Genomic DNA, 115,343 nt, shown 5'->3' on the forward strand with positions numbered 1-115,343 from the left:
CGTTGTTCGTCACCGTCGACACCCTGTTCGTGGCGCACGAGGATGCCTCGTTCGCCGGTGTCTGGCTGTTCTTCCTGGCCGCGCCCACCGTGTTCGTCTTCTTCGTGGGCACATCCCTGGCCGGCGCGGAGACGGGCGGCCCCGCCTGGTTCGTCTACCTCGGCCTGATCGTGTCGGTGCTCGTGCAGGCGTGTGCGCTGGGCTGGTTCTCGCGGCTGCTGCGCGGCGTCGGCCACGGTCGCTCCACCCGCCCTCAGGGCGCTTGACGCACCGGGCGGAATCCCGTCCGCGCAGATCCCTCCCGGGGGACACGAACGTCCCTCAGGCGGAGGGCCGTTCACTCGCCGCGGCCGCCCGGACCACGGCAACGAACGCCCGGAGACAGGTCGGTCCGGTGCCGGCGGCCGGGACTTGTGCGCCCTCGGCGTACGGCCCCGGTGACGCCGCCGCGTAGCGAGCACCCGGCGCCTCGATCACGAACCGGGCGGGCCCGGGTGGGCTCCGCCCGGATCAGGACACGGTACGGCCTCAGCGGTCCAGAGCCGACATGGCCCGCTGCGCCAGCGGATGCGTCCGGACGAGTTCGGCCAGCGACGTGGTTCCCCGGGTGATCCCGGCGAACGCCTTCCAGGCGGGGCGGAATCCGGTCAGCACCGCGTGCAGCATTCCGGGGCGCCGCTCGAAGAGCTTGAGCATGCGGCGGCCGACGCCCATCTCGACGCCCAGCCCCGCCTTGATCGCGAAGGCGTAGTTGAGCGCCTGGCGCCGGGCGTCGACGGCATCGTGCGCTTCCGCGATCCGTACCGCCCACTCCCCCGCGAGCCGGCCGGACCGCAGGGCGAAGGAGATGCCTTCCCTGGTCCACGGCTCCAGGAGCCCCGCCGCGTCACCGCAGACGACCACCCGGCCGCGGGAGAGCGGCGAGTCCTCGCTACGGCACCGTGTCAGATGTCCGGAGGAGATGGTCGGTTCGAATCCGGCGAGGCCCAGCCGGCCGATGAAGTCCTCCAGATAGCGCTTGGTACCCGCGCCGTCGCCGCGCGCCGCGATCACTCCGACGGTCAGCGTGTCCCCCTTGGGAAAGACCCAGCCGTAACTCCCCGGAATCGGCCCCCAGTCGATCAGCACCCGTCCCGCCCAGTCCTCGGCGACCGTGGCGGGGACCGGGATCTCGGCCTCGAGGCCGAGGTCCACCTGGTCGAGCTTCACCCCGACATGGGCTCCTATGCGGCCGGCGCTGCCGTCCGCGCCGACGACCGCCCGGGCGAGGACCGTCTCACCGCCGGCCAGCACCACGGCTACCGTGCGCCGGTCCGGGACCGCGGGACCGTGCTGCTCCACCCGCGTCACCGACACACCGGTGCGCAGTTCGGCACCCGCCTTCTGCGCCTCCTCGACCAGTCCCGCATCGAACTCCGGCCGGTTGATCAGCCCGAAGAGCATGCGCTTGGACCTGCGGGTACGGGACAGCTTCCCGTTCAGCGAGAACGTCACCGCGTGGATCCGGTCCTTCAGGGGGAGTTCGAACCCCGGGGGCAGCGAGTCCCGGGAGAATCCGATGATCCCGCCGCCGCACGTCTTGTACCGCGGCAGTTCCGCCTTCTCCAGCAGCAGCACCCGACGGCCTGCGACAGCTGCCGCGTACGCCGCGGAAGCTCCGGCCGGGCCCGCGCCGACCACGACGACGTCCCACACCGACGACTCCTGCGGTACCGACGACGTCTCTTCCGCCTCACGTCCGGCGTCTGCGTTCTCGCTGCTCACGATGTGCTTCTGCTCCCGATCCCGACCAGTGGCCCCAACTGCTCACGGCATCCTACGGCGCGCGGCGGCCCGGCCTCGCTGTGGGAGGATCAGCCATGATTTCGTCGTACATGCGACGCCGCCACCCCGGCGTCGCCCCGGACGCGCACACGGCGCGCCGCGGACCCGACGTCGCACCCACGAGGAGCGTGCCCATGACCGCCCGTCCGATCACCGAGACCGTCGCCTCGCTGATGCCCCGCGCGAAGACGGAACTGGCCGAGCTGGTGGCCTTCCGGTCGGTGGCGGACCCCGCGCAGTTCCCGAAGAGCGAGTGCGACGCGGCAGCCGACTGGGTCGCCGACGCGCTGCGCGCCGAGGACTTCCAGGACGTCGCCCTGCTCGACACCCCCGACGGCACCCGGTCCGTGTACGGCCGGCTGCCCGGCCCGGCAGGCGCGCCGACCGTCCTGCTGTACGCGCACTACGACGTGCAGCCGCCGCTGGACGAGTCGGCCTGGGCCTCCCCGCCCTTCGAGCTGACCGAGCGCGACGGCCGCTGGTTCGGCCGGGGGGCCGCCGACTGCAAGGGCGGCTTCCTCATGCACCTGCTCGCGCTGCGCGCCCTCAAGGCGAACGGCGGCGTCCCCGTCACCGTCAAGGTGATCGCGGAGGGTTCCGAGGAGCAGGGGACGGGTGGTCTCGAACAGTACGCGCAGGCGCACCCGGAGCTGCTCGCCGCCGACACCGTCGTCATCGGCGACACCGGCAACTTCCGGGTCGGCCTGCCCACCGTCACGTCCACGCTGCGGGGCATGACCATGCTGCGCGTACGGCTGGAAACCCTCGAAGGCAACCTGCACTCCGGGCAGTTCGGCGGAGCCGCCCCGGACGCGCTGGCCGCGATGATCCAGCTGCTGTCGACGCTGCGCTCCGCGGACGGTACGACGACGGTCGACGGGCTGGCCTCGGACGCGGTGTGGGACGGACTGCAGTACCCGGAGGGCGAGTTCCGCCAGGATGCCAAGGTGCTGGAGGGGGTGGAGCTGATCGGCACGGGTACGGTCGCGGACCGTATCTGGGCACGCCCCGCGGTGACCGTCATCGGCATCGACTGCCCGCCGGTGATCGGCGCCACACCGTCGCTGCAGGCGAGCGCCCAGGCGCAGGTGAGCCTGCGGGTGCCGCCGGGTCAGGACGCGGGCGAGGCGACCGACCTGCTGATCGCCCACCTCGAGTCGCACGTCCCGTGGGGTGCCCGGATCTCGGTGGAACGGGTCGGTCATGGGCAGCCGTTCCGCGCCGACACCGGAAGCCCCGCGTACACGGCGATGGCGGACGCCATGCGGGTCGCCTACCCGGGTGAGGAGATGCAGGTCTCCGGCATGGGCGGCTCGATCCCGCTGTGCAACACCCTCGCGGAGCTCTACCCCGAGGCGGAGATCCTCCTGATAGGGCTGAGCGAGCCGGAGGCGCAGATCCACGCGGTGAACGAGAGCGTGTCGCCCCAGGAGCTGGAGCGGCTGTCGGTCGCGGAGGCGCTGTTCCTGCGCAACTACGCGGAGTCCAGGACGGCTTGAGGACGGCGGGCGGGACCGGCACCGCCCACCCCCGCACGCACCACGGCGACGCCGCCCGGGGCCTTGCACTCCGGGCGGCGTCGGGCCGGTCCCGCCGTGAAGGCGTGACCTGACGGCGCGGGCGTTCCCTCGGACACGACCTGACAGGCGGGCACGGCCCCGGAGCCGTCACACGTTGACCGGAACCTGCCATCGCCGACCGGGTCACGGCCGGTATGTGCCATCCTCCGCATCATTGACCGGAACCTGCCACCTCTGGCGCGTCATGGCCGGAAGTCACCCCCGGTGGGCTGACCGCCCACCGGTACCCCCGCTTCCAGGTTCAGCACGACGGACCGCTCCCGGGCCCGCAGGGCCCAGCGCAGCCGTTCGTAGCGGGTGGGCGGCAGCAGGGACGCCGCCTCCTCCTCGGTGACGAACCGCCAGCCGCGCAGTTCCTCGCCGGGCAGCAGCAGCCGGGAGGCGTCCTCACCGCGCAGCAGCCCGCCGTCGAACAGGAAGCGCAGCCCTCCGTATCCGGGCGGTTTCGGGGCCTCCCAGTCGACCACCAGGAGCTCCGGCGCCGTTCCGAGGTGGAGGCCGAGTTCCTCGGCGACCTCTCTCGTCCCGGCCCGGGCCGGCGCCTCCCCGGACTCCACCACCCCGCCGGGGAACTCCCAGCCGGGCTTGTAGGTCGGGTCGACGAGCAGGACGCGGTCCCGTTCGTCGAAGAGCAGAACCCCGGAGGCGACGGTCTCCCCGCGCGGTTCCGGCGTCTGGACTATTCCGCAGTCCTTGGCCACCCCCGTGCGCAGCGCCTCTGCGATGCGTTCGGCCGTCGCACGCGGGGTGAGCGTGCCGGTGTCTATCAGGTGGGCGTCCTGGGTGATCCAGTCGAGCGCCGCCCGGTAGTGCCGGAGGTGCTCGTACGCCCCCTGCCGTGCGCGCCCGTCCTGCTCCGGATCGTCCGCGAACTCCGCACGGCCGGCCATCCGTCTTCGCAGGATCGTTTCGTCAGGCGCAAGGAGCACATGTCGCACCGGAATGCGCCGGGAGGCGAGCCCTCCGAAGATCTCGTCGCGATGCTCCTGCCGCAGGAGCGTCATGGGCACCACGAGAACCCCGGGCAGCTCGGCGAGCAGGGCGGCGGCCGTGTCCACCACCAGACGCCGCCAGATCGGGAGGTCCTGGAGGTCGGCCACCTCGGCGAGCTTCTTCTGCGGCAGCAGGTGGCGCAGTCCCCGTCCGATCAGTTCGGGGTCGTAGAAGGTGCTGTTCGGGATCAGATCGATCAGTTCGTTCGCGGCGCTGGTCTTTCCCGCGCCGGACGCACCGTTGATCCAGACGATCACGGGTCCCCCTCTTCCGTAGCCCCCTGTGGCTTGCCCGCAACACCCCTCTGCGGAAACCCCACCGGGGCGATGCCCTTGTGCGCCCGGACGCCCCGACGCCCGCCGGGGGCGTGCGACGGCACGGGACCGGAGGGCCGTCCGGACGCGACGGGTGCCCGCCGTGGAGCCGTCCGGACGGACAGCCGGGCGCGGGTGGGAGGACGGCACGGGATGGTGCGCGGTGCTCCGGTGACTACCTCGGCAGGACGTCGGCCGGACCCGGCGTGACGCCGGTGAACGGGCGTGACGCCCATGCGACCCGGCCCCCGGCCCGCACTACTGCGCGACCACGGGCCGCACGGCGCCGACGGCCCCCGGGGGGACCGCCGCAGCGGCGGCCGCCGCTCCCACCAGCCCCGCGTCGGTCCCCATGACCGCGGGGGTCACCGTGAGGCCCCGGACGAAGGAGAGCGTGGCGTAGTCACGCAGGGACCGCCGCAGCGGCGCGAACAGCACGTCCGCCGCCCCGGCCACTCCCCCGCCGATCACCGCGATGTCGATCTCGACCAGGGTGGCGGTGGCGGCGATACCGGCCGCGAGCGCCCGGGCGGCCCGTTCGTACGAGGCGAGGGCGACCGGGTCCCCGGCCCGGGCGGCGGCAGCCACGGCCGCTGCCGTGGCATCGCCGTCCCGGCCGGGGAGCCAGCCGTTCTCCAGCGCCCGCCGGGCGATGTTCGGGCCGCTGGCGAGACGTTCGACGCAGCCGCGGGCGCCGCACGGGCAGAGGTCACCGTCCAGGTCGACGCTGATGTGGCCGATGTGCCCGGCGTTGCCGGTGGGGCCCGGGTGGAGCTTGCCGCCGAGGACGAGTCCGCCGCCGACGCCCGTGGAGACCACCATGCACAGCGCGTTGTCGTATCCGCGGGCGGCACCCAGCCAGTGCTCGGCAGCCGCCACCGCGACCCCGTCGCCGACCAGGACGACGGGCAGCCCGCCGATCGTCCTGCCGACCCTCTCCACGAGCGGGAAGTCCCGCCAGCCCGGAACGTTCACCGGGCTGACCGTGCCCGCCGACGCGTCCACCGGCCCGGCGCTGCCGATGCCGCACCGGCCCGCCCGGTGCCACAGCGGGGACGCCATGAGCTCGGCCAGGACCTCGTTCACCGCCCCCATCACCGCCTCCGCGTCCTCGCGGGCCGGCGTCGGCCGCCGCGCCCGTACGAGAAGCGCTCCGTCGCCGTCCACCAGCGCGCCGGCGATCTTGGTGCCGCCGATGTCGAGCGCGGCGACGAGGTCGGTATGCATCGGTGTCGTCTCTCCGGAGGGTGATGGCGCCGGACCTGCGGCTTCCGTCAATGGGTCTGCTCAGTCTCCTCGGATATGACAACGTTGTCCAGGGCCTATGCTCGAGGCCTCGGCCCCCGGCCCCCCGCAGGCCCACCGAAACCGCCCGCATCCGACGACAGGACAGCGCACCGTGGCCATGACCGCCCGCCATTCCGAGTCCCGCTACGGCAACAGGCCGACCATGAAGGATGTGGCGGCCCGTGCCGGAGTCGGCCTCAAGACGGTCTCCCGGGTGGTGAACGGCGAACCCGGGGTCACCCCCGACACCGAACGCCGCGTCCAGGAGGCGATCGAGGCCCTCGGCTTCCGGCGCAACGACAGCGCCCGCGTGCTGCGCAAGGGCCGCACCTCGTCGATCGGTCTCGTGCTGGAGGATCTCGCGGACCCCTTCTACGGGCCGCTGAGCCGGGCCGTGGAGGAGGTGGCCCGGGCCCACGGAGCCCTGCTGATCAACGGGTCCAGCGCGGAGGACCCGGAGCGCGAGCAGGAACTCGTACTGGCGCTCTGCGCCCGCCGCGTGGACGGTCTCATCGTGATCCCGGCGGGCGACGACCACCGCTATCTGGAGCCGGAGATAAAGGCGGGCATCGCCACGGTGTTCGTCGACCGTCCGGCCGGCCGGGTCGACGCCGACATGGTGCTCTCGGACAGTTTCGGCGGCGCGCGCGAGGGCGTGGCCCACCTGGTGGCCCATGGTCACCGCAGGATCGGCTTCATCGGTGACCAGCCGCGCATCCACACGGCCAAGGAGCGGCTGCGCGGCTACCACACGGCGATGACCGACGCCGGCATCACGGTCGAGGACTCCTGGGTCTCCCTCGGCTCCACCGACCCCGCGCGGGTCAGGGCGGCCGCGGAGACCATGCTGCGGGGCCCTGAGCCGGTCACCGCGCTCTTCGCCGGCAACAACCGTGTGACCGTCACCGTCGTACGCGTCCTCGCCGAGTGCGACCGCAGGATCGCCCTGGTGGGCTTCGACGACATCGAACTGGCCGACCTGCTCGGCATCACGGTGATCTCGCAGGACGCCGCGGCGGTCGGCCGCACAGCGGCGGAGCACCTCTTCCGTCGTCTGGACGGGGCCGACCACGCCCCGGCGAGGGTGGAGCTTGCGACCCGGCTCGTCCCCCGGGGGTCGGGGGAGCTTCCGCCGGCCGCCTGAGGCCCTGAGCACGGGTCCGGAAGGCCCCGGCACCGCCCGGTGGCCTACGGGGCCGTCACCGTCAGTCCGCCCCGGCGGGGCGACGCGAAGGCGTCCAGGTCCGCACGGGTCAGGCCGGTCAGCTCCGCGACCTCGGCGGTGTCCAGGGCGCCGCAGTCGATACCGCGCAGCAGGTAGCCGCTCAGCGCCTTGGCGGTGGCGGGCTCGTCCATCACGTCACCGCCGGCCTTGGCGACGTAGGCCGCGAGACGGGACGCGGCCGCAGTCATGCCCTCGCGGTAGAAGGTGTAGACGGCGGCGTAACGGGTGGGCAGGTGGCCGGGGTGCATGTCCCAGCCCTGGTAGTAGGCGCGCGCCAGGGCGCGGCGGGTGAGCCCGTAGTGCAGGCGCCAGGCGTCGTGGACCTGCTCGGCGGGGCCGACGGGCAGCACGTTGGTGGAGCCGTCGCAGACGCGCACCCCGGTGCCCGCCGCGGCGACCTGCATGACCGCCTTGGCGTGGTCGGCCGCGGGGTGGTCGCTCGCCTGGTAGGCGGGGCTGACGCCGACACAGGCGCTGTAGTCGAAGGTGCCGTAGTGCAGGCCGGTGGCGCGGCCCCCGGCGGCGTCGATCATGCGGGCGACGGCCGCGGTGCCGTCGGCGGCGAGGATGGACTGGCTCGTCTCGATCTGGATCTCGAACCCGAGCCGCCCGGTCCGCAGGCCGTGGGTCTCCTCGAATGCCTCGAGCAGCCGGACGAAGGCGGCGACCTGTTCCGGGTACGTCACCTTGGGCAGCGTCAGTACGAGCCCGTCGGGGAGGCCGCCGGCCCGCACGAGGCCGGTGAGGAAGACGTCCGTGGTGCGGATCCCGCGGTCACGGACGGGGGCTTCCATGCACTTCGTCCGGATGCCCGTGTACGGTGCGGCGGTCCCGTCGGCGTACGCGTCGGCGACGAGCCGGGCCGCCCGGGCGGCGGCCTCGTCCTCCTCGGCGTCCGGCCGGGGCCCGTAGCCGTCCTCGAAGTCGATGCGCAGGTCTTCCACGGGCTCGCGCTCCAGCTTGGCGCGTACGCGGTCGTGGACGGGTTCCGCGAGCTCCTGGGGGATGCCGAGGATCCGGGCGAGCGCGGCGGCATCCGGGGCGTGCTCGTCGAGGGCCTCCAGCGCGCGGTCGCCCCAGGAGCGGACGGTGGTGGCGGAGAAGGCGTCGGCGGGGACGTAGACGGTGTGGACGGGCTGGCGGGTGCCGGGGTCGCCCGGGTAGCGGCGGGCGAGTTCGGCGTCAACCGCCCGGAGGGAGGCGCTGATCCGCTCACCGACCGCCCCGGCGAGGCTCGTCGCCACCTTCTCCTGCTGCCCCATGACCGCACCCTCCAGACTCAATACTTCCGCTTGCCGGAATTCGTCATCCGCATAGTGAAGTTATAAGTCCTCGGCTCCCGCGTCAACGGCAACCGGGAACGGCCCGGGGCCGCGCGGTGCGAACACCACACGGCCCCGGGCCGCCGTACCGGTACAGCCCCCGCGGGATCAGCCCTTGCGGGCCTTGATCTCGTCGGTCAGCTGCGGGACGACCTGGAACAGGTCGCCGACGACGCCGTAGTCGACGAGGTCGAAGATGGGCGCCTCGGCGTCCTTGTTGATCGCGACGATCGTCTTGGAGGTCTGCATGCCGGCCCGGTGCTGGATCGCGCCGGAGATGCCGGAGGCGATGTACAGCTGCGGCGAGACCGACTTACCGGTCTGGCCGACCTGGTTGGTGTGCGGGTACCAGCCGGCGTCGACCGCGGCACGGGACGCGCCGACGGCCGCGCCCAGGGAGTCCGCCAGCGCCTCGATGATCGCGAAGTTCTCCGCGCCGTTGACGCCACGGCCGCCGGAGACGACGATCGCGGCCTCGGTCAGCTCCGGACGGCCGGTCGACTCGCGCGGCGTGCGGGAGAGGACCTTCGTACCGGTGGCGTGCTCGGAGAACGAGACCGTGAGGGCCTCCACGGCGCCCGCGGCCGGGGCGGCCTCCACGGCGGCCGAGTTCGGCTTGACCGTGATGACCGGCGTGCCCTTGGAGACACGGGACTTGGTCGTGTAGGAGGCGGCGAACGCGGACTGCGTCGCGACCGGGCCCTCGGCGCCGGCCTCCAGGTCCACGGCGTCGGTGATGATGCCGGAGCCGATGCGCAGCGCGAGGCGGGCGGCGATCTCCTTGGCCTCGGCGGAGGAGGGCAGCAGCACCGCGGCGGGCGACACGGCGTCGTAGGCGGCCTGGAGCGCGTCCACCTTCGGTACGACGAGGTAGTCGGCGAACTCCGGGGCGTCGGCGGTGAGGACCTTGACCGCGCCGTGCTCGGCGAGCGCGGCGGCGGTGTCGCCGGCCCCGTTGCCGAGGGCGACGGCGACGGGCTCGCCGATACGGCGGGCGAGCGTCAGCAGCTCCAGGGTGGGCTTGCGGACGGCACCGTCCACGTGGTCGACATAGACGAGTACTTCAGCCATGGGACTTCAATCTCCTGCGTGCGAGGGAGTGCGGGGCGGCGGTGGAACGGGCGGGACTCAGATGAACTTCTGGCCCGCAAGGAACTCGGCCAGCTGCTTGCCGCCCTCGCCCTCGTCCTTGACGATCGTGCCCGCCGTGCGGGCCGGGCGCTCGGCCGCGGAGTCGACAGCGGTCCACGAGCCGCCGAGACCGACCTCGTCCGCCTCGATCTCGAGGTCCTCGAGGTCCAGCGACTCGACCGGCTTCTTCTTGGCCGCCATGATGCCCTTGAAGGACGGGTAGCGGGCCTCGCCCGACTGGTCGGTCACGGAGACCACGGCCGGGAGGGAGGCCTCGAGCTGCTCGCTCGCGGCGTCGCCGTCACGGCGGCCCTTGACCGTGCCGTCCTGGACGGCGACCTCGGACAGGAGCGTGACCTGCGGGACGCCGAGGCGCTCCGCGAGCAGCGCCGGAAGGACACCCATGGTGCCGTCCGTCGACGCCATACCGCAGATGACCAGGTCGTAACCGGTCTTCTCGACGGCCTTGGCCAGCACCAGGGAGGTGCCGATGACGTCGGTGCCGTGCAGGTCGTCGTCCTCGACGTGGACGGCCTTGTCGGCGCCCATCGACAGCGCCTTGCGCAGGGCGTCCTTGGCGTCCTCCGGACCCACCGTCAGCACGGTGATCTCCGCGTCGTCCGCCTCGTCGGCGATCTGCAGCGCCTGCTCGACCGCGTACTCGTCGAGCTCCGACAGCAGACCGTCGACGTCGTCGCGGTCCAGCGTCAGGTCATCGGCGAAGTGCCGGTCGCCGGTGGCGTCGGGTACGTACTTCACACAGACAACGATCCTCAAGCTCACGCCGGCTCTCCTACTGCATCGTCATTTCTGGGCTGCCTTGTTGCACGCAGCATAGGCGCCTTGTGGGGCGGCTTCCGGTCGGGTCGACCGGGGCTCCGCAGCAAATATTACTCGCCAGTACACCCAGAGCGTTCCCCGTGAGCAAGCGCTTGGAACTGTGACCTTGCCAACGCGGACCGCCCCCGCGCCACCTGCGTGCCGTCAGTCTCGCAGAGCGGTGAAACGGCCCTGGTGGTAGACCAGCGGCCGACCGCCGCCCGACGGGTCCCCGTGCACCACCTCGGCGATCACGATGCGGTGGTCCCCGGCGGGCACACGGGCCACCACCCGGCAGACCAGCCACGCCACCACGCCACCGAGCAGCGGCACCCCCTCGGGCCCGCGGCGCCAGTCGGTGGACGGCCCGAAGCGGTCGGCGCCGCTGCGCGCGAAGGTGGCGGCGAGCTCCGGCTGGTCCTCCCCGAGCAGGTGTACGCCGATGTGCCCGGCCTCCGCCAGGACGGGCCAGCTGGAGGAGGAGGTGCCCACGCCGAAGGAGACGAGGGGCGGCTCGGCGGCGACGGAGGTGAGGGAGGTCGCCGTGAAACCGACCGGGCGCTCCCCAGCCGCGGTGATGACCGCGACCCCGGCGGCGTGCTGCCGGAAGACGGAGCGCAGGAGCTCGGGCGAGGCCGTTCGAGGGGAGTCGAGGTCGGGCGAGGCCGTCATCGGCGGGTCCTTCGGGGAGGGGGCGTGCGTGGCCGTGGGGTCGTCAGGCACCCGGACAGCGCGCACGGGCCGGGCGCAGGGGATCCCCGTGCACCCGGCCGAAGAGAAGCAGTTCAGGCGGCATAGCGTCAGACTGACGATGAGTGGTGTGTGCAGTCAAGTGCGGTCGGTCATGTGGGAGATGTGTCACGGCCTCTCATATCGCCTCCCCCAGCGCCGCGACGACATCGGCGGTACGAGGCTGACCGGCGGCCCGCCGCACGACACGGCCGGCCGCGTCGAGGACGAGGACGGTGGGCGTCCTGCTGATACGGAGGCTGCGGACCAGGGCGAGGTGCGCCTCGGCGTCGATCTCGATGTGGGCGACGCCGTCGACCATCGCGGCCACCTCCGTCAGGACGCGCCGGGTGGCGCCGCAGGGCCTGCAGAAGGCGCTCGAGAACTGCACGAGAGTGGCCCGCTCGCCCAGCGGTGCCCCGAGTTGCACGGCGTCCAGGGTGCCGCCGATCGTACGCCCGTCCATACCCGTCTCCTCCTCAGAGCTCTCCGCAGAGGGTCAGCACCGGGCCTCCGCGTTACATTCCCGGAGGTTTCACGTGACGAGAATCTCTCGCTCCGGGGCCTTCGGGGCTGGCCACGGCGTCGCACATGGGGCACGATCGCCCCAATGCCGAAAACCTACGGCTGCGTAACTTCCGCCGGGAGAACCCTCCCCAGGCATTGAAGAAGGGTCTTCATCCAGATGGCAGAACTCGTCTATCGGCCGGTCATCGGCGCCGCTCGCACGCTGTTCAAGGCGCTCGACCTGAAGATCGACACACAGGGTTCGGAGCACATCCCGAAGACCGGTGGTGCGGTACTGGTCAGCAACCACATCAGCTATCTGGACTTCATCTTCACCGGGCTCGGCGCGCTGCCGCAGAAGCGGCTCGTCCGCTTCATGGCCAAGGAGTCGGTCTTCCGGCACAAGATCTCCGGTCCGCTGATGCGCGGCATGAAGCACATTCCCGTCGACCGCGACCAGGGCGAGGACGCCTACGCGCACGCCCTCGCCTCGCTGCGCGCCGGGGAGATCGTCGGGGTCTTCCCCGAGGCGACCATCTCCCAGTCGTTCACCCTGAAGAGCTTCAAGTCGGGGGCCGCCCGGCTGGCGCAGGAGGCCGGCGTCCCGCTGATCCCGATGGCGCTGTGGGGCACCCAGCGTCTGTGGACCAAGGGACGGCCGCGCAACTTCCGGCGCAGCCACACACCGATCACCATCCGGGTCGGCGAACCCCTGGAGGCACCCGCCGACCAGTACGCCGGCGCCATCACCCGCCGGCTGCGCGAGCGGGTGCAGGAACTGCTCGAGGCGGCCCAGCGCGCCTACCCGGTACGCCCGAAGGACGCGAGCGACACCTGGTGGGTACCGGCGCACCTCGGTGGTACGGCTCCGACGCCCGCCGAGGCCCGCGAGCGCGGCTGACCGGCGTGCGGGGCCGTGGCGGACACACCACGGCCCCGCACGGGGCACAGCACGGCGAAGCGGCCGGCCGGACGAACCGGTCGGCCGCTGCCTCGTACGGGTACGGGACGGCCCCGTCAGCGGGCCATCTCCTCCTTGAGCGCCAGGACGAAGGCGTCGACGTCTTCCTCCCGTGTGTCGTAGGCGCACATCCAGCGGACGTCACCGGCCTTCTCGTCCCAGAAGTAGAACCGGAAGCGCTTCTGCAGCCGCTCGGTCACCTCGTGCGGGAGCCGGGCGAAGACCGCGTTGGCCTGGACGGGGTGCAGGATCTCCACGCCGTCCACGGCGCGCACCCCCTCGGCGAGCCGCTGTGCCATGGCGTTGGCGTGCCGGGCGTTGCGCAGCCAGAGGTCGCGCGCGAGGAGCGCCTCGAGCTGGACGGAGACGAAACGCATCTTCGAGGCCAGCTGCATCGACATCTTGCGCAGGTGCTTCATCGCCCGGACGGCCTCCGGCCGCAGGACCACGACGGCCTCGCCGAACAGCGCGCCGTTCTTCGTACCGCCGAAGCTGAGCACGTCCACGCCGACCGTGTTGGTGAACGTGCGCATCGGCACGTCCAGCGACGCGGCCGCGTTGGCTATCCGGGCACCGTCCAGGTGCACCTTCATGCCCCGTTCGTGGGCGTGGTCGCAGATCGCCCGGATCTCGTCGGGGGTGTAGACGGTGCCGAGCTCGGTGTTCTGCGTCACGGACACGACCTGCGGCATCGCCCGGTGCTCGTCGTCCCAGCCGTACGCCTGGCGGTCGATGAGTTCCGGCGTCAGCTTGCCGTCGGGGGTCGGCACGGTGAGCAGCTTCAGCCCGCCCATCCGCTCCGGGGCGCCGCCCTCGTCCACGTTGATGTGGGCGGACTCCGCGCAGATCACCGCCCCCCAGCGGTCGGTGAGCGCCTGGAGGGCGAGGACGTTGGCTCCCGTGCCGTTGAAGACCGGGAACGCCTCCGCGGTGGGGCCGAAGTGGCTGTGCATGACCCGCTGGAGGTGTCCTGTGTAGTCGTCCTCGCCGTAGGCGACCTGGTGGCCGCCGTTGGCGAGGGCGAGGGCCGCGAGGATCTCCGGATGCGCGCCCGCGTAGTTGTCGCTGGCGAACCCGCGTACCTGCGGATCGTGGTGCCGTCGCGCGTCGGTCCTCAGGGTTGCGGGGTCAGCCACAGGCGCTTTCCGTTCACTTCTCCGGCGGGCTTGTCCCAGACGCCGGCGATGGCCTCGGCCAGCTCCTCGACGTCGGTGAAACCCGCGAACTTCGCATGCGGGCGCTCGGCGCGCATCGCGTCGTGCACCAGTGCCTTGACCACCAGGATCGCAGCAGCCGCCGCGGGGCCGTCGTCGCCCCCCGCCTTGCGGAAGGCGTCACTCAGGGCGAGGGTCCACGCCTCCGCGGCTGCCTTGGACGCCGCGTAGGCCGCGTTGCCCGCGGTGGGGTTGCTCGCCCCGGCGGCGCTGATGAGCACGTACCTGCCACGGTCGCTGCGCTGGAGCGGCTCCTGGAAGGCGAGGGTGGTGGACTGGACGGTCCGGATCAGCAGCTTCTCCAGGAAGTCCCAGTCGGCGAGACTGGTCTCCGCGAAGCCCGCGCTGCCGCGCCAGCCGCCGACGAGGTGCACCAGGCCGTCGATCCGGCCGAACTCCTTCTCGGTCCGGACGGCCCATTCCCGGGCGGCGCCCGGATCGAGCAGGTCCACGGTGTCACCGGTGACGGTCGCTCCGCCGTGGGCGTACCGCGCGGCGTCCACCGCCTCGGCGAGCCGTTCGGGGTTGGCGTCGGAGGCGACCACGGTCGCCCCCGCCTCGGCCAGCCGCAGGAGGGTGGCCCGGCCCGCCGGCCCGGCCGCTCCGGCCACCGCGATCACCGCACCCTCGAGCCCGCCGTCCCTGTCGCCCATGCTTGTCGCGTTCATGGCCACCGCCTCCTCAGAACCTGCGTTCACGCGGCTGCCCGCCCTGCGTCCGACGCGGTGATGCCCTTGGTGGAGGCGATCACGTGCTTCAGTTTCTTGGCGAGCGCCTCATAGAACATGCTCAGGGGAAACTCGTCGGGAAGCACGTCGTCGACGAGCCTGCGCGGCGGCTGTGTCACGTCCAGGGCGTCGGGCCCCTTGGCCCAGCGCGATCCCGGGTGCGGGGAGAGGTAGGTCGCGACCAGGTCGTACGCGGCGAACCAGTGCACCAGCTTGGGGCGGTCGATGCCGTCGCGGTAGAGCTTCTCGATCTCGCCGCAGAGCTGGTTGGTGACCTGGGGGGCGCGGGCCCAGTCGATCTTCAGCGTGTTGTCGGTCCAGCGCACGACGTCGTGCTTGTGGAGGTAGGCGAAGAGGAGCTGGCCGCCGAGACCGTCGTAGTTGCGTACGCGCTCGCCGGTGACGGGGAAGCGGAACATCCGGTCGAACAGCACCGCGAACTGCACGTCACGGCCCTGGCCGAACCCGTCGGCCTCCAGCTTCACGGCCTCCTTGAAGGCGGTGAGGTCGCAGCGCAGTTCTTCGAGGCCGTACATCCAGAACGGCTGGCGCTGCTTGATCATGAAGGGGTCGAACGGCAGGTCACCGTGGCTGTGGGTGCGGTCGTGGACCATGTCCCAGAGGACGAAGGCCTGCTCGCAGCGCTTCTGGTCGCCGATCATCTCGCGAATGTCGTCCGGCAGTTCGAGGCCCAGGAGGTCGACGGCGGCCTCGGTCACCCGGCGGAATCGGGCGGCCTCGCGGTCGCAGAAGATGCCGCCCCAGCTGAAGCGCTCCGGTGCCTCGCGCACGGCGATGGTCTCGGGGAAGAGGACGGCCGAGTTGGTGTCGTAGCCCGAGGTGAAGTCCTCGAAGGTGATGCCGCAGAAGAGCGGGTTGTCGTAGCGCGTGGCCTCGAGGTCCGCGAGCCACTCGGGCCACACCATCCGCAGCACGACGGCTTCGAGGTTGCGGTCGGGGTTGCCGTTCTGCGTGTACATCGCGAACACGACCAGGTGCTGGAGGCCGTCGGCGCGGTTCCTGGCCGGCTGGAAGGCGAGCAGCGAGTCGAGGAAGTCGGGGACGCCGAAGCCGTCCGCGGCCCAGCGGCCGAGGTCGCCGACGAGCGCGCGGTGGTAGTCGGCGTCGTGCGGCAGCAGCGGGGAGAGCTCCTCGATCGCTCCGGTCACGCGGGCCAGGGTCGCCGCAGCCGTGTCCCGGGACGGCGCGCCGTCGGCCGAGAAGTCGATGGAGCCGTCGTTCGACTGCCAGGGACGCAACTCTTCCACGGCACTCTTGAGCACGGACCAGGCCGGGTGCTCGACGACCCGCTGGGCAGCAGCTATCGCGCCGGATACTGGAGCTTGCTCAAGAATTTCCGTCATAACACTTCCTTCACGGGAGAACCTCGCGTCAAGCCAGCCTATCCACGGCTCATCTCCTCGGACAAGTGGAGGGCTGGAAAATATCCTGCCACTCCTCTTTGTCACCGCTATTTTTCCTGCCACACATGAGATGGACAACTTCTTCCGCCGGTGGCGAGGGACGACGGGCGCCCCGACCCCCGGAACTGGTTCCCTGGAGGCAGCAGCAGCGGACGAAGCACGGACGACCGACGGAAGCAGGAGTGCCTTGACTTTTCTCACCATCGGCCATCGGGGCCTGATGGGCGTCGCGCCGGAGAACACACTGCGCTCGTTCAGGTGCGCGGAGCAGGCGGGCATGGACGCCGTCGAGCTGGATCTGCACCTGAGCAAGGACAGCGCGCTCATCGTCATGCACGACGCCGACGTGGACCGCACGACGGACGGCACGGGACCGATCGCCGACAAGACCCTGGACGAGCTGCGCCGGCTCGACGCGGGCGAGGGCGAGCGGGTCCCCGTCTTCGAGGAGGTGCTGGACGCGATCGGCTCGCCCCTGCAGGCCGAGATCAAGGACGTGGCGGCGGCCCGCGCACTGGCCGAGGTGATGCAGCGGCGGAAGCTGGCCGGCCGGGTCGAGGTGTCCTCGTTCCACGACGAGGCGGTGGCCGAGATCGCGCAGCTGGTCCCGGGGGTGCGGACGGTCCTCATCGCCGGCCGCTGGGGCGGCGACGTGGTGGACCGGGCGGCGGCGGTGGGCGCGGCGACACTCGCCCTGAACATCCGGCGCCTGACGGCTGAGGTCGTCGAGGAGGCGCACGCGCGGGGTCTGGAGGTGATCGGCTGGGTGGTGAACACGGTGGACCAGCTGAGGCTGGCGAGGGCGCTCGGCCTGGACGGCGCGACGACGGACCACCCGGAGATCCGCCGCGCCGGTGGTCTCACCGTCTGACGGCGGCTACAGCTCCTTGACCAGCAGCTCGAGGGCGAGGCCCTCGCGCCGGGGGATGCCGAAGCGCTCGTCGTCGTACGGGAAGGGGGTCAGCTCTCCCGTACGGCGGTAGCCCCGGCGCTCGTACCAGGCGATCAGTTCCTCGCGGACGGTGATCACCGTCATGTGCATCTCGCGCACGCCCCAGCTCGCGCGGGCGGCGCGCTCCGCCTCGGCGATGATCACCTTGCCGAGGCCGGCGCCCTGCAGTTCCGGCTTGACGGCGAACATGCCGAAGTAGGCGGCCGTGCCGCGGTGCTCGAGCTGGCAGCAGGCCACCGGCTCCCCGTCCAGCTCGGCGAGGAGCATCCGCCCGGCCGGGGCCTCGACCACCTCGCGCACCCCCTGCGCGTCGGTGCGCTGCCCGTCGAGGATGTCCGCCTCCGTGGTCCAGCCGGCGCGGCTGGCATCCCCCCGGTAGGCGGATTCGACGAGCCGTACCAGGACCGGTATGTCGTCCTCGGTCGCGTCACGGAAGGTCGGCTGTGACTGGGCAGGGGCCTGTGCGGTGTCCATGGTGGCGTTCTCCGGTCGTGTGCTGCCGACGGTGCCGTCCGAGCCTAACGGCCCGGCCTGCGGGGAGCGGCCCGGCCGCGACCGCCCCCGCAGGCCGGGTCACGCTCCCCCAGTAACCCAATGCGCCCCGGTAGGACGGTTCCCGGCGGGGCATCGATGGGGCGACAACCGCGTCATTCGCTCCAGGGGGTGCACCGTGCACGGACCGGCGCTGTCCGGCGGGCTGCTGATGGTGTTGTGCGGGATCACGGGCACGTACTGCCTGCTGCGGACCCGCAGCGGCACGAAGGGGGAGAGCAGGACGGCGCGCGCCGAGGCGCTGATGGGGTTCGGGATGGCCCTGATGGCGGTGCCGGCGGCGCTGCTCACCCTCCCGGACCGGACCTGGGCGGTGTACGCGGTGGTGTTCGGCGTCGCGGCCCTGCGCGCGCTCGTGGCCGCCCGGCACGATGCCCACCACCTGCACCACCTGGTGGGGTCGCTGGCCATGGTCTACATGGCCCTCGCGATGGCCCCCGGGGCGGCCGGGGGCGGCCACCTCGCGCACGGCGGCACGGGCCCCTCCGGGGCCGCGGGAGGCGTGCCCCTGCTGACGGGCGCCCTGCTGGCCTACTACGCGCTCTACGTACTGGGCTCCGCGGGCCGGCTGATACCGGCGGCCCCCACGGCGAGCGCCCCCGGGGTCCCGGGCGGAGCCGGGGCGGTCGGCTTCGCCCGGGGCGCGCGGCCCGAGTTCACCTCGGCGTGCAGACTGACGATGGGCATCGCCATGTTCGCCATGCTGCTCACACTGTGAGACGACGGCCCCGGCAAACCGTGTCGTACGTCACTTGCCACGCGAGGCCGTACCCCTGGGTGCCGCATCGCTCATAGGCTGACACCCATGTGGGTCTCCTGCACGCTGCTGTTGCTCGGTGCACTGGCTGCCGTCGTCGCCCCGGGCCTGATGGCGCGGGCCCGGTGGCCCGAGCGCGAGCCCGTGGTGGCCCTGTGGGTCTGGCAGTGCGTCGTGGCCGGGGTCCTGCTGTCGTTCGGGCTCGCGATGACGTTCAGCGCGGCAGCCGCCTGGCAGGCGGTCCGCGGGCACGTGTTCGCGCCCGCCCCGCACGCCGTGGTCGAGGCCTACGCGCTCGGCGCGTACGGCCCCTGGTCGGCGGTCATCGCGGTCCTGCTGGCACTCGGCGGGCTGTGGACCGCCGCGATGCTCGTACGGGAGGTCCACCGGGCCCGGCTGCGCCGCAGGCGACGCCGCACGGAACTCCTGGTGCGTTCCCCGCTGCTGCCCGGTGAGGAACCGGGGGGCCGCCGTCTCGTGGTGCTGGAGGGGCAGCGCCCGGATGCCTGGTGGCTGCCCGGTACGGCCCCCCGGCTGGTCATCACCACCGCCGCTCTCGGGCGGCTGAAGGGCCGTCAGCTCGATGCGGTGCTCGCGCACGAGCAGGGCCACGCGCAGGCCCGCCACGACTGGCTCCTGCACTGCTCGGCCGCGCTCGCGACCGGCTTCCCGCAGATCCCGGTGTTCGCCGCGTTCCGCGACGAGATGCACCGCCTCGTCGAACTGGCCGCGGACGACGTGGCGTCACGGCGCTTCGGCCGGCTCACGACCGCGCTCGCCCTGGTCGGACTCAACGAGGACCGGGGGGTGTTCGGCCCCTGTCCGCCGCCGGACGCGCAGGTACCGCTCCGGGTGAACCGGCTGCTCGCCCCGGTGGAGCGGCTCACCGCGGGACGCCGGCTGCGGCTGACGGCCGCTGCCGCGCTCGTGCCGGTCGTGCCGCTCCTGGTGGCGGTCGTGCCGGGACTCCGCGCCCTCGGATAGCCGGATCCGGGGGGCGTCCGCGAGGATCGCTCCCATGCACTCCCCTCCACTCTCCCCCCCACGCGCCTCGCACCGCCCTTCGCTCCTGCTGGGCGCGGGCGTCGTCTGCGCCCTTCTCTCCGCCGCGCTGACCGCTCTGGTCGTGGTGCGATGGCCACCGCTGATGTCCCTGGACGGCACAGTGGCAAGGACGCTGCACCGCAGCGCCGTGACCCAGCCGGGGCTGGTCCACCTCAACCGGGTCCTCACGGACTGGGTGTGGGATCCGTGGACGATGCGCGCCCTGACCGCCGTGGTGGTGATCGCCCTGTGGTGGCGCGGGGCGCGTCCGCTCGCCGTAGGGGTGGCGGCGACCAGTGTGCTCGCGACGGTCCTGCAGCAGGCGCTGAAGTCCGCGGTGGGACGGGAGCGTCCGCGGTGGCCGGATCCGGTGGACTCGGCGCACTACGCCGCCTTCCCGTCGGGCCACGCCATGACGGCGATCGTGACCTGCGGGCTGCTGCTGTGGCTGCTGCGCCTGTACGGCGTCTCGCCGCTGCTGTGGCGGACGGCGGTCGTCGTGGCCGCCGTCTCCGTCCTGGGTGTGGCCTTCACCCGTCTCTACCTGGGGGTGCACTGGCTGTCGGACGTCGTGGGCGGGCTGCTGCTGGGCGGGGCCGTGACGGCCCTCTGGGCTGCCGCGTACGGAGCGCGCCGGACGGCCGGTGGCGAAGATGGCGAGGAGGACGGCGTTGTGGAGCCCCCCGCCCGGCGGCGATGATCGGTCCATGCAGATCAAGGGCGTGCTTTTCGATTTCTCCGGGACTCTCTTCCGCATCGAGGACGCCGGTTCCTGGCTCCGCGCGGTACTCGACGCGCGCGGCACGGCGATGGAGGAGCAGGACCTCGAACGGTACGCGCGGCGCCTGACGGCCGCCGGGGCACTGCCCGGCGGCCCGCCCCCGCGGCGGATCCCCCCGCATCTCGCCGCTCTGTACGCCTCGCGTGACCGCAGCGCCCCGCTGCACCGGGAGGCGTACACGGCCCTCGCCCGCCAGGCCGACCTGCCGGACGAGGACCTCTACGGCGCGCTGTACGAGCGCCACATGAGCCCGGAGGCCTGGCAGCCGTACCCCGACGCCGCAGAAGTGCTGCGGGACCTGCGGCGCGACGGGACCCCGGTCGGCGTGGTGAGCAACATCGGCTGGGACCTGCGGCCCGTGTTCCGGGCGCACGGGCTGGACGAGCTGGTGGACGCGTACGTCCTCTCCTTCGAGCACGGCGTCCAGAAGCCGGATCCCCTGCTCTTCCGGACGGCGTGCGCGCTGCTGGGACGTGATCCGGCGGACGTGGTCATGGTCGGCGACGACCGGCGTGCGGACGGCGGGGCGGCGGCACTGGGCTGTGACGTGCGCTTCGTGGACCACCTGCCCGTGGCGCAACGCCCGGAAGGGCTCCGGGCCCTCGGACTGGTGTGACGCGCAGGACACCCACCGGCCGTGCGGCGACCCGCACCCGCACCCGCCGTGAAGGATTCCGGGAGACGGTGTGAGGGATATCCCTGCGCCGAGGTGGGTGAAGGGGCGGACCTGGGCCCTAACCTGGGATACATGTCCCCGTATCCGAACACGTCCGTCTCCGTGCGTCCTGTCTCCGTGGTCAACGAGGAGATCCGCGCCCTGTGGCAGCGCTCGGGCGGACTGCTGTCCCCGGACGAGGAGAAGGAGTACCAGCGCCTGCTGGCGGAGTGGGCGGCCGCGGCGGGTACGAGCGTGCGGCCGGCCGTCTGACCTCCCGGCGTTCCGCCGAGCCGGAGCGATGATCCCCGGGGCAGGGGCGGGCGCCCCCGCGCTGATTCCGGCGATCCCCCGCGTCGCCGGAACCAGAGCTACAGCATGTCCCCGCGGGGGTCGTCGGTCAATGAATTAACGGCTCCGCCCGCCGCGACCGGCAGCGGCGGGGACGCGGCCCGCCGGACGGAGACCGTCCGGCGGGCCGCCCGCTTTCTCTCCGGGTGGGTGGTGCGGGCGGGTCAGCGGTCGAAGTAGTCCGGCTGCGTCTGGACGTTGAGTTCCGGAAGCCGCACCTTCGCGGCCGGGTCCGTCCGCCGGTCGTCGAGCTTCAGGACGTCGAAGCCCTTGGCGATGTCGTTGGAGTAGATGTAGCCGTTGTAGTAGTACGCCGACCAGGGGCCGGCCGTGGTGACCGCGTCCGTCGAGACCGGACCGCGCTCGAAGTACGCGATCTCCTTCGGCGCCGAGGAGTTGGTGAAGTCCCACACCGAGACCCCGCCCTGGTACCAGGCCTGGACCATCAGGTCCTTGCCCTTGACCGGGATGATCGACCCGTTGTGCGCGACACAGACCTCGGTGTCGGCCTGCGGGCGGTCGATCTTGAAGTAGCTGCGGAAGACCAGCTTGCGGTGGTCGCCCCGGCCGGTGATGTCGTAGATGCCGTCGGCCCCGCGGTGGGGACCGATCTCGTCGTTGCAGGTGGCCGCGCCGCCGCCGCCGAGCTCATCGGTGAAGACGACCTTGTCGGCCTTCTGGTTGAAGGTCGCGGAGTGCCAGAAGGCGAAGTTCACGTTGTCCTGCACCCGGTCGATGATCTTCGGGTTCTCCGGGTCCTCGATGGAGAACAGCAGACCGTCGCCCATGCACGCACCGGCCGCCAGGTTCTTCGACGGCAGCACGGTGATGTCGTGGCACCCGGTGGTCCTGGAGACGCCGGGGTTGGTCGGCGCGCCCGGGTTGCCGCCGTCCGGGAAGAGCACCGGGAAGTTCACGATCCGGGCCTTCTCGGGCGCGCTGCGCGGCACCTTGATGACGGAGATCCCGTCGTGCGGGGGCTGGCAGTCGGGGAACGCCTCGTTGGGCGAGTACGAGGAGACGTACACGTACACGTTCTTGCGCTCGGGGACGATCGTGTGGGTGTGCGACCCGCACGCGGTCTCGACGGCGGCGACGTACTTCGGGTTGCGCTTGTCGCTGATGTCGAAGACCTTCATGCCCTCCCAGGAGGACTTCTCCGTGGCGGGCTGTGTCGTGCTCGCACACGAGTTGTCGCTGCGCGAGGAGTCGGTCGACAGGAAGAGCAGGTTCCCGGAGACCGAGATGTCGTTCTGCGATCCGGGGCAGAGGACCTGAGCGACCGTCCTCGGGCTCCGGGGGTCGCTGATGTCGAAGATGCGGAAGCCGTCGTAGTTCCCGGCGTAGGCGTACTTCCCCTGGAAGGCGAGGTCCGTGTTCAGCCCCCGCAGCGCGTCCTTGGGGACGTTGGCGAGGTGCTCGATGTTGTCGCTGTGGACGATCTCGTCCACGCCGGGTATCTCGCCGCTCTCGATGGCGGCTCGGGCCTCGGCCTGCTGGCTCACGGAGACACCGCCGCGCGTGGTGGCGGTGTCTCCGGGGTCGGGTGTCGCGGCCGCGGGGCCGGCCGTCAGCAGAGTGGCGATGAGCCCGGCCGCGGCTGCCGCCACACCCAGACGTCTGCGCCGCACGCTGGTGGTGTGCAACGAGGTCACTGCGTCCTCCCTTGTCTCCGTCCGTAGGCGGACGGTTCCTGGACTCCGGCAGTATCGTCCCTCTCATGTACACACCAACAGAGTGCAACAGAGACGTAATGAAAGTTTTTGATCAACGGCCAGCGGAAGGTGTTAGGACGGTTCCCGACACACCCATGTGGCACTGGAGGTCGCCGTGTTGATGCCCCGTCGGACCACGCGCGTGCGCGCAACCTCTCTGGCGACGGTGCTCGTCGCCGCCGTACTGGCCGTGGGCGCCTGCGACGACGGCGGCTCCGGGGACGGGGCGAAGGCCGGGCCTGACAAGGAGCTCACGGTGGTGGCCCCCGGGAAGCCCGGCGAGCCGGCCAGGACACTGACGGCCGAGGACGCGGCGAAGGCCGCGGGGGACGACACCCCCAACTCCGCCGATTTCCGGTACGCCCGGATGATGATCGCGCATCACGAGCAGGCACTCGTGCTCACCTCCCTCGTCCCCGGCCGGGCGGCCTCGCCTTCCGTCGAACGGCTCGCGGAGCGCATCTCGGGGGGCCAGAAGCCGGAGATAGGCGCTATGGAGGGGTGGCTGAAGAACAACGGCGGCGAGGGCCGTGCGGAGACCCACGACCACTCCACGATGCCGGGCATGGCGACCGAGGCCCAGCTGGACCGTTTGCGTGCGGCGCGGGGCAAGGCGTTCGACCAGCTGTTCCTGGAGCTGATGATCACCCACCACCAGGGGGCGGTCACCATGGCGGCCGAGGCACTCGCGGACGGCAACAACGTCCTGGTCGAGGAGATGGCCAACGACGTGATGGCCCAGCAGACGGTGGAGATCGACCGGATGCGGGGACTGATGTCCTGACGGCGCCCCCGGCCCCGTTCCGCCGGAACCTGGGGCGAGAACCGGCCGTGAAGGAGCGGGAGCGTTCCAGGCGCGGTTTCCCGCCCACGGGCGGGGCCTGACGCCGAAGCCGTGCCGCTGACCGGTCGCCAGGGCGTGTTCCGGAAGGAGCGTCGTCCGGCCGGAGGGCAGGCCGGGCGGCCCCGGTGCGGGCGATCGCCGGGCGGAGCGCCGCCCCGGTGGACCAGCGGCCGGGACGACCCCGGCGACGCGGCGAGGGCCGCGGCCGTCGTCCCGCGGCCGCGGGACTGATCTCAGCCCTGGAGGCCGGCCGTCTCGGGGGCGTCTGTCCGCGCGTCCGCCGCCAGACGCTTCGCCTGCAGGTCGGCCGCCCCGAGGACACTGTCCAGGAGGCCGGGGAAGAGGGTGTCGAGGTCGTCCGTGCGCAGTCCGCTCAGCTTCGCCGTGCCGCGGTAGAACTGCTGGATGACACCGCTCTCGCGCAGCACCCGGAAGTGGTGCGTGCTGGTGGACTTGGACACCGGGAGGTCGAAGCGGGAGCAGGCCAGCTCGTCGGCGTCGTGGGCGAGCTGGCGCACGATGCGCAGCCGTATCGGGTCGGAGAGCGCGTGCAGTACACCTTCGACGCGGATCTCCTCGCGCGAGGGATGGGCGAGCGCACGGCCGGCGTTCGACGTCACAGTGGCTCCAGTTCGTCCAGGTAGACCCATTGTACGAGAGCTGTCGTAATTCTACTGCCGGGTGGCCACGACGAGGCGGGCGCGGGGGCTGCCGTCGGGTGTGCGGCCCAGCTCCTCCAGCGGGAGCAGCCGTACCGAGAATCCGGTCCGTTCGAGATCGCCCGTCACCTCGGTGAGCGGGAACGTGCGGTAGTACATGACGAACCGGGGGCTCCACAGCGCGTTGCGCACCCGCATGGCCGCGTCGAAGCCGAGCAGCGACCAGTAGGCCCGCGAGCCCACCTGGGGCGGCGCGCCGACCGGGAAGGCGAACGTGCCGCCCGGCCGCAGCGACGCACGCACCTGGGCGAAGAGGCCGGGACGCTGCTGCGGCAGGAAGTGCCCGAACGCCCCGAAGCTCAGGGCGAGGTCGAAGACGGGGGCGAAGGGCAGCGCCCGCGCGTCGGCCCGCACCCAATCGACGGCGGGTCCCCCGGCGTCCCCGGTACGCGCCGACCGTGCCACGGCGAGCATGCCCGCACTGAAGTCGACACCGGTGACACGCTCCCGGCACAGGCCGCGCAGGACCCCCACCCCCGCTCCGGTGCCGCAGCAGACGTCCAGGCCGCGGTCGAACGGCCCGAGCGGGCGCACCGCCCGGGCGACCGCTTCGAGCACCCTGTCGGGGGTCCGGTAGGGCGACCGGTCGAACTTCGGGGCGAGCAGGTCGTACCCGCGCATCGTCGAGGAGAGCGCCTGTACGGCCAGTTCGCGGAAGGTGGGGCCCTGTGGAGTGGACATCGGGCCCCAGGGTACCGGCCGGCCCTCCGTCAGACGGCGTAGCCGTACTGTTCGGGAGCCCGCACGTCACCTCCGAGCGCACGCGCCGCACTGCGGGCGAAGTACGGGTCGCGCAGCAGTTCCCTGCCGAGCAGCACGGCGTCCGCGCTGCCGTCGGCGAGGATCTTCTCGGCCTGGACGGGGTCGGTGATGAGCCCGACCGCGGCCACCGGGAGGCCGGTCTCCGCGCGCACCCGGGCGGCGAACGGCACCTGGTAGCCCGGCTCCACGGGGATCCGCGCCTTGGGGGCGAGTCCTCCGGTCGAGACGTCCAGCAGGTCGACGCCGTGGGCGCGCAGTTCACGTGCGAGGCGGACCGTGTCGTCGGCGGTCCATCCCTCACGCTCGTCGTCCGCGTTCTCGGTCAGCCAGTCAGTGGCGGAGACGCGGAAGAACAGCGGCAGCTCCTCGGGCCACACGGCCCGTACGGCGTCCACGACCTCCAGGGCGAAGCGGATCCGGTTCTCGAAGGAGCCGCCGTAGGCGTCCGTGCGGTGGTTGCTGTGCGGGGAGAGGAACTGGCCGATGAGATAGCCGTGGGCGCCGTGGATCTCCGCGACCTGGAAACCGGCCGCGAGTGCGCGGCGGGCGGCGTCGGCGAAGTGGCCGACGATCTCCTGGATGCCCTCCACGGTCAGCTCGGCGGGGACGGGGTGGCCCTCGTCGTACGGGAGGGGGCTCGGGGCGACCGGCTGCCAGCCCTCGCCTCCCTGGGCCCCGGCAGGGAGGGGGCCTCCGCCGCGCCAGGGGCGGTCGGTCGAGGCCTTGCGGCCGGCGTGCGCGAGCTGGATGCCGGGGACGGTGCCCTGCCGGGTGAGGAAGTTGGTGACACGGCGGAAGGCGTCCCTCTGCCGGTCGTTCCAGATCCCCAGGTCGGCAGGGCTGATCCTGCCCTCGGGGCTCACCGCGGTCGCCTCCACGAGGACGAGGCCGGTTCCGCCCGCCGCGCGGGCTGCGTAGTGCGTGAAGTGCCAGTCGTTGGGCACGCCGGCCTCCGGCCCGGACGTCTCCGCGCTGTACTGGCACATGGGCGCCATCCAGATGCGGTTGGGCACGGACAGCGAGCGCAGGGCGTAGGGGTCGAAAAGTGAACTCACGGGGGTCTCCGCTTCCTCGGGGCGCGACGGCGGGCAGGGTGGGTCGTCCGGAACACGCCGGACCACCGCTTCGTACGAGATTCATCGTACTACGAGAATCACCGTACTACGGCGGTCCTCGAATTACGAAGCCTCTCGTACGAACCCGACGCGGCGGGCCGCCCCGGCTCAGCCGCCCCCGGGGCGCCCCCGCCGGCGCAGGCTGATCCCCGCGTCCCCCGCGTACAGCTGACTCCAGCTGCGCCCGCCGCCGGAGCTCCAGGTCACCTGGACGTTCTCCCCGTCCGTCCGGACGGCCTCCACCGTCATGAAGCGGTCCGCGTCCCGCACGTCACCGGGCTCCAGATCGCGCGCCTGGACCGTGACGGGCTCCGCCGTGCCGGCGCTCTCCGCCTCGGCGGCCGCCCGGAGAAGCGCGGCGGCGAGTTCTCTGGCCGCGGCCGGGGAGCAGGACCAGGCGGCACGGACCGACGGGCCCTCGACCAGGATGCCGACCCCGGGCGCCCCCTCCGCCGGGGCGGGGACCACCTCCAGCGTCCCGCCACTCCCCTCGGTGTCCTGGAACCCGATACCCATCCCGCGCCTCCTCGTACTGCCGTCCCGCTCCGGCTCGGCCGAGCCGGAGGCCTTCCGGCGGGCCCAGAGGGCTGGGCTTGAGGCCGCCGGGGTCCACCACGGGGTGCTGCGACACCACCATGGGGTCGGCCCTCCGGAATTCCAGCACATGCGCCCCCGGGGCGGCCGACGCGCTGCACGTGACGGGCCGGTTCGGGTTGCGGGGACGCGTCCGGGGAGTCCATCGGTACGGAGAAGGGCGACGCGCCCGGCCTTCGAAAGTTTCGACCCCCTCCCCGCATTCCCGCCGTTACGCGGACCCCTCCGCCTCGGCGGGTACCGGCTCCACGGAAGTCGTGCAGACCATCTGGCGCCGGTGGTCCACCGCGCGCTCCGGCCCGACCAGCCGCAGCCGCACCGTGTGCCGGACGTCCGCGGGGTCGCTGGAGGACGCGAAGCGTAGTTCCAGCTCACCCGGTTCGACGATCCGGTGTCCGCCGGCCCCGGTGAACGACACCAGGTCGGCGTGGAAGCGGAAGCGCACCCGGCGGGCCTCCCCTGCCGCGAGCGGCACGCGTGCGTAGCCGATGAGCCGGGATTCCGGGCGCGTGGTCTGGGCGACGGGGTCGTGGACGTAGAGCTGGACCACCTCGGCCCCGTCCCGGTCACCGGTGTTGCGGACCGTCAGGTCCAGGTCCGTGGCGCCGTCCGTGGGCAGCTCCGTGGGCACCTCGGGGCCGGGCTCCCAGGTGAAGGAGGTGTACGAGAGCCCGTGACCGAAGGGGTAGAGCGGCGTGGGGTCGAGGTTGCTGACCCCGTTGGCCAGGCCCAGCGGGGGCTGCAGGTAGGTCCACGGCTGCCCGCCGGGACCGTCGGGGACGCCGATCGGCAGCCGCCCCGAGGGATTGACCCGCCCCGAGAGGACCCCCGCCAGAGCGGAGCCGCCTTCCTCCCCCGGGAAGAAGGCCTGCACGCAGCCGGCCAGCCGGTCCGCCCGGCCGCCGAGTGCGTACGTACGTCCCGTCAGCAGGACCAGGACGACGGGGGTGCCCGTCGCGAGCAGCGCGTCGAGGAGCCCGGCCTGGTGACCGGGGAGTGCCAGGTCCGCCGCGTCGCAGCCCTCGCCGGAGGTGCCGCGGCCGAACAGCCCGGCCCGGTCGCCGAGTACGGCGACACAGACGTCGGCTCCGGCCGCGAGCGCCGCGGCGCCCTCGATCCCGGAGGCGTCCGGACCGTCCACGTCGCAGCCCTGCGCGTAGTCGATGCCGGCGCCCGGGAACTCCTCGCGGAGCGCCTCCAGCAGGGTCGGCACGGCGATGCCCATCGGGGATCCGGGGTGCTGGACACCGACGTGGCTCGGGAAGGAGTAGCAGCCGAGCATCGCCAGCGGGTCGTCGGCGCGCGGTCCGACGACCGCGATCCGGCCGGTGCCCCTCAGCGGCAGGGCCCCCTCGGGGTTGGCCAGCAGGACGCAGGACCGCTCGGCGAGCAGGCGGGCCAGAGCACGGTTCCGCGGCGGGTCGAGGTCCACCGTTCCGCGCGCGTCCTCCGGTTCCCGGCCCTCCAGGACGGCCGGACGGACGGTGAGGTCCGGGTCGAGCAGGCCGAGTTCGCACTTCTGGAGCAGGACGCGGTACAGGGCGCGGTCCACCAGTTCCTCGGGGACGGCTCCGTCGCGTACGGCGGCGACCAACGCGTCACCGTAGCTGCGCACGGTGGGCAGTTCCACGTCGACACCGGCCGTGAGGGCCAGCCGGGCCGCGTCCGGACGGTCGGACGCGATCCTGTGCAGGGTCTCCAGGAAGCCGATACCGAAGTAGTCGGCGACCACCGTTCCGGTGAATCCCCAGGTGTCCCTGAGGAGTCCGGTGAGCAGAGCCGGGTCGGCGGCCACCGGGACCCCGTCGATCTCGGCGTACGAGTGCATCACCGACCGGGCGCCGCCCTCGCGGATCGCCATCTCGAACGGCGGCAGGATCACGTCGGCCATCTCCCGGCCGCCGGCCCTGACCGGGGCGAGGTTGCGCGCGCCGGCCGAGGCGGAGTACCCGGCGAAGTGCTTGAGCGTGGCGACGATTCCGGAGGACTCCAGGCCCCGGACGTACGCCGTGGCGATGGTCGCGACCAGGTAGGGGTCCTCGCCGATGGTCTCCTCCACGCGACCCCAGCGCAGGTCCCGTACGACGTCCAGGACGGGGGCGAGCCCCTGGTGGACGCCGACCGACCGCATGTCCTCGCCGATCCGCCCCGCCATCTCGGCGACCAGCTCCGGGTCCCAGGCCGCGCCCCAGGCCAGCGGGACGGGGTAGGCGGTGGCCCCCCAGGCGGTGAACCCGGCCAGGCACTCCTCGTGGGCGACCGCCGGGATGCCGAACCGCCCCGCCGCGACGATCCTGGCCTGGGCCCTGGCCAGCGCGACGGCGCCGACCCCCGGGTCCACCGGGGCGGTGCCGAACGGCCGGGTGAGCTGACCGAGCCCGCGGGTGCTGAGCTCCTCGAAGTCGACCGGGTCGACCATGTCGTTCTGGTGCGGTGCGACTCCGTCGCCGTCGGCGTCGGCGCCCACCCAGATGCCGTACAGCTGGGCGGCCTTCTCCTCGAGGGTCATCCGGGCGGCCAGGTCGGCCACGCGTGCCTCGGGGCTGAGCGAAGGGTCGCGCCACGGACCGTCGACGGCGGGTACCGGTCCGGCTTCACGGGCGTGCGGGGCAGGGGGGATTGCCATGGCGGCAGGGGTTCCTCTCATGAGTGCGGTGGTCCGGGGCGGCAGGGGTCTCCTATTTGCCGCCCACCCCCATCAGTCCGTCGACGAGCGCCCGCCGGGCCACGAGGTACACGGCGAAGATGGGTACGACGGAGAGGACGATCGCCGCGAGGACCGCGGGGATGTTCACTCCGAACTGGGTCATGAAGGTGAACAGCCCCAGTGTCAGGACGCGGTTCTCCTCCGACTGCGTGAGGATCAGGGGGAACAGGAAGCCGTTCCAGGCCTGAAGGGCGGAGAAGATCGCCACGGTGCTGATGCCGCCCTTGGAGAGCGGGACGGCCAGCTGCCAGAGCATCCGCAGGGGCGAGGCGCCGTCCAGCGCCATCGCCTCGTACATCTCCTCGGAGACGTCGCGCATCGTGCCGCTGAGCACCAGGACGGCGACGGGCATCGCGAAGGCGGCGGTGGGCAGGATGATCGCCCACAGGCTGTCGTAGAGACCCATCTTGCCGATGAGCAGGTACAGGGGAACGATCACCGCCTGCGCCGGGATCGCGACACCGAGCAGGAAGGTCCGGAAGGCGAGCGAGGAGAGCCGGCTGCGGGTGCGCACGGCCACGTAGGCCACCGGGACGGAGAGGACGAGGACGAGGACGACCGTGGCCACCGCGACGACCGCGGTGTTGCCGAGCAGCGAGAGGAAGCCGCTGTCCAGCACGGTGGTGTAGTTGTCGAGCGTCGGGTCCGTCGGGAATGCCAGCGGATCGCCGTTCAGCGCCTCGTCCTGGTGCATGAGGGACGAGGAGAGCAGCGTGTAGAGCGGTACGAGGACGATGACGAGCCAGATCAGCGAGCCGATACCGGCCACCGGGTTGCCCGTTCCGCGCCGGGGGCGGGGCACGCTCCTCATACGCCGCGGGACGGACGAGGTGCGCTGCGGTGCGGCGGGTCGGGTGTCGATGGACATGCCGTCACATACCTTCCCGGGTGGACCGCATGGAACCGAAGCCGCTGAAGCGGACCAGCAGCAGCGACAGACCGGTGGCCACGACGACGAGGGCCGTGGCGATGGCCGCCGCGTAGCCGAGGTCGTAGGTCTGGAAGCCGGTCCGGTACATCAGGTAGGGCAGAATCGTGGTGTCCGTGCCGGGACCGCCCTTGGTCATGATGAGCACGGTGTCGAAGTAGGTCAGCGATCCGACGATCATCAGGACCGACGAGGTCGTCATGGTGTGGCGGAGCTGCGGCAGTGTGATGTGGAAGAACTGCCGGATCATGCCCGCGCCGTCGATGGACGCCGCCTGGTAGAGGACTTCGGGGATCTGCCGGGCGCCGCCCTGGTAGATCAGCGTGTGGAAGGGCATGAACTGCCAGCCGCCCACGAACGCCACGACGAGCAGCGCCCCGGTGGACGAGCCCATGACGTTCGGGTCGACGCCGATCCAGGGCCCGATCTCCTTGACGACACCGAAGTTGGGGTCCAGCAGGGCGTGGAAGAGCACGGCGATCGCGGTGGTGGACAGCAGCAGCGGGATGAAGAAGACCGCCGACAGCACGGCCCGGCTGCGCTGACGGCCCGCCGCCCAGACGCCCAGCAGGAGGGCGACCGGGGTCTGGAAGGCCCAGCTGATGGTCGTGAGCAGGAGGGTCAGCCAGGCGGCCTGGCCGAATTCGGAGTCCTTGAACAGCCGGGTCCAGTTGTCGAGACCCGTCAGGGCCGGGGAGTCGAGCCCGTCCCACGTGGTGAAGGAGAGGTAGACGGCGATCGCCAGGGGGACGATCGCGAAGAGGGCGAAGAACAGGATGCCGGGCACGGCCCAGCCGACCGGGGGGCGGCCGACGCTGCCGACGGCCGCCTTCCTGTCTCCGCCGCGCTCGGCATGCGGAGTGTGGACTGACATCGCTACTTGGCGGCCTTCATCGCTTCGACGAACTGCTCGGGCGTGCTCTTGCCCGCGAACAGCTTGCTGATCTCGGTGAGCAGGGGGGTGGCGTACCGGGACTCCAGCGCCTGGTCCCACGAGAGGGTGAAGCTCGGGGCCTTCTGCACCATCTCGTACTGGTCGTTCGCGAACGCGGGGTTGGGTGAGGTGCTCAGCATCGAGGCGGCGTCGGAGGTGGTGGGGATGTCACCGTTGTCGACGAGCGCCTTGGAGTAGCTCTCGGAGGCCATCGTCCTCAGGAACGCGAGGGCGGCGTCCTTGTGCTTGGTGCGGGCGTTGACGGACCAGTAGTTGGTGGGGTTGCCCACCACGTTCGCCGGGTCGCCGACGCCTCCGGCCACGGTCGGGAAGGCGGTCCATCCGAGGTCCTTCGCGGCGAACTCGGGTGCCTTGCCCAGCTGGGTGGAGTACTCCCACGAGCCCATGAGGTGCATCGCGGCCTTGCCCTTGTTCAGCAGGGTCGGGGCTCCGCCGTTGCCGTAGTCGACCGAGTTGAAGTTCTTGCCGAAGGCGCCGTCGTCGATCAGCTGCTCGACCGTCCGGGCCGTCTTGAGCACCGCGGGGTCGCCCCAGCCGTCGGTGTCACCGTTCTGGATCCTCCGGAAGACCTCGGGCCCGCCGATGCGGTCCAGCAGGTACTCCATCCACATCAGCTCGGGCCACTTGTCGGAGCCACCGAGGGCGAAGGGGGTGATGCCCGCGTTCTTGAAGGTGGTGATGGCCTTCTGCAGGTCCTCCCAGGTCTTGGGCGGCTCGATCTTGTGCTCGGTGAAGAGGGCCTTGTTGTAGAAGAGCATCACGGGCTGCATGCCGCGCATCGGCACCCCGTAGATCTTTCCGTCGAGGCCGCCCGCGGTCATGACCGACGGCAGGAAGCCGTCCTTGAGGGCCGGGTCCTCGTTGACCGTCGAGGTCAGGTCCAGGAGGTCGTCGGAGTCGACGTACGGCTTGATCGAGCCGCCGCCCCAGTTGAAGAAGATGTCCGGGGCGCCGGGGGATCCCATGGCGCTGCGCAGCTTGTTCACGTAGTCGGTGCCGGGGACCGACACCAGCTTCACCTTGACGTCGGACGTCTTGTTGAACGTGTCCACCGCCGCCTGCTGCACCTTGACCGCGTCGTCGCCGTAGACGTAAGCGGTGAGGGTGCCGTCGCCCGACCCGCCGGCTCCGGAGCCGCAGCCCGCCAGGATCCCGGCCAGGGCCAGCGCGGCACCCGCCGCGGCCCATCTCGTCGTACGTGTGCCCTGACTGAAAATACCCGACCGCATGACCGCACCTCAATCGAATGTTTCGGCGTGCCTTTCGAATGTTGCCGGAACCGTACGGTCGTGTTTCGGGACCGTCAAGAGGGCGGGAGCAAGGATTTACGATCCTGCGCACGCGCCTGTGCGAGGCGCCGGGAGGCTACGATTCATGCATGAGCCCCGCAAAGGTCCAGCCCCAACCGGAGAAGGTGTCCGTCGGCGAGACGTCGGAGAGCACCGCCACGCTGGCAGAGATCGCCCGAGCGGCCGGAGTTTCGGCTCCGACAGTTTCGAAAGTGCTGAACGGGCGTGCCGACGTCGCCCCGGGCACGCGCTCGAAGGTGGAGGAGCTGCTGCTGCTGCACGGCTACCGCCGCAGGCGCGGTGCCTCCCAGCAGTCCCAGCTGATCGACCTGGTCTTCCACGAGCTGGACAGCGCCTGGGCGATGGAGGTCGTCCGGGGTGTCGAGAACGTCGCCCGGGAGGAGGGGCTCAGCCTGGTGCTCTCGGAGAGCGCCGGCCGGCTCACCCCGGGGCAGACGTGGGTGGACGGCGTCCTGGCGCGCCGCCCCGCCGGGGTCATCCTGGTGCTGTCGGACCTCGACGCGGGTCAGCGCGCCCAGTTGAACAGCCGTTCCATCCCGTTCGTCGTGGTCGATCCGGCCGGTGACCCGGGCGACGACATCCCGTCGGTCGGAGCGGCCAACTGGCAGGGCGGCCTGGCCGCCACCCGCCACCTGACGGGTCTGGGCCACCGGCGGATCGGCATCATCGGCGGACCGGCGCGGATGATGTGCAGCCGCGCACGCCTCGACGGTTACCGCGCCGCCCTGGAGACCTCGGGCCTGCCGATGGACGCCGATCTCGTCCGGGAGGGCGAGTTCAACCACGAGGACGGTTACACGGCGGCCCTGGAGCTGCTGCACCTGCCGCAACCGCCCACCGCGATCTTCGCAGGCAACGACCTCCAGGCGCTGGGCGTGTACGAGGCGGCGCGCGAACTGGGGCTGCGGATCCCGGAGGACCTCAGCGTCGTCGGGTTCGACGACCTGCCGCTGACCCGCTGGATCGGCCCGCCGCTCACGACGGTGCGGCAGCCGCTCATCGAGATGGCGGAGACGGCCGCACGCCTGGTCCTCGACCTCGGCAGAGGGCGACAGCCCGCGACGACCCGGGTCGACCTGGCGACGAGCCTGGTGGTCCGCAGCAGCACGGCACCGCCGGCGCGCTGAACTCCGCGCGGTCCGGCAGGTGCGGGGCCGGCGGTCGCCGGCACCCGGTGGGGCGCTCGCACCCTCCGCGCGGGCGCGGGTTCCGACGACGCGCCGGTGGGGGCAAGGGCGGGAGGGTCCGGCAACGGTGCCCCACCGGCTCCGGCGAGACGCTCCGCGTGGGTGCACGCATGCTGACGACACGCCCGTGGGGGCGGAAGCGCTGACGCCTGACCGGGTGTTCGGCGGCCCGGGGGCCCGTGGCCCGCCACGACCGGACACCCGGCCGGCGGGCAGAGGGGCGGCTCGTCGGCCGGGGCCTGGTGTCCGGCGGCCGGCCGCCGGAGCGGTGTCCCCTGCCGTCCCGCAGGGCGCGGAACCGCCGGGCGTTCACCGCCGGCGAGCCATGACCTCTGCCTCCGCCCCCGTGACCTGGACGGATGCCGGAACTGCGGGCCCTTGTCAGTGGTCGGGTGCAGACTGACCCGTGTCCGGCACAACGGCGTTTCGGGAGGCTCTGTCATGACCGACGTACTGCTCACCGTAGGCACCCGCAAGGGGCTCTTCATCGGCCGTAGACGCGGCGGCACATGGGAGTTCGGTGAGCCGCAGTTCAACGCGCAGGCGATCTACTCGATCGCGATCGACACCCGCGGACCGTCGCCCCGGTTGCTGGCCGGTGGCGACAGCGCGCACTGGGGTCCGTCGGTGTTCCACTCCGACGACCTGGGCGCGACCTGGGTCGAACCCGAGCGACCGGCCGTGAAATTCCCGCAGTTCACCGGGACCTCCCTGGAGCGGGTCTGGCAGCTGCAGCCCGCCGGACCCGAAGCACCGGGTGTCGTGTACGCGGGCACCGAACCCGCCGCGCTCTTCCGCTCGGAGGACGGCGGTGAGTCCTTCGAGCTGGTCCGGTCGCTGTGGGAGCACCCGACGAGGTCCCGGTGGGTGCCCGGCGGGGGCGGTGAGGGCCTGCACACCATTCTGACCGACCCACGGGACGCGGGGGCGGTGACGGTCGCGGTCTCCACGGCGGGTGTGTTCCGTACCGAGGACGGCGGCGAGCGGTGGACACCCGCCAACAAGGGGGTGTCGGCGGTGTTCCTGCCCGACCCGGACCCCGAGTTCGGCCAGTGCGTGCACAAGGTGACCCGGGACGCCGTCGATCCCGACCGGCTCTATCTGCAGAACCACTGGGGCGTCTTCCGCAGCGACGATTCCGGGGACAGCTGGACCGGCATCGGCGCGGGCCTGCCCTCGGACTTCGGCTTCGCGGCCGCGGCCCACCCGCACCGCGCGGACACGTTCTACGTCTTCCCGATCAACGCAGACACGGACAGGGTCCCCGCCGGCCGCCGCTGCCGGATCTTCCGCACCCAGGACGCCGGAGAGACCTGGGAACCGCTCACGCGCGGCCTCCCGGACGGCGACCACTACGGCACGGTGCTGCGGGACGCGCTGTGCACGGACGACGCCGACCCGGCCGGCGTCTACTTCGGCAATCGCAACGGCGAGGTGTACGCGAGCGCCGACGACGGCGACACCTGGCAGCAGCTCGCCTCGCATCTGCCCGATGTCCTGTGCGTGCGGGCGGTGGTACTCCGCTGACCGGCAGGTGACCGGTGTGGTCGTCACACCGGTGGAGCACCAGTAGAGTGCGCCCCGTGGCAGCACGACCGTTGAAAGAAATCGTCGAGCCGGGGTGGGCGCAAGCCCTGGAGCCCGTGGCCGAACGCATCGCCGGCATGGGCGACTTCCTGCGCACGGAGATCGCCGCGGGGCGCACCTACCTGCCCTCGGGGCCGAACGTCCTCCGGGCGTTCCAGCAGCCGTTCGAGGAGGTGCGCGTCCTGATCGTCGGGCAGGATCCCTACCCGACTCCGGGGCACGCGATCGGCCTGAGCTTCGCGGTGGCACCCGAGGTCCGCCCGCTGCCGGGAAGCCTGGAGAACATCTTCCGGGAGCTCCAGGCGGATCTGGGAGTCCCCCGGCCCTCCAACGGCGATCTGACGCCCTGGACGCGCCAGGGGGTGCTCCTGCTCAACAGGGCCCTGACCACGGCGCCCAGGCGACCGGCGGCGCACCGGGGCAAGGGCTGGGAGGAGGTCACCGAGCAGGCCATCAAGGCGCTGGTCGCCCGCGGTACTCCGCTGGTGTCGATCCTGTGGGGGCGCGACGCCCGCAATCTGCGCCCGCTCCTCGGCGACTACCCGGCGATCGAGTCCTCGCACCCCTCACCCATGTCCGCGGACCGCGGCTTCTTCGGATCGCGGCCGTTCAGCCGGACCAACGAACTGCTGGAACGCCAGGGGGCGCAGCCGGTCGACTGGCAGCTGCCGTGACCCCGGCGGGTCCGTTCGTCCTCGGGGTCGACTCGGGCGGATCCGGACTGCGGGTGGCACTCGGCAGGGTGGAGACCGGGTGTCCGGTCTCCACCGCCGACTGTGCCGAACCGGTGCGTACGGGACCGGGCGGCATCGACGCGGGCCATCTGCTGGACCAGCTCCTGCCCGTCGCCCGGGAACTGAGGGACCGGGCCGGCCCGGGTGCGACGGTCGTCGCCGCCGCGGTGGGGGCCGCCGGGATGGCGACGCTCGGCGATGAGCTGCGCGCGCGGCTGCCCGGCGCGCTCGCCGACGCCCTGGGAGTACGGCAGGTGGCGCTGGCGGCCGACGCGGTGACGGCGTACGCGGGGGCGCTGGGGCAGCGGCCCGGGGCGATCGTCGCGGCCGGTACCGGCATGATCGCGCTCGGCACGGACCTCAGCACCTGGCGCAGGGCCGACGGCTGGGGTCATCTCCTGGGTGACAGCGGGGGCGGCGCCTGGATCGGCCGCGCCGGGCTGGAGGCGGCGATGCGCGCCCACGACGGCCGGAGCGGCGGTTCCCCGGCGTTGCTGTCCCGTCTCGAGGCGCTGTTCGGGGCCGCGCCGGGTCTCCCCGGCCTGCTCTATCCGCGGCCGGACCGGCCCGCGCTGCTCGCCTCCTTCGCTCCCGAGGTCGCGGCGTGCGCCGATCGCGACGCCGTGGCCGCCGGAATCCTCCGGGAGGCCGCCGCGCATATCGCCGAAGCGGCCGCGGCGGCGTGCCCCCGAGCCGGGTACCCGAGAACCCCCGGCAGCGAGGCGTACGAAGTCGCTCTGACCGGCGGGCTGTTCCGGATGGGAGAGCCGCTCCTGGGGCCGGTGCGCCAGGAGTTGGCGCGACAGGTTCCGCAGGCACGGGTGGTGCCCGCGGCGGGCGATCCGCTGCACGGCTCCCTGGAGATCGCCCGGGCGCTCGCCGGCTCGGCGCTGCGGCTGCCGGCCCATCCGACCCTGCTCTGCGTACCCGGAGTAGCATAGGCGTCCCGATCGGCGATGCGTCCGGACAGAGCAGGGCAGTTCCCCGGTATGCCACCCAACAGGCATAAACGGACAGATGACGCCTGACTGCCCCCTCCCCGAACCGGGCTGCGGGCAAAGCCAGTAGCATGCGACGCCATGAGCACCCCCACTGGGCCCGCTTCCGGCCTGCCTGTACGAATGCCGCGACCTCGCCAGTCCGGACGGCACCGCCGCCCGGAGCCCGTGGTCGCACCCGAGGGCGCCGCCGCGCTCGTCCTCGCCGTTCCCGGTACCCCCTCCTCGGCCACGCGCGGCCTCGCCGAGGAAGTCATCAGCATCGCCCGCTCCGAGCTGCCCGGCCTGAATGCCCGCATCGGCTTCCTCGACGGTGACGACGCCGAGCATCCCGCGCTCGCCTCCGTACTATCCGACGCCGCCGCCGAGCGCACGGCGCGCTACGAGCAGGCCGTCGCCGCGGGCCGTGAGGTCGCCGAGCCCGAGGGGCCGTCCGCCGTCGTCGTCCCCCTGCTGGCAGGGCCGGACAGCGCCCTGCTCCGGCGCATACGGCAGGCGGTCATGGACAGCGGCACCCAGGCCGAGCTGACGGATGTGCTCGGACCGCACCCGCTGCTCGCCGAGGCGCTGCACGTGCGTCTCTCGGAAGCCGGGCTGGCGCGGGCCGACCGCGCCAGGCTGTTCACCGTGGCGACCGCGGCCGACGGGATCGTGCTCGCCACGGTCGGCGGTGAGGAGGCGGTGCGGGCCGCCGGTATCACCGGCATGCTGCTGGCCGCCCGCCTCGCCGTGCCGGTGATGGCCGCCGCACTGGACGTGGACGGCTCGGTCGCCTCGATCGCCGAGCAGCTGCAGAGCTCCGGTTCCGCGCAGCTCGCGCTCGCGCCGTACCTGGTGGGCCCGGAGATCGACGCCGAGCTGCTGGAAGCCGCCGCGAAGGAGGTCGGCTGCGCGACCGCGGAGCCGCTCGGCGCGTACCCGGCCATCGGCAAGCTCGTGCTCTCGCTGTACGCGACGACGCTCGGCATCACGCCGGCGACGCCGCAGGGAGCGGCGCACGCGCACTGATCAGCACCCGTACCGCCCTGGGAGGCGGCACGGACCGGAGTACCGGTCCGTGCCGCCTCCCGCGTTTCCGGCCGCGGGCGGACACGGCCGACGCGGCGACTCCGGAGCGCAGCGGCCGGGCCTGCGGCGAAGTGCCTGGCGCGGGCTGCGGGGGCGTCAGGGTTGTCGGGAGGGGCAGGCGCCGCAAGCCCCGGGGCCCGAGCCTTCAGGACCGGCGCCTGCCCCCGAACGCCCGCACGCCTGACGCCTGAGTCCGCGGCGTACGCCCGAGGGAGTGGGGCCCAGGGAGCCAGGGCCTCAGGCGAACACGACGCAGGACGCGGCCGGGGCGTCGAGGGAGCCCGTGTGGGCAGGGATCCCGGTCTCGGCGTCGACGGCGAACCAGCTGACGTTGCCGGACCGCTCGTTGGCGGCGTACAGCCACTGCCCGCCGGGGTCGAGGGTGAGGTCGCGGGGCCAGTGCCCGCCGCAGCCCACGGTCGCTGCCAGAACCGGCTTCTCGGCCGTCTCGTCCAGCGTGAGGACGGAGATGCTGTCGTGGCCGCGGTTGGCCGTCCACAGGAACCGCCCGTGGTGCGACACCACCACTTCGGAGGGGTACGTGCGCGTCCCGCCCTCCGTGCCCGCGTCCTCCGCGTCGAAGGGCAGCACCGGCGTCTCGCCGACCGGGTCGAGCCGCCCTTCGGCGCTGTCCCAGCGGCACACGGTGAGGGTCGGTTCGAGTTCGTTCAGGATGTAGACGTGTCCCCCGGACGGGTGAAATGCCAGGTGCCGTGGGCCCGTGCCCGGACGCAGGGCCGTCTCGGTGTGCAGCCGCAGCTCCCCTGTGGCGGGGTCGAGGGCGCAGACGCGTACGGAGTCCGTGCCGAGGTCGACGCTGAGCACCCATCGGCCCGTGGGGTCGGCGAGCACCTGGTGTGCGTGCGGTTCGGCCTGGCGGCCCGCGTCCGGGCCGCCGCCTTCGTGCCGCAGCTGGGAGGCGGCCGGGCCGAGGGAGCCGTCGGGCCTCACGGGCAGGGCGGTGACGCTGCCGGAGCCGTAGTTGGCGGTGAGGAGGTGACCTGCGGCAAGGCAGAGGTGTGTGGGGCTGCCGCCGTCCACGGGCCGTATCTCGCCGATGAGCCGGGGTGCGTCGTCGCCGGTCACGGCGAACGCCGCGGAAGCGCCGTCAGGCGTCTCGCTGACCGCGTACAGCATCGCGTCGCCCGTCCCGGGGGCGTGACCGGTCACGAGGAAGGACGGGTCCGCGACGGCGTCCGTACGGGCGAGCACGGTGAGGGCCCCGGTGTCCCGGTCGACGGCGACGGCGGTGATCCCGAGTCCGCCCGCCGAGGTGAACGACCCTATGAACGCCCGCCCGGCGTTGCTGCTGCCCATCGCGCTACCCCTCTTCGCATCTGTCGCGATCTTCCCTTCCGACCGTAGCAGGCAGCCGTTTTTGGTACGGACCAATCCCGGCCGGGCCGGCGGGAAGGAGCAGGAAGGGCAGGACGGGCGGCCCTGGCGGTCAGGCTCCGATCAGCGGCGCGCGCGGAGAGCTGTGCAGCGGGGCCGCGAGTTCGGCGAGCGCCCGTTCGAGGCTGTGCAGGTGGGCGAGGGCGGGCTGCACGATCCCGTGTTCCGGAACCGTGACGGCGGCGGACGACAGCGCGGCGGACGAGGCCGGCTCACCGTCGCGGAGCGGCCCGCGCTCCGCCGTGGTCAGCGCCTCGACCGAAGCCTCGACACGCCAGCAGGCCGCGGCGAGACGGGCGTCGTGGGACGCCTCGGGGTCCGCCGCGACGGACGCCAGGCCTCGGATCTCACGGGCGCAGACGTCGAGCAGGCCGAGCACCTGCCGGGCCCGTGCCTTACGGGCGCGCAGCGGGCTCAGAGGGTGCACCAGCGGGCCGAGCGACAACCGCACCCGGCCGAGGAGCGCCTCCAGTTCGGCGACGCGGGGGGCCGGGTCGGCGGTCGCGGAGCCGGCCAGCCGGGCGGCGGCCTCCTCGGTGCAGGCGTGCACACACCGGAGGGCCCGCTGGATCCACGCGTCCGTGGTGGCGTGCGTGGTGACCGGCAGGACGAGGAGTACCGCCACCATCGCGCCGAGCGCGCCGACCCCGGTCTCCACCAGGCGCAGCGTGAGCAGCGCGGGGTCCAGGACGCCGAGCAGCCCGTAGAGCGCACCCGCCGTGACCGTCACCGAGAACATCATCCACGTGTACGAGACGGCCGCCGAGTAGAAGATCCCGAAGACGCCGGCCGCCACCAGGACGGCGGTGGGGACGGCGGCCCCGTGCAGCGGTACGACGACGAGCAGGCCGACCGGAATGCCGATCAGTGTCCCGAGCACCCGCCGGAAGCCGCGCACGAGCGTCTCGCCGCGCGATGTCGTGTTCACGAACACCCACCAGGTGGCGCCCACGGCCCAGTACCAGCGTTCGTCGGAGAGCACCTGGCCCACCAGGAGCGCGAGGGCCCCGCCCACGGTCGCCTGGACCGCCTGGCGTGTGGTGGCCCGGGTCAGGCCCCGGCCCGCCACCGGATACGGCACGGCGGCCACGGGCTGCCGCCGCTCGTAGCACCACAGGCCGAAGCGGACGGCCGACGAGGTGAGCAGGGAGAGCAGCACGGCCGCGTACAGCTCGGGGAGCTGGCCGGGAAGGGTGTGCAGGAACTGCGTGACGAAGAAGGCCATGAACGCGAACACGCCGAGCGAGTGCCCCCGGGGCCCCCATCGGCGGGCGTAGACCCCGGCCCCCATGACCGCGAGAAAGGCCAGGTCACGCGCTACCGGCAGGTCGTGCAGCGCGGCCGCGAGGGCGAGCACGGGGAGCCCGGCGGCGGGGAGCAGAGCCGTGGTGAGGGCCTGACCGCGCACCGTGGTGTCGGTGACCGTGAAGAGGGCCAGCAGCGCCGCGAGTCCCCCGGTCACGGCTCCGACGAGCGAGTGGCCGGCCAGGCCGCACACGACGACGGCCAGCCCGATGCCGAGGACGGCCCGGACACCGCTGCGCAGGCGCAGCCGACCCGGGTCCGGAGCCACGAACACCCTCTTCAGCACAGTTTCCCGCCCCTTCGCACGAAAAAGGGCGCCACGGAATCCGCAGCGCCATCGACGGTGCCATCACACCACGGCTGCGACGGGTGGCTCAACACGAGACCGAAGCACTGTGCCATTGGCACACCTGCCCGCGGTATTCCTGACCACAGGTCGGCCAATGGCCGAGCCTGCTGCCGACTACGGCCGGGAGGCGGGGCGCGGGTGGGTTCGCCGCGGGTGAAGGGGGGCGGATCCGCTCCGCCGGCATCCGTCGCGTGGGGTCCGGGGCCGGATCGGCTCCCCCACGAAGCGGCCTCTGAGCGGATCGGTCCTGCCGGCCCCGGTCGAGCTGCCGGACGGGATCAGTTCCGCCACCAGTCGTCGAGCGGGCTGACCGGGACGGTCCGCTTGTGGCGGGTCGCGAGGTAGACCGCCTCCACCCGGGCCGCCAGCTCCGGCGCGGCCTCGGCGCCTTCCAGGTAGTCGTCGATCTCGGCGTACGTCAGGCCCAGCGCGACCTCGTCGGGCAGCGCGGGCCGGTCGTCCTCGAGGTCCGCGGTCGGTACCTTCTCCCAGGTGCTCGCCGGCGCACCCAGCTCCCGCAGCAGAGCCGCGCCCTGCCGCTTGGTCAGCCCGGTCAGCGGGGTCACGTCGGCACCGCCGTCGCCGTACTTCGTGAAGAAGCCGGTGACCGCCTCGGCCGCGTGGTCGGTGCCCACGACGAGGAGGCCGAGCTGTCCGGCGATCGAGTACTGGATCACCATGCGCTCGCGGGCCTTGATGTTGCCGCGTACGAAGTCCCGCAGGGCGGGTTCGGTGCCCAGCAGCTCCCGCAGGCCGAGGGCCGACTCCGCGGCGACGGCGTCCGCGCTCGGCTTGACGTTCACCGCGACCGAGCGGTCCGGCCGTATGAACTCCAGCGCGATCTGCGCGTCGTGCTCGTCGGCCTGCACTCCGTACGGCAGCCGCACGGCGACGAAGGTGGCCTCGTGCCCCTCGGCCCGCAACTCCTCGACCGCGAGCTGGCACAGCCGGCCGGCCAGCGTGCTGTCCTGGCCACCGCTGATCCCGAGCACGAAGCCCGTGGCCGGCGTCGACCGCAGGTAGTCCTTGAGGAAGTCGACCCGCTCCCGAATCTCGGCCTGGGGGACGACGGCCGCCTTGACGCCGAGTTCGGCGAGGATCTGCTCCCGTAGGTTCACCATCCGCCCACTGTACTGACGGGCCGCAGCCGCCGGTGGACGCGGGTGCCCGGCCGGGACCGGGACCCCGTCGGGACGGTGGCGGACGCGGCGGACGGGGCCGCTGGGTAGAGTCGGGCGTCGGATCACCGAGCCAGGAGGAGAGCAGCCGGACATGGCGGTGGACGCCCTCGACACCCGCATCCTGCGCCTGCTCCTCGAGCAGCCGCGCACCAGCGTGCGCGAGTACGCGCGTCTCCTGGGCGTGGCCCGCGGCACCCTGCAGGCCCGTCTGGACCGACTCGAACGGGACCGGGTGATCACCGGTACCGGACCGGCCCTCTCCCCGGCGGCGCTCGGCCACCCGGTTCTCGCCTTCGTCCACCTGGAAGTGACCCAGGGACACCTGGACGAGGTGGGCGAGGCCCTCGCGGGCGTCCCCGAGATCATCGAGGCGTTCTCCACCACCGGCGGAGGCGATCTGCTGACGCGGGTCGTGGCCCGGGACAACGGCCACCTGGAGGACGTGATCCAGCAGCTGATCCAGCTCCCGGGCGTGGTGCGGACGCGGACCGAGGTGGCCCTGCGCGAGCGGGTGGCGCACCGTGTCCTGCCGCTGGTCGAAGCGGTGGGGCGGGCGGTGGGCGGTCCGGGCTGATCGGCGTCCGGCATGCTGGGGTCCATGAGTTCTCCGCGCCCTTCGGCTCCGTGTGTCCTCTTCGACCTCGACGGGACCCTCGTCGACAGCGAGCCGAACTACTACGAGGCGGGGCGCCGTCTCCTCTCCCGCTACGGCGTGACGGACTTCAGCTGGGAGAACCACTCCCGTTTCATCGGGGTCGGCACGCGCGAGACGCTCACCGTCCTGCGCGCGGAGTACGGGATCGACGCGTCGGTCGACGAACTCCTGGCCGGCAAGAACGCCCGCTACCTGGAGCTCGCCGGAGCCCGCACCGAGGTCTTCCCCGAGATGCGCACGCTCGTGGAGCGTCTCCACGGCGACGGGGTCGTGATGGCGGTGGCGTCGGGTTCGTCGCGGGCCGCGATCGAGGCCACGCTCGCGGTCACGGGGCTGGACGCGTACTTCCCCGTGTGCGTGTCCGCCGAGGAGGTGGCGCGCGGCAAGCCCGCGCCCGACGTGTTCCTGGAGGCCGCCCGGCGGCTCGGTGTGGAACCGTCCGCCTGCGTGGTGGTCGAGGACGCCGTGCCGGGTGTGGAAGCGGCGCACGCGGCGGGCATGCGCTGTATCGCGGTCCCCTCCGTCCGGTCCGCCGCGGACGAGGCGGTGTTCAGGTCCGCGGAACTCCTCTTTCCGGGCGGACAGGCCGAGTTCGAGGCGGCCGCCGTACTCGACCGGCTCACGGGCGGCTGATTCCGGCCGCAGTCCTTCAGGTTCCGGCCCGGTGAATGGCCGGAACCTGAAGGACTGCGGCCGACCGGGCGAGGAGTGGTCCCCGGGCCGGATATCCTGATCATGCCGCGTGCCCCACGCACCGAACCGAGCCCACGAGGCCGACCGGGTCACCGCCGCGGCAGTCGGAGCGGGCCACAGTTCGAGATTGGTGTGCACAGGTGCTGGTAGCTGGACGGTACCGGTTGATATCCCCCATCGGCCGTGGCGGTATGGGCGAGGTGTGGCGTGCCACGGACGAAGTGCTGGGCCGTGCCGTGGCCGTGAAGCTGCTGCTGGGCGACCACGCCGACGCCTCGTCGACCGCGCGGTTCCGCCTGGAGGCGCAGACCGCGGCGCGACTCAGCCATCCCCACCTGGTCGCCGTCTTCGACTTCGGCTCCTGGGAGGACCGCTTCTTCCTGGTGATGGAGCTGGTCGAGGGCAGGAGCCTCGGGGACCTGCTGGAGGCCGAGGACCGGATCCGGCCGGAACAGGTGGCCCGGATCGCCGGGGAGGCCGCGGCCGGTCTGGCCGCGGCGCACCGGCAGGGCATCGTCCACCGTGACATCAAGCCGGGCAACCTGATGCTGGACGCCGAAGGGTCCGTGAAGATCGGGGACTTCGGCATAGCCCAGTTCGTCGACGATCCCTCGACGGCGTTGACCACGGCCGGCCACATCGTCGGCACCAGCCTGTACCTGGCTCCGGAGCGGGCCCTCGGGCGTACCGCCGACTCGGCGTCGGACATGTACTCCCTGGGCTGTGTCATCTACCAACTGCTGGTGGGAGACCCGCCGTTCCGCTCGGACACGGCGACGGCGACGCTCTACCAGCACGTGGACACTCCCCCGGTGCCCGTCAGGCAGCGGGGGGTCGACATCTCCCCCGCCTTCGATTCGTATCTGCTGGGACTGCTGGCGAAGAAGCCCGAGGACCGGCCGAGTGCGCAGCAGGTCTCCGACTGGTTCCGGACGGACGCCTGGCGCGGGCGCCCCGAGCCACTGCCGCACCACATCCCCACCGCTCCGCCCGTCGCGACGCCTCCGGCGGCCGCCGCACCGGCCGCTCAGCCCGCCCCGACGTACCGGCTGCCCCAGGCCACCGGCCGAAGACGGGCGGCTCCCGCCCCCCGGGGGACCCGGTCGGCGACCACGACCCGGATGAGCACGGGCGAGGCCATCCGCCGCCGCCCCCGTGTGGCGAGCGCCGTCGCGGGGACGATCGCCTTCGTGGCCGCGGTGTATCTGGGAACCGTCCTGTTCTCACCGGACTCCGGTGCGGCGGACACCCCGGACCCCGCGGTCTCCCCGACCGCGGGGGCGCCGACGCCCGACGCCCCGGCCGGCCCCACCGGGGGGAACCCCGGGCAGGACGGCGGAAGCAACCACGAGGACCGGGACGACGAGGACTGAGCCCGCGCGGTCACCAGCGGGAGTGGACCTCCGCGCGGATCCGGCGGTCGTACAGGTCACGCACCGCGTCCAGGGTGCTCTGCGGCAACGGCGCAAGCGCGGCGGCCGCGGCGTTCGCGCGGGCCTGCTCCGGTGAACGCGCTCCGGGGATGACGCTCGTGACGCCCGGCTGCTGGATGATCCAGCGCAGCGCGGTCTGCGCGGGTGTGGCGCCCTCGGGCGACAGGGCGGCGAACTCCTTCGCCGCGGCCACGCCGGTCGCGTAGTCGACACCGGAGAAGGTCTCGCCCTGGTCGAACGCCTCGCCGTGTCGGTTGTACGTGCGGTGATCCTCGGGAGCGAAGACCGTGTCCGCCGTGTACTTCCCCGACAGCAGCCCGGACGCCAGCGGCACCCGCGCGATGATGCCGACGCCTGCTTCCACGGCGGCCGGGAGCACCTCGTCGAGCGGCTTGAGGCGGAACGGGTTGAGGATGATCTGGACACTGGCGACCCCGGGCCTGGCGATGGCCTTCAGCGCCTCGGCGCACGTCTCGACGCTCACCGCGTAGGCGGCGGTCCGCTGCTCGGCGACGAGCGTGTCGAGAGCGTCGTAGACCGCGTCCGAGGAGTAGACGCTCGTGGGCGGGCAGTGCAGCTGTACGAGATCGAGCGTGTCGACGCCGAGGTTGGCGCGCGAACGGTCGTTCCAGGCACGGAAGTTGTCGAGTACGAAGTTCTCCGGGACCTGATCGGCGCGTCGGCCCATCTTCGTGGCCACGAAGACGTCCGCGTCCGGGCGGTCCTTGAGGTAGCGGCCGATGAGCTGTTCGCTGCGCCCGTCGCCGTACACGTCCGCGGTGTCGAAGAAGGTGACCCCCGATTCGACGGCGGCGTCCAGGACTGCGAAGGCGTCGGCCTCCGCCACCTCCCCCCAGTCCCCACCGAGCTGCCAGGTACCCTGTCCTACGACCGATACGTCACGGTCTGTCCTGCCGAGTGTGCGATGCTCCATGCCGATCATGCTACGTCGGCGGGTGCGGGCCGGCGCCGGTGACCACGGGGAGGAGCGAGCCGGCGGGGGAACGGACCCCTCATGCGTATCCGCCACGTACTCACCGTGCCCGCCGTTCTCTCCACCCTCGCCCTCGCCGCCCCGGCGGGTGCCTCGGCGGCCGCACCGCCCGCGAGCGCTGCTCCCCCGCTCTGCCGGGAGGGCGACATGGAGGTCGCCGCCGCGGCCTCCGGTCCTCCGGAGACCCTGCGGATCAGCGTCACCGACCGCGGCGGTCACGCCTGCGTCGTCGACCGCGCCCCCACGGTGGTCTTCGGGGACCTGGACGGCCGCGCGCTGCCGGTGCCCGACAGCGCGAGCGCACCGTACCGCGTCCCGGCCGGCCGCACGGCGTACGCGGCGGGCCGCGCCCTGGACCCGTCGGCCTCGGACCTGCGGGTGGTGGACCTGCTGCGGTCGCCGGGGACCCGGCGCACCGCGGACGGACCTCCGACGCCTGCTCCCTGGGGATGCCGGAGGAGATTCGGGTCCGGGAACCGGTCACCACCCGGTGGCACGGTTCGCGGGCCGCGGCCGACGCGGCACCGGAGCGGTACACAGACCGACCGACGGCCGTGCGGCCCCGTGGCGTGCGGCCGGGGCCGTGAGGTGCGGGCCGTACGGGCGCGCCGTGCGGTACGCGGCCGACGGCGGCACAGTGGAGATAACGGACTGTGCTGGACCCGCACGGCCCCGAGGAGCGGGCGGGGTACGCACCGTCCGACCGCTCCCCGTCGGAAGGACACGGTCATGGACACCGAAGGCACACGGCGTTTCGTGGTGCAGATCCATGACGCCCGGCGCATGCATTTCGACTTCCGGCTCGAGGTCGACGGCGTACTCAGGTCGTGGGCCGTGCCGCGCGGGCCCTCGGACAACCCCCGGGACAAACGGCTGGCCGTCCCGACGGAGGACCATCCGCTGGAGTACGGCGCGTTCGAGGGCGTCATCCCGCAGGACGAACAGGGCAGCGGCACGGTCATCGTCTGGGACCAGGGCACGTACCAGTCGCTCAGCCACGATCCCTCCGGCGCCCCCGTTCCGCTCAGCGAGGCCCTGGAGCGCGGGCACGCCACCTTCCGGCTCGCCGGGACCAAGCTGCACGGGGAGTTCGCCCTCACCCGCTTCCACGTGGGCGAGGAGGGCGGCACCGAGGGCCCTGAGGCGTGGCTGCTGATCAAGGCGAACGATCGGCAGGCCGTCCACGACCGGCCGGGCACGCCCGATCCGTACCACGCCCGCTCGGCCCGCACCGGCCGGACCCTGCACCAGGTCGCCGCCGCGGAGCGGCAGAGCACCCGCTGAACGCTCCGGGCGCGGCCCGCCCGTCGGCGCAGCCGGTGAGCTTTGCGCCTCCCCGGGCCAAGGGCCTGTCCGGCGGGCGGGCAGCGACGGCGACGGCATCGCGCCGTGCGCCGGGCGGCCGCCGTCGCGGTGAGGGGTGACCCGACGCCGCCCGTAGGGGTACGAGCGGACGCCGGGCCGGTGTCAGGACTTCTTGGCGGAGTTCAGATGGGCGAACACCACGACGTTGTCCTTGTAGTCCTTCGCCTTCTTGTCGTACTCACCGCCGCAGGTGATCAGCCGCAACTGGGCGCTGTCGTTGTCGGCGTACACACGGTCGTTGGGGAAGTCGGTCTTGCTGAACGTCTCGACCGAATCCACCTTGAAGGTGGCCACGACGCCGTCCTTCCGGGTGATGTCCACCGTGCTGCCCGCCTTCAGGGTACTGAGCAGCAGGAACACGGCCGGACCCGTCTTCGTGTCGACGTGCCCGGCCACCACCGAGGTACCGCGCTCACCCGGGGTGGCCCCGTCCTCGAACCAGCCGACCAGGTTGGCGTCGTCCGCGGGCGGCGCGTTCAGCTGTCCGGTCGGGCCGATGGCCAGCGGCGTGAAGGGCGCGTCGACCGCGATCTCCCCGATCGAGATACGCGTGGGCTCCGACCTGGGCAGTCCGTCGACGGCTGCGGACGCGGAGGGTGAGGCGGAGGGAGCGGGAGCCGTGGCGGCAGGAGCTGCCAGGACCGGGGCGGAGGGGGCGGGCGGGACTCCCGCGGAGGCGTCGAAGGAGTTGTAGACGAGGAGGAAGCCCAGCCCCACCGCCACGGCGGGCCACAGCAGGGAACGGCCGAGGGCAGGGGAGGCTGAATCCGGTTCGGACGGCTGCTGGGCGGCCATACGGGTACTGCCTTTCGCGTACGGGGTACGGGGAAGCGGCGGGGTCAGCTGGGTGCTGCCCGGCCGGAGGGGGAAATCGGCGCGGCCACCGCCCGGGAAGGGCGGCGGCCACGACAGCGTTCGGTCAGTGGTGCCCGGGGGTCCGTCAGACCGCCGCGGCACCCGAGGCGTTGCGGCGGCGCAGCCGGTACGCGGCGGCACCGATGCCACCGAGCATCAGGACCGAACCCGCGGCCAGGCTGCCGCCGGACAGAGCCATGGCTCCACCACCGGTGTGCATTCCGCCCTCGGGCTTCTCGTGCTTCCAGCTCTCCGGCTTCTCACGGCCGTCGCCGCCGGCCTCGGAACCCTCTTCCTTGTCCTTCTGCCAGTCGTCGGACGAGACGCCGGCCAGCGCACCGCCACCGGCGTGCATACCGCCCTCGGGCTTCTCGTGCTTCCACGAGTCCGGCTTCTCACGGCCGTCGTCGCTACCGGCCTCGGAGCCCTTCTCCTTCTCCTTGTCCTTCTCCTTGTCCTTCTCCCAGTCGTCCGACGAGACGCCGGCCAGCGCACCGCCACCGGCGTGCATACCGCCCTCGGGCTTCTCGTGCTTCCACGAGTCCGGCTTCTCACGGCCGTCGTCGCTACCGGCCTCGGAGCCCTTCTCCTTCTCCTTGTCCTTCTCCTTGTCCTTCTCCCAGTCGTCCGACGAGACGCCGGCCAGCGCGCCACCACCGGCGTGCATACCGCCCTCGGGCTTCTCGTGCTTCCACGAGTCCGGCTTCTCACGGCCGTCGTCGCTGCTGGAGGAGGAGCCGCTGTCCTTGTCCCAGCCATCGGCCGAGGTCACGGCGTATGCGGCGGGGGCGGTGACCGCGAGGACCGCCGTGACGGCGGCCGATGCGAACAGGGTGCGGGCAGAGCGCATGGATACACAGTCCTTTCGCCATCCCCGCGCAGGCCGGCCGGTTGCCGGCTCATCGGATCGCGGGGGCGACGTGATCCACCGTCAGCCGAAACCCGGGGGCGCACCACTCGGGGACCCCGCATTCGAGCTACGGAGTGGGCTCAACGTGTGACGGGGAGCCAGATGTCACCCGTTGGAGGGCACGCCACGCCGGTAGGGGGTTTGAGTAGCGGATGATCACCGGTGCAGGGGATGGCAGGCGGTGCGGAGCCCTCGGTCCGGCCTGCTTGGGTGCACGCCTTCCTGCCGGTCACGGAGGAGGCGGGGCCTCGCCGTCCCTTCCGCCGGAGTTCCGAGGAACCCGGCCTGGCGGCCGACGGGCCGTCGGCGACGGCCGGCCGGTGGCACCGGAGGGCCTGCACGCGGGTGAACCGAGCCGCTCGGTAAGGGACTTCGACGACCAGGCATCCCTCGTGGACGCCCCGGTGCTCTTCACCGCCGGCCATGACGGTGCACCGGCGCCGACGGGGCCACGGACAGCGAGGTGACCCTGCCGGTACGGGCGGGACGCGAGCCGGTCTCCTCTCGCCACACCGCTCGGGCGCTCGCGCGCACGTCGGCCACGTGCGGACGGAAGCGGCCCGGCATGCGGGCGGCCACCTCGGCCACCTCGGCCACCTCGGCCACCTCGGCCACCTCGGCCACGTCGGCCACGTCGGCCACGTCGGCCACGTCGGCCACGTCGGCCACGTCGGCCACGTCGGCCACGTCCCGAACGGGTCTCCACTCGGTTCGTCACCATCACCGTCACCGAGGAGGGGTGAGCCGGCGGGGCCGCTGCCGATGTCGTGCCGTCAGTTCTTGTCGCCCACGGGCCCTGTCGCATCAACCGGGCGCCAACTCTTGACGCGTTCGCAACAAGAGAGAAGTATCTCGCCCAGCCGGAGAGAGCGCTCTCCGGCTGTGCGCGTCGTGTACCCGCCCCACGACTCAGGAGACCCCATGCACGCACCCCCCACACTCCGCACCCTCCTGCCGGCCCCGAGCCGACGGCGCGGCAGCGCGCTCGCCGCGGTCGCCGGCCTCGTCCTCTCCCTCCTCGCCTTCGTCCCGCAGACCCCCGCGAGCGCGGCGCCGGCACTGCTCTCCCAGGGCAGGGCGGTCACCTCCTCGAGTCAGGAGAACGGCGGGACCCCCGCCGCCTCCGCGGTCGACGGCGACAACGGGACCCGCTGGTCGAGCGCCTTCTCCGACCCGCAGTGGATCAAGGTCGATCTGGGGTCCGCCGCCTCCGTGAGCCAGATCGTGCTGCGCTGGGAGGCCGCCTACGCCACCGGTTACCGGGTCGAGTTCTCGTCCGACGACAGCACCTGGAGCACGGCCTACTCCACCACGACGGGTCCGGGCGGCACGGAGACCCTCGACGTCTCCGGCACCGCCCGCTACGTCCGGCTGACCGGCACCACCCGCGCCACCGCGTACGGGTACTCCCTCTGGGAGTTCCAGGTGTTCGGCACGGCCGGCGGCGGGGTGGACCCGCAGATTCCCGGCGGCGGCGATCTCGGGCCCAACGTCCTGGTGTTCGACCCCTCGACACCGAACATCCAGGGCAAGGTCGACGAGATCTTCAAGCGGCAGGAGTCGGCGCAGTTCGGCACCGGACGGTACGCCCTGATGTTCAAGCCGGGGACGTACGACAACATCAACGCCCAGATCGGCTTCTACACCTCGATCGCGGGCCTCGGCCTCAAGCCCGACGACACGACCTTCAACGGTGACGTGACCGTCGACGCCGGCTGGTTCAACGGCAACGCCACGCAGAACTTCTGGCGTTCGGCCGAGAACCTCGCGCTCAACCCCGTCAACGGCACCGACCGCTGGGCCGTCTCCCAGGCCGCTCCCTTCCGCCGGATGCACGTCAGGGGCGGGCTCAATCTCGCACCCGACGGCTACGGCTGGGCCAGCGGCGGCTACATCGCCGACAGCAAGATCGACGGCCAGGTGAGCCCCTACTCCCAGCAGCAGTGGTACACCCGTGACAGCTCCGTCGGCGGCTGGGGCAACGGGGTGTGGAACATGACCTTCTCCGGTGTCGAAGGCGCTCCCGCACAGAGCTTCCCCGAGCCTCCGTACACCACGCTGGACAGCACCCCGGTCTCGCGCGAGAAGCCGTTCCTCTACCTGGACGGCAACGACTACAAGGTCTTCGTCCCGGCCAAGCGCACCGGCGCGCGAGGCGTCTCGTGGAGCGGCACGCCGCAGGGCGAGTCCGTCCCGCTGGACCGGTTCTACGTCGTCAAGCCGGGCGCCACCGCCCAAACCATCAACGCGGCGGTGCGCCAGGGACTGCACCTGCTCTTCACCCCGGGCATCTACCACGTGGACGAGCCCATCGAGATCAACCGCGCCGGCACCGTCGCGCTCGGCCTCGGCCTCGCGACGATCATCCCGGACAACGGGGTGACCGCCGTGAAGGTCGGTGACGTCGACGGGGTGAGACTGGCCGGCCTGCTGATCGATGCCGGTACGCAGAACTCCCAGGTCCTCGTCGAGGTGGGACCCGAGGGCGCCTCGGCCGACCACGCGGCCGACCCGACCACCGTCCAGGACGTCTTCGTCCGGGTCGGCGGCGCGGGCGCCGGCAAGGCCACCACCGGCATGGTGGTCAACAGCGACGACACCGTCGTCGACCACACCTGGCTCTGGCGCGCCGACCACGGCGACGGCGTCGGGTGGGAGACCAACCGGTCCGACTACGGTCTACGGGTGAACGGTGACGACGTCCTGGCCACCGGCCTGTTCGTCGAGCACTTCAACAAGTACGACGTCCAGTGGTACGGCGAGCGGGGGAAGACCGTCTTCTTCCAGAACGAGAAGGCGTACGACGCACCCGACCAGGCCGCCGTCCAGAACGGGGACATCAAGGGGTACGCCGCCTACAAGGTCGGCGACGCCGTCACCACCCACGAGGGTTGGGGCATGGGCAGCTACTGCTACTACAACGTCAACCCGACCATCCGTCAGCAGCACGGTTTCCAGGCGCCGGTGAGGCCCGGCGTGCGCTTCCACGACCTGCTGGTGGTGTCGCTGGGCGGGCAGGGCCAGTACGAGCACGTCATCAACAACACCGGGTCCCCCACCTCCGGGACGTCGACCGTCCCGTCCCAGGTGGTGTCCTTTCCCTGAGGCGGGACGAGAGGCGCCGGGTGAGGTGCGGCGTTCGGCGCGGGGCCCGGCGGACGCTGCCGGGCCCCGCGTCACGTCCCGGGGAAGCGTTCCGGAGGCTGCCGGGATCCGGGAGGTGATCTCTCGTCCTCCGGTCAGACGAGGTGCCGGTGCGGGGCGGGTGGAGCGCCCCGCACCGCTCCGCGCGTCAGGTGACCGTGCAGGCCTTGCCGCCGAGCGTGAACGCGTCCGGTTCGGCGTTCCGGCCCGTCCAGGTGCCCGAGAAGCCGAAGCCGGCGGAGGAACCGGCGTCCACCTTCCCGTTCCACCCGGCGTCTGCCGCCGCCACACGGGCGCCGTCCTGGCGGTGCACCGCGTTCCACATCTGCGTGATCCTCTGCCCGTCCCCGAAGGACCAGCCCAGTTCCCAGCCGTCGTAGGGCGAACTGCCGGTGTTGGTGACCTTCACCTCGGCCTGAAAACCGCCGGGCCACTGGTTGGTGACCGTGTACGACACCGCACAGCCGGCGCCCGCCGGAGGCTCCCCGGTGCCGGGGTCCGTGCCGCCGTCGGTGTCGGAGGACTCCCCGACCTGGATGCCGCGGCCGTTGGTGGAGACGTACACCCGTCCGTACACGCGCGGGTCGCCGGTGATCGCGGCTCCGGTCCAGCCCCACTGGTGCGCGTCGTCGTTGATCCGGGTCCAGTGCGCGCCCGTGTCCGTCGACCGGTAGATGCCGCGCACCCCTCCGATCTTCGCGCTGACGAAGACCGTCGGGTAGGAGGCACCGGCGGCGGCCTTACCGAAGCCCACACTGTCGGCCTGCTCCACACCCGGGAGTGCGGTGAAGCGCGTCCCGGAGTCGGTGGAGCGCCACAGCCCGTACGCGCCCGTAGCCGTTCCGCCCGCGAGCCAGATGTCACCCTCGGCTCCCGGCAGCGCCTTGAAACGGACGTTGCCCTCGGCGGGCAGTCCGCTCGCCCTGGCGGTGAAGGTGGAGCCACCGTCGGACGACACGTAGAAGGTGCCGGCCTTGAACCCGTAGAACTTCTTCGGGTTCTTCCGGTCCGACTCGACGACCGCCCCGGCGGGAATCCCGGTGGACGGGGTCCAGGAGGAGCCGTACCCGGTGGTGCGTTGGACGCCCGCGCCGTCGGGACTCCACACGAATCCGCTGCCGTCCGCGGCGGCGGCGACCGTGCCTCCACCGGTGACCCCGGAGGGCTCGGACCCCTGGAACCAGTTGGCCCCGTTGTCGGTGGAGAAGCCGATGTGCGGGGCGGCGTCGGCGTTGCCGACGCGTACGACCGTGTCCGGGGACGACTCCGCGAAGTCGAGGCTGGTGGTCGTATCGAGGGTGGGCGAGGTGAACATCATGCGGGGCACCGTGTCGAGGTCCGTGTGCCGGAAGCCCCCGATGTCACCGAGCGCGCTCAGCAGGGGCGCCCCGGAGGGCGGGCTCGCCAGGTCGTTGACCGCCGTCTCCTCCAGCCCCTTCACCATGGGAGTGACGGAGAACCGGCCGCCGGAGTCCCACGAGGTGAGGTTCTCGGTCCCGTAGACCGTCGCCCCGGTGCCGTACATCATCCGGTCGGAGTCGAACGGGTCGATCTCCAGCGACTCCGTCATCCAGCCCAGCTTGGGCGCGGTCTCGGGCGGCGCGGGACTGGCGCCCCAGCTGAGCCAGGGGACGGAGGAGATGTCCTGGGTGTAGCGGTTCGAGCGGTCGGGGTAGCTGGTGTAGTCCCAGGCCCGCGTCCAGGTCGCGCCACTGTCCGTGGACCGGAATATCTGCGTGTCGGGCCACCACGAGCTGTAGGCCGTGGCCATCAGGGTGCCGGGTTTCTGCCGGTCCACGGAGAGACCGCTGAAGCCGTAGTAGGTGTCGGCCTCCGCGGCAGGGCTGACGTCCGTCCACCGGCCGGTCGCCGTGTCGTAGCGCCAGACGCGGCCCTTGGCGCCGTCGTACGGGCCGCCCGTGTCACTCGTCGTCAGGTACAGGTAGCCCGTACCCGGATCGAGCACCCCCTTGTGTGCGAGGTATCCGGTCGGCTGGCCGGCGATCCGCGACCAGGTGCCGCCGCCGTCCGTGGAGCGGTAGACGGTGTTGTCCTTGTCGGCGACACCGACGTAGATGTTCCGGGTGGCGTTGCCGGCGCTGCCCGAGCGCTCGTCGAAGGTCACCCATACGATGCCCTGGTTGTCGCTGCCGTACCCGCTGCTGTCGGAGGGGTCCTGGACGTAGTTCCCCGGGTTCGGGAAGGCCTTCACCTGGGACCAGGTGACGCCCGCGTCGGTGGAGCGCCACAGCCCGTTGCCGCTGGGCGCGCCCAGATAGAGCACGGAGTTCTTGTGGGGGTCGACCGCGAGCCGCTCGCCCATGCCGCGCCCCGGCATGTTGCCGCCGAGCTTGAAGGGGAGTGTGGTGGCCTTCCAGGAGGCGCCGCGGTCGGAGGAGCGCAGGACCGCGCCGTTCGTCGGGTCCCAGCTGTTGGTGTAGGTGCCGACGGCCGCGTACACGTTGTCGGGATCCGCGGTGTCGGAGGCGAGGCTGACCACACCGGACCAGCCCCACCGGTCCCAGTCCACCCAGTCCAGCAGTGGCTTCCACTCTCTGCCCGCCTGGTCCCAGCGGTAGGCGCCGCCGATGTCGGTGCGGGCGTAGGCGAGGTTCTTCTCGGACCGGCTGAAGACGATGCCCGGTACGAAGCCGCCGCCGTCGATCCGTGCGTTCTTCCAGGTGTAGGTGTCCGCTGCGGTGGACACATCGGATGCCTCGGTCACGGTGGGCGCCACGTCGGGCTGTGCCGCAGCCGGGTTGCCGGTGATCGACAACCCTGCGGTCAGGGCGAGGGCCGCCAGTAGGGCGGCGAAGGGTCTTGCGCTGGGGCGCACAGGCACGTCCTCTCCGGGCTGGACCGCCGCACGGCGGCGGTACGGGGATGACACAGAGTGGGAGCGCTCCCAAAAGCACCCCGATGGTAGCGCCGCACGTCACCCGAGAGAAGGGTGGTGCGAACGTTTCATCGGATGTATGGGCTCGCCCTCCCGCTCGGTGGCTCGCCCGCGCGCGGAGGTGACGGCCCGGGGCGCGTGGTCCGGCCGGTGCCGCCCGCCCAACCGTCGGGCGGACGGGGGCGGGCGGCTCCACGCGCCGCCGGTGCGGCGTCGGGTTCGCCGATCCTCAGCCGGAGGTTCCGCGCCGGCCGCCGGGCACGGGGGCGGCGGCCGCGTCGCCGATGCTCTCGCGGGCGGCCGCGGCGACCACCTCCGGGGTGAAGCCGAACTCCTCGTACAGCCGCCGGTAGTCGGCGGACTCGCCGTAGTGCTCGAGGCTCACGATCCGGCCGGCGTCGCCGACCACCTCCCGCCAGCCCTGGCCGACGGCGGCCTCGACACTCACGCGGGCGCGTACGGCCGACGGCAGAACCTCGTCCTGGTAGGCGGCGGGCTGCGCGGCGAACCACTCACGGCTGGGCATCGACACCACACGGACGCGCAGGCCCTCCGTGGCGAGGAGCGCACGCGCCTCGAGGGCGATGTGCACCTCGGAACCCGTGGCAACCAGGATGACGTCCGGGGCGCCGTCCCCGGGCTCCTCGGCGAGGACGTAGGCGCCGCGCGCCGCTCCCTGCGCCGGGGCGAGGTTCCCGTCGCCGCGGTCCAGCACGGGCAGGTTCTGCCGGGTCAGCACCAGGCCGGCGGGCCGGTCCGGGTGCTCCAGGATCGTCCGCCAGCAGACCGTGGTCTCGTTGGCGTCGGCCGGGCGTACGACGTCCAGGCCCGGGATCGCGCGCAGGGCCGCGAGGTGTTCGACCGGCTGGTGCGTCGGGCCGTCCTCCCCCAGACCGATCGAGTCGTGGGTCCACACGTAGGTGGCGGGGAGCTTCATCAGGGCGGCGAGGCGGACCGCCGGCCTCATGTAGTCGCTGAACGTCAGGAACGTACCGCCGTAGGGACGGGTGAGGCTCTGCAGGGCGATGCCGTTGAGTACGGCGCCCATCGCGTGTTCCCGGATGCCGAAGTGCAGGGTCCGCCCGTAGGGCCCGCCCGGGAACTCGTCGGTCTGCCGCTCGGCCGGGACGAAGGACGGCTCGCCGTCCATGGTGGTGTTGTTGCTGCCGGCCAGGTCCGCGGAGCCGCCCCACAGCTCGGGCAGGACCGGCGCGAGCGCGGTGAGCACGAGACCCGACGCCTTGCGGGTGGCCATGCCCTTGGGGTCGGCAGGGAAGACCGGCAGCGCGTCGGTCCAGCCCTGGGGGAGCTTCTGGTCCCGCAGGCGGTCCAGCAGGGCCGCGCGGTCCGGGTTCGCGGTCCTCCACTCCTGGTAGCCGTTGTCCCACAGCGCGTGCGCCTCCTTGCCCCGCTCCCCGACCGCCCGGGCATGGGCGAGGACCTCGTCCTCGATCGCGAAGCGGGCGTCGGGGTCGAAGCCCAGGAGGCGTTTGGTGGCGGCGACCTCGTCGTCACCCAGCGCGGAGCCGTGGGCCTTGCCGCTGTTCCGTTTCGTGGGGGCGGGCCAGCCGATGACGGTGCGGAGCATGATCAGGGACGGCCGGTCCCGCTCCTCCTGCGCCGCCTCGATCGCGGCCAGCAGCGCGTCCACGTCCTCGACGTAGTCACCCGTACGCGTCCAGTCCACCGTCTGCACGTGCCAGCCGTAGGAGGCGTAACGGGCGGGGACGTCCTCGCTGAAGGAGATGTCGGTGTCGTCCTCGATCGAGATGTGGTTCGAGTCGTAGAAGGCGATGAGGTTGCCCAGCCGCTGGTGTCCGGCGAGCGAGGAGGCCTCGGAGGCGACGCCTTCCATCATGTCGCCGTCCGACGCGACCACGTACACGTGGTGGTCGAACGGGCTGGTGCCGGGGGCGGCGTCCGGGTCGAGCAGTCCGCGTTCCCTGCGGGCCGCCATCGCCATGCCGACGGCCGCGCCCATCCCCTGGCCCAGCGGACCGGTGGTGATCTCGACGCCCCGGGTGTGGCGGTACTCGGGGTGTCCGGGGGTCGCCGATCCCCAGGTGCGCAGCGCCTGGAGATCCTTCATCTCCAGTCCGTAGCCCGCCAGGTACAGCTGGATGTACAGCGTGAGGCTGGTGTGGCCGCAGGAGAGGACGAAGCGGTCCCGGCCGAGCCACTGGTCGTCGGCCGGGTCGTGCCGCATGACCTGCTGGAACAGCAGGTAGGCGAGCGGTGCCAGGCTCATGGCCGTGCCGGGGTGCCCGTTGCCCGCCTTCTGGACGGCGTCCGCGGCGAGCACCCGGACGGTGTCCACCGCCCGCAGGTCCACCTCGCTCCACCCCGCCCGTCCGGCCACCGGCCGGGCGAGGCCGGGGTCGCGCGAGGCTGTGCTGCCGGAAGAGGATCGCTCGGGCGCCATGGTGTTCGTCTCCCTCGGGATATCGCTTCTCGGTACGACGGTGCCGGCCGGTGCGGCCCGCCACCCCTCGCATCCTCGGTTCCCGCACCGCCCTCCGCACCCGGAGCGGACCGGCGGGGCGGGGCCCGGCGCCTGCGGGGGACGCCGGGTGACGGCGACGAGGGGCCCGTCGACCCCACGCCTACCCCGCGTACGGCCCGTCAAGGCCCTGATCGCGGAGCGGCCCGCCGGGTGTCAGGCCGGCACCGGGGTGAAGGGCGCGTAGTCGCCGTCCTGAGAGGGCACGACCGTGTACGTGGCCTCCGGCATCTCGTTCCACACCCCGGGGAGGTCGCCCACGGGCTCGGAGACCACCATGCGGGTGTCGTCGGACAGTTCGCGCATGAGCGCCAGATTCGGGTGCAGGGTGCGCACGCTGTCCACCCGGTTGCTGTAGAAGAGCGAGCGCGACCTGCCCCGGCTCGAGTACCGGAAGGCCCACAGCTGCCGGCCGTCCGCCACGGCGATCGTCATCTGGAGCGGGTTCTCGATGCCGTGGTCCCGGCCCAGTCCTTCCACGAACCCGGCCATGCGCGCCACAGCACCGGGGACGTCCTGGTCCAGGCCGAACGTGAGGGCCAGGTAGAACATCACCTCGGAGTCGGTCGACCCCTCGATGGAGGCGAAGAGGGCCGGATCGACCGCCAGGCACATCTCCCGGCGGAGCCGGTCGAAGTCCTTCACGGCGCCGTTGTGCATCCACATCCACCGCCCGCGCCGGAACGGATGGCAGTTGGACTGCTGTACGGCGGTCCCCGTCGACGCCCGCACATGGGCGAAGAAGAGGGGTGACCGGACGTGCCCGGCGATCTCCCGGAGATTGCGGTTGTTCCACGCGGGGCCGGTGTCGCGCACGACCGCCGGGGCGGCGCGGCCGGACCCCGGTTCGTACCAGCCGATGCCGAATCCGTCGCCGTTGGTCGTCTCGACGCCCATCTTCGCGTGCAGGCTCTGGTCGATCACCGAGTGCGCCGGCTTGTAGAGGATGTCGTCCAGCAGGACGGGTGAACCCGCGTAGGCGAGCCATCGGCACATGACGTCGTCCCTTCCTCCGCCCCGCCCGGCGGGCGGCTCTCCGCCCGCTGCCCCCGCTACCAGCGAACCAGGGCTGTGACCGGGCGGCAAACCAGGCAGGATCCGGGCGGGGCGCGGAGTCGGCCCGCCGCGCCCCCGGCCTCCGGCGCGCGCCGGAGGCCGGGGGCCTTCGCCGCCCCGGTCACTCCTGGGTGCGGTGCACGCAGTCCGCGATCACCGCTTTCAGGTCCCCGGTGCGCCGCAGCAGCTCCCGCTGCCGGCGTGCGCCGTTGCCGGTCCGCAGGAGGCGGCTCATGCCCTCGCGGGCGAGCGGCAGATCGCCCATGTCCTCGAGTGCGTCGCTCACGTGGTCCAGCAGCGCCTCCAGAGCTGCTTCGGCGGGGCCGGGCGTCATGGTGTGCGGGTGGATCAGGATGTCGTCCAGGCCGGAGCGGCCCGCTCTCCACGACGCCAGGCGCAGCAGCCCCGCACCGACCGGCAGGGGCGGCACGCCCTCCCGCCACTCCCGCGCGGCCGTCTCCACGAGGCCCCGCACCAGGAGGGCCAGCAGGACGGTGGTCGACGCGTCCAGGCACACGTCGGCCACCCGCACCTCGACCGTCGGATGGTTCTGCGCCAGCCGGGCGTCGAAGTAGACCATGCCCCGGTCGCGTACGACGCCGGTGGCGATCATCGCGGCCACGTGGTCGTGGTACCGCTGCGCCGACCCGAACACGTCCGTGGGCCCGGCCGACGGCCATCGCCCCCAGACCCGGCTCCGGTAGCTCCGGTAGCCCGTGTCGATCCCCTGCCAGAACGGGGAGTTGGCGCTCATGGCGAGCAGGGGGGACAGCCACGGCCTGATCCGGTCGACGACGGCCACTCCTTCCTCGTCGGACTCCACCGACACGTGCACATGGCACCCGCACGTCAGCTGTTCCAGCGCGGTGAGCCCGAACTCCCGCCGCATCCAGCGGTACCGCTCGTCCGCGCTGATGGCCGGGCTGACCGGCAGCGGAGAGGTCGCGAGCGCGGCCACGGAGGCGCCCAGCCTGCCGGCGTGCTCCGCGGACTCCCTCCGTCTGCTCCTGATCTCCGCCTCGAGCGCCCCCATGTCGGACTGCGGGCGGGTGGCGAACTCCAACTGCTGTCCCTGCAGTTCCTTCTGGAAGATGTCGTCGTCCGCACCCGCCCGGTCGGCCATGGCGAGCACCGCGGCCGACACCGCACACGGCTCGTAGGTGTCCGTGTCCACCAGCAGGAGTTCCTCCTCGACACCGACGTAACGCAACGGAGCACCCCTCTCACGGGCCGCCCGCCCGAGGAAGCCCATGGCCCGGCCCGTTCGGCGGGGCGGGGGCTTCACGCGCGGCGGTCCCTCTCATTCTCCTCGTCCTCCTACCGGACCGCCTCCTGCCCGCGCGCGGCCGGAACACCCCGGCCCTTCTTCACCGGCGTTCCCCGGACCCGGGCGGGCGCTCAGCCGTCGGCGCGGCAGGAGACGGTGAACAGTCCGCCCTCCGGGTCGCGGATGACGTATCCGGGGCCCTGGACACCGGGCCCCGGGGCGGCGGGTGTGGCCGTCCCGCCCGCGTCGACCGCGGCGGAGGCGGCCCGTTCGGCGTCGGTGACGTCGAAGTGGACCACCCACCGGGGCCGGACCCTCGGGTCGGGGTCCTGCTCGACGGCCCCGCCGTGCAGGAGGGCCAGGGGCCGGCCGTCGGACCGGACGATGATCCGTTCCTCCTGGTAGACGATCTCCACGCCGTCGCCGGCGTCCGCGCCTGACCAGGAGAGGACCTCGCCGTAGAAGATGGCCGCCTCGAACACGTCCCTGGTCAGGAGTTCCAGCCGGGCTGGGGCGCTGCCCTCCCCCACCGCCCATGCCGGGGTGGGGCCCTCCCAGAAGCCGAACACGGCACCGTCACGGTCCGAGGCGAGCGCAGCGCGTCCGTGGCCCTTGCGTAGCGGCCCGACGGCGACGGTGGCCCCGCGCTCGCGCACCTTCGCGGCGGTCAGGTCGGCGTCCCTGACGGCGAAGTACGGAGTCCATACGGTGGCGGGGCCCCGGTCCCGTGCGTGGACGCCGAGCCCGGCCACCGGCCGGCCGTCGACGAGTGCCGTGGAGTAGCCCTCGCCCAGGGTGCTGCGCCCGAAGCTCCACCCGAGCACGGAGGCGTAGAAGGCCTCCGCGCCCGCCAGGTCGCGCACCATCAGCTGCATCCAGCACGGGGCCCCCTGGACCGGCAGGGCGTTCTCCTCGACCGACATCGGCATCCGCTCCCCAAGGGTCGGCCCGCGATGTCCGGTCTGTCAGCGCGCGGCGTCAGATGCGGTGCATCGCAAGGCGGAGGGACGTCCGCACACCGGATGCATGTGGACGTGTCGACAACGCGGCGAGGTGCCGTAGCTGTCGTCGCGCGCGCCGGGAATGCGGGACAGCCCTCGGCGTGCGTGGGCGTGCGCCGGGCGGCCGCCGGCCGGTGACTGACGCGTCAGCGAACGTACCCGGCGCGACGCCCCCGGCGTCGCGAGCGCGGGGTCGTGTCGGCGGGGCGGGACCCGGGCCGCCCGCGTCCGCGCCGGTGGACACCGCCCGGGTCCGCGCGACCCGGGGCGGCTCCGGCGTCCGCGTCGTACAGGGCCCGGCGCAGCCGTGGCCGGCAGCTCCGGGAGGCACCCGGTGAAGGGGACGGGGCTCGTCCTGCGCGCGGTGCACCACGGCGAGAACCACCTCGCCCGGCAGCTCATGGCGGTGGGCGAGCGCCACCGGACCGAGCACGAGGTGTACCACGTCTGCGCCGATCTCGCCGGCTGGTCGCGCGAGCACGTCCGGCGGGTGGCGGACACTGCGGGCGCCCGCGGACTCGACCTGGCCGGGCCCGCGGAGCCGGGCCCGGGGCTGGTGCCGAGGCTGCGGGAGAAGATGGCGGAGACGGTCGGGCGGCGGCCCGAACCGGGCCTGCTCCTGCTGCGTGACCTGCGGGACCTGCACCTGGACGCGGCGGAGAACTCCCTCCACTGGGAGATGCCGGCCCAGGCCGCCCAGGCGTCGAGGGATTCCGGCCTGCTGGAGCTGGTCGACACCTGCCACCCGCGGACTCTGCGTCAGATGCGCTGGGCCGACACCATGGTGAAGAACCTGGCCCCGCAGATCCTGACGAGCCTCTGAGCCGGTTCGGCCCCGTTTTGACGGGTACCCCTAGCAGCAGGTTCCCGGCGTACGCGGGAACTCAGGCGTCGGGAAGTTGGGAACACAGCTCCTGACGCCGCCCCGGCGGTGCCCGTGCCGGGCGCCGCCCGCCGCTCTCCCGGAGAGCCGGCCGCCGACGGCCCCGTTTAGCCGTCCGCACAGGGGAAACGCGTCCGTGAGGCCGTTACAGGCCCCCAGCACGAAACCGCGGAAGCCGGGCACCCGGGCCGCGGACCGGACGAGGTGAGGAGCACGCCATGCCTGCGGGATCCAGTCCGAAGCGCGAGCGGCAGTACGAGCACATCAAGGAGAGCCAGGAGGAGCGCGGCGCCTCCGAGGGCCGGGCGAAGGAGATCGCCGCCAGGACCGTCAACAAGGAACGCGCGAGGTCCGGTGAGTCGAAGTCCGCGAGCAGCACCTCCACCCGGGACCGCAAGTCCGCCGCGCAGCGTGGCGGCGAGCGTTCCCACCAGGGTGCGCAGGGACCCACCCGGGACCAGCTCTACGCCGAGGCGAAGAAGAAGAACATCGACGGCCGGTCCTCGATGAACAAGGACGAACTGCGCCGGGCGCTCGGCCGCTGAGAGGCCGCGCCCGCGACGCACGGCAGGAACGGGAAGAGGAGCGAGCCATGTCCGAAGAGGCACGCGGCGACGACGTCTACCAGCCGCCCAACGACGGTGTGCAGAACCGGCCGAGTGACGAGCTCGACATGGAGAACGCCCTGGGCGAACGCGATCTGGACGACCAGATGGAGGAGGGGTACTCGCCTCCCGAGCGGCCGCTGGGTGTGGACAAGTACGGCACGACGGGCGCGGAGGAGCGTGAGGGCGAATCGCTCGATCAGCGCCTCGCCCAGGAGGTCACGGAGCCGCAGCCGTCCGAGGGTGACGGCATCGGGGACCTCGCACAGGGAGAGGGCGAGCCGCAGGAGGACATCGCCGGTGACGTGCGCGCGGGCAGGCTGACCGCCTCGGACGACGCGGGACGGCACACCGATGTGTTCGCCGAGGACGTCGGCGTCGACGGCGGGGCCGCTTCGGCCGAGGAAGCCGCCGTGCACATCGCCGACGAGGAGGACGAGGGGCTCTGAGAAGGACATGGCACCGCGCCGCCCGGGTACCCGCCGCCGAGGCGGGGCGCGGGGTGGGTACCCGTACGGGCGCGACCCCGGGGACCCGCGCTCCGCACGGAGCCGTCGGCGCGCGGCCGTCGGCACACAGCGAGGAAAGCGGTAGGACATGGCACGGGCTGCACTCTTCGACGTGGACGGCACTCTCGCCGACACCAACCATCTGCACGTGGTCACCTGGTGGGAGGCGTTCCGGCAGGCGGGACACACCGTGCCGATGCCGGCGATCCACCGGGCGGTCGGCCTCGGCTCGGAGGACCTGATCGAGCGTCTGCTCGGCGAGGACCGCGACCGGGAGGGGGACGCGGCCCTCAGCGCCGCTCACAAGACCCTCTACGGCACCTACTTCGACCGGCTCCCCGCCTTCAGGGGCGCCGGCGACCTGCTGCGGGCGGTCGCCGGACGGGGCTGGCGCGTCGTACTCGTCACCTCCGCGAGCGGCGGCGAACTCGACGCGCTGAGGTCGGCCGTCGACGCCGACAGCGCCATCCTGGACACCGCCAGCTCGGACGACGTGGCCGAGGGCAAACCGGCTCCGGAGCCGGTCCGGCACGCGCTGGAGCTGGCGGTGGTGGACGCGGCGGACGCGGTGTTCGTCGGCGACACCGTGTGGGACATGCGTACGGCGGTCCGGGCGGGCGTACGGGCCGTGGCACTGCTCTCGGGCGGCCTCCCGCGCGAGGACCTGGTGGAGGCGGGTGCGCACACGGTGTACGAGGACGCGGCGGACCTGCTCGCCCATCTGGACGACAGCCCCTTCGGAGCGTCCTGAAGCGGCCGGGGACCGGCAAAGTCGACACACGCGTTTGGCCTAGTTTTCGTCGGGTAAGGTGGTATTTGTGCTTCGGACCAGAGGTACGCCCGTGGGAGTTCGACTCCGGGCGGGACCCGTCCGATTCGATGCGCTCCCACGGTGACCGGCATCCGCACCGTCGAGGGAGTGAGCAGCATGGCCGAGTCGTCCCCCGCGGCATCGCGTCCGCACGCAGACAGTCCGTCGACCGACTTCGCCTTCCGGCGGCTGCGCACGTTGCCGGACGGACCGGAGCGGGGCGAGTTGAGGCGCGAGACGATCTGTGCCTGGCTTCCGATGGCCCACCGTCTGGCATCCCGCTTCCGCAACCGCGGTGAATCCATGGACGACCTGCGTCAGGTGGCGGCGATGGGCCTCGTCAAGGCCGTCGACCGCTACGACCCGTTCCGCGGCAAGGCGTTCGAGACGTACGCCGTGCCCACCGTGACCGGCGAGCTCAAGCGGCACTTCCGCGACCACACCTGGGACGTGCACGTCCCCCGGCGGGTGCAGGACCTGCGCAACCGCGTGCGCGTGGCCCGCCGCGACCTCTCCCAGTCCCGGGAAGGGCGCGCGCCCACCTGCGCGGAGATGGCGGCCGAGACCGGTCTCAGCGAGGAGGACGTGCTGCTGGGCCTGGAGGCCCTGGAGAGTTACAGCACCCTGTCCCTCGACGCCGAACTGCCCGGGACGGACGACGGCTACTCGCTCGGCGACACGCTCGGCCGGTGCGACCCGGCCCTCGACGTCGCCGTGGACCGCGAAGCCGTCAAACCGGGTCTGCGCCGGCTGCCCGAACGCGAACGGACCATCCTGTACCTGCGCTACTTCCGGGACATGACGCAGGTCAGCATCGCCGAGGCGCTGGGCATCTCGCAGATGCACGTCTCCCGTCTGCTCAGCCAGTGCTGCGAACAGCTGCGCATCCAGACCCTCCAGGAGGTGCGGTGACCCCCTGTGCCGGACCGGCCGCCGTTGCCGGGACGGCCGCCGCCTCCTTCCCACGCCGTACGCCCGCGACCCCGCGCCCGCTGTGAGGCTGCGTACCGGCCCACCGGCGTGGGGTGTGACCAGGCCCGACCGGTACCAGGTGGTCCAGGCGCTGAAGGCCGCCGGGGCGGCGGCGCTCGCCTGGGCGCTGACGGGCTGGTGGCTGAAGGCGCCCATGGCGCTGATGGCACCGTGGGCCGCGGTGGCGCTGGTTCAGGGCACCGTCTACCGGTCGGTGCGGACGGCCGTCCAGCTGGTCGTCATGATCGCGTCCGGGACCCTGCTCGCCGCCGGTGCGGCTGCCCTGACCGGGGACACGATGCTCGCGATGGTCATCGTGCTCCCGGTGACCGTGCTCCTCGGCACCTGCGCCCCGGTCGGCGAGCAGGGGCTGTACGCGCCCACCACCGCGTTGTTCGTGCTCGCCTACGGCTCGTACTCGCCGTTCGCCGTGGGGCACCGCCTGCTGGAGACGGCGGTGGGGGCCCTGGTGGGAATCGGTGTCAACGCTCTCGTGCTGCCGCCCGTCCATTCCGTGCAGGTCCACCGGCTGGCGTGCGCCCTGCCCCGCGCCTGCGCGGATCTCCTCCGGGACATGGCGGAGGGTACCGACGACTACGACGAGGCCCGGGCCACCGGCTGGTACGAGGGTGCGCTCGCCCTCTACCGCGCCCTGGCCGAGCTGCGCACCGCCCGTGGATGGGCTTCGGAGAGTCTCCGGCTCAACCCGGGGCTCCGCTTCCGGCGCGGCGTCCGCCCGGCGCCGCCGGAGACGTGGGACTCGGTGTGGACACGGGTCAGCGACCGGCTCCTGACCCTGACGCTGACCCTCCTGGAGACCGCGTCCGACCGGCGCCGCCTCCCCCGGCCGCCCGCGCGCGCCCTCAGCGGACTCGGCGTGCTGCTCACGGCCGCCGCCGAGGTCTGCGACATCGACCGGACGGTCATGGAGCGCGGTGGCGACGGGGAACTCGAACGGCAGCGCGGCGAACACCTGGCGCGGGCGTACGAGGCCCATACCGACCTGCACGCCACGCTGTCCGGCGCGGAGCCCGGGGTCACGGCGTCGGTCGGCAGCCTGCTGGCCGACACCCAGGCCCTGCTCGACGACCTGACACCCGCCGACGAGCCGGGCGGCGCCGACGAGCCGGACCCGAAGAGAGTGAGCCGATGACGCGGCAGCGCCTGACGGAGACTCTGGACGCCCTCCTCGCCCCCCGGGGCCCGGTGGGCCGCGTGCTGGTCACCGGCTGGTTCAGCTTCCGGGACGGGGAGGTCACCGCGGGGGACGCGCTCGCCCAGCGGGCGGTGTCGCAGGCGCTCGGCCGGCTCGGCATCGCTCACGACACCGCGTGGAGCCCCGTCTTCGAACCCGGTGGGCTCACCCTGGACGCGGCCCGCCCCGAGGACTACGGGCATCTGCTGTTCGTGTGCGGGCCCGTGCACGGGGAGCAGATCGCCGCGCTGCACCGGCGGTACGCCGGGTGCAGGCGGCTGGCCGTCGGGGTGAGCGTGGTGGACCCGGACGGGCCGGCGGCGCGGGGCTTCCACCGGATCGTGGCACGTGACGGCACCGGCACGGACCTGCCGGATCTGGCGGCCTCCGCCCCGGTCAGGCCCGCGCCTCCCGTGGCCGGGATCGCCCTGACGTACGGCCAGGGCGAGTACGGGGCCCGGCGCGCCCACGACGAGGTGGCCGGCGTCCTGCTGCCCTGGCTTTCCGGCAAGGACTGCGCACGGGTCGACGCGGACACGCGGCTGGCCCGCGAGGACCCGCGTCTGTGCGGGACCGCGGACCAGTACATGGCGCTGGTCGCCAGGCTCGACGTCGTGGTCACCGACCGGCTGCACGGCATGGTGCTGGCGCTGCGCGCCGGGGTTCCCGCGCTGGTCGTGGATCCGGTGTGGGGCGGGGCGAAGGTCTCGGCGCAGGCGGATGTCCTCGGCTGGCCGGCCCTGCTCCCCTGCGAGGACCTGTCCGTACCGGCCCTGGACAGGTGGTGGTCCTGGTGTCTCTCGCCGGCCGGCGGGATGACCGCGGTCCGGCGCAGGGCCCGGCTGCTCGGCGGCGGGGACGCCGACGGCCCCCTGTGAGACCGGCCCGGCGGCGCGGGGCGGTGAGGTTTGGCACCCGGCCACGGTGGTACCCGGTCCCGGACGTGTGCGCGCCGCGCCCGGCCGTCCCCCGGCGGAGGAGGAACCGATGAGCGAGACCAGCCGTCCCCTCGCCCCTGTCGCGCTGGTGACGGGGGCGGATTCCGGCATCGGACGGGCCGTGGCCGTGGCGCTGGCGCAGCAGCACATGGACGTCGGCATCACCTGGCACACGGACAGGGAAGGGGCCGAGGCCACGGCCGCCGAGGTCAGGGAGGCGGGCGGCCGCGCCGCGACGGCCCCGATGGACCTCACCGCGCTGCCCGAGGCCGCGGAGGCCGTGGAGACACTCGCCGACGAGCTGGGCCGCGTCGACGTCCTGGTCAACTGCGCGGGCACGGGGACGTCGGCCCCCTTCCTCGACCTGGAGCTCGCGACGGTACGCGAGGTGCTCGACGTCGACCTGGTGGGGCCCTTCCTCTGCTCCCAGCGGGCGGCCGGCCGGATGATCGGGCAGGGCGGCGGCGGCCGCATCGTCAACATCACTTCCGTCCACGAGCACCAGCCCCGTGTCGGGGCGGCTCCGTACTGTGCCGCCAAGGGCGGTCTGGGCCTGCTGACCCAGGTCATGGCCCTGGAACTGGCCGAGTACGGCATCACGGTGAACGCGGTGGCTCCGGGCGAGATCGCCACGCCCATGACGGGGCAGGAGGACACCGACGTGATGAGCTCCGACCGGCCCGGCATCCCGCTGGGCCGCCCGGGGGACGCCCGTGAGGTCGCCGCGGTCGTCGCTTTCCTGGCGGGACCCGACTCGTCCTACACGACGGGTGCGTCATGGGTCGTGGACGGCGGCATGCTCCGCATGGGGCCACAGGCCGGTTCCCATCTGCGCTCCGGCGACTGGCGCCGCCCCTGAGACGGGGCCCGTCCCGTCGCATCACTGACCGCGCGTGCACGTGTCCGGGAGGATCCATGGCTGTCCGGCATCACCTCATCGACCGTCCGCCGTCCGCCCTGTGGGCGGTCCTGGAGGACGAGAAGCAGTACGGAAGATGGGTCGTGGGGACCAGCGGCTCCCGCCCGGCGGAGGGCCGGTGGCCGGAGCTCGGCTCGTCGATCTCCTACACCTTGCACCTGGGCCCCAAGGAGCTCAGCGGACGCACCACCGTCCGGCGCATCGAGCGCCCGGGCGCGCTGGAACTCGAGGCGGAGAGCGGAAGCCTGGGAACGGCTCGCATCGCCTTCGACATCAGGCCCTGGGGCGAGGACAGGACGCTCGTGATCCTCGACGAGCATCCGTTGAGCGGCTTCGGGGGCATCCTGCACAACGCGCTCCTGGACGGTCTCCTCCAGATCCGGCACCGCTCCATGCTGGCGCGGCTCGCCAAGGTGGTCGAGGGGGCGGCGGACGAGCGGGACGCCTCCCCGCTCGGCACGTCCTGAGCTCCCCGGACGGCCCCGCACGCCGGGGCCGTCCGGTTCCTGCTGTCTCCCCCGGCGAAGGGCAACACGATGGTCGACGCAGTGGTGATCGGAAGCGGCCCCAACGGCCTGGTCGCGGCCAACCTGCTCGCCGACGCCGGCTGGTCCGTGGAGGTCCTGGAGGCCGAGGACACGCCGGGCGGCGCGGTACGCAGCGACACGGGGGTCCACCCCGGTTTCGTGAACGACCTGTTCAGCTCGTTCTATCCGCTGGCCGCCGCCTCGCCGATCCTCTCGGGGCTCGACCTGGGCAGCCACGGGCTGCGCTGGAGTCACGCCCCGCACGTACTGGCGCACCCGCTGCTCGACGGCAGCTGCGCCGTGCTGGACCGTGACAGAGCGGTGACGGCGGCGGGGCTCGAGGAGTTCGCCGCCGGGGACGGGGGCAGCTGGCTGGACCTGTGCCACGTCTGGGACCGGCTCGGCGACGACGTCGTCCACGCCCTGTTCTCCCCGTTCCCGCCCGTCCGGGCCGGAGCGGTGCTGGCGGCACGGCTACGGGCGGCGGGCGGGCTGCGGCTGGCCCGCAGCCTGATCCTGCCCGTGCGGCGGTTCGGCGAGGAGGAGTTCGCCGGCGAGGGCGGCCGGCTGCTGCTGGCGGGCAACGCGCTGCACGCGGACCTGGCTCCCGAGGCGGCCGGCAGCGGTGGGTTCGGCTGGCTGATGGCCATGCTGGGCCAGTCCTTCGGATTCCCCGTTCCGGCGGGCGGCGCCGGTGCGCTCACCGCGGCCCTCGTACACCGGCTCCGCTCACGCGGCGGCGCCGTTCGGTGCGGGCAGCGGGTGACCGAGGTCGTGGTCCGCCGGGGCCGTGCCGAGGGCGTCCGCACGGCGGCCCGGGAAGCGATCCCCGCGGCCAGAGCCGTCCTGGCCGACGTGTCGGCGCCCAGCCTGTACGGCGAGCTGGTCCCCCCGCGGCATCTGCCGCCCCGGCTCCTGGACGATCTGCGCCGGTTCCAGTGGGACTTCGCCACGTTCAAGGTCGACTGGGCCCTGGACGGGCCGGTGCCGTGGACCAGCCCGCGGGCCGCGGCGGCGGGCACCGTGCACATCGCCGAGGGCGTCGACGAGCTGACCCGGTTCGCGTCGCAGATCGCCCGCGGGCTCGTACCCGACCGGCCCTTCCTCCTGATGGGCCAGATGACGACCGCCGACGCGACCCGTTCGCCGGCCGGTACGGAGTCGGCGTGGGCCTACACCCACGTGCCGCACCGGGTGAAGGCGGACGCCGGGCCGGACGGCCTGTCCGGGCGGTGGGACCCGGCGGAGGAGCGGGCGATGGCGGACCGGGTGGAGGAGCAGGTCGAGCGGTACGCCCCCGGGTTCCGCGCGCTGGTCCGCGCGCGGCGTGTCCTGTCCCCCACCGCACTCCAGGCCGCCGACGGCAATCTGCACAACGGGGCGATCAACGGGGGCACCGCGGGTATGCACCAGCAGCTGGTCTTCCGGCCGGTACCGGGCACGGGCCGGCCCGAGACACCGGTCAAGCGCCTGTATCTGGCCTCCGCCTCGGCGCATCCGGGCGGAGGGGTGCACGGCGCCCCGGGCGCCAACGCGGCGCGGGCAGCGCTCCGTGCCACGCGGGGAACCACCGCCGTACTGAGCTCGGCCCAGCGGCTGCTCGCCCGCCGCGGCAGGACCGGCGAGACCGGGACGGGCTGAACCGGGAGGGCCCGCGACGACCGCCGCACGACCCCGTACGTTCGATCCGCCGGTTCCGGGGCGAGGCGGTCACCGCCCGTGCGCGCGACGATCGGATCGGCACGGCGGAGGCGACCCGGACAACGGGGCCCGCTGCCCGGGGAGGACCTCACGTACCGCTCCTTCCGGCGTCAGGGAGGTGCACCGTCCGGCGCCGTACGGCTCCTGCACCTCGCCCACCGTGTCCGGGACACCGCCGCCCGGCCGGCCCGCCTTCACCCGACCGGGGCCGATTGTTCCGCCGCCCCGGGGGAACCCGTGACGGCACGTCTTCAGCCGCCCGCACCTGCCGGGCACCGGGGAAGGAAGTACGACACCATGAGCGACGCCGAACAGCCGCAGGACCCCACACGCCGGCATCCGCGGCCCGACTTCCCTCAGCAGGACCAGGAGCATCCGGGCTGGACGGGACCGATGGATCCGCCGCCGGACCACGGTGAGCACTCCTACACCGGTCATGGGCTCCTGCTCGACCGGAAGGCCGTCATCACGGGAGGCGATTCGGGCATCGGCCGCGCGGTGGCCCTCGCCTTCGGGCGGGAGGGCGCGGACGTCCTGCTGACCTACCTGCCGTCCGAGGAGCAGGAGGCACAGGAGACCGCGCGGCTGGTCGAACAGTCGGGCCGCAAGGCGGTGCCGGTGCCGTGCGACATCCGCGACGAGAAGCAGTGCCGGGCGCTCATCGAGCGGGCCGTGTCGGAGTTCGGCCGCATCGACATCCTGGTGAACAACGCGGCGTACCAGATGTCGCAGCCCGACGGCATCGCCGCCATCTCGACCGCCCAGTTCGACCGTGTGGTGCGGACCAACCTCTACGGGATGTTCTGGCTGTGCAAGACGGCACTGCCCCACATCCCGGCCGGTGGATCCATCATCAACACCACGTCGGTCCAGGCCTACAAGCCCAGCCCGCACCTGCTGGACTACGCCATGACGAAGGGGGCGATCGTCACCTTCACCCAGGGCCTCGCGCAGATGCTCGCCTCGGACGGCATCCGCGTCAACGCCGTGGCCCCGGGACCCGTCTGGACCCCGCTCATCCCGGCGACCATGCCGGACACCACGGAGTTCGGGAAGCAGAGCCCTCTGGGGCGTCCTGCGCAGCCCGCCGAGATGGCACCGGCCTACGTCTTCCTCGCCTCGTCGAACGCGACCTTCATCACCGGCGAGATCATGAACGCGACCGGTGGCACTCCGCTGCCCTGACCGTCCGGTCGCGGGCCGCCCGCCGGGGCCGGGGCCCCCGAGGAGCCGGGAGCGGTGATTGGCCGGGACGTCGTCGGGAAGGCGTTACTTATGCAGACGAACCATCATGAAGCGCCCGTGCTCGACGCCCTGGCCGCTTACTTGCCCCTTACTTCTCCGCGACCGAGGACGTACCGGCCGAGAAGGCCGTGGGCCGGGTGGCCGCCGAGATGATGACTCCGTACCCGCCGGGGATCCCCGCTGTCCTGCCCGGTGAACGGATCACCGAACCGCTGCTGCGCTATCTGCGCTCGGGCATCGAGGCCGGTATGAACGTGCCCGACCCGGCCGATCCCACCCTGGGTACCGTCCGCGTCTGCGCCGACGGTGAAGGCCCCTGAACGGCCTGCGGCCCCACCCGGACTTCGCCCGGTTCCCCCCGCGAACAGGGCCACTGGAGAAGAAGCACACGGACGGAAGGATCCGACATGCCCGTCGCCACCTATTCCCTCGTCGCCCTCGACTGCCCCGACCCCCAGGTGCTCGCGGAGTTCTACCAGGGCGTACTCGGAGGCGAGATCGGCACGTACAGCGACGACTGGTACACGCTCGATGTGCCGGGCGGTGCCCGCATCGCCTTCCAGCGGGCGACCGGCCACACGCCGCCGGAGTGGCCCCGCGGGGACCGCAACTCCCAGCAGGCCCACCTGGACCTCGACGTGGAGGACCTCGACCGGTCCCAGGAGCAGGTCCTGGCGCTCGGGGCGACACCGCTGGACCTCGACGACCGCGGCGGTGAACGCGGCTTCCGGGTGTACGCGGACCCGGCCGGGCACCCGTTCTGCCTCTGCCGGGAGCAGTGAGGGGCGGGGGCCGGCGGCACCGTCGGCCCCCGCCTGATGTCCTGCCGGTGCGGTCACTCGGGCGGCCGGGCGTTGCCCGGGTGGCACAGGCAGGAAGCGACCACCACCAAGGGCCAGACGGACTGAAAGACCGTCAGGAGCCGTTCGACGACCCCGATGGCACCGTTCCGGCTCATCTCGACCAGGAACCAGGCCGCCCCGGCACCTATCAGCGCGGTCACCGTCACCGAGGTCACCGGGCGCAGCCCCCAGGGCGCGGCTGCGCCGCGGTCGGCGGCCAGGACCGGCCACACCGCGAGAAGGGTGAAGCCGGCCACGACGACCGACCCGTGGTGGAGGGACCCACCGCTGCTGGGCACGGGGAGCAGCGCCACCCCCAGGGCCGCCACTCCCCCGCCGGCGAGCGCCACCCGGCCCGCGGGCGCGGCTGCCCGCAGCCCCCAGGCGGTGAGCAGATGACAGATCCCCAGGGCGACGAAGGCCCCGTTCATCACCCAGGAGCCCGCGGCGCCGTAGGCCGCGAGCACGCTGATCGTCTGCGTGACGGGATCGTAGGCGGGCCCCTCCAGCAGTGCCGCGATCGTCCAGCCCGCGACCAACAGGACAGGCGCGCATACCGACGAGAGCAGGGCCCACTTGGGAACGGGTCGCATCCGCCCACCGTAGATCGCCCGGTCGCCCCTCCCCCGCGCACACGCCAGGCGGGGGTCCGGCGCGGCGGGCGGACCGGGCCCGTCCGGCCCGGTCCGCGGTCGCCTATCCGACCGGCTCGTCCAGAGGCTCGTAGTCGAACCAGTCGAAGCGGACGGTGCCGGTGGCGGCGTACATCCCGATGACCCGGCCGGTGAAGCCGCCGGCCACCTCGGTGGACAGGTACCGCCCGTCGAGCCGGGCGAGTTCGGCGAAGGTGCCGTCCGTTTCCTCGACACCGAGGACAAGGGTGTCAGGACCGCTCCGCGCGTCGGCCGGGACCGGGGTGGCGGCGGTCTCCACCCGAAGGACCTGGGGACCCGCGGGGAGCGGCCGCGTCGCCACGACGGTACGCAGCGGACCGATACGGGCGATCGCACGGACCTCCCCGGACGCCACCTCGATGTCGTAGTGGTGGCTCTCGTCGAGGCGTACGGTCAGACCGCCGGTGCCTTCCGACGGGTCGACCAGGGTGCGGGCCCGGCACGACAGGTGCTGCTGACGCCGCCCGACGAACGTCACGTCGGTGGCGTCGGGCGAGGCGCCCCGGGCACGGAGGGTCAGCCGGCCGGGGTCGCCGCCGGTGGTGCAGGAGCCGGCCGGGCGGTCCCGCAAGGAGATCCAGTGCGGGGCGAGTTCGGGCAGGTCGAAGTCGTCCCGGACAGGGGCGGGGGCCGCCGGTACGAGGGGCCACGGGGGCGCGGGCATGGCGGGTGCCACCTCACCGACGACCGGCCAGTCGTCCACCCAGCTCACCGGGGCCAGGAACGTCTCCCTGCCGAGTACGTGCCAGCCGGGGGTGCCGCCGAGCGGCCGCACCCCGAGCAGGACCATCCACCACGATCCGTCGGGGCCCTGGACCAGGTCGCCGTGGCCGGTGTTCTGGACCGGCAGATCGGTACCACGGTGGGTGAGGACCGGGTTGGCCGGACAAGGCTCGAACGGGCCGTCGGGGGTGCGTCCCCGGGCGATCGAGACGCCGTGGCACCGCTCGGTCCCGCCCTCGGCGATCAGCAGGTACCAGTAGGCGCCGATCCGGTACAGGTGCGGCGCCTCCGGCGCCTTGGCGCCCGGGGTACCGGACCAGATCCGGTGCGGCGGCCCGAAGGTCTCCCCGGTGTACGGGTCGATGCGGACCTGTTCGACACCCGCAGTGGTGCACCAGCAGGTGCCGTCCTCGTCCCAGGCGAGATCCGGATCGATGCCCTTGACCCCGGGCAGCGGGACCGGCTCGGACCAGGGACCGGCCGGGTCCTCGGTGTGGAAGAGCAGGTTGCCGCCGTCACTCACGTTCGTGGTGATCAGCCAGAAGCGGCCGTCGTGGTGGCGCAGGGTGGGAGCGTAGATCCCCTTGGACGAGGCAGTCCCGGGCAGCAGGCGCAGTTGCGACGGCCGGTCCAGGGCATTGCCTATCAGGGTCCAGTGGACCAGGTCACGGCTGTGGAAGAGGGGGACGCCGGGAAAGTACTCGAAGCTGGAGCAGGCGAGGTAGTAGTCCTCCCCCACGCGGCAGACGCTGGGGTCGGGGTGGAACCCGGGGATCACGGGATTGGGGACGGTGTTACCCGTCTCGGGCGCGCTCGACACGCTGAATCCTTTCATCGGTCCGGCCGGACCGTGCCACCTCTTTCACGGGGTGGGGGGCGCCTCGGACCGTCCTGGGGGAACTGCGACCCGCCGAGCGTCACAGACGAACCCGCCCCGCGTCCAGGAAATCTCACATCCCAGCAGGTCACACGCGCACCGACGGCACTTTCGCCGTGCGCTCCCACCGCAGTCGGGTCCAGCCCGGGGCACCGACTCCAGTTCTCATACATATACGCCGTCTGCATACAGAGATAGGATGCGGGGCGAGGCCATGCCGGCCCCACCTTCCTTCCCCCGCGTCGCCCGGGCCGCACCCAAGGAGTCGGACACCATGAGCCAGCCGACCGTCACCCGCTTCGCGGTGTATCCCGTCGCCGGCCGCGACTGCATGGAACTGAATCTCTCCGGCGCGCACGGCCCCTTCTTCACCCGTAACGTCCTCGTCCTCCACGACTCCGAAGGGCGTACGGGACTCGGAGAGGTGCCCGGCGGGGAGAAGATCACACAGACGCTGCGGGACGCGGAGTCCTTGGTCGTCGGAGCGAAGGTGGGCGCCTACAGGAGCGTCCTGCGCGAGATCGGCAACCGGTTCGCCGACCGCGACTCGGGCGGGCGAGGCGCCCAGACCTACGACCTGCGGACCACCGTGCACGCGGTCACGGCCGTCGAGTCCGCACTGCTCGACCTGCTCGGACAGCACCTCGACGTACCGGTCGCGGCCCTGCTCGGGGACGGTCAGCAGCGGGACTCCGTGCGGGTGCTGGGCTACCTCTTCCACGTCGGCGATCCCGACCGCACCGACCTGGAGTACGTCCGGGAGCCCGATGCGGACGTCGCCTGGTACCGCGTCCGGCACGAGGAGGCCCTCACCCCGGGGGCGATCGTCCACCAGGCGGAGGCGGCGTACGACCTGTACGGTTTCCGGGACTTCAAGCTCAAGGGCGGAGTGCTGGCGGGCAGTGAGGAGGTCGAGGCCGTACGAGCGCTCAAGGACCGCTTCCCCGACGCCCGGATCACCCTGGATCCGAACGGCGCATGGTCCCTGCGCGAGGCCGTGGACCTGTGTACACCACTGAGGGGCACGCTCGCCTACGCCGAGGACCCCTGCGGGGCGGAGAACGGCTACTCGGGCCGGGAGATCCTCGCCGAGTTCCGCCGCGCCACGGGGCTGCCGGTGGCGACCAACATGATCGCCACCGACTGGCGCCAGCTGACCCATGCCCTGGCCCTGCAGTCGGTCTCCATCCCCTTGGCCGACCCGCACTTCTGGACGATGCAGGGCTCCGTCCGAGTGGCCCAGTTGTGCAACGCGATGGGGCTGACCTGGGGTTGCCACTCCAACAACCACTTCGACATCTCGCTCGCCATGGTCACGCACTGCGGTGCGGCGGCCCCCGGCGCGTACAACGCCCTGGACACGCACTGGATCTGGCAGGAGGGCCTGGAGCGGCTCACGGTCACCCCGCCCCGGATCGTCGACGGCGAGATCGCCGTACCCGACTCCCCCGGCCTGGGCGTCCAGCTCGACATGGACCGCCTCCTGGCGGCGCACGAGCTCTACCGGAAGAAGGGTCCGGGGGCACGTGACGACGCGGCCGGCATGAGGTTCCTCGTACCGGGCTGGACCTTCGACCCCAAGCGCCCGAGCCTGGTGCGCTGAGGAAAGGCGCGGGACCTGCGCGGCGTTCCCGCCGGGAACCCGTCCGCTTCTTCGGCTCGTCGTCTCCGACCGGTACCGGGAGTACTCCGAACCCTTGCTGAGAACGGTCGTCCCACCGGGTGGACCGTGGGAGGACGGTGAGACGCATTTCGGCTGTGTCACCGGTCCGGTGAGGCACTCGGTGATCGGCGCTGTCTCGCGGGCACCCGGACAGTCGTGCGGGGGGCGGCACGTGTGCCGCCCCCCGTTGCGCCGCGCGCTTCCTCAGCTCTGCGGACGACTGCCGTGATTCGCACCGTTCTTACGACGGGCCCTCTTCTTGCGGCGTCGCTTGGAAGACATCGAAAACCCCTCTCTGTCGTTTCTGTGCGTCATCCACCGGGTCGGCACACCCGGTGATCACGGAGCCCCTACCCAGCGAGGCGACACCGAACACGCGCTGCGTGTCCATCTTTCGTGTCATATATGCCCCTACGCAGCAGCGGACCGTCCCCGGTCACGGTCCGCGCACACACGGACGGCACGACCGCGGCGGAGCTCCGTACGGCGAGCCGTCCCGCCTCGCCGGCACCTCGGGTCACTGCGGACGCCGGGGAGCCGGCGCCGAGCAGCTTCCCGGAGCGGCGGGCTGCGGGGACGGCTGCCGCCCCGGGCGGCCGGACGGAACCCGGGGCGGAGCGAAGCCGAGGCGGCCGGACGCGCCACCGGCGGCCACGACGCGTCCGGCGACGGCAGGAGAATCCGGATGGTCTCCGGCGGGACCGCCTGCCTCCAGGAGCCGGGCCGGACAGGCACCGACACCGGCACCGGCACCGGCACGCACGGCTCGGACGACGCGCAGGGAGATACACCCGGCACGGAGGCGGGCGGCGGGCAGCGGTCCCGACCTGGGGAGGGCCGGAACGAGTCCCCGGCCGTGGCCGAAACAATTGCGCACGCGGACAAACATCATGCGGCCGCGATCATCGTATCGAGTTAATGTCGGCGGCTTTCCTTGGTCCGAAGGGTGGAGCCCCCCTTAGTGTCCCTAGTGATCTGGACGGGTTCCCGATCACCTACCCCCTTTCGCTCCCGTTGCCCTGGGACGCCCCATGTGCGCGGGTCACCAACCACCCTGACCGAGGAGAAGCCTGCCCGATGACTGTTGACTCGCGCCCGGAAGCGCGCCTGGAACTGCCCCGGCAGTCCAGCCTGGGCACGGCGGCCGCCCGTAACCTCGCCACGACGTCCAAGTCCGCCCCCCAGATGCAGGAGATCACCTCTCGTTGGCTGCTGCGCATGCTCCCCTGGGTGGAGACCCGGGGCGGGGCCTACCGGGTGAATCGCCGCCTGTCCTACACCGTCGGCGACGGGACCGTCGAGTTCGTCCAGGACGGCGCCGCAGTACGGGTGATCCCCCGTGAGCTGGGGGAACTGGCCCTGCTGCGCGGCTTCGACGACGTGGAGGTGCTGACGGCCGTCGCCGACCGGTGCGTGCAGCGCGACTTCCGCGCCGGCGAGACGCTCGTGGAGCGCGGGGCGCCCGCGGACAGGCTGCACCTGATCGCCCACGGCCGTATCAGCCGGACGTCCGCCGGCCGGTACGGCGACGAGGTCGCTCTGGACGTACTCGCCGACGGCGACCGGTTCGGGGAGCACGCCCTCCTGGACGAGGACGCCCGGTGGGAGCAGACCGCGATCGCGGAGACCCCCGGCACGCTGCTCACGCTGTCCCGCTCCGACTTCGCGGCGCTTCTGTCCACGACGCCGGCCCTCCGCGCCCACATCGACACGTTCCTGTCGCTCTCCCACCGACGGCAGAACCATCGCGGCGAGGCGGAGATCGCCCTGTCGGCCGGCCACGTCGGCGAGCACGAGCTGCCCGGTGCGTTCGTCGACTACGAGCTGAACCCGCGTGAGTACGAACTCTCGGTCGCCCAGACCATCCTGCGGATCCACACGAGGGTCGCCGACCTCTACAACGGGCCGATGAACCAGACCGAGGAGCAGCTCAGGCTCACCGTCGAGGCGTTGCGCGAGCGCCAGGAGCACGAGCTGATCAACAACAGGGAGTTCGGTCTGCTCCACAACGCCGACTTCAAGCAGCGCATCCAGACGCACTCCGGCCCTCCGACCCCGGACGACATGGACGAGCTGCTCTGCCGGCGCCGCGGCACCGCGTTCTTCCTCGCTCATCCCCGGGCGATCGCGGCGATCGGGCGGGAGTGGAACTCCCGCGGAATCTACCCGGACCACGTCGACCTCGGCGGCCAGCGGGTCCCGGCCTGGCGAGGGGTGCCGCTCCTTCCCTGCAACAAGATCCCCGTCACTCCGGAGAGGACCAGCTCGATCCTCGCCATGCGCACCGGCGAGGAGAACCAGGGAGTCATCGGCCTGCACCAGACCGGGCTGCCGGACGAGTACGAACCCGGTCTGTCCGTCCGCTTCATGAGCATCGACGAGAAGGCGATCACCTCGTACCTCGTCAGCACCTACTACTCCGCCGCCATCCTCGTCCCGGACGCGGTCGGCGTACTGGAGAACGTGCAGATCGCCCGTCGGCCCGAGTAGCGGGCACCGCCCGGGAAGGGCGGTGCGAACCCCGTACCACCCGGGGCCGTTCGCGCATGCCCCGAGGGCTTCGCAACAGCCACCCACCGAGCAAGGAGCCATGGATGCCAGCGCCTGAGCTGCCACCGCCGCGGTCGAGTCCGCCGGAGGCCGCCCACGTCGGTACGTACGCACGCCCCGCCACCTCGGCCCGCGCCTTCGACATCGGGGCCGGCACCGGCGGCCCGCCCTCCGCGCCGTTCTCCCCAGCCCCGCCCTCGGTGCCCGCACCCGCCCCGCACCTCCTCGGCGTCCCGGCGGTGGACGTCCCCGGAGGGGAGGCACCGGCACCGAGCGTCGGCCTGGCACGCATCCTGCGTGGTCCCAGCGGCCTGGGCACCGCGGGACTGCGCCTGACGCCGCGTAACGAGCCGCCGGAACCCCCGGGTACTCCGGCGGGCACGGCGGAGGGCGCCGTCCCGGGCCTTTACCACCACCCGGTGCCCGTACCCGACCCGGTGCGGGTCGAGGAGGTCGGCCGAAGGATCAAGGCCTGGGCGCTGGAGGAGGTCCACCTGTATCCCGAGGACTGGGAGGAGGAGTTCGACGGCTTCTCCGTGGGCCGTTACATGGTCGGCTGCCATCCCGACGCGCCCAGCATCGACCACCTGATGCTCGCCACACGCCTGATGGTGGCCGAGAACGCCGTGGACGACTGCTACTGCGAGGACCACGGCGGGTCGCCCGTCGGCCTCGGCGAGCGCCTGCTCCTGGCCCACACCGCCCTCGATCCCCTGCACACGACGCAGGAGTACCAGCCGCGGTGGGAGGAGTCGCTCCACGCGGACGCGCCCCGGCGCGCCTACCGCTCCGCGATGGAGTACTTCGTCCGAGCGGCCAGCCCCTCACAGGCGGACCGGTTGCGGCACGACATGGCCCGGCTGCACATGGGGTACCTCGCCGAAGCGGCCTGGGCACAGCTGGACCACGTCCCCGAGGTGTGGGAGTACCTGGCGATGCGCCAGTTCAACAACTTCCGCCCCTGCCCGACCATCACCGACACCGTCGGCGGCTACGAACTGCCCGCGGACCTGCACGCCCAGGCCGCCGTGCAGCGGGTCATCGCCCTCGCGGGAAACGCGACGACGATCGTGAACGACCTGTACTCGTACACCAAGGAACTCGCCGCTCCCGGCCGGCATCTGAACCTGCCCGTCGTGATCGCCGAGCGTGAGGGCCTCTCCGAACGGGAGGCCTATCTGAAGTCGGTCGAGATCCACAACGACCTCATGCGCGACTTCGAGACCGAGGCGTCGGCCCTGGCCGCCGCCTGCCCCGCCCCGTCGGTGCAGCGCTTCCTGCGCGGCGTGGCCGCGTGGGTCGACGGCAACCACGACTGGCACCGGTCCAACACCTATCGCTACAGCCTGCCCGACTTCTGGTAAAAGAATGGACTCATCTGTGACCGACACCGAACTCACCACCGCCCCCGCCTCCGTGCGCATCCCCCGCCCCGCGACGCCCTACCAGGGCGACATCGCCCGGTACTGGGACGGGGAGGCGCGGCCGGTGAACCTGCGTCTCGGCGACGTCGACGGCCTCTACCACCACCACTACGGCATCGGGGAGGTGGACCACTCGGCACTCGGCGGCGCCGACGACGGTACGGACGAGGCGAAGTTGATCACCGAGCTGCACCGCCTGGAGTCGGCCCAGGCCGAGTTCCTTCTGGGGCACCTCGGTGACATCGGGCGCGACAACACCCTGGTGGACGCCGGCTGCGGCCGGGGCGGCTCGATGGTGATGGCGCACCAGCGCTTCGGATGCAAGGTCGAGGGAGTCACCCTGTCGGCCAAGCAGGCCGACTTCGCCAACAACCGTGCCCGGGAACTCGGTCTCCAGGACCACGTCCGCGCCCGTGTCTGCAACATGCTGGCCACGCCCTTCGGGACCGGGTCGGCCGCGGGCTCGTGGAACAACGAGTCGAGCATGTACGTCGACCTGCACGACCTCTTCGCCGAGCACGCCCGCATCCTGGCGGTCGGCGGCCGCTACGTGACCATCACCGGCTGCTGGAACCCGCGGTACGGCCAGCCCTCGAAATGGGTCTCGCAGATCAACGCGCACTTCGAGTGCAACATCCACTCGCGCCGGGAGTACCTGCGCGCGATGGCGGACAACCGCCTCGTACCGCAGGCCGTCGTCGACCTCACCCCCGACACGCTGCCCTACTGGGAGCTGCGGGCCACGTCCTCACTGGTCACGGGGATCGAGGACGCGTTCATCAACTCGTACAAGGACGGGTCCTTCCAGTACCTCCTGATCGCAGCGGATCGCGTCTGACCTTCCGCCGCCCGCACACCCCCGGGAGGGGACGCGTGGCACCCGCGGGCCGGCCGGTGGACCAGGTACGGCAGAGCCGGCGTCCACCGGCCGGCACCACGGCCTTCCGGCCGCAGAGACGCGTCGTGAGTGATCAGTTCTCCCGCAGCCGTGCCTCGGCGCGTCCGGCGATGATCCGGGTCTCGAAGGACGGCTGCGGTGCGGTGGCGGGACCCTGGACGTTCCAGCCGTCGGACAGGCGGAAGGCGCTGCCGTGCCAGGGGCAGCGCACACAACCGTCGACGACCTCGCCCTCCGACAGGGGGCCGCCCTGGTGGCTGCAGGTGTCCGCGAGCACGTGTACCTGCTCGCCGCTCTCCCGCACCACGACCACGGGGAGCGTACCGACGTTCCGGCGCACGGCCTCGCCGACGGGGAGGTCCGCCACGGGGCCGATCTCGTGCCACCCGGGCTCCACCAGGTCCGGCACCGCTTCGGCGTGGTTGGCTCCCGAGGCCTGCCGGTAGGCGAGATGGCCACCGATCGCGCCGCCGGCACCCACCGCCGACAGACCTGCGAGTGCCAGGGCCTTGCCGAGCCCCGCACGCCCCCGCATACGTGCCGCGAGCGAGGCGGCGTACAAGGCGACCCCCGTGATGTTCGCCGCCGCGTGCACGAGCCCCGGCCGCTGCTGCCGGGGCTTCAGCTCCGCCCAGTCGACCCAGCCCGCGACGGCTGCCGGGCCGGCCGTCACGAGGCCGACTCCGATCAGCACCGACGACGCCCGTCGCTGCCCGGGCAGACAGTCCAGCACCGCGGAGGAGAGCCAGGCGCCCATCGGGAGCTGCACCATCAGCGGATGGACCGGGTGCCCCAGCCACCGGCCGTGCAACCCGTCGCGCAAGGGCCCGAGCGGCAGCGACCGGACTCTGTCCCGGACGACGTCGACGGCACCGTCGAGGGCGGTGGAATGCTCCAGGCGGTCCATGGCCCGCAGCACCCTTCCGGGCCCCGAACGCGACGGGAGACGGCGCCTCACCGCCCGAAGCGGCGTGGGCGGGGCGGATCGGCCGGGTTCAGAGATGTCACTCATGAGTGGCGGATATCCGATCGGTAGAACGGGAAACGGCTCGGCTCGTGTCTTCTGTCCGCTGCCCTCGGGAACCGCATAGGTTCCACGCGTCCCCGGCACTCATCCCAGGGTTCCGCGTCTTTCACGCCCGCGGCGCAACGACTCCACGGACCCGGCCCTCCACGCCCGGCCGGCCCCGACCGGCGCCACGGTCGTCCTCCGGACGGGACACCGAATGCTCCATGTTTGAAAGTCCCGGCACGGCGCAGACGGTTGTTGACACGGTTCTTATACGACCAGGTAGGAGAGGCAACATGGGCATCATTGCGTGGATCTTCATCGGCTTGCTCGCGGGCCTCATCGCGAAGGCGCTGATGCCGGGCAAGGACCCGGGCGGCATCATCATCACGATGCTGATCGGCATCGCGGGCGGTCTGCTCGGTGGCTGGCTCGGCAAGGTCATCTTCGGCGTCGACTCCATCGACGGATTCTTCGACCTCTCGACCTGGATCGCCGCCATCGTCGGCTCGCTCATCCTCCTCGTGCTGTACCGGGTCATCGCGGGCAACCGCCGCCACGCCTGACCCGTACGCCCCACCGCGAAACGGCTCCGCCTCACCTCGGCGGAGCCGTTCCGTGCTTACTTCGGGCAGAGTGGGCGAGAAGCCGGGCCGGGCGGCACGTCGTCACGCCACCGCTCGGCGGTGAAGGCGCCCTTCGCCCCTCTGCAGAGCGACCGCACGGGGTCAACCGTCGCTTCGACGTTCCACAGTCGGGCCGTGTCGTCCTTGCCCCAACTGACCACTGTTCTGCCGTCGGGCTCGAAGGCCAGGCCGGAGACCCCGGCGTCGTGCCCGTAGAGCGGATCGCCGATCTGACGCCGGGTGGCGACGTCCCAGAGCCTGACCGTGTGGTCCATGCTGCCGGACGCGAGCACGCGCCCGTCGGGGCTGAACACCACGGCACTCACACCGCTGCGATGGCCGGCCAGCGGATCCCCGATCTGCTGTCGTGTTGCCGTGTCCCACAGCCGGATGGTCGTGTCGCGGCTCGCGGTCGCGAGGGTCCTGCCGTCCCGGCTGAACACCACGGACGTGATCTGCGCGGTGTGACCAGCCGGGGTTTCACCGATACGACGCTGTGTGGCGACGTCCCAGAGCACTACGGTGTCGTCCGCCGTGTCGGTCGCAAGGGTACGGCCGTCGGGGCTGAACGCGACGTTCACAGAGGCGACTGCGAGTGCTGTGCCGGTGCGGCGACGTGCCGTGAGATCCCATAGGTGTACCGAGCCCTGCTCGGCGACGGCGAGCGCCTTGCCGTCGGGGCTGAATGCAAGCGCGCGGACGTCGCCGGTGTGGAGCAGTGGCTTGCCGAGGGGACGGCGGGCGGCGCCGTCCCAGAGCCGTATCCGTCCCTTCGCGGCGATGGCGAGTACGGAACTGTCCGGACTGAAGGAAACGCTGTATATCAGCGTGTTCTCACCATGGGCCAGCGGGTCGCCGGTCCGGCGGTCTCCGGCGACGTCCCAGAAGCGCACGGTGTCATCGAAGGTCACGACAGCGAGGGTCCGGCCGTCCGGGCTGAGCGTCGTGCCCATGTGGTTACCGATAGCGATCGGTGACCCGACCTGCCGTTGGGTGCGGACGTCCCAGAGTCGCACGGTGGTGTCGTCACTCGAACTGGCCAGGACCGAACCGTCCGGGCTGAAGGCGACGGCCCCTACCTCACCGGTGTGGCCGAGGAACGGCGCACCCACCGGGCTGCCTCGCAGCACGTCCCCGAGCTGCACGGTGCCGTCGGCGTGCCCGGCGGCGAGCACCGTGCCGTCAGGACTGAACGCCACCGACGCGACCCCGCTGGAGGCAGCCGCGAACGGCTTGCCGACCGGGGCGCGGTCGGCGACCTTCCAGAGCTGTACGCCGTCGCTGGACGTGGAGGCGAGAGTCCTCCCGTCAGGGCTGAAGACCACCGACGACGTGCCCCCGGTGGAAGCGGGAGCGAACGGTTTCCCGATCGGAGTGCGGTGGGCGGTGTCCCAGAGCTGTACACCGTCGCTGGACGCGGAGGCGAAAATCCTGCCGTCAGGGCTGAAACCCACTGCCGTGGCGTGGGCGCCGCCGCTGGCGAGTTCGCCGATCTGGCGGCGGGTCGCCACGTCCCATAGCCGTAAGGACCCGGGGTCGCCGGTGGCTGCGACGAGCGTGGTGCCATCAGGACTGTAGGCGAGTGTGCTGATCATCCCGGCCCGGGGGGCGAGCGGTGCACCGATCTGTGTGCGGCGGGCGACGTTCCAGAGCCGGACGGTGCCGTCGAAGCTCGAGCTCGCCAGCGTCCTGCCACCCGGGCCGAAGACCACCGCCGTCACGCTTCTGTTGTGCCCGAGGAGGGGCTGCCCCGCCGTCCGCTGTTCCGCCGTGTTCCAGATCCGCACGACACCGTCGCCACCGCCGGAAGCGATCGTCCTGCCGTCAGGACCGAAAGCCACCGAGCCCACGGGCCAAGTGTGGGGAAGCAGGCCGGATCCGGGATTGACCGAGGCGTTGAGCACCGCGAGGCGAGTGTCCGGAGAGGGGTCGATACGCCATGCCGCCAGCGCCTTCACCCGGGAGCCGAACGGGTCCCGGTTCCCGAGTTGGGAACTCTCGGTGATCAGTTGTTGCGCGACAGCGTGATCACGCTGTCGATCGGCTTCGGCACGCGCGAGCACCGCGATCACCGACACCGTGCTGGCGATCAGGAACAGCAGGCCCAGAACGGCCGCGATGATCTTGGCTGTCCGCAGGTTGCGTCTGGTGTCGCGGAGACCTTCCGACCTGAGCTCGTCCTCGGAAAGGCCGCGGACGACGGACGCGATGCCGATCGCGACGGCGTCGACGGCGGGCGAGACACCCTTGCCGTCCGCGTCGAGGCAGCTAAGGTCCACGGTCTTCCAGACCGGTTGCTGATCGAATGTCCCTGACAACGCGGCGGGCAGCGCCGTGGACAGTTCCGGATCCCAGTCGCCCCGCCGCTCGTCCCACACGAGCTGTCCGGCGGTGACCACGAGCAGGATGGTCTGTGCCGCCTTGTTCCGCAGCCACCACGTGATCTCCCGGTCGACCCATGCGGAGGCCCTCGACTCCGGCGAGGCGAGGACCACGAGCCAGTCGGAGCGGGCAAGACCGGCTTCGATCTTGCCCCAGAGCTGCGGCCCGATCGACACGCCGCTGTCGTCGAGGAACACCTTGATGCGCGGCGGCTTGTACCAGGGGCGGGACTGCGTCTCGATCACACGCCGCAGATGCGGCAGCCATGTCCGGTCGCGGTCACCGCTGTAGGAGAGGAAGACGCCGTACCCGAGTTCGGTCCTGAGGCGTCTGCGGTTGACCAGGAGGAACCGCAGCCTTGCGAACGCCATGGGAAGCCTCCCCACCCGGCGCGGACGCGTCTTCCGCATCATTCGGCCTGCAGGTAGTCGCGTCCGTTCCACCGCAGGGTCATCTTCGCGATGACGCCTTCGGCGCAACTCGGCACACACGAGTTCTCCGAACTGATGATGGTGTACCGGCCGTCTTCGCCGGGACCGGCGAGCCGTGCGTTGTAATAGGCGAATCTCCCGCCCACGTAGTGAGTTGTCGTGTCGCTCCAGCCGACGTCCTTGAAGCCGTCCGTGTCGGGGACGAGGACCAGCACTCCGTCGTAGCGCCCGGGATTGTAGATCACGAAGGTGTTCTCGGTGGCATCGGTCGCAGGCTGGGCGAAGTGCAGGGAGTCCTCGTAGATGTCCACGTCGGTGGTCGCCAGCGTGCGACCGCTGCCGGTGACGGCCGCGACGCACCCGGGGGCCACATCGGAGGACGACCGCCGGACCAGGTAGACGCGGACCGGCCCCAGATGGGGATGCCGGATGTCCCGGTGATCGAGCACCTTGCCGGTACACCGCGCGGCAGCCGGCGGGCTCGCCGGGAACGAAGCGGGCGAGGGCGCCGCCCGTTCTGTGCCGCCTCCTCCGTCGTCGCACCCGCCGGCCACCACCATCGCCAGAGCGGAGGCCAGCAGCGCCGTACGAGCCGCCGCCGATCCGGCGAGGCGCCGGAAGGACTGCCGACGCGCACACACGGTTCCTCGGGAAAGCATGGCATTCCTCCTCTGGTGAGCGGGCCCGTGGATCAGGTCACCGAGCAGACGCGCGGCAGGAAGCTCTCGTGCAGGGCGCTCACGTACGCGCGCCCCCGCCCGGGGGCGAGCGGAGCTCCGATGACGGGAGAAGGGCTGACGCACCGTCATGAAGTGATGCGGGGGTCGCCGGGTGTCAGCTGGCGACCGACCTGGGTCCACACGGTGGTGGCGTCGCCGCCGGGACAGCAGTGCGCGTCCCCGGTGCGGTAGAACTTCTCCCGCACGGTGATCCGGCCCCGCGCGAACTCCACATCCGTGAGGGCGGTGCCGTAGGACGAGCTCACCTGCTGCGGGGTGATCGTGCCGACCACGGTGAGATTCCCGCCCGCATGGCCGAACACCGCGTAACCGACGGCGATCCCCTGGTTCTGGGTGCGCCCACCGTCATCGCATGCGAGGTAGATGGCGGCCTCGTCGCGTGTGTCGCCGACGGAGTCGCCGTAGTACGCGGTCCGTCCGCGCATGATGCGCACGGGCCCCCACGTCCGGGACGTGGCCGTGGCCTCGCCCGCGGCGTCGAGTCGGACGAGTCCGGGCACGTCGCAGAAGGCGCCCGGGACGGGGACGTGGGCCCAGTCCGTGTCGCGCAGGTCCGCCGGTGCGGGTCCGATGGCCGCCGGGCCCGTCATCGACGTGATCGTGGGGGAGGGGACGGGTGCCGCGTCGGCCGGCGCCCGGGACGCACGCTCGACAGGCGGCGCCGGACGGGGCGAGTCGCACGCACCGGTCACCAGGAGCAGAGCCAGCAGCGCGGGGAGTGGGGCGATACGGTGCAGGCCGGTTGGCACGATGTCCTCCTGTCTCGTGCGCCTCAGGCGCAGGGGGGGTCGTAGGGCCGATCGGGGAGGTACTGGGACCACTGGTCGGGGGTGATCCGGGGGGACTCCGCACACAGCCGCTGGAGGATGGCCTTCCGGTCGACCGTCCACAGCCGCGTGCCCAGCTCACCGGCGGCCGCGAGGAGACGTCCGTCAGGGCTGAAGCCCAGAGTCGCGAAGGGGTAGAGGCCACCGCTGCTGAGGGAGGTCACCTCCAGCGGGTGGCCGGGGTCGGCGATGTCCCAGAGGCGAATGAGTCCCTCCACACCCGCGGTGGCAGCGAGCGTGCCACCGGGGTGAACGGCGAGGCCCCTGATGGCGTCGGAATGCCGGTCGGAGGTGCCCTCGAGCTTCGGTCGCCCGGGGCGCGAGACATCCCACGTGGCCAGGGCTCCCGAGCCGTCGCCGACGAGCAAGGTGCGCCCGTGCGGGCTGAAGGCCAGGGCGGTGGCCTTTCCCCTCCCCGTTCCGATGGTCCCCGAGGGCTGGGGGCGGGTGCCCGGTGCGACCTGCCAGAGCTGAACAGTGCCCTTACGGGTTCGTGCGGCGAGCAGGGCGCCGTCCGGGCTGAAGGCGAGTGCCTGGGCTTCGGTAGCGACTCCGTCGAGTGTGCCGAGTACCTTGTGCCGCCTCCGCTCACTGACGTCCCACAGGCGCACCGGGCGTCCGAACTCACCTCCCGCGGCCAGCAAGGGAAGGGCGGGGTTGACGCTGATGCTCTGGGTGCCGCCCGGGCGACCCACCTCAGGGGTCAGGCGGCGCGGATGCGCCGCATCGGCCATGTCCCAGGCCGCCATCGGCAGGCCGGTGAACAAAGTACGGCCTTCCGGGCCGAAAGCCGCGGCCTGTCCCTGGGAGTCGTACGTCTCGACGGTGGACATGAGACGTGGTGCCTCCTCACCGCCCACCTTCCACACCGTGGTGGGCTCACCCCCGGTGGCCAGTAACACGCTGTCGGGGCTGAAGGAGGGTGGGAAGGTTCCATGGGTCGGCAGGGTGGTGAGTACGGAGGACCGTTCACTGCCCGCCACGGCCCACAGACGGACCGTGGTGTCTTCGGGCCCGCTGCCGTCGCTCCCCCGCGGGGCTCCGGCGACGGAGGCCAGGGTCTGCCCGTCCGGGCTGAAGGCGAGGCCGCCTACGGTCGATGTGTGGCCGGTCAGCCGGGCACCGGAACGCGGCCGGAGCGGATCGGCGACATCCCACAGTTCGACCGAACCGTCGCTGTAACCGGTGGCCAGTGTGTGCCCGTCCGGGGAGAAGCACACCGTGTCGACTCCGTCACGGCTCCGGGTGAAGAGTTCCGGCCGCGGGGAAGGCCGGGAGGGATCCGCGATGTCCCACACCCGCACCCGGTTGTCTCCGCCGCCGGCGGCCAGCATCCGGCCGTTCGGGCTGAACGCCACGTTGTTCGCCAGGCTGAAGTACACGTGGGCCGGTGCGTCGACTGTCGAGAGGTGGCTCAGCCGAGCGGTCCCGGAAAGGCGCCACACCTTCAGGCTCGCCTCTTCGGGCTCGTCCGTGACGATCAGATCTCCCTGAGGACTTACCGCCACCGCGGCATCCGGAAGCTCTCCGACAAGGCTCGGATGCGCCGGTTCCCGAAGGTCGAAGACGGCGCCACCCGTCTCCGCGATCACGATCAGCCTTCCGTCCCTGGTGAATGCCAGGGCCTCCGTCGAACCGGCCCCGGTGGCTGCCACCGACAGAATCGCGGGGCGACCACCGGCCGGCACATCCAGCAGCCGCACTGTTCCGCCGGGGCTGCGGGTGGCGAGCAGTCGTCCGTCGGGGCTGAAGGCCACCGCGTCGGCAGGGCTGTCCAGGGCGAGAGTGGCAGAGAGGCGCAAGGGATCCGGCCGGAACAACCGGAGGCTTTCGTCGGTCACTGCCAGCAGCCCCTGGCTGCTGTACGCGGAGGCGCGCACGGACCCGCTTCCCCGGATGAGTCTGGGCAGGGAGGAGCTTTCGACGAGCGCCCCCACCGCTTCGGCTGTGGGGGCGAGCCGATAGGCCTGGACCAGCAGTTGGCTCGCGAGTCCGGGCTGGGCGTCCCGGATCGGCGACGCTTCCGCGACAAGTTGCCGGGACTGGGCCAGGAGGGTCTGCGCGCGTGCGCTGTTGCGCTGGCTGTTGGCCATGATCCCGCCGGCCACGGCGATGAGCAGCAGGAGGGCGAGTACGCCGACGGTCGCCTGGACCCAGCGGATGGTACGGCGGTGCTGGCGCACGTGGTCACCGATGAGCTCGTCCTTGGACTTGCCGGTGAGTGGGGCGATGAACTCCGCCACGCATTCGAGCAGCCGGGGATCCGCCGAACTGGCCTGATCCGAGCTGCGTAACCAGCGCAGGTCCACCCAGCGGGGCTCCTCGGCGAACGCCCCGTCTGTCTCCTCCCGGGGGAGGGCGTCGGTCCGTGACCAGTCGAAGGACGCCCGGGCCCCGTCCCAGGCGAGCGTGCCGTCCGTCAGGGCGATGAGCACGGTGTCCGCCGACCGATGGGTGAGCCACCAGCGGATCTCCTTCCGCACCCAGGGGGACGCGGCGGCGGGCGGGCTGGCCATCACCACCAGCCACCGGGACCGGGAGAGCCCGCGTTCGATCTCGCTCCACAGATGGGGGCTGGCCGCCAGGTTGGTCTCGTCCCGGAACAGCTTCAGGTTGCGCGGCCGGTACCAGGGCCGGTCGAAGGACTGCAGCTGGTTGTGGAAGGCCTTCGCGATGTCCTTGTCCCAGGCGTGGCTGTACGAGATGAACGCGTCGTAGTCGGGCTGCCCACTCATCCCGGCCCCCATGACGCGGTGCTCAGTGCCGTGTCTGCGCGCTGCCTGCCGCGCGCCCGGCGCTGTCGTCGCGCCCGTCGTCAGGAGCGCGGGGGGCGGGGACGACTCCGATCAGCGTCTCGACCTCCCGCACCCCCGCCAGGCGGGCGAAGCCGACGGCGTAGTCGTGGATCTCGCGTTGCACCTCCCGCAGTGCGGCGCGGCAGGCGGCGTTCTCCGGCCAGTCGGATTCCTGGCTGTCGGGCCGGCCCCTCTCGAATTCCTGGAGGCGCGGGTGCCACTGGGACAGGAACGGCCTGAGCGCCTGGTTGAGCATGGTGATCGCCAGGTACTCCACCGTCTGTCCTCCCGGGATCGCGGCGGAGGGGCGGCTGGCCTTGAGCGTCTCGCGGGTCGTGGCGAATAACCCGTACATCGACGTGAGCGCCTCCCGGACCACACCCTGGTCACTGGCGAGCGGCTGGGTGGACACCCGCGTCACGGTCTCGACGAACATCTGCCAGGCCACCTGGCGGGAGTCGTTGTTGACGGCGAAGGTCAGCTCGCTCAACTGCGGGACCGTGACCTTCACTTCGGTGAGGCGAGCGGTGCGCTGATACCAGTGGACGACGAGCACCGCTGCCGCGCCCGCGACACCACCCGTGATGGCGAACAGGCTACGGCTCGTCACCTGGGTGAGACTGAAGACCGCCAGTCCCGTGAGCGTGCCGACGACCATCGCACCCAGCAGCCGCAGCGCCATGCCGCTCACGATCCTGCGGCCCTGGATCCGCCCGCCGACGGGCCGCACCGCCTGTGCGCTCATCCGCTCCCCCACCAGTCTCCCGGTCCACCGTGTGACACGCCTCCCGGCCGGTCCGCCGGTCCCCACGAACATAGCGTCATCGGCCTGGACGTGCAGGCAGAACGGGCCTACTCAGCGCGGGACGAGGTCCTCGGGCAGGAGCAGCCGCAGGTCGTCCAGGCTGGGCACGGCGACGTCGTTCAGCCGTCCCGCCTGCCGGGTCATCATCTGCTCCAGCGTCTGCCGGGCCAGGCGGGCGTTGCCGAACGTCTCCCCCCTGGGGAGGGACGCGAAGTGGGCCCGCAGTGCGTCGGCCGTGCCGGGTGCGCACTCGTAGCCGTTGTCGGCCGCGTGCAGGGAGACGATCGTGACCAGTTCGTCCGAGGAGTAGTCGGGGAACTCGATGCGCCGCGGGAAGCGTGATTCGAGGCCCGGATTCGAGCCCAGGAACCGGTTCATCTCCGCGGTGTAGCCCGCGGCGATCACCACCACCTCGTCGCGGTGGTCCTCCATCAGCTTCAGCAGCGTGTCCACGGCCTCCTGCCCGTAGTCCGCCGAGCCGGGGCCCGAGCGTGGCGTCAGGGTGTAGGCCTCGTCGATGAACAACACCCCGCCCAGGGCCCGCTGGAACGCCTCGCGGGTCAACTGCGCGGTGTGTCCGACGTAGCGGCCCACCAGGTCCGCGCGGGAGACCTCGACGAGTTGGCCGCGCGGCAGTACGCCGAGGGAGGCCAGCAGTTCGCCGTAGAGCCGGGCCACGGTGGTCTTGCCGGTGCCGGGCGGGCCGGCGAAGACCATGTGGTTGCTGATCCGAGGCGCGGGCAGGCCGGCCGCCTTCCTCCGGCGCGCGGCGGCGAGCAGGCTGACGAGGTCGCTCACCTCGCGCTTGACGGACGCGAGGCCCACCAGGGACTCCAGTCTGAGCAGCGGGTCGTCGTCCTGGCCGTCCTTCGGCGCGCCCGCGGCCGGCCCGCCCACGTCGTCCGCGGTGAGCACGGCCAGCTGCCGCTCGCCGGCCTCCGGCAGGGCGGCCAGCCGGGACGCCTGCCGGTCCACCGTCTCCTCGAAGACCTTGCGGGCGGTACGCCCGTTGCCGAAGCCGGCGTCGCGGGGAATCTGCTCGAAGCGGGTGAGCAGCGCGGTCCGCGCGGCCGGGTCCAGTTCGTAGCGGTGGCCCGTGCACATCCGCTCCACGATCGTGACCAGTTCCTCCGAGGTGTAGTCGGCGAACTCGACACTGCGGGTGAAACGCGAGGCGAGACCCGGATTGGACGCCAGGAAGTCCGTCATCTCCTTGGGATAACCGGCCGCCACCACCACCACGTCCTCGCGGTGGTCCTCCATCAGCTTGACCAGGGTGTCGATCGCCTCGCGCCCGAAGTCGGCACCGTTGCCGCCACTGTCGGAGAGCAGGGTGTACGCCTCGTCGACGAACAGCACGCCGCCCAGCGCCCGGGTGAAGGCCTCGGTGGTCTTGATGGCCGTCCCGCCGATGATCTGGGCCACCAGGTCAGCGCGCGACACCTCCACCAGGTGCCCGGAGCGCAGCACGCCGAGCGAGGCGAGGATGGAGCCGTACAGCCGGGCGACGGTCGTCTTGCCGGTTCCGGGTGGGCCCGCGAAGACCAGGTGGCGGCTCATCGGCGGAGCGGGCATTCCGATGCTCGCCCTGCGCTGGGCCATGCGGTTGAGGTTGATCAGCGTCAGTACCTGCTGTTTGACCTCGTCGAGGCCGATCAGTGACTCGAGTTCGGCCACCGGGCCCGTACCGGAGCGGGGGTCGGCCGCCGCCGGGGCCGCTCCGCCGGGCAGCCGCCCCTCGCCCGCCGCCTTCGCCTCCTCGGCGGTACCCCAGGCGTCCGGGGCGCCGTTGTCCGCGCTGACCAGCCCCTGGACGGCGAGCCGGTCGCCGGGCACCGTCTGGCGCACTCCACCGCCCCGGTTGGCGCGGACGGTGCAGTCGGTCAGCGACACGGCGTCGCCGCCCTCCACCCGTATGCCGTCGGCGCCGGAAGCCGTCACCTCGCAGCCGCTGAGGGAGGCGCGGGCGCCCGCGGCCACCAGTACGCCGCACTCGGTGGCGCCGGTCAGCACGGCACGCACGGCCGCCAGGTCGCCCTCGGCCTCGATGTGGATCCCCGCCTTGCCGGACTCCTCCACCTCGGTGTCCCGCAGGGTGAGCGTGCCGAGCGTCCCGACGTGAATTCCGGATCCGGCGGAGGAGCGCAGGCGGCTCTTGCCCAGGAACACGTTGCCGTGGCCCGAGACGTGGACCGCTGAGCCGCCCGAACGCTCGACGACGCACTCCTCCAGCCGCCCCCTGCCGTCCTTGAGGACCTCCACGCCGTGCGCTCCCGCCCCGGTGACCGCGGCGCGCAGCAGCAGGGGGTTGGCGCCGCTGCGGATGAGGATTCCGGACCCGCCGCTGTCGCGCACCTCGAGCCGGTCGAACTCGGCGGACGAGTCCTCGTCGAGTAGCACGCCGGTCTCCTTCGCGTCCTGGACGACGGTGTCCGTCAGCGTCGGCGAGGAGAAACCGGTGATGCGTACGGCGGCTTCCCCGGCGGTGGCGAACGCGCATCCATCGAACGTGCCGCGGCTGCGCTCGGCCACCAACAGGCCGTGCCCACCCGTCCGTTCCGTGGTGCACCGGTGCAGCGTCGGTGAGCTGCCGCCGCCGAGCACGAACCCGTGCCCGGTGGTGTCGCTCACGGCGACGTCCTCCAGGGCGACCGGTCCGGTGCTGTTCACGAACACGCCGACGGGGGCCTTGCGGACGGTGCCGCGCACCATTCTCACCGAGCTCTCCTCCTCGACGGCGACGCCCGGCTTGCCGGTCGCCGATATGGCGCACTCCTCCAGGAGGATGTGCGCCTGCCCGTTGGTGAGGACGCCGTTGCCCTGGGTGTCCCTGAGCCGGCTGGAGCGTGCGGTGATCCTGCCGCGTTCGCCGGCCACCACGGCGGAGGTGCCGAGGTGTTCGACGACGCACTTCTCGAGGAAGCTCTCGGCCGTCGAGGTGGACACCACACCGGCGCCCGCCGGGTTGCTGATCCGGCACTGCCGCAGCACCAGCGCTCCGCCCTCCCGCGCGAAAAGCGCCGACCAGGCCGCGCCGTGGATGTCGCAACGGTCCATCGCGAGCTCGCCGCGCGGCGCGTCGACCACGGGCAGTTCGTCGTCATGCCCGCGCAGCACGAGGTCCCTGACCATCACCGCGTCCCCGGTGAGCGTCAGCGCCGTCCCGCGCCGGGGCGCCAGTTCGACCGTTCCCGTGCCCTCGGAGGCGATCAGGGTGATCGCCGCCGAGATCGTCAGACGCTCCTCGTACCGTCCCGGAGCGATACTGACGACCGCTCCGGCGCGGGCCCGTGCCACGGCCTCCCCGACGGTGCGATGGTCGCCCGTCCCGTCGGCGGCGACGATGAGCATCTGGCGTGACACGTTCTGACCTCCCGGACCCCCTGCGCCGTGGGTACGGGGCGGAGACGCGCGACATGTGGGCGAGGGGAAACTACCGGGCTCATCATGCCTGTTGACGCAGGTCGCCCGCCATGGTGGTCGTGGTGTTCCGGCACCGTCGGCGTCCAGCCGTCAGGGGCCGGGGGCCGGTGCCGGCGGCCCGGTGGCGTCGATAGCATCGGCGCATGCGATCTTCGAGGTCCCCGGTGTCCTTCGCCCTCGGACCGGCGGCACTGGCCGCCCTGCTCCTGATACCCGGAGCCGCGGCCCCCGCGGGTGCCGCGGACGGCACGGACAGCCCCTCGTTGCCGGGGATGCGTGCCATGGTCGCCGACGGCCGCCCGTGCACTGCGGCGTCCGCCAAGAAGTCGGCCCGGGTTCCCTGGGCGCAGAGCTTCCTGGGGATCGAGAGGGCCTGGGAGCTCACCCGGGGTGCGGGGGTGAAGGTCGCCGTCGTCAGCACCGGTGCGGATCTGCGCCGGGTGCCGGCGCTGGAGGGGCGGGTCGCTGGTGGTCCGGACACGGTGGCCGGCGGCACGGTGCGGGACGACTGCGTCGGATACGGCACGTTCCTCGCCGGGATCGTCGCGGGCAGGCAGCAGCAGGGGCTGCGCGCGGCCGGGGTCGCGCCGGAGGCCGAGGTCATCGCGGTCCGGGCCACCGACCGGCAGGGCGCGACCACACCGGAGGCGCTGGCCGAGGGCATCCGGGCGGCCACCGCGTCGGGGGCCCGGATCATCCACGCGGCCCTGGCCGTCCCCTCCGCACCGCGGCCCTTGAAGGACGCCGTCCTCGCCGCGCAGAAGGCCGGTGCGCTCGTGGTGGCGCCCGCCTCGGCGCGCGAATGGGAGGGCGGCGCGGGCGCGGCTCAGGCGGAGAACGGACCCGCCTACCCGGCGGCGCTACCCGGAGTCCTCGCAGTCTCCTCGGTGGGGCCGGGCGGTGAGCCGGAAGTGCCGGACACGGAGAAGGGGCGGCGCTCACAGCCGGCACTCGGCGCTCCCGGAGTGTCGGTGACGGGGCCGGGACCGGGCGGCGGCGGGCGGTTCACCGGCCGCGGCGACGCGGTGGCCGGTGCCTTCGTGGCCGGTACGGCGGCCCTGGTCCTCTCCTACCACCCGCGGCTGACCGCCGAGCAGGTCGCGCACCGGCTGGAGGCCACCGCCTACGGGGCCGTGGGTGACACGCCGGACCCCGGGGTGGGGCGGGGGATCGTCGATCCGGTGCGGGCACTCTCCGCCGTACTTCCCGAGGAGCGTGCGCAGACCCCGTCCGGAACGCGCGGGGCCGCGGCCCCGGCCGTGCCGCCGCTCGACCCGCCGAAGGCACGTGACCAGGCGCTCGCGGTGGCGGGCGGGGCGGTCGGGGTCACCCTGCTCGTCGCCTTCCTCGCGTTCGTGCTGCCCCGGGGGCGCCGCCGGGGATGGCGGGCCGGGCGGGCGGCCGCGGAGGTGGGGTGATCCCCGCGCCGTGACCGCGAGGCCAGGGCAGCATGCGTTGACCCGCCGCATACGCGTCCGGTGACCCGGCTCGCTCCCCAGGTCGCCCCGACGAGTCTCGCCGCGGACACCTGCGACGTACGGCCGGCGGCCGGGAGCAGGCGACGCGGTCCTTCCCACCGGGACCACACGCGGCGCGCGGAGGCCGAGCCGGGGAAGCCGCCGGGCCGCGCGCGGACCGGTCATGACGCGGTCCGCGGACAGCCGCCCCCGCCCGGCGGGTCCGGGCGGGGGCGGCTGTGCGGGGGCGGCTGTGCGGGGCGGCTGTGCGGGGTCGGGGCAGGCGCCCCGGCCCCACGCCTGCGCCTACGCGTCGCCCGCCGGTTCGGACAGCAGCGGGGTCTGCACCTGCACCACACCCCTGCGCGTAATCAACTGCGCCCGTCCGCACGGAAGTTGCTTCGGCTTGGTGTCATTGAACAGGTAGCCCTCCGAGGGCGGGCAGGAGAGCAGCGCGGCGGGCGTGTTGACCTCGATCAGCCAGCGCAGCAGTGAGTCGTTCATCGCGCGGGACGCGCCGTTGGCGCTGCGGGCCACGATCAGGTGCAGACCGATCTCCGCGCCCTGGGCGAGGTAGTCGAGCAGCGGCCCGAAATGGTTGCTCATGGTGCCGCTGGACACCATGTCGTAGTCGTCCACGACGAGGAAGACCCGCGGGCCGCTCCACCAGTCCCGCCGCTTCAGCCGGGCGGGCGAGATGTCGGCGCCGGGCAGGCGTTCCTTCATGGCCCGGGCGACGCCGTCCACCGCCTGCTTGAGCAGGTCGACGGAGACCGCGTACCCCAGCCGGTGCGACTCGGGGACGCTCTCCAGCAGTCCGCGGCGGTAGTCGATCAGCAGGATCCGCGCCTCGGCGGGGGTGTAGCGGTCGGTGATCGCCCGGCAGACCGAGCGCAGCAGGTTGGTCTTCCCGGTCTCCGCGTCGCCCACCACGACCAGGTGGGCGGTCTGGGCGAAGTCGTGCCACAGGACGTCGAGGTGGTTCCCCTCCAGGCCCAGCGGCAGGCGCAGATCACCGTCCGGGCCGACCTCGGCGTCGGGCAGTTCGGCGGGATCCAGGACCGAGGGCAGGGTACGGACCGCGGGCGCGGGCGGGCCCTGCCAGTGCGCGGTCACCCGCGCCACCGCGTCGGTGACACCCGCCGCGAGGTCCGCCGCACTCTCGCCGCCGTCCAGCCGGGGCAGGGCGGTGAGGAAGTGGTGCTTGGTCTCGGTCATGCCGCGGCCCGGCGACTTGGGGATGGTCGCGGCGGACCGCATGTTGATCATGGAGTCCATGCTGTCGCCGAGCCGCAGCTCGAAGCGGGTGCCGAGCTGGTCCCGCAGCGCGGTGGGGATCTCCGACCAGCGGCTCGCCGCCAGGATCAGGTGCACCCCGTAGTTGAGGCCCCGCGCCGCCAGCGCCGTGAAGGTGTCCATGAGGTCCATGAAGTCCTGGCGGATCGTGCCCCAGCCGTCGACGACGAGGAACACGTCGCCGTACGGTTCGTCCGCCAGCTCACCGGCGGTCCGGCGGGCGCGCAGCGTCGCCATGGAGTCGATGCCCAGCTCGGCGAACTGCTTCTCGCGCCTGGCCACCAGCGACTGCACCTCGGCCAGGGTGCGTTGCACCCGTTCCAGGTCCAGCCGGCCCGTCACCCCGCCCACATGTGGCAGGTCGCGGAGTGCGCCGAGCGAGCCGCCGCCGAAGTCCAGGCAGTAGAACTGGACTTCGCGAGGGGTGTGGGTGAGCGCCAGCGACATGATGAGGTCGCGTACGAGGGTGGACTTGCCGCTCTGCGGGCCGCCCGCGATGCCGACGTGCCCGCCCGCGCCGGACAGCTCGGCGATCAGGGGTTCGCGGGTCTGGTCGAAGGGCCGGTCGATGACGCCCACCGGCACCGTCAGCGTGCCGTGCAGTCCGGGGTCGAGGGTGGTGAGGCCCCGCTCGGCGTGCGGCGCCACGCCCATCAGCAGGACGTCCAGCGGGAGCGGGCGGTCCAGCGGCGGCAGCCAGACCTGGTGTGCGGGCCTGCCGCCCTCCCGCATGCGGGTCACGGCAAGCGCGAGCAGGGTCTCCTCGCTCGCCTCCTCCGCCGCCGGCTGAGGCTCCGGGTCGGGCGCGGGGAGCCGGGGCGCGGTCCACTCCGTGCGGTAGGGGACGACCTGGCCGGCGACGGCCGACGGGCCGACCCTGCGGACGCCCTGGTACGGACCGGAGACGTAGGCCGCCTTGAAGCGGACCAGGGTCCCGGTGTCCTTCTTCAGAATGGCGCTGCCGGGTACCGAGGGCAGTTGGTAGGCGTCCGGCACACCGAGGACGCCGCGGCTCTCCATCGAGGAGAACGTGCGCAGGGCGATCCGGTACGACAGGTGGGACTCCAGCTGGGTCATCCGGCCCTCGTCCAGCCGCTGCGAGGCGAGCAGCAGATGCACACCGAGGCTGCGGCCCAGCCGCCCCACCATCACGAACAGGTCCATGAAGTCGCGGTGTGCGGAGAGCAGTTCGCTGAACTCGTCGACCACCACGAAGAGCGTCGGCAGCGGTTCCAGATCGGCCCCCGCCGCCCGCGCCGTCTCGTACTCGTACGCCGACGTGTAGTTCCCCGCACCGCGCAGCAGTTCCTGACGGCGCATCAGTTCGCCGTGCAGGGCGTCCTGCATGCGGTCCACCAGGGAGGACTCGTCGGCGAGATTGGTGATCACGGCGGAGGTGTGCGGCAGGTCCTCCAGGCCGAGGAACGTGGCGCCGCCCTTGAAGTCGACCAGGACGAAGTTCAGCTTCTCCGAGGAGTGGGTGAGCGCGAGCGCCAGGACCAGGGTCCGCAGCAGCTCGGACTTGCCGGATCCGGTCGCGCCGATCAGCACGCCGTGCGGGCCCATGCCGCCCTGGGCGGCCTCCTTGATGTCCAGTTCGACCGGGGTGCCGTCGCCGGCGAGGCCCAGCGGCACCCGCAGCCGGGCCCGCTCGCTGCGTTCGGCGCGCACGGCGTCGAGATCGACGGTGTGCAGGTCGGGCAGACCGAGCAGGGAGGTCAGCTGCACGTCCGTGGTGAGCGCCTCGCCGTTGTCCGTGGTGCCACCCATCCGGTAGGGGGTCATCAGGGTGGCCAGGGCTTTGGCCCGCCGGGGACCCAGCGCGTCGGGCCTGCCGAGCACGGACGTGGTCTCCTTGCCCGACCGGTCGGTGCCGACCAGTTCCAGCCGCCGCTCGGTGATCCGCAGGCGCAGGGTGTGGCGGGACGGGCGCCAGGGCAGGGAGCCGGACACGTCCAGCGTCACCGTGTTGCGGTAGCCGTCGGTGGCCAGCCGGGAGTCGGTTGGTGTCCGGACGCTGTCCAGGACCACGAGGCAGTAGGGCTCCTCGGCGCTGGGAACGGCGTCCGTCTCGAACGCGGGCCGCCCGGTCAGTTCGTCGCCGAGCAGTGTCTCCAGGCCGAGGACCGAGTCGGTGACCAGCCGCACGGGCCCGCCACCGTCGACGTCCGTCGGATGCTGGTTGTGCGGCAGCCACTTCACCCACTCCCAGGCCTCCCGGCGGTCATGGTCCGCCAGCACGACGATCCACAGGTCCTGGGGTGCGTGGAACACGCTCAGCTGGGCCAGCACGGCGCGCACCATCGCCCGTGCGGCCTCCTCGTCGGCGGACCGGAGCAGGACGCGCGCGTAGGTGCGCAGGTAGAGCGCGACCGGCTGGTCGGGCACGGTGCCGTACGCCTTGATGAACCGCCGCAGGGCGTGCGCGGACAGCGGTTCCAGGTCCTCCACCGGCTTGGTGCTCAGCGGTGACAGCTTCGTCGCCAACTGCTGCTCCCCCACCGCGATCCGCACCTCGGCGTAGTCCGCGTGCGCCGCCCGCCGCTCCCACAGCCTGGCCGTGGGCACCAGGCTCCACAGGGACGCCGGGTCCGGGTGCGACCACGCCTGCGCCTCCCGCTGCTGGTTGATCACCTTGCGTATGCGCCGGCGGCTGATCGACAGGTACCGCATGTAGTCGCGCCGCTCTCCGAGCAGTGCCCGCTTGCGGTCCCCGGACGCCCGGACGATCTGCGAGACCAGCATGCCGACGGCCGACAGTGCCATCAGGCCGATGGCGACGTACATCATGGGGCCGCCGCCACTGCCGGGCCGCAGGAAGATGAGCACCATGCCGAGCGAGCTGAGCGCCATCGGCATGTACGTGATCATGTTGCCCATGGCGCTCTGTGTCTCCGGCACCGTGGGCGGCTCCTGGAGGCTCAGTTCACCATGGGGCATCTCGGGTCCAAGACGCCGGGGAGGCCTCTTGAAGAGCACCACGCTCAAAGGGGATCGCCTTCCTGAGGGGTGCCGGCGGTTGCCGTGACGCGTCTTTCGGATGACAGGACGCGAAACGCCGGCGGTACGGCCGACGGTGCGGGAGCGCAGGCCGGGCGGTGGACGGAACGGGTCAGTCGATCTTGACCGAACCCCGCAACGTACAGACTGCACGCACAAGTTAATGTGATCAATCTGACCGCGTCGACCACTGTCCTGGAAGGCGATGAAACGCGCTTGACCGACATATCCGCGGCACCTCTGTGCCGCCTCACGGTGCTGACGCCCGACCGCTCCGTCGAACTCGCCGTGCCTTCCGACATCGTGCTCGCCGATCTGCTGCCGACCCTCGTCGACCACGGGGGCACCGACCTCTACGAGCGTGGGGCGCAGGCCGGCGGCTGGGTGCTCCAGCGCCTCGGGCAGGAACCCCTCGACGACGAGAACACCCTCGGCGAACTCGGCCTGCGCGACGGTGAGACGGTCCATCTGCGCCTGCGGGGGGACGCCCTCCCGGAGATCCACTACGACGACCTCGTCGACGGGCTCTCCAGCCGGCTGCGCGAACGCCCCGACTCCTGGAAGCCGGTGTGGTCGCACCACCTCATGACCGCGCTCGCCCTGAGCGCCCTCGCCGTCGGCCTGCTGCTCCTGCTGCTGCCCGGCCCCGCGGGGATCAGGGCGGTCTGCGCGGCGGCGACCGCGGCACTCCTGCTGGCCGGCGCGGCGGCTGCCTCGCGCGCGGTCGGCGACGTCGGCGCGGGGGCCGCGCTCGGCGCGGCGGCCGTCCCCTACCTGGCGCTGGCCGGAGCCCTGGTGCCCCAGGGAGCCGCACCCGACGTGGAGCTGGGTGCCCGGCTGCTCGCGGGCTGCTGTGCGGCGGCCGGCGCCGCCGTGCTCGCGCTGGCCGCGGTGGGTGCGTGCGCCCCGCTGTTCCTGGCCGCCGCCCTGGCCGCGGTCCTCGGAGCGATCGGCGGAGCCCTGGTACTCGGCGGCGTCCCGGCCACCGGTGCGGCCGCCCCGCTGATCCTGGCGGTGGTCCTGCTGGGGCACTTCCTGCCGTCCCTGGCGTTCCGGCTGTCCGGACTGAAGGTGCCACTGCTGCCCACCAACGCGGGCCAGCTCCAGGAGGGCATCGATCCCACCCCGGACGAGCGGATCGCCACCCGGGGCGCCGTCGCCGACGGCTACCTCACGGGCCTCTACGGCGCCACCGGGCTGGTGGCGGCGGGCTGTCTCACGGTGCTGGCGTTCGAGGCGTCCTGGGCGCCGCTCACGCTGGCCGCAGTCCTGTGCGCGCTGCTGTTCACGCACGCACGGGCGATCGGCGGCGCCTGGCAGCGGCTGGCCGTCCTCCTGCCCGCCGCCTACGGTTCCGTGCTCCTGACGGTGCAGTCCGTCCTGCGGACCGACGACGCGTCCCGGCCGCTGGTGCTCGCCGCCCTGCTGGCCGCCGGGGCCGTGCTCGCCGTCACGGGCTGGACACTCCCCGGACGGCGCCTGGTGCCCTACTGGGGGCGCGCGGTCGACCTGCTTCATCTGCTCTTCGCCGTCGTCCTCGTACCGCTGGCCCTGATCGTCGCCGGTCTCTACCAGTACCTGCGGGGCCTCAACAGCTGACCCGCTCTCCGGCGGCCGCCGCCGGACTGCGGACGGATCCCGGCGTCCGGCGGCCCGAGGCCCTGGCACCCCGGGTCTCGCGCGCCGGGCCGACGCCCGGTCGGAAAGGCAAGGAATGCAGTCCAGGCGGGACCAGGTCCACGCGCACATGTTCGTCATGAGCCGGTTGTCACTGGGGATGCTCCGGGACGACCCGGACGCGCCCGAGTCCGCACATCGGCGGACCACGAAGGGGTTCGTGATCGGTCTCGTGGTCGCTGCCCTGGCGGCACTCGTCGTCGCCGTGTACGGGCTGGTGGTGCCCGGTGGCTCGAACGCGTGGAAGGCCACCGGAACGCTGGTGCTCGACGAACGCTCGGGGGCCCGCTACCTCACGCTCGACGGAGTCCTCCACCCGGTCCTCAACGAGACCTCGGCCAGACTGCTGGCCGGTGACCGGATGAAGGTGGTGAGCGTCGAGCCCGCCTCGATCAAGGACGCCCCGCGCGGCGCGACCCTGGGCATCGTCGGCGCTCCGGACCCGCTGCCGCAGGCGAGTGCGCTGAGCCGCGACGCCTGGTCGGTGTGCGCCACCCGGCCCGACGCCGGCGCGGATCCGGTCCTCACCCTGGCCGTCGGCCTGACCGCCGAGGGCAGGCCCGTGACGTCGACCGGTGCCACCCTGGTCCGTACCGTCCAGGGCGGCACCACGTACCTCCTGTGGCACGGGACCCGGATGCGGGTGGACACCGCGAACTACGCCGTGCAGTCGCTGGGTTACGACGCGGACGGAGCCCACCCGGTCCCGGACGCGTTCCTCAACGCCCTGCCGCCGGGCCCGGACCTGGCGGTGCCGGACGTGGCCGGACGCGGCAAGGCGGGCCCCTCGCTGGCCGGCCGGCCGTCACGGATCGGGCAGCTCTTCGAGGGCTCCGGCGGCCACTACGTGCTGACGGAGGGCGGGCTGACGGAGATCACCGCGCTCGAGGAGGCTCTGCTGAAGGGCGACCCGCGCACCCAGCGCACCGCGTACGCCGGAGGGGCCGTCGTCCTGCGGAAGATCGGTCCCGACGACCTGGCGCGCCACCGGGACCCGAAGGCGGTCCGGTTCGTGGGGGCCGGAGGGGGGACGGTCCCGACCGGCCTCCCCCGGCCCACCGCGGTCGGTGCGGACGAGGGCGTATGTGCCGTCATCGGTACCGCGGACGGAAGGCCGACGGTCTCGGTCGTCCTGCCTCGCGCGGACGGGGTGGGGGGCCGGCCGGTGTCCAACCAGCCCGGAATCACCGCGGGACCGGGGACCGCCGACATGTTCGCGGCGCGCCCGGAGGGTGGTGCCCTCGTCACGGCACTCTCCTCGGCGGGCACGGGCACGGCCTACCACCTGGTCACCGGGTCGGGTGCCAAGTACCCCGTGCCGGGCGGTGAGAAGGGCCTCCAGCGGCTCGGGTACCGGGCGGACCAGGCCGTGCCCGTACCGTCGGGCGTGCTCGGCATGCTCGCGTCGGGACCCGCCCTGGACGACACGCTCCTGCTCACGCGAGGACTGGTGGAAGCGCCGGAGAACGACACACCCTGACGACCGGCCGACGCCGACCTCAGGGGAATTGAGGTTCTCCTGAGGACAGGACGGTCGAGAGACCGTGTGTTCTCCGGCGTCTTCGCAGCTCAGACCCATAGCGCAGATGAACAGTCAGATCAGCGGGGCACTTTGCTGCCAAGATCCCCTACGCCGTATAACCTGATGATCCGTCGACTGCCGGAGGTCGGGATTCCCGGTGTGGTCGGCCCGCCGTGCACCCGTGGTGCCACCGTGTTCCCGCAGTGTCCAGGAGGACCCCCATGTCTGATGTCTCCGGTTTCAACGTCAACTCGGCCGACGGACTGTCCAACGACGAAACGGCGATGCTCGATACGCTGAAGACGCTGGACCAGCATCTGCGCGACATGGACGAAGCGGGCCGCAAGGTCAGGACCATCCAGGGCCAGGTGCGGGGTGCCTACCAGGCCGTCTCCTCGGAGACGCACGCGGCGGGCATCGACGAGTGGCTCAGGGCGCACGCCCGCGTCATGGAGCGCACCCAGTTCTTCCGCGAGGGCACCGCGATGGCCAACCGGCTCCTCACGGACGCCGAGCACGAGGCGAACAGCTACGCCGCCGGTATCGCCGGGGCGATCAACCCCGGGTGACCTTCCCCGGCTCTCTCACCGCTTTCCTTCACCGGCTCTCTCACCGCCTTCCTTCACCGGCTCTCTCACCGCCTTCCTTCTCCCGCTCTCTTAACCGCCTCACGAGGAGTTCCTTCATGTCCGTCAAGATCAGCCACCAAGGGGTCCTGGACGCCATCAAGAACATGGACGCGGCCCAGCAGGAGATGAAGGAGGCGCTCGCCTGGATGGAGAAGAACTTCGGCGCGCTGCGCGACACCCTCAGCGGTCAGACCCGTGCCTCCTGGGAGGACTTCCAGGCGGAGCTCGGCCGGATCAAGTTGCAGCTCGACGAGCAGTACGGGGTCGCCCGGACGACCCTCCAGCGGATGCACGCCCGGCAGATCGACGGTGACCTCGACGGTGGCCGCGGGCTGAGCAATCTCCAGGGCAGCTGACCCGACCGCCGGAATTTACGTGTGAGGTGTGAGCATGGCTGGTGAAGTGAACCCGGGCGACATCTTCCAGTCGACCGAGGGCGTCTATCTCAGGTACGCGAACCAGGAGATCCCCACGTTCCGTCGTGACCTCACGGTCAAGCCGGAGTATGTGAGCCTGGGATCGAAGCTTCCTCTCGGCCTCGGAAACCCCGAGAAGTGCCCGCAGGCGAAGGCGCTCGAGGGCCAGATGGAGACGTACCGCGCCGGCATGCGTACCCGGTACGAAACGGCGCTCACCTTCATGAACAACTTCTCGGCCAGTCTGCGGGACGTGGAGACCAAGCACAGGGATGCCGAGGACGACTCCACGGGCATGGGTGGTGCCCTCGCCGACGAGTTCTCCGAGATCCTGACCCCGAAGGGAAAGTGACGCCATGGCCGAGGTGCCTCCCGGGATGCCGGCCAGGTGGGAGGACATCCTCGCCATGTTTCACGACGGCACCACCAAGCTTCCGGACCGGAACCTGGTGGCGGGCGAGGGGTCCAAGCGGTGGATCACCAAAGAGGTGAACGGCGCCTGGTTCGACGGTACTCCGAGCCTGAAGGCGGTGGAGTGGGGGCTGGACGGATACTACGCCTTCGCCTTTCCCACCCGGCCGAAGGAACAATGGCTGATGTTCGGGTTCGGCTACGACTGGACCAATTTCGGCAATGAAGCGGGTGCGCTGGTGGAGTTCACCGGAGCGACCGATCCGATTCTTGGATCGGTCACGTCCGGGACGAACAAGGACGCCAATCCCCTGTCGTCGAAGAAGGCGTCCGAGGTCCTCAACACCATGGACGTCTGGACGGGCGGATGGGCGGCCACGTTCAACGAATGGGCCGAGAAGGTGGGCGACGGCACGGAGGAGCTGCAAGGGGAGTCCGCCGCCCTCTTCCAAGCCGCTCTTCAGGCGGTGAAGCGTTCACTCCAGGAGACCCAGTCCTTTTACCTGGGTGGCGCGATCAAGGATGATCTCCAAGCGGTGAGCGATCAACTGACGACTACCGTCGGAATACTGAAGAAGAACTTCTGGGAATGGTTCGAGAAGCGGGAAACCGTGGGCACGGGCATCGAGAAACGAGAACCCGGTCCCATCTCCATGGCCTACACCCACCTGCGTGCGGAGTTCCTGAAGGCCATGGCCACCCAGAACCCGATGTCGGACCACGATCCGACTGTCAGCGGGCCTGACTGGGCCGGCATCGAGCACCGCGCGAAGGCGAGCTGGCTCGCGGCCGTCCAGTCCGAACTCGACGAGAAGTCCTCCCAGACGATGCTCGACCTGGCGACGGTCTACGACAAGGCGAGCATGAAGCTCTCCGACGCGAACTCCATCGTGAAGCCTACGTTCACCATCTCGCTGACGCCCGAGGAGCAGAACACCTTCTACGGCTCCGCGGGTGCGGGCGGTGACGGTGGCACGGGCAGCGCCGACGACATCCTCAACAAGTTCAAGGAGATGTTCGGCAACGGCGCCGGCGGAGACGGTGCGGGCGGTGACGGGGGCGGAATCGGCGGGGACGGTACGGGCGGTAAGGACGGCGGCGATCTCGGCCTCGGAGCCCCGCCTCCGGTCACCGGGCCGAGCGGCGGCACGTCCGGCACCGGTCTCCCGAACACCAAGAACCTCAGCCTCGGCCCGAATCCGGTCACCGGCCCCCAGGGCGGCACCTCGGGCACCACCAATCCTCTGGGCGGTGGCGGGCCCCTGACGCTACCGTCCGGATCGCGCATCGACCCCAAGACCGGCGCCGTGACCGACTCCAAGGGCAAACCGGTCCTCGGCGCGGACGGCAGGCCCCTGGTCGTGCCGCCCGGTTCCACCATCGGCTCCGGGGGGAAGATCATCCCGCCCGCGACCGGTGGCCCGAAGCCGCCGACGCTTCCGAGCGGCTCCACCTCGGGGGACCTGACGCGGGGCTTCAGGGTCGACGCCGAGGGCAACGTCATCGTCCCCAAGGGCACCAAGGTGGATGCTCAGGGAAACCTGATCGGCGCGGACGGCAAGCCACTGACCAACGTGTACGGCGGGAAGCTCACCGTTCCGCCCGGCTCCCGGATCAACGCCGACGGAACCATCAGCGATCCGCAGGGCAAGCACATCACCGAGAGCAGCAACAACCTCAGGACCCGCGCTCCCAAGACGCTCGACGAGCTGCTGAACGGTCAGCGCCGCCCGCCGACGTCGGGCGGTGACCTCTTCGGCGGCTCGAAGGGGGACTCCGGGAATCTCCGCAAGATGATCGACAGCCACGGCAACCCGGTCCGCGAGCCGACCTCCATGGTGTCCGGACTCAGCGACCGCGCCCGTGCCGCCATGCGCCTGGCCGCGCTGCCCCCGGGCGCCCCTCCGACGCAGGGCACTGTGTCCACCCAGTCGCTCGGCGCCCTCGGGCGGGGAGGTGCGGGGGGCGGAGCGGGAACCGGCACGCCCTTCATGCCACCGATGGGTATGGGCGGCGGCGCCCCGGGGAGCCCGGGAGGCAACGGTGGCGACCGGCAGCGCACCGTATGGCTCTCGGAGGACGAAGAGGTGTGGGGCACCGAGCCCGGTGCCGGGACGGGTGTGATCGGGCGATGAGTTCCGCAGAGGCGGAAGCGGGCCGAACACCCGCCGGAAGCGAGAATTCCGCCATGCCCCCGGTGCCGGACGACATCCGCGCGGCCGCGCGCACCGCGCCCGGGCACTGGTTCGGCACGGTGGACCCCGCATGGAGCGGAGAAGGCGAACCGCCGCTGTGGGCGGTGATCGGGCAGTGGCGCTCCGACGCCGACGGCGAGATCGCCGAATGGCAGCGGAACGAGCAGTACCGGCCGTCCCCCGGCATGCTCGGCTGGCCGGAACCGACCGACGACGTGGACGCCGCCATGCAGCTCGCGGCGACCGGTTACGGTCCGGTCGAGGGCGTCGCCCTGGCCGTGGTCACGGCCGAACTGGCCGTGCTGACGGCTCCGGACGGCGGCGCGGTCAGCGTCTGCACGCCGGACGGCTATCCGGTGGTGCCGGTGTTCACCGCGCCCGCCCATCTGGAGCGGGCGGGCGCGCTCGCCCATCGGGTCCTGCCCGTCTCCGAGGCGTTCGCGCTCGTACCCGAAGGGCAGGACCTCTACCTCAACCCGACGGGACCCGTCGCCCTGCGGTTGTCCGCGGACGACCTGTCCCGCGCGGTCGACGTGCTGGAAGCGGCGGCCGAACGCAAGGAGAAGCAGGACTGATGGTGTCGTTCCAGGAACAGCTCGCGGAGGCCATGGCCGGCCTCGCGGAACAGACGAAGAAGATCCAGCAGGTCCAGGAGGAGCTGGCCAGGGCGTCCGCCTCGGTGACCTCCAAGGACCGGATGGTGACCGCCTCGGTCAACGCGCACGGTGAGGTCCTCTCGTTCAAATTCCACACCGAGGGCTACCGCACGATGCCGCCGGCCCAGTTGGCCGAGGTGCTGAAGACCACGGTCAACGCGGCCCGTACGGAGATGAGTTCCAAGGTCAGCGGCACGGTCCGGCCGTTGATGGGCAGCCAGGAGGAGCTTGCACGCGGCATGTTCGGCGGTGGCGAGCTGGAGGATCTGCTCGCTCCGCTGCGCGCGATGCAGCCCGAGGGGCTGACGGAGACGGTACTGGGTGGCGGGCGCAAGCCGTCCGCGAACCGTGGCGAGGAGGACGAGTTCTATGGCTGACGGAACCCTGAGCGTTCCCGGGGACCTTCCGCGACGGTTCACCCAGTTCGGTGCCATCGCGCGGATCGTCGGTGAACTGGGCGTCCTCAACGACAACATCAATGCCGAGAACCTGACGGCGGGCGGCCGGGACGACGTGTACGCGAAGGAGTACCACAAGTTCGTCCTCGCGACGGGCAAGGGTCTCACCTACGGCCTCGAAGGTCTCTCCGACCTGCTCGAGATGGTCGGCATCAGCGGCAACAACGCCTCGATCATCCTGAACGACGCCGAGGACGACGCCAACCACATCGCCGCCGGCTGAGCCGGCCGAACTCCGAAGACGCGGCACCACACGATGGCGATTGAGGTTTCCGAGGGGTGGGCGACCCTCCTCAAGACTCTGACCGGCATGCCCTTCCCGCAGGCGAACGAGGACACCCTGCGGGTGGTCAGCGACGAGTATCGCCAGATGGCCGAGAAGTTCCGCGAGGTCGAGGAGCTTCTGCGGCAGGTCGTCAGCCGCGTCGACGAGGACTTCGAGGGCGAGACCGCGACGCGTTTCGTCGCGTACGCCCGGCAGTTCGTCGAGAGGACGAACGGCAACGAGAGCATCCTCGAGCGCGCCTACGAGGATGCCCTCAAGCTGTCGAAGAACGCCCACACGACCGCCGCCGACATCGAGTACACCAAGTGGATGATCTTCGGCCAGCTCGCCCTGCTGGTCGTGCAGATAGCCCTGGCCCAGGCCCTGATGCCGGTGACGGCCGGGCTGTCCGAGATCTGGGCCGCCGCCGCGATCGCCGCGTTCCGCTCCATGGCGTTGCTCATCCTCAAGTTCCTGCTGGCCCAGATCATCATGCAGACCGTCACCGGCCTCGTCGGCGGCCTGCTGCTCGACTCCATCCTCCAGCTCACCCAGATGGGCCGCGGCGACCGTACGGAATGGAACAAGGACTTCACCGCGGACGCCGCGAAGTTCGCCGCCATCGGCGGTGCGCTCGGCGGGCCGTTCGCCCTGCTGGGCGGTGGGCTCGGCAAGCTGCTCGGCAACCTGGGCGGCAAGGGACTGGGCAAGATCCTCGGCAATGACGCGGCGAACGTGCTGGGCAAGGGGCTGGGCGGAGGCGGCAAGGGCGCGGGGGGCGCCGCCGGGGGTGCGGGCAAGGCCGCGGGTGGTCTCGGCAAGGGCGCGGGGGGCGCGGGGGCGGGTGCCGCAGGCAAGGGCGCGGCCGGTGCGGGCGCGGGTGCCGGAAAGGGCGCTGGCGGCGCAGGCGCGGGTGCCGGCAAGGGAGCCGGTGGCGCGGGAGCCGGTGCGGGCAAGGGAGCCGGTGGCGCAGGCGCCGGTGCCGGAAAGGAAGCCGGGAGCGCCGGGGCGGGCGCGGGCAAGGGCGCGGGCGCGGCGGGCGACGGCGCGGCGGAAGCCGGCGGAAGGGCCGGAGCGGGGGCCGCGGGCCAGACGATCTCGGAGGAGTCCGCCCGCAAGCTCGGCGAGCGCCTGGGCACCATCATGGGCCGGACCAACGAATCCCTGAACCACCTGGGGGCGGACGGCGCGAGGGGGGCGGCCGCGGGCGCGGTCGGCAGGGAGGTCGTCAAGGACTTCGCGAACGCCTTCGAGAAGAACCTCGGGGACTCCCTCGGCAACGAGACCGCCCGGAATCTGGGCCGCGAGTACGGCGAGGCGCTGGTCAAGGGCTGGGGCGGCAAGGCGGACTGGCAGGGGCTGACCCACTCGCTGGACGACGCGCTCAAGCCGTACGTGAAGGACCTGGGCGAAAGCGGGGTACGAGCGCTCTCCCACGACCTGCCCGGCTCGTTCGTCCAGACCATCAGCAAGAACATCGAAGGAAACATCGGCTTCCGGATCGGCAACTTCGTCGGCGAGATCGCCGGCGAATCGAGCCACGCCGTGGTCACCGAGGGCATGTACAACCTGCTCTTCGGTCCCGAGCACAAGTTCACGGTCAGCGGCTGGACGGCGGCCGCAGGCGCGGCGGGCGGGGTGATGGGCCGGGGGGTGGCCCATGGCTTCCAATCCCTGCACCACGCGGTACAGGGCCCGCCGGCCGCTCCGCCGCCGCGCCCTCCGGTCTTCTCTTCCGACTCGCCGACCCCCCCGTCCACGACCCCACCGTCCGCGACGCCGCGGCCGAGCACCGAGTCGAGCGCGACGGTGCGGGACGGCTCCGGCACAAGGAGCGACGCGGACAACCACACGCTCACCGATTCGGCCTCGGAGTCCGGTTCGGACAGCGCATCGCCCACGCGGAGCGGCGACGACAGCACCTCGGACGGCGACAGCCTGTACTACCTGGACGTGGACGGCCTCTCGGACAGCCGGACGCTGTACTCGGGCGACGACGACGGGAGCGGCGCACCGTACGGTCTGTCCGAGGCACCCGCTCCCTCCTTCGCCACCAGTCCGAACGACACGGACTTCAGGAACAGCGCGCCCGAAGCCACCTTCAGGGACCACACGAACGAGACCACCAGCTCGAACGACACCTCCACCCCTCGCGCCACCGACCCCGCGAACGACTCCGGCGACTCGCCCGCCGACTCCCGCACGCCCGAGCCGCCCGTACCGCCGGACTCGGTGCCCGAGCTGGACCTCCTGCTGAACGGCCTCCCGGACGTACCCGGGACGCCGCCCTCCCAGGACCATGCGCTTGACGGGAACGTGACACCGGACCCCACGGACGCGCACGCGCTTCTGGACAGCCTCCCGGACGCACCGGGCACCACGCTCGGCACGGTGCTGTCGGCGGAGGCGGAGCGGCTCCTGGCGGACGTGCCCGACGCACCGCGGAACGACCTTCCGCGGACGTCCGACGACGGCTCAGGCGCGGCGTCGTCCAACCGGTCCGGCGACTCCGGGACGGGAAGCCGGACCGCTGACGAAGTCGACCGGCTCAAGGAGCGCCTGGACCGGCTCAAGGAGCGGCAGACCCCCGACCCCTCGGCCTCCGACCTGGCGGCACGACTGGAGAAGCTGCGCGAGGGCGGCTCCGACGAGCTCGGCCGCCCCGCACGGGTGGACGAACTCCGTGAGCAGTACCGCGCGGCCCTGGAGGAGGAGGGCGCCGACGGATGGGATCCCGACGGGACGACGACAGGACCCGAAGGCACCGGCGCGCTCCCGTACAACGGTGCGGGCGGCATCGCGGCGACGCCGCGCCCCGTACCGACCCCTTCCACGACGCCGGGGGCCGGCGCCTCCCCCGGCGGAGCGCGTCGTCAGACACCCCCAGGCCCGTCCCCGGACGGGTTCGACGCGCTGTTCCCCGAGGTCCCGCAGAACGAACCCGGTGCCCAACCCTTCGCGGGGGACGAGCCGGACCTCGTGTTCCCGGACGTTCCCGAGGCCCCGCCCGGCACCGAGTCCCCGGCCGGGAGTCGGGCGGAGACGGAGCGGACCGGAAGCGACAGCGACGGTACGGAGCCGGCCACGGATGGCTCACCGCATCCTGTCCGAACGGAGTCGCAGGACGAGCTGCCCTTCCGCGACGGCTTCGACGTACACGACGACGGCGATGTCGATGCGCTGATCACGCAACTCGACGCACTGGGCGGCCCCGGCGACGACCCGGTGACCCGGCTGGAGCAGCTGCCGGCCGCGCCCGAGGGCCTGACCCGCTCCGAGCAGCGCAGGCTGGCCAGGGACGTGGAGCGGGAGACCGGCTCCCTGCTGGCGGATGCGCGGCGGGTGGGCGTCGACAGGGAGACCCGGCAGCGGCTGAGCGAGCGCATCCGGGAGGACGCCCGGGCGGGCAGGTACGCCGATGCCGCCGGCGGCCTGCGGGAACTCGGCGACCTCGTCGCCGAGCACGGTCTCGGTGAACGCCTCCAGCAGTTCCGCCGTCATGTGGACCGCGGATACGAGACGCGCGCCGCACAGTTGGGCATGCGCCGTACGGAGTGGCTGCGCCATGCCCTCGACATCGAGCAGTCGGCCCTGGGCGGCGATCCGCGTCGCACGACCCAGTTGCTGGACGAGTTCGAGAACCGTCTCGGCACCCTCGGGTCCGAGCTGGGAGCCCGCGTCGACAACACCCCCGAGGCGCTCGAGAAGCGATTGGCCGACAACCGGCGGGCCGACGCCGAAGAGGCGGGCATGGACCGCGAGCGGTTCCTCGCCTGGGAGGACCGCCGGGAGCAGGCGGCGACCCCCGAGGATCTTCGCAGGGTGCAGGCCGACTACGACGCCGAGCTGAAGACCTCGCGGCGGCTCACGACCCTGCGGGATCTCGGCGCGTCCGAGAGTGAGCTGGCCGCCTGGAAGAGCCGGTTCGAAGGACCGGAGCGGGGCGGCGACCTCGACGCGCAGTACGAACGTCGTACGGTCACCCTCGGCGGGGAAGCAGAACTGGCGTCCTTCCAGGCACGGCTGGACGCCCTGGGTGAGGGCGGCCACCAGCAGGAGTCCCCGGAACCGCCGTCCCCGCCGCAGGACGGTCCCGGCGGCGACGTCGGGGACGGCGCCCCCGCCCGGGACCTGGCCGGGGACTCCCGGGCGGAGAACGACCGGATCCTGGAGGAGCGGCTCGACCGGCTGCGCGAGGGTACGGACGACCCCGGGATGTCGCGCGAGGAGCGGCAGCAGTGGGCGGAGCGGCATGCGAACGCCGAGGACGACACGGCGAGGCAGGCCGTCGAGCGGGAGCAGCTCGACCGGATGGCGCAGCTGGAGCGTGACCGGCGGCTGAGGGACATCGTGGACGGCGGTCCCGAGGGGGCGCGGCGCAGCCCCGAGCGCAGTGCCGCATGGCGGGACAGGCTGGCCGAGGCGGCGGACGACCCGCAGGCCGTCGACCGGGTCCTCGACGGCTACGACGCGGAGACGACGGAGCTGAGGCGTGAGGGGCGGGAGCGCCTGGAACAGGAATTGCGTGCTCCGGACCGCCTGCGAGACCTCGACCGGCGTATCGACCGCTCGCTCGACAAGCTGCCCGGAGAGATACGGGAACAGGCCGCCCACGACGCCCGCACGCTGGTGGAGCGTCTGCGGAACCTGGCCGCCCCCGGCGAGGGGCCGGCTGCGCCCAAGGTGGACGACGCCGTGCCGGAGAAGGGCACGGACGGCCAGGACACGGAGCTGACGGACGCGCCGGGCCCCTCCGGTGCCGGACCGTCGGCGACCGTACGCAATCCGGTCTCCCGGACAAATGTCGACGAGGGTTCCGGAAGCCCGGGGAAGTCCCCGCGGCCGGGCGGCTCCGAACAGGATCGGCGCGCTCCGGCAGTGCCGGGCGAGCAGCTGATGGAAGCTCAGCGGCAGCGGGGTGACGCGTCGGAGTCCGGGGAGTCGGACGGCGACAGGCTTCGCTCGCGGGAGCGGGACGACCTGCCCTCGTCGGACACCCGTCGGATACGTACGCAGACCGAGGACGACGCGCGGTCCCTCACCGACACGCGGACCGCTTCGGACTCCGATGCGGCCAACGACGTCTCTCTCACCTCCGACGACACGTCCGGGCTCAAGGCCGACGACATGCCGGGCCCGAAGGCTGATACGTCCGAACTCACGGCCGACGACACGGCCGATCACGAGGGCGATCGTGATGCGGACCGCGATGCCGACCGCGATGCCGATGCCGACCGTGAGGGAGGGGAGCCGTCCGGTAAGACCTCGGACAGCGACGACGCCGATTCCGTGGCCTCCGTCCCCGAGGACTCCGAGAGGCCGCTGAAGGAGAACGAGGAGCCGCCCGGCGGCCCCGGCAGGGACGGCTCCTCACCGGCCGGCCAGTCGGGCGTGCAGCAGCTCTCGGCCCGCGACAAGGCCCTGAACGCCCTCTCGGCGGACGAGTTCGAGCAGCGGATGTACCGGGCGCGCCGCGACCGCCCGGACCTGACGACCGACGAGGCCCTGCGCGACGAGGTGTACCGCCGGATCGAGAACCCCGGCGTGAAGGTGGAGCAGGCGGGGACCCTCGCCCCTCCCCTGCTGAGCAAGGGCGTGGAGCCGCTCCTGGCGGGGCGGGCCGGTGAGTTCGTCACGTTCGACGACAACGCGATGCTGCCCACGTCGATGAAGGGCCACGGGCACGGGCGGTTCACCCTCCGGGGTACCGACCAGCTGGCCGCTTCCCTCATGACGCGGTGGGGTCTGGACCCGGACGGGCTCGAGGCGTTGAAGCTCGTGCTCACTCAGAGTCCGCATACGCTGCTAGCCCCCCGGACCTTCGTCCTGCCGACCGTGGGCGGAGGCCACCGGGAGATCTCCCTCTCGGTGGAGAGCTACGGGAACTGGCGGCGCCATGCCGAACCGTCGGCGCCGGCCGCCGCGAAAGACGCAACCGCCCCCGCACCGGTCGGGGACGGAGCCCGGAACGAGGGCGGCGCGACCACGCCGGTGGCGACGGAGCCGCGGACGGAGGGGTCCACGACGACCGCCGCGCCGAAGACGGACGCGTCGGGGACCGACGGGGCCGAGGCCGCCGGGGCAAAGAGCGCCGAAGCCGCCGGGACCAAGGCTGCCGAGGCCGCCGCGGCCAAGACCGCCGACGCCCCCGTGAAGGTCGAGACCGAACTCCGCACCCGCCCCGGTGCGACCGAGACCAAGACCCTCGGCACCTCCCGTGCCTTCGGACTGGCGGTCCCACTCGGTCCCTCCGCCGGAACCATCGGCGCGCTGGGCTCGGTGTCGCTCAGCGGGCGGCGTATGGAGGCCGCCTACACCTACACCCAGGAGAGCCGCGCCCAGAGCAGCGTGACCGCGGTCGGCAAGGACGGCAGTCACCTCCACGTGAGCGACCTGCACATCGTCGTCGAGTCCTCCCGTGCCTGGGACAAGAAGGGGCGGGAGCAGCACGCGGACCCGCAGCGGACCGAGGCCACCGACCGGATGCGCTACCGCATCCAGGACGGCGTCACCTGGCGGGTCCCGGACAGCGTCACCGACCCGGCGATCCCGGACCGGCTTCCCCCCGCGTTCGTGTTCGCGCCCGGCGCCCGGCCGCACCTGCTCGCACCGCTGAGCGTCACCACGGAGACCCGGGTGCTGGACTGGGCGCTCAGGAACTTCCCCGACGCGGCCCCCGGCAGCTTCCTCCGCCGCCAACTGGCCGATCTGTTCGGCGAGGAGAGCCTGCGCACCATGATCGCGCAGAGCTCCGGGGAGACGGTGGTCACCGCCCCGCTCTTCGCCACCCCGGGCAACCGCTCGCTGGGCTCCGTGGAACTGCGGCTGGTCCCGGTCGATGCCACGCTGCTCCAGGCGTCCGACTCGACCGAGGTCAAGAAGGCCGACGCACAGCGCGTCACCGCCACCACGGAGAAGAAGAACACCCAGGGGGCCGCGATCGGGCTGTCGGCCGGTCCCCAGTTCTCGCTGCTCCAGCCCGCGGGCACCCTGAA

The 115,343-nt window shown here is 72.2% G+C and carries 93 protein-coding genes and 2 pseudogenes (2 of these 95 running past the window's edge); 50 read left to right on the plus strand and 45 right to left on the minus strand.

From position 1 onward, the window contains the following. Positions 1–266, plus strand: partial view of an SCO4225 family membrane protein gene (locus BA175_RS26340; protein ID WP_069174009.1) — the 3' portion only. 100 nt of this gene lie to the left of the window's left edge; 266 of the gene's 366 nt are visible here — the last part of the coding sequence; the start codon falls outside the window, past its left edge; its stop codon occupies positions 264–266. A 262-nt stretch (positions 267–528) separates the two neighbouring features. Here the strand turns inward: BA175_RS26340 and BA175_RS26345 are convergent, their stop codons facing one another. Then, positions 529–1,764 carry a geranylgeranyl reductase family protein gene (locus BA175_RS26345; RefSeq protein ID WP_069174010.1) on the minus strand — a complete coding sequence of 412 codons (1,236 nt, stop codon included), beginning with the start codon at positions 1,762–1,764 and terminating at the stop codon, positions 529–531. A gap of 194 nt (positions 1,765–1,958) precedes the next feature. Here BA175_RS26345 and BA175_RS26350 point away from each other — a divergent pair, with 194 nt between their 5' ends. Continuing rightward, on the plus strand, positions 1,959–3,323 hold the full coding sequence (locus BA175_RS26350) for a dipeptidase (RefSeq protein WP_069174011.1): 1,365 nt from the start codon (positions 1,959–1,961) through the stop codon (positions 3,321–3,323). A 263-nt stretch (positions 3,324–3,586) separates the two neighbouring features. Here the strand turns inward: BA175_RS26350 and BA175_RS26355 are convergent, their stop codons facing one another. Together BA175_RS26355 and BA175_RS26360 are read right to left on the minus strand one after the other, a co-directional pair. Then, the gene (locus BA175_RS26355) at positions 3,587–4,654 is read right to left on the minus strand and encodes an NUDIX hydrolase (RefSeq protein ID WP_069174012.1); all 1,068 of its coding nucleotides are present in this window, start codon (positions 4,652–4,654) and stop codon (positions 3,587–3,589) included. 315 nt (positions 4,655–4,969) lie between these two features. Next, a complete protein-coding gene (locus BA175_RS26360) occupies positions 4,970–5,938 on the minus strand; it encodes an ROK family protein (protein WP_069174013.1) in 969 nt (322 codons plus the stop codon). Positions 5,939–6,110: 172 nt separating this feature from the next. On the opposite strand from BA175_RS26360, the gene BA175_RS26365 reads away from it, so the two are divergent. Then, on the plus strand, positions 6,111–7,142 hold the full coding sequence (locus BA175_RS26365) for a LacI family DNA-binding transcriptional regulator (protein WP_069174014.1): 1,032 nt from the start codon (positions 6,111–6,113) through the stop codon (positions 7,140–7,142). A gap of 44 nt (positions 7,143–7,186) precedes the next feature. Here the strand turns inward: BA175_RS26365 and BA175_RS26370 are convergent, their stop codons facing one another. The 5 genes from BA175_RS26370 to BA175_RS26390 form a co-directional block, all read right to left on the minus strand. Then, positions 7,187–8,485: a DUF6986 family protein gene (locus BA175_RS26370; RefSeq protein ID WP_069174015.1), complete on the minus strand. Its 1,299-nt coding sequence runs from the start codon at positions 8,483–8,485 to the stop codon at positions 7,187–7,189. Positions 8,486–8,653: 168 nt separating this feature from the next. After that, entirely contained in the window at positions 8,654–9,616 is a 963-nt protein-coding gene (locus BA175_RS26375) for an electron transfer flavoprotein subunit alpha/FixB family protein (RefSeq protein WP_069174016.1), read from the minus strand. Positions 9,617–9,673: 57 nt separating this feature from the next. Further along, entirely contained in the window at positions 9,674–10,459 is a 786-nt protein-coding gene (locus BA175_RS26380) for an electron transfer flavoprotein subunit beta/FixA family protein (protein WP_069174017.1), read from the minus strand. Between the two features lie 201 nt (positions 10,460–10,660). Next, a complete protein-coding gene (locus tag BA175_RS26385; protein ID WP_069174018.1) occupies positions 10,661–11,167 on the minus strand; it encodes a flavin reductase family protein in 507 nt (168 codons plus the stop codon). A gap of 196 nt (positions 11,168–11,363) precedes the next feature. Further along, positions 11,364–11,690 (minus strand): thioredoxin family protein, encoded by a 327-nt coding sequence (locus tag BA175_RS26390; protein WP_069174019.1) that lies wholly within the window; start codon positions 11,688–11,690, stop codon positions 11,364–11,366. 219 nt (positions 11,691–11,909) lie between these two features. On the opposite strand from BA175_RS26390, the gene BA175_RS26395 reads away from it, so the two are divergent. Next, the gene (locus BA175_RS26395; protein WP_069174020.1) at positions 11,910–12,632 is read left to right on the plus strand and encodes a lysophospholipid acyltransferase family protein; all 723 of its coding nucleotides are present in this window, start codon (positions 11,910–11,912) and stop codon (positions 12,630–12,632) included. 116 nt (positions 12,633–12,748) lie between these two features. Here the strand turns inward: BA175_RS26395 and BA175_RS26400 are convergent, their stop codons facing one another. Genes BA175_RS26400 through BA175_RS26410 form a run of 3 tightly spaced genes read right to left on the minus strand, consistent with a single transcriptional unit; the run spans position 12,749 to position 15,998 of the window. Further along, positions 12,749–13,810, minus strand: a complete 1,062-nt coding sequence (locus BA175_RS26400; RefSeq protein ID WP_175420938.1) for a threonine aldolase family protein — start codon at positions 13,808–13,810, stop codon at positions 12,749–12,751. Beyond that, positions 13,807–14,574: an SDR family NAD(P)-dependent oxidoreductase gene (locus tag BA175_RS26405; RefSeq protein WP_069174022.1), complete on the minus strand. Its 768-nt coding sequence runs from the start codon at positions 14,572–14,574 to the stop codon at positions 13,807–13,809. The genes BA175_RS26400 and BA175_RS26405 overlap by 4 nt, the downstream gene beginning before the upstream one ends. A 26-nt stretch (positions 14,575–14,600) precedes the next feature. After that, positions 14,601–15,998 (minus strand): DUF6421 family protein, encoded by a 1,398-nt coding sequence (locus BA175_RS26410; RefSeq protein WP_069174023.1) that lies wholly within the window; start codon positions 15,996–15,998, stop codon positions 14,601–14,603. Between the two features lie 247 nt (positions 15,999–16,245). Here BA175_RS26410 and BA175_RS26415 point away from each other — a divergent pair, with 247 nt between their 5' ends. Beyond that, positions 16,246–16,929, plus strand: a complete 684-nt coding sequence (locus BA175_RS26415; protein ID WP_069174024.1) for a glycerophosphodiester phosphodiesterase — start codon at positions 16,246–16,248, stop codon at positions 16,927–16,929. Positions 16,930–16,935: 6 nt separating this feature from the next. On the opposite strand, the gene BA175_RS26420 is transcribed toward BA175_RS26415, so the two are convergent. Continuing rightward, positions 16,936–17,484 carry a GNAT family N-acetyltransferase gene (locus tag BA175_RS26420; protein WP_069174025.1) on the minus strand — a complete coding sequence of 183 codons (549 nt, stop codon included), beginning with the start codon at positions 17,482–17,484 and terminating at the stop codon, positions 16,936–16,938. A gap of 196 nt (positions 17,485–17,680) precedes the next feature. On the opposite strand from BA175_RS26420, the gene BA175_RS26425 reads away from it, so the two are divergent. The 5 genes from BA175_RS26425 (at position 17,681) to BA175_RS26445 (ending at position 21,072) form a co-directional block, all read left to right on the plus strand. Further along, positions 17,681–18,280, plus strand: coding sequence for a DUF5134 domain-containing protein (locus BA175_RS26425; RefSeq protein WP_069174026.1), 600 nt, complete (start codon positions 17,681–17,683; stop codon positions 18,278–18,280). Between the two features lie 87 nt (positions 18,281–18,367). Next, entirely contained in the window at positions 18,368–19,303 is a 936-nt protein-coding gene (locus tag BA175_RS26430) for a M56 family metallopeptidase (RefSeq protein WP_069174027.1), read from the plus strand. Positions 19,304–19,337: 34 nt separating this feature from the next. Beyond that, positions 19,338–20,063, plus strand: coding sequence for a phosphatase PAP2 family protein (locus BA175_RS26435; RefSeq protein WP_069174028.1), 726 nt, complete (start codon positions 19,338–19,340; stop codon positions 20,061–20,063). Positions 20,064–20,070: 7 nt separating this feature from the next. Next, positions 20,071–20,760: an HAD family hydrolase gene (locus BA175_RS26440; RefSeq protein WP_069174029.1), complete on the plus strand. Its 690-nt coding sequence runs from the start codon at positions 20,071–20,073 to the stop codon at positions 20,758–20,760. Positions 20,761–20,892: 132 nt separating this feature from the next. Then, positions 20,893–21,072 carry a hypothetical protein gene (locus tag BA175_RS26445; RefSeq protein ID WP_069174030.1) on the plus strand — a complete coding sequence of 60 codons (180 nt, stop codon included), beginning with the start codon at positions 20,893–20,895 and terminating at the stop codon, positions 21,070–21,072. 242 nt (positions 21,073–21,314) lie between these two features. Here the strand turns inward: BA175_RS26445 and BA175_RS26450 are convergent, their stop codons facing one another. After that, positions 21,315–22,805 (minus strand): LVIVD repeat-containing protein, encoded by a 1,491-nt coding sequence (locus tag BA175_RS26450; RefSeq protein WP_069174031.1) that lies wholly within the window; start codon positions 22,803–22,805, stop codon positions 21,315–21,317. Positions 22,806–22,986: 181 nt separating this feature from the next. Here BA175_RS26450 and BA175_RS26455 point away from each other — a divergent pair, with 181 nt between their 5' ends. Then, the gene (locus BA175_RS26455) at positions 22,987–23,649 is read left to right on the plus strand and encodes a DUF305 domain-containing protein (RefSeq protein ID WP_069174281.1); all 663 of its coding nucleotides are present in this window, start codon (positions 22,987–22,989) and stop codon (positions 23,647–23,649) included. A 293-nt stretch (positions 23,650–23,942) separates the two neighbouring features. Here the strand turns inward: BA175_RS26455 and BA175_RS26460 are convergent, their stop codons facing one another. The 9 genes and pseudogenes from BA175_RS26460 to BA175_RS26495 form a co-directional block, all read right to left on the minus strand. Next, the gene (locus BA175_RS26460; protein ID WP_175420924.1) at positions 23,943–24,359 is read right to left on the minus strand and encodes an ArsR/SmtB family transcription factor; all 417 of its coding nucleotides are present in this window, start codon (positions 24,357–24,359) and stop codon (positions 23,943–23,945) included. Between the two features lie 21 nt (positions 24,360–24,380). Next, positions 24,381–25,109 (minus strand): class I SAM-dependent methyltransferase, encoded by a 729-nt coding sequence (locus tag BA175_RS26465; protein ID WP_069174033.1) that lies wholly within the window; start codon positions 25,107–25,109, stop codon positions 24,381–24,383. A 29-nt stretch (positions 25,110–25,138) separates the two neighbouring features. After that, entirely contained in the window at positions 25,139–26,245 is a 1,107-nt protein-coding gene (locus BA175_RS26470; protein WP_069174034.1) for an NADH:flavin oxidoreductase/NADH oxidase, read from the minus strand. 168 nt (positions 26,246–26,413) lie between these two features. Continuing rightward, complete coding sequence (locus BA175_RS26475; RefSeq protein ID WP_069174035.1) at positions 26,414–26,821, minus strand: hypothetical protein; 408 nt, start codon at positions 26,819–26,821, stop codon at positions 26,414–26,416. A 64-nt stretch (positions 26,822–26,885) separates the two neighbouring features. Continuing rightward, a pseudogene (locus tag BA175_RS32155) lies at positions 26,886–27,002 on the minus strand (hypothetical protein); the annotation flags it as partial. Between the two features lie 108 nt (positions 27,003–27,110). Next, positions 27,111–29,525, minus strand: coding sequence for a glycoside hydrolase family 3 N-terminal domain-containing protein (locus BA175_RS26480; RefSeq protein ID WP_069174036.1), 2,415 nt, complete (start codon positions 29,523–29,525; stop codon positions 27,111–27,113). A 52-nt stretch (positions 29,526–29,577) separates the two neighbouring features. After that, positions 29,578–30,474 (minus strand): carbohydrate ABC transporter permease, encoded by an 897-nt coding sequence (locus BA175_RS26485; protein ID WP_069174037.1) that lies wholly within the window; start codon positions 30,472–30,474, stop codon positions 29,578–29,580. 4 nt (positions 30,475–30,478) lie between these two features. Further along, positions 30,479–31,408, minus strand: coding sequence for a carbohydrate ABC transporter permease (locus BA175_RS26490; RefSeq protein WP_069174038.1), 930 nt, complete (start codon positions 31,406–31,408; stop codon positions 30,479–30,481). A gap of 2 nt (positions 31,409–31,410) precedes the next feature. Then, on the minus strand, positions 31,411–32,655 hold the full coding sequence (locus BA175_RS26495; RefSeq protein ID WP_254668007.1) for an extracellular solute-binding protein: 1,245 nt from the start codon (positions 32,653–32,655) through the stop codon (positions 31,411–31,413). Positions 32,656–32,867: 212 nt separating this feature from the next. On the opposite strand from BA175_RS26495, the gene BA175_RS26500 reads away from it, so the two are divergent. The 5 genes from BA175_RS26500 (at position 32,868) to BA175_RS26520 (ending at position 38,313) form a co-directional block, all read left to right on the plus strand. Then, a complete protein-coding gene (locus BA175_RS26500; protein WP_079159816.1) occupies positions 32,868–33,926 on the plus strand; it encodes a LacI family DNA-binding transcriptional regulator in 1,059 nt (352 codons plus the stop codon). A 501-nt stretch (positions 33,927–34,427) separates the two neighbouring features. Next, complete coding sequence (locus BA175_RS26505; protein ID WP_069174041.1) at positions 34,428–35,513, plus strand: WD40/YVTN/BNR-like repeat-containing protein; 1,086 nt, start codon at positions 34,428–34,430, stop codon at positions 35,511–35,513. Positions 35,514–35,569: 56 nt separating this feature from the next. Then, positions 35,570–36,247, plus strand: a complete 678-nt coding sequence (locus BA175_RS26510; protein WP_069174042.1) for a uracil-DNA glycosylase — start codon at positions 35,570–35,572, stop codon at positions 36,245–36,247. Then, positions 36,244–37,248, plus strand: a complete 1,005-nt coding sequence (locus tag BA175_RS26515) for an N-acetylglucosamine kinase (protein WP_254667992.1) — start codon at positions 36,244–36,246, stop codon at positions 37,246–37,248. Before BA175_RS26510 ends, BA175_RS26515 begins: the two co-directional genes overlap by 4 nt. A gap of 138 nt (positions 37,249–37,386) precedes the next feature. Further along, positions 37,387–38,313, plus strand: a complete 927-nt coding sequence (locus BA175_RS26520) for a sirohydrochlorin chelatase (protein ID WP_079159817.1) — start codon at positions 37,387–37,389, stop codon at positions 38,311–38,313. 297 nt (positions 38,314–38,610) lie between these two features. On the opposite strand, the gene BA175_RS26525 is transcribed toward BA175_RS26520, so the two are convergent. From BA175_RS26525 to nadE, 3 genes are all read right to left on the minus strand, one after another. Next, positions 38,611–39,690 (minus strand): lactonase family protein, encoded by a 1,080-nt coding sequence (locus BA175_RS26525; RefSeq protein WP_069174044.1) that lies wholly within the window; start codon positions 39,688–39,690, stop codon positions 38,611–38,613. 130 nt (positions 39,691–39,820) lie between these two features. Further along, positions 39,821–41,359: an FUSC family protein gene (locus tag BA175_RS26530; RefSeq protein ID WP_069174045.1), complete on the minus strand. Its 1,539-nt coding sequence runs from the start codon at positions 41,357–41,359 to the stop codon at positions 39,821–39,823. 341 nt (positions 41,360–41,700) lie between these two features. Continuing rightward, on the minus strand, positions 41,701–42,543 hold the full coding sequence (nadE, locus tag BA175_RS26535; protein ID WP_069174046.1) for an ammonia-dependent NAD(+) synthetase: 843 nt from the start codon (positions 42,541–42,543) through the stop codon (positions 41,701–41,703). A gap of 151 nt (positions 42,544–42,694) precedes the next feature. Here nadE and BA175_RS26540 point away from each other — a divergent pair, with 151 nt between their 5' ends. The 3 genes from BA175_RS26540 to BA175_RS26550 all read left to right on the plus strand — a co-directional run bounded on the left by BA175_RS26540 (position 42,695) and on the right by BA175_RS26550 (position 45,324). Continuing rightward, positions 42,695–43,177: an Lrp/AsnC family transcriptional regulator gene (locus BA175_RS26540; protein WP_069174047.1), complete on the plus strand. Its 483-nt coding sequence runs from the start codon at positions 42,695–42,697 to the stop codon at positions 43,175–43,177. A 24-nt stretch (positions 43,178–43,201) separates the two neighbouring features. Then, entirely contained in the window at positions 43,202–43,891 is a 690-nt protein-coding gene (locus BA175_RS26545) for an HAD family hydrolase (RefSeq protein WP_069174283.1), read from the plus strand. Between the two features lie 251 nt (positions 43,892–44,142). After that, positions 44,143–45,324 (plus strand): serine/threonine-protein kinase, encoded by a 1,182-nt coding sequence (locus tag BA175_RS26550; RefSeq protein ID WP_069174048.1) that lies wholly within the window; start codon positions 44,143–44,145, stop codon positions 45,322–45,324. A 10-nt stretch (positions 45,325–45,334) separates the two neighbouring features. Here BA175_RS26550 and BA175_RS26555 read toward each other — a convergent pair whose 3' ends face one another. Continuing rightward, positions 45,335–46,327, minus strand: a complete 993-nt coding sequence (locus tag BA175_RS26555; RefSeq protein WP_069174049.1) for an aldo/keto reductase — start codon at positions 46,325–46,327, stop codon at positions 45,335–45,337. Positions 46,328–47,029: 702 nt separating this feature from the next. Between BA175_RS26555 and BA175_RS32050 the strand changes: the two genes are divergently transcribed. After that, entirely contained in the window at positions 47,030–47,662 is a 633-nt protein-coding gene (locus tag BA175_RS32050; RefSeq protein WP_079159843.1) for a DNA polymerase ligase N-terminal domain-containing protein, read from the plus strand. 183 nt (positions 47,663–47,845) lie between these two features. On the opposite strand, the gene BA175_RS26565 is transcribed toward BA175_RS32050, so the two are convergent. From BA175_RS26565 to BA175_RS30955, 3 genes are all read right to left on the minus strand, one after another. Next, complete coding sequence (locus BA175_RS26565) at positions 47,846–48,538, minus strand: class F sortase (protein WP_069174050.1); 693 nt, start codon at positions 48,536–48,538, stop codon at positions 47,846–47,848. A gap of 145 nt (positions 48,539–48,683) precedes the next feature. Then, the gene (locus tag BA175_RS26570; RefSeq protein ID WP_069174051.1) at positions 48,684–49,448 is read right to left on the minus strand and encodes a hypothetical protein; all 765 of its coding nucleotides are present in this window, start codon (positions 49,446–49,448) and stop codon (positions 48,684–48,686) included. Positions 49,449–49,919: 471 nt separating this feature from the next. Continuing rightward, positions 49,920–50,195, minus strand: a complete 276-nt coding sequence (locus BA175_RS30955; RefSeq protein WP_069174052.1) for a hypothetical protein — start codon at positions 50,193–50,195, stop codon at positions 49,920–49,922. A gap of 234 nt (positions 50,196–50,429) precedes the next feature. Between BA175_RS30955 and BA175_RS26580 the strand changes: the two genes are divergently transcribed. Beyond that, positions 50,430–52,613 (plus strand): discoidin domain-containing protein, encoded by a 2,184-nt coding sequence (locus tag BA175_RS26580; protein WP_069174053.1) that lies wholly within the window; start codon positions 50,430–50,432, stop codon positions 52,611–52,613. 187 nt (positions 52,614–52,800) lie between these two features. Here BA175_RS26580 and BA175_RS26585 read toward each other — a convergent pair whose 3' ends face one another. From BA175_RS26585 to BA175_RS26605, 5 genes are all read right to left on the minus strand, one after another. Next, entirely contained in the window at positions 52,801–55,488 is a 2,688-nt protein-coding gene (locus BA175_RS26585; protein WP_368073326.1) for a cellulose binding domain-containing protein, read from the minus strand. A 289-nt stretch (positions 55,489–55,777) separates the two neighbouring features. Further along, positions 55,778–57,970: a transketolase gene (tkt, locus tag BA175_RS26590; protein ID WP_069174054.1), complete on the minus strand. Its 2,193-nt coding sequence runs from the start codon at positions 57,968–57,970 to the stop codon at positions 55,778–55,780. A 234-nt stretch (positions 57,971–58,204) separates the two neighbouring features. Beyond that, on the minus strand, positions 58,205–59,044 hold the full coding sequence (locus BA175_RS26595) for a class II glutamine amidotransferase (protein ID WP_069174055.1): 840 nt from the start codon (positions 59,042–59,044) through the stop codon (positions 58,205–58,207). 181 nt (positions 59,045–59,225) lie between these two features. Next, entirely contained in the window at positions 59,226–60,314 is a 1,089-nt protein-coding gene (locus tag BA175_RS26600) for a glutamate--cysteine ligase 2 (protein WP_069174286.1), read from the minus strand. Positions 60,315–60,502: 188 nt separating this feature from the next. Next, positions 60,503–61,294 (minus strand): VOC family protein, encoded by a 792-nt coding sequence (locus tag BA175_RS26605; protein ID WP_107407650.1) that lies wholly within the window; start codon positions 61,292–61,294, stop codon positions 60,503–60,505. Positions 61,295–61,706: 412 nt separating this feature from the next. Here BA175_RS26605 and BA175_RS26610 point away from each other — a divergent pair, with 412 nt between their 5' ends. The 13 genes and pseudogenes from BA175_RS26610 (at position 61,707) to BA175_RS26670 (ending at position 72,459) form a co-directional block, all read left to right on the plus strand. Beyond that, positions 61,707–62,195, plus strand: coding sequence for a hypothetical protein (locus BA175_RS26610; RefSeq protein WP_069174057.1), 489 nt, complete (start codon positions 61,707–61,709; stop codon positions 62,193–62,195). A gap of 278 nt (positions 62,196–62,473) precedes the next feature. Continuing rightward, positions 62,474–62,800, plus strand: coding sequence for a plasmid stabilization protein (locus BA175_RS26615; protein WP_069174058.1), 327 nt, complete (start codon positions 62,474–62,476; stop codon positions 62,798–62,800). 47 nt (positions 62,801–62,847) lie between these two features. Beyond that, on the plus strand, positions 62,848–63,309 hold the full coding sequence (locus tag BA175_RS26620; protein WP_069174059.1) for a DUF5709 domain-containing protein: 462 nt from the start codon (positions 62,848–62,850) through the stop codon (positions 63,307–63,309). A 148-nt stretch (positions 63,310–63,457) separates the two neighbouring features. Continuing rightward, entirely contained in the window at positions 63,458–64,120 is a 663-nt protein-coding gene (locus tag BA175_RS26625) for an HAD family hydrolase (protein ID WP_069174060.1), read from the plus strand. A gap of 177 nt (positions 64,121–64,297) precedes the next feature. Further along, positions 64,298–65,092: a SigB/SigF/SigG family RNA polymerase sigma factor gene (locus BA175_RS26630; protein WP_069174287.1), complete on the plus strand. Its 795-nt coding sequence runs from the start codon at positions 64,298–64,300 to the stop codon at positions 65,090–65,092. Positions 65,093–65,207: 115 nt separating this feature from the next. After that, a complete protein-coding gene (locus tag BA175_RS26635; RefSeq protein ID WP_069174061.1) occupies positions 65,208–66,305 on the plus strand; it encodes an FUSC family protein in 1,098 nt (365 codons plus the stop codon). Then, entirely contained in the window at positions 66,302–67,225 is a 924-nt protein-coding gene (locus tag BA175_RS26640) for a polysaccharide pyruvyl transferase family protein (protein WP_069174062.1), read from the plus strand. Before BA175_RS26635 ends, BA175_RS26640 begins: the two co-directional genes overlap by 4 nt. Before the next feature lie 109 nt (positions 67,226–67,334). Beyond that, complete coding sequence (locus BA175_RS26645; RefSeq protein WP_069174063.1) at positions 67,335–68,144, plus strand: SDR family oxidoreductase; 810 nt, start codon at positions 67,335–67,337, stop codon at positions 68,142–68,144. A 56-nt stretch (positions 68,145–68,200) separates the two neighbouring features. Continuing rightward, positions 68,201–68,671, plus strand: a complete 471-nt coding sequence (locus BA175_RS26650) for an SRPBCC family protein (RefSeq protein ID WP_069174064.1) — start codon at positions 68,201–68,203, stop codon at positions 68,669–68,671. A 69-nt stretch (positions 68,672–68,740) separates the two neighbouring features. Next, the gene (locus BA175_RS26655; RefSeq protein WP_069174065.1) at positions 68,741–70,372 is read left to right on the plus strand and encodes a phytoene desaturase family protein; all 1,632 of its coding nucleotides are present in this window, start codon (positions 68,741–68,743) and stop codon (positions 70,370–70,372) included. Positions 70,373–70,729: 357 nt separating this feature from the next. Beyond that, positions 70,730–71,617, plus strand: a complete 888-nt coding sequence (locus BA175_RS26660) for an SDR family oxidoreductase (RefSeq protein ID WP_069174066.1) — start codon at positions 70,730–70,732, stop codon at positions 71,615–71,617. A 149-nt stretch (positions 71,618–71,766) separates the two neighbouring features. Continuing rightward, positions 71,767–71,997: pseudogene (locus BA175_RS26665) on the plus strand (ornithine decarboxylase); the annotation flags it as partial. An 87-nt stretch (positions 71,998–72,084) separates the two neighbouring features. Further along, positions 72,085–72,459 carry a VOC family protein gene (locus BA175_RS26670; RefSeq protein ID WP_069174068.1) on the plus strand — a complete coding sequence of 125 codons (375 nt, stop codon included), beginning with the start codon at positions 72,085–72,087 and terminating at the stop codon, positions 72,457–72,459. 53 nt (positions 72,460–72,512) lie between these two features. On the opposite strand, the gene BA175_RS26675 is transcribed toward BA175_RS26670, so the two are convergent. Together BA175_RS26675 and BA175_RS26680 are read right to left on the minus strand one after the other, a co-directional pair. Next, positions 72,513–73,112 carry a DUF998 domain-containing protein gene (locus BA175_RS26675; protein WP_069174069.1) on the minus strand — a complete coding sequence of 200 codons (600 nt, stop codon included), beginning with the start codon at positions 73,110–73,112 and terminating at the stop codon, positions 72,513–72,515. A gap of 103 nt (positions 73,113–73,215) precedes the next feature. Further along, positions 73,216–74,736 (minus strand): glycoside hydrolase family 43 protein, encoded by a 1,521-nt coding sequence (locus tag BA175_RS26680; RefSeq protein ID WP_254667993.1) that lies wholly within the window; start codon positions 74,734–74,736, stop codon positions 73,216–73,218. A gap of 331 nt (positions 74,737–75,067) precedes the next feature. Between BA175_RS26680 and BA175_RS26685 the strand changes: the two genes are divergently transcribed. Then, positions 75,068–76,396, plus strand: a complete 1,329-nt coding sequence (locus BA175_RS26685) for an enolase C-terminal domain-like protein (RefSeq protein WP_069174071.1) — start codon at positions 75,068–75,070, stop codon at positions 76,394–76,396. Between the two features lie 264 nt (positions 76,397–76,660). On the opposite strand, the gene BA175_RS32350 is transcribed toward BA175_RS26685, so the two are convergent. Continuing rightward, complete coding sequence (locus BA175_RS32350) at positions 76,661–76,738, minus strand: 50S ribosomal protein bL37 (protein WP_374104540.1); 78 nt, start codon at positions 76,736–76,738, stop codon at positions 76,661–76,663. 795 nt (positions 76,739–77,533) lie between these two features. On the opposite strand from BA175_RS32350, the gene BA175_RS26695 reads away from it, so the two are divergent. The 3 genes from BA175_RS26695 to BA175_RS26705 all read left to right on the plus strand — a co-directional run bounded on the left by BA175_RS26695 (position 77,534) and on the right by BA175_RS26705 (position 81,268). Continuing rightward, positions 77,534–78,946, plus strand: a complete 1,413-nt coding sequence (locus tag BA175_RS26695) for a family 2B encapsulin nanocompartment shell protein (protein WP_069174073.1) — start codon at positions 77,534–77,536, stop codon at positions 78,944–78,946. 104 nt (positions 78,947–79,050) lie between these two features. Then, entirely contained in the window at positions 79,051–80,370 is a 1,320-nt protein-coding gene (locus BA175_RS26700; RefSeq protein WP_069174074.1) for a family 2 encapsulin nanocompartment cargo protein terpene cyclase, read from the plus strand. Between the two features lie 16 nt (positions 80,371–80,386). Beyond that, positions 80,387–81,268, plus strand: a complete 882-nt coding sequence (locus BA175_RS26705) for a geranyl diphosphate 2-C-methyltransferase (RefSeq protein WP_069174075.1) — start codon at positions 80,387–80,389, stop codon at positions 81,266–81,268. A 133-nt stretch (positions 81,269–81,401) separates the two neighbouring features. Here the strand turns inward: BA175_RS26705 and BA175_RS26710 are convergent, their stop codons facing one another. After that, on the minus strand, positions 81,402–82,235 hold the full coding sequence (locus BA175_RS26710) for a Rieske 2Fe-2S domain-containing protein (RefSeq protein WP_069174076.1): 834 nt from the start codon (positions 82,233–82,235) through the stop codon (positions 81,402–81,404). Between the two features lie 398 nt (positions 82,236–82,633). Between BA175_RS26710 and BA175_RS26715 the strand changes: the two genes are divergently transcribed. After that, on the plus strand, positions 82,634–82,903 hold the full coding sequence (locus BA175_RS26715; RefSeq protein ID WP_069174077.1) for a GlsB/YeaQ/YmgE family stress response membrane protein: 270 nt from the start codon (positions 82,634–82,636) through the stop codon (positions 82,901–82,903). A gap of 56 nt (positions 82,904–82,959) precedes the next feature. On the opposite strand, the gene BA175_RS26720 is transcribed toward BA175_RS26715, so the two are convergent. From BA175_RS26720 to BA175_RS26745, 6 genes are all read right to left on the minus strand, one after another. Next, positions 82,960–85,716, minus strand: coding sequence for a toll/interleukin-1 receptor domain-containing protein (locus BA175_RS26720; RefSeq protein ID WP_069174078.1), 2,757 nt, complete (start codon positions 85,714–85,716; stop codon positions 82,960–82,962). Positions 85,717–85,754: 38 nt separating this feature from the next. Continuing rightward, on the minus strand, positions 85,755–86,435 hold the full coding sequence (locus BA175_RS26725; protein ID WP_107407651.1) for a hypothetical protein: 681 nt from the start codon (positions 86,433–86,435) through the stop codon (positions 85,755–85,757). Between the two features lie 146 nt (positions 86,436–86,581). Continuing rightward, positions 86,582–87,265: a hypothetical protein gene (locus BA175_RS26730; RefSeq protein ID WP_069174080.1), complete on the minus strand. Its 684-nt coding sequence runs from the start codon at positions 87,263–87,265 to the stop codon at positions 86,582–86,584. 23 nt (positions 87,266–87,288) lie between these two features. Beyond that, the gene (locus BA175_RS26735; protein ID WP_254667995.1) at positions 87,289–90,078 is read right to left on the minus strand and encodes a toll/interleukin-1 receptor domain-containing protein; all 2,790 of its coding nucleotides are present in this window, start codon (positions 90,076–90,078) and stop codon (positions 87,289–87,291) included. A gap of 22 nt (positions 90,079–90,100) precedes the next feature. After that, on the minus strand, positions 90,101–90,883 hold the full coding sequence (locus BA175_RS26740) for a hypothetical protein (RefSeq protein ID WP_069174082.1): 783 nt from the start codon (positions 90,881–90,883) through the stop codon (positions 90,101–90,103). Positions 90,884–90,994: 111 nt separating this feature from the next. Beyond that, on the minus strand, positions 90,995–94,306 hold the full coding sequence (locus BA175_RS26745; protein ID WP_069174083.1) for a right-handed parallel beta-helix repeat-containing protein: 3,312 nt from the start codon (positions 94,304–94,306) through the stop codon (positions 90,995–90,997). Between the two features lie 203 nt (positions 94,307–94,509). Here BA175_RS26745 and BA175_RS26750 point away from each other — a divergent pair, with 203 nt between their 5' ends. Next, positions 94,510–95,784: a S8 family serine peptidase gene (locus tag BA175_RS26750; protein ID WP_079159820.1), complete on the plus strand. Its 1,275-nt coding sequence runs from the start codon at positions 94,510–94,512 to the stop codon at positions 95,782–95,784. A gap of 345 nt (positions 95,785–96,129) precedes the next feature. Here the strand turns inward: BA175_RS26750 and eccCa are convergent, their stop codons facing one another. After that, a complete protein-coding gene (gene eccCa, locus BA175_RS26755) occupies positions 96,130–100,059 on the minus strand; it encodes a type VII secretion protein EccCa (RefSeq protein ID WP_069174084.1) in 3,930 nt (1,309 codons plus the stop codon). 276 nt (positions 100,060–100,335) lie between these two features. Between eccCa and eccD the strand changes: the two genes are divergently transcribed. The 10 genes from eccD to BA175_RS26805 form a co-directional block, all read left to right on the plus strand. Then, positions 100,336–101,718, plus strand: a complete 1,383-nt coding sequence (gene eccD / locus BA175_RS26760) for a type VII secretion integral membrane protein EccD (protein WP_069174085.1) — start codon at positions 100,336–100,338, stop codon at positions 101,716–101,718. 115 nt (positions 101,719–101,833) lie between these two features. Next, entirely contained in the window at positions 101,834–103,276 is a 1,443-nt protein-coding gene (gene eccB / locus BA175_RS26765) for a type VII secretion protein EccB (RefSeq protein ID WP_069174086.1), read from the plus strand. A gap of 263 nt (positions 103,277–103,539) precedes the next feature. Next, positions 103,540–103,887, plus strand: a complete 348-nt coding sequence (locus BA175_RS26770; protein WP_069174087.1) for a hypothetical protein — start codon at positions 103,540–103,542, stop codon at positions 103,885–103,887. Positions 103,888–104,003: 116 nt separating this feature from the next. Further along, positions 104,004–104,303 carry a hypothetical protein gene (locus tag BA175_RS26775; protein WP_069174088.1) on the plus strand — a complete coding sequence of 100 codons (300 nt, stop codon included), beginning with the start codon at positions 104,004–104,006 and terminating at the stop codon, positions 104,301–104,303. A gap of 34 nt (positions 104,304–104,337) precedes the next feature. Further along, entirely contained in the window at positions 104,338–104,715 is a 378-nt protein-coding gene (locus tag BA175_RS26780) for a hypothetical protein (protein ID WP_139131415.1), read from the plus strand. 4 nt (positions 104,716–104,719) lie between these two features. Then, positions 104,720–106,909: a hypothetical protein gene (locus BA175_RS26785; RefSeq protein WP_069174090.1), complete on the plus strand. Its 2,190-nt coding sequence runs from the start codon at positions 104,720–104,722 to the stop codon at positions 106,907–106,909. A 53-nt stretch (positions 106,910–106,962) separates the two neighbouring features. After that, positions 106,963–107,544 carry a type VII secretion system-associated protein gene (locus tag BA175_RS26790; protein ID WP_254667996.1) on the plus strand — a complete coding sequence of 194 codons (582 nt, stop codon included), beginning with the start codon at positions 106,963–106,965 and terminating at the stop codon, positions 107,542–107,544. Next, complete coding sequence (locus tag BA175_RS26795; protein ID WP_069174092.1) at positions 107,544–108,002, plus strand: YbaB/EbfC family nucleoid-associated protein; 459 nt, start codon at positions 107,544–107,546, stop codon at positions 108,000–108,002. Before BA175_RS26790 ends, BA175_RS26795 begins: the two co-directional genes overlap by 1 nt. After that, on the plus strand, positions 107,995–108,306 hold the full coding sequence (locus tag BA175_RS26800; protein ID WP_069174093.1) for a hypothetical protein: 312 nt from the start codon (positions 107,995–107,997) through the stop codon (positions 108,304–108,306). The genes BA175_RS26795 and BA175_RS26800 overlap by 8 nt, the downstream gene beginning before the upstream one ends. Before the next feature lie 33 nt (positions 108,307–108,339). Beyond that, positions 108,340–115,343, plus strand: the start of a protein-coding gene (locus BA175_RS26805; protein WP_069174094.1) for a glycosyltransferase. The gene runs 11,041 nt beyond the window's last position; only the first 7,004 of its 18,045 coding nucleotides appear in the window; the start codon lies at positions 108,340–108,342; the stop codon falls past the right edge of the window.

The sequence above is a fragment of the Streptomyces griseus genome (genome assembly GCF_001715295.1).
GTDB classification, from domain to species: domain Bacteria; phylum Actinomycetota; class Actinomycetes; order Streptomycetales; family Streptomycetaceae; genus Streptomyces; species Streptomyces griseus_G.

Bases quoted from the DNA above. Each gene is read 5' to 3' on its own strand.
- BA175_RS26520 (WP_079159817.1), top strand. From the start codon at position 37,387: ATGAGCACCCCCACTGGGCCCGCTTCCGGCCTGCCTGTACGAATGCCG.
- BA175_RS32350 (WP_374104540.1), bottom strand. From the start codon at position 76,738: ATGTCTTCCAAGCGACGCCGCAAGAAGAGGGCCCGTCGTAAGAACGGT.
- BA175_RS26525 (WP_069174044.1), bottom strand. From the start codon at position 39,690: ATGGGCAGCAGCAACGCCGGGCGGGCGTTCATAGGGTCGTTCACCTCG.
- BA175_RS26565 (WP_069174050.1), bottom strand. From the start codon at position 48,538: ATGGCCGCCCAGCAGCCGTCCGAACCGGATTCAGCCTCCCCTGCCCTC.
- BA175_RS26780 (WP_139131415.1), top strand. From the start codon at position 104,338: ATGGCTGGTGAAGTGAACCCGGGCGACATCTTCCAGTCGACCGAGGGC.
- BA175_RS26360 (WP_069174013.1), bottom strand. From the start codon at position 5,938: ATGCATACCGACCTCGTCGCCGCGCTCGACATCGGCGGCACCAAGATC.
- BA175_RS26390 (WP_069174019.1), bottom strand. From the start codon at position 11,690: ATGGACGGGCGTACGATCGGCGGCACCCTGGACGCCGTGCAACTCGGG.
- BA175_RS26480 (WP_069174036.1), bottom strand. From the start codon at position 29,525: ATGGCAATCCCCCCTGCCCCGCACGCCCGTGAAGCCGGACCGGTACCC.
- BA175_RS26775 (WP_069174088.1), top strand. From the start codon at position 104,004: ATGTCCGTCAAGATCAGCCACCAAGGGGTCCTGGACGCCATCAAGAAC.
- BA175_RS26595 (WP_069174055.1), bottom strand. From the start codon at position 59,044: ATGTGCCGATGGCTCGCCTACGCGGGTTCACCCGTCCTGCTGGACGAC.
- BA175_RS26660 (WP_069174066.1), top strand. From the start codon at position 70,730: ATGAGCGACGCCGAACAGCCGCAGGACCCCACACGCCGGCATCCGCGG.
- BA175_RS26625 (WP_069174060.1), top strand. From the start codon at position 63,458: ATGGCACGGGCTGCACTCTTCGACGTGGACGGCACTCTCGCCGACACC.
- BA175_RS26395 (WP_069174020.1), top strand. From the start codon at position 11,910: ATGGCAGAACTCGTCTATCGGCCGGTCATCGGCGCCGCTCGCACGCTG.
- BA175_RS26685 (WP_069174071.1), top strand. From the start codon at position 75,068: ATGAGCCAGCCGACCGTCACCCGCTTCGCGGTGTATCCCGTCGCCGGC.
- BA175_RS26770 (WP_069174087.1), top strand. From the start codon at position 103,540: ATGTCTGATGTCTCCGGTTTCAACGTCAACTCGGCCGACGGACTGTCC.
- BA175_RS26500 (WP_079159816.1), top strand. From the start codon at position 32,868: ATGAGCCCCGCAAAGGTCCAGCCCCAACCGGAGAAGGTGTCCGTCGGC.
- BA175_RS26445 (WP_069174030.1), top strand. From the start codon at position 20,893: ATGTCCCCGTATCCGAACACGTCCGTCTCCGTGCGTCCTGTCTCCGTG.
- BA175_RS26375 (WP_069174016.1), bottom strand. From the start codon at position 9,616: ATGGCTGAAGTACTCGTCTATGTCGACCACGTGGACGGTGCCGTCCGC.
- BA175_RS26715 (WP_069174077.1), top strand. From the start codon at position 82,634: ATGGGCATCATTGCGTGGATCTTCATCGGCTTGCTCGCGGGCCTCATC.
- BA175_RS26440 (WP_069174029.1), top strand. From the start codon at position 20,071: ATGCAGATCAAGGGCGTGCTTTTCGATTTCTCCGGGACTCTCTTCCGC.
- BA175_RS26420 (WP_069174025.1), bottom strand. From the start codon at position 17,484: ATGGACACCGCACAGGCCCCTGCCCAGTCACAGCCGACCTTCCGTGAC.
- tkt (WP_069174054.1), bottom strand. From the start codon at position 57,970: ATGGCGCCCGAGCGATCCTCTTCCGGCAGCACAGCCTCGCGCGACCCC.
- BA175_RS26785 (WP_069174090.1), top strand. From the start codon at position 104,720: ATGGCCGAGGTGCCTCCCGGGATGCCGGCCAGGTGGGAGGACATCCTC.
- BA175_RS26605 (WP_107407650.1), bottom strand. From the start codon at position 61,294: ATGTCGGTCGAGGAGAACGCCCTGCCGGTCCAGGGGGCCCCGTGCTGG.
- BA175_RS26460 (WP_175420924.1), bottom strand. From the start codon at position 24,359: ATGGGTCTACCTGGACGAACTGGAGCCACTGTGACGTCGAACGCCGGC.
- BA175_RS26700 (WP_069174074.1), top strand. From the start codon at position 79,051: ATGCCAGCGCCTGAGCTGCCACCGCCGCGGTCGAGTCCGCCGGAGGCC.
- BA175_RS26790 (WP_254667996.1), top strand. From the start codon at position 106,963: ATGCCCCCGGTGCCGGACGACATCCGCGCGGCCGCGCGCACCGCGCCC.
- BA175_RS26385 (WP_069174018.1), bottom strand. From the start codon at position 11,167: ATGACGGCCTCGCCCGACCTCGACTCCCCTCGAACGGCCTCGCCCGAG.
- BA175_RS26655 (WP_069174065.1), top strand. From the start codon at position 68,741: ATGGTCGACGCAGTGGTGATCGGAAGCGGCCCCAACGGCCTGGTCGCG.
- BA175_RS26545 (WP_069174283.1), top strand. From the start codon at position 43,202: ATGAGTTCTCCGCGCCCTTCGGCTCCGTGTGTCCTCTTCGACCTCGAC.
- BA175_RS26670 (WP_069174068.1), top strand. From the start codon at position 72,085: ATGCCCGTCGCCACCTATTCCCTCGTCGCCCTCGACTGCCCCGACCCC.
- BA175_RS26630 (WP_069174287.1), top strand. From the start codon at position 64,298: ATGGCCGAGTCGTCCCCCGCGGCATCGCGTCCGCACGCAGACAGTCCG.
- eccCa (WP_069174084.1), bottom strand. From the start codon at position 100,059: ATGCCCCATGGTGAACTGAGCCTCCAGGAGCCGCCCACGGTGCCGGAG.
- BA175_RS26695 (WP_069174073.1), top strand. From the start codon at position 77,534: ATGACTGTTGACTCGCGCCCGGAAGCGCGCCTGGAACTGCCCCGGCAG.
- BA175_RS26800 (WP_069174093.1), top strand. From the start codon at position 107,995: ATGGCTGACGGAACCCTGAGCGTTCCCGGGGACCTTCCGCGACGGTTC.
- nadE (WP_069174046.1), bottom strand. From the start codon at position 42,543: ATGGTGAACCTACGGGAGCAGATCCTCGCCGAACTCGGCGTCAAGGCG.
- BA175_RS26720 (WP_069174078.1), bottom strand. From the start codon at position 85,716: ATGGCGTTCGCAAGGCTGCGGTTCCTCCTGGTCAACCGCAGACGCCTC.
- BA175_RS26795 (WP_069174092.1), top strand. From the start codon at position 107,544: ATGGTGTCGTTCCAGGAACAGCTCGCGGAGGCCATGGCCGGCCTCGCG.
- BA175_RS26650 (WP_069174064.1), top strand. From the start codon at position 68,201: ATGGCTGTCCGGCATCACCTCATCGACCGTCCGCCGTCCGCCCTGTGG.
- BA175_RS26675 (WP_069174069.1), bottom strand. From the start codon at position 73,112: ATGCGACCCGTTCCCAAGTGGGCCCTGCTCTCGTCGGTATGCGCGCCT.
- BA175_RS26645 (WP_069174063.1), top strand. From the start codon at position 67,335: ATGAGCGAGACCAGCCGTCCCCTCGCCCCTGTCGCGCTGGTGACGGGG.
- BA175_RS26710 (WP_069174076.1), bottom strand. From the start codon at position 82,235: ATGGACCGCCTGGAGCATTCCACCGCCCTCGACGGTGCCGTCGACGTC.
- BA175_RS26550 (WP_069174048.1), top strand. From the start codon at position 44,143: ATGGGCGAGGTGTGGCGTGCCACGGACGAAGTGCTGGGCCGTGCCGTG.
- BA175_RS26410 (WP_069174023.1), bottom strand. From the start codon at position 15,998: ATGACGGAAATTCTTGAGCAAGCTCCAGTATCCGGCGCGATAGCTGCT.
- BA175_RS26555 (WP_069174049.1), bottom strand. From the start codon at position 46,327: ATGATCGGCATGGAGCATCGCACACTCGGCAGGACAGACCGTGACGTA.
- BA175_RS26490 (WP_069174038.1), bottom strand. From the start codon at position 31,408: ATGTCAGTCCACACTCCGCATGCCGAGCGCGGCGGAGACAGGAAGGCG.
- BA175_RS26370 (WP_069174015.1), bottom strand. From the start codon at position 8,485: ATGGGGCAGCAGGAGAAGGTGGCGACGAGCCTCGCCGGGGCGGTCGGT.
- BA175_RS26475 (WP_069174035.1), bottom strand. From the start codon at position 26,821: ATGGGTATCGGGTTCCAGGACACCGAGGGGAGTGGCGGGACGCTGGAG.
- BA175_RS26350 (WP_069174011.1), top strand. From the start codon at position 1,959: ATGACCGCCCGTCCGATCACCGAGACCGTCGCCTCGCTGATGCCCCGC.
- BA175_RS26640 (WP_069174062.1), top strand. From the start codon at position 66,302: ATGACGCGGCAGCGCCTGACGGAGACTCTGGACGCCCTCCTCGCCCCC.
- BA175_RS26455 (WP_069174281.1), top strand. From the start codon at position 22,987: ATGCCCCGTCGGACCACGCGCGTGCGCGCAACCTCTCTGGCGACGGTG.
- BA175_RS26435 (WP_069174028.1), top strand. From the start codon at position 19,338: ATGCACTCCCCTCCACTCTCCCCCCCACGCGCCTCGCACCGCCCTTCG.
- BA175_RS26405 (WP_069174022.1), bottom strand. From the start codon at position 14,574: ATGAACGCGACAAGCATGGGCGACAGGGACGGCGGGCTCGAGGGTGCG.
- BA175_RS26570 (WP_069174051.1), bottom strand. From the start codon at position 49,448: ATGCGCTCTGCCCGCACCCTGTTCGCATCGGCCGCCGTCACGGCGGTC.
- BA175_RS26615 (WP_069174058.1), top strand. From the start codon at position 62,474: ATGCCTGCGGGATCCAGTCCGAAGCGCGAGCGGCAGTACGAGCACATC.
- BA175_RS26750 (WP_079159820.1), top strand. From the start codon at position 94,510: ATGCGATCTTCGAGGTCCCCGGTGTCCTTCGCCCTCGGACCGGCGGCA.
- BA175_RS26540 (WP_069174047.1), top strand. From the start codon at position 42,695: ATGGCGGTGGACGCCCTCGACACCCGCATCCTGCGCCTGCTCCTCGAG.
- BA175_RS26620 (WP_069174059.1), top strand. From the start codon at position 62,848: ATGTCCGAAGAGGCACGCGGCGACGACGTCTACCAGCCGCCCAACGAC.
- BA175_RS26740 (WP_069174082.1), bottom strand. From the start codon at position 90,883: ATGAGCGCACAGGCGGTGCGGCCCGTCGGCGGGCGGATCCAGGGCCGC.
- BA175_RS26430 (WP_069174027.1), top strand. From the start codon at position 18,368: ATGTGGGTCTCCTGCACGCTGCTGTTGCTCGGTGCACTGGCTGCCGTC.
- BA175_RS26580 (WP_069174053.1), top strand. From the start codon at position 50,430: ATGCACGCACCCCCCACACTCCGCACCCTCCTGCCGGCCCCGAGCCGA.
- BA175_RS26725 (WP_107407651.1), bottom strand. From the start codon at position 86,435: ATGCTTTCCCGAGGAACCGTGTGTGCGCGTCGGCAGTCCTTCCGGCGC.
- BA175_RS26465 (WP_069174033.1), bottom strand. From the start codon at position 25,109: ATGTCCACTCCACAGGGCCCCACCTTCCGCGAACTGGCCGTACAGGCG.
- BA175_RS26485 (WP_069174037.1), bottom strand. From the start codon at position 30,474: ATGTCCATCGACACCCGACCCGCCGCACCGCAGCGCACCTCGTCCGTC.
- BA175_RS26735 (WP_254667995.1), bottom strand. From the start codon at position 90,078: ATGAGTGGGCAGCCCGACTACGACGCGTTCATCTCGTACAGCCACGCC.
- eccB (WP_069174086.1), top strand. From the start codon at position 101,834: ATGCAGTCCAGGCGGGACCAGGTCCACGCGCACATGTTCGTCATGAGC.
- BA175_RS26505 (WP_069174041.1), top strand. From the start codon at position 34,428: ATGACCGACGTACTGCTCACCGTAGGCACCCGCAAGGGGCTCTTCATC.